The organism is Archangium sp. (assembly GCF_036277355.1).
Taxonomy (GTDB): domain Bacteria; phylum Myxococcota; class Myxococcia; order Myxococcales; family Myxococcaceae; genus Archangium.
Genome location: NZ_DASUNC010000193.1, coordinates 114,727 through 196,202, shown reverse-complemented (window position 1 = coordinate 196,202; position 81,476 = coordinate 114,727). Strand labels below are relative to the sequence as shown.

The 81,476-nt window shown below is 68.9% G+C and carries 77 protein-coding genes (1 of these 77 running past the window's edge); 38 read left to right on the top strand and 39 right to left on the bottom strand.

Annotated elements, in window-relative coordinates; genetic code table 11:
- On the top strand, positions 1 to 829 hold an 829-nt coding region (locus VFZ09_RS47775; protein ID WP_329734522.1), incomplete at its 5' end, for a hypothetical protein.
- Between the two features lie 110 nt (positions 830 to 939).
- Here the strand turns inward: VFZ09_RS47775 and exoP are convergent.
- From exoP to VFZ09_RS47750, 5 genes are all read right to left on the bottom strand, one after another.
- Positions 940 to 2,142 carry a spore coat polysaccharide biosynthesis glycosyltransferase ExoP gene (exoP, locus tag VFZ09_RS47770; protein WP_329734521.1) on the bottom strand — a complete coding sequence of 401 codons (1,203 nt, stop codon included), beginning with the start codon at positions 2,140 to 2,142 and terminating at the stop codon, positions 940 to 942.
- Positions 2,129 to 3,187, bottom strand: a complete 1,059-nt coding sequence (locus tag VFZ09_RS47765) for a glycosyltransferase family 4 protein (protein WP_329734520.1) — start codon at positions 3,185 to 3,187, stop codon at positions 2,129 to 2,131. The genes exoP and VFZ09_RS47765 overlap by 14 nt, the downstream gene beginning before the upstream one ends.
- Positions 3,188 to 3,206: 19 nt before the next feature.
- Positions 3,207 to 3,743, bottom strand: coding sequence for a serine acetyltransferase (locus VFZ09_RS47760; protein ID WP_329734519.1), 537 nt, complete (start codon positions 3,741 to 3,743; stop codon positions 3,207 to 3,209).
- 117 nt (positions 3,744 to 3,860) lie between these two features.
- Positions 3,861 to 5,381, bottom strand: a complete 1,521-nt coding sequence (locus VFZ09_RS47755) for a lipopolysaccharide biosynthesis protein (protein ID WP_329734518.1) — start codon at positions 5,379 to 5,381, stop codon at positions 3,861 to 3,863.
- Positions 5,378 to 6,487 (bottom strand): polysaccharide deacetylase family protein, encoded by a 1,110-nt coding sequence (locus tag VFZ09_RS47750; protein WP_329734517.1) that lies wholly within the window; start codon positions 6,485 to 6,487, stop codon positions 5,378 to 5,380. Before VFZ09_RS47750 ends, VFZ09_RS47755 begins: the two co-directional genes overlap by 4 nt.
- Positions 6,488 to 7,004: 517 nt before the next feature.
- Here VFZ09_RS47750 and ccmA point away from each other — a divergent pair.
- From ccmA to VFZ09_RS47695, 11 genes are all read left to right on the top strand, one after another.
- Positions 7,005 to 7,667, top strand: a complete 663-nt coding sequence (gene ccmA / locus VFZ09_RS47745; RefSeq protein WP_329734516.1) for a heme ABC exporter ATP-binding protein CcmA — start codon at positions 7,005 to 7,007, stop codon at positions 7,665 to 7,667.
- Entirely contained in the window at positions 7,664 to 8,359 is a 696-nt protein-coding gene (locus tag VFZ09_RS47740; RefSeq protein ID WP_329734515.1) for a heme exporter protein CcmB, read from the top strand. Before ccmA ends, VFZ09_RS47740 begins: the two co-directional genes overlap by 4 nt.
- Before the next feature lie 144 nt (positions 8,360 to 8,503).
- Positions 8,504 to 9,193 carry a cytochrome c biogenesis protein gene (locus tag VFZ09_RS47735; RefSeq protein WP_329734529.1) on the top strand — a complete coding sequence of 230 codons (690 nt, stop codon included), beginning with the start codon at positions 8,504 to 8,506 and terminating at the stop codon, positions 9,191 to 9,193.
- A 1-nt stretch (position 9,194) separates the two neighbouring features.
- On the top strand, positions 9,195 to 9,371 hold the full coding sequence (locus tag VFZ09_RS47730; RefSeq protein WP_329734514.1) for a hypothetical protein: 177 nt from the start codon (positions 9,195 to 9,197) through the stop codon (positions 9,369 to 9,371).
- 3 nt (positions 9,372 to 9,374) lie between these two features.
- On the top strand, positions 9,375 to 9,863 hold the full coding sequence (locus VFZ09_RS47725) for a cytochrome c maturation protein CcmE (RefSeq protein WP_329734513.1): 489 nt from the start codon (positions 9,375 to 9,377) through the stop codon (positions 9,861 to 9,863).
- Positions 9,860 to 11,893: a heme lyase CcmF/NrfE family subunit gene (locus VFZ09_RS47720; RefSeq protein WP_329734512.1), complete on the top strand. Its 2,034-nt coding sequence runs from the start codon at positions 9,860 to 9,862 to the stop codon at positions 11,891 to 11,893. The genes VFZ09_RS47725 and VFZ09_RS47720 overlap by 4 nt, the downstream gene beginning before the upstream one ends.
- Entirely contained in the window at positions 11,890 to 12,429 is a 540-nt protein-coding gene (locus VFZ09_RS47715) for a TlpA family protein disulfide reductase (protein ID WP_329734511.1), read from the top strand. The genes VFZ09_RS47720 and VFZ09_RS47715 overlap by 4 nt, the downstream gene beginning before the upstream one ends.
- A gap of 412 nt (positions 12,430 to 12,841) precedes the next feature.
- A complete protein-coding gene (locus VFZ09_RS47710; protein WP_329734510.1) occupies positions 12,842 to 13,852 on the top strand; it encodes a hypothetical protein in 1,011 nt (336 codons plus the stop codon).
- Between the two features lie 48 nt (positions 13,853 to 13,900).
- Entirely contained in the window at positions 13,901 to 14,572 is a 672-nt protein-coding gene (locus VFZ09_RS47705; protein WP_329734509.1) for a hypothetical protein, read from the top strand.
- A 73-nt stretch (positions 14,573 to 14,645) separates the two neighbouring features.
- Positions 14,646 to 15,743, top strand: a complete 1,098-nt coding sequence (locus VFZ09_RS47700; RefSeq protein ID WP_329734508.1) for a hypothetical protein — start codon at positions 14,646 to 14,648, stop codon at positions 15,741 to 15,743.
- A gap of 24 nt (positions 15,744 to 15,767) precedes the next feature.
- On the top strand, positions 15,768 to 16,607 hold the full coding sequence (locus tag VFZ09_RS47695; protein ID WP_329734507.1) for a GNAT family N-acetyltransferase: 840 nt from the start codon (positions 15,768 to 15,770) through the stop codon (positions 16,605 to 16,607).
- Positions 16,608 to 16,616: 9 nt separating this feature from the next.
- Here the strand turns inward: VFZ09_RS47695 and VFZ09_RS47690 are convergent, their stop codons facing one another.
- Positions 16,617 to 16,904: a hypothetical protein gene (locus VFZ09_RS47690; RefSeq protein ID WP_329734506.1), complete on the bottom strand. Its 288-nt coding sequence runs from the start codon at positions 16,902 to 16,904 to the stop codon at positions 16,617 to 16,619.
- Between the two features lie 84 nt (positions 16,905 to 16,988).
- Between VFZ09_RS47690 and VFZ09_RS47685 the strand changes: the two genes are divergently transcribed.
- Positions 16,989 to 18,374 (top strand): MBL fold metallo-hydrolase, encoded by a 1,386-nt coding sequence (locus VFZ09_RS47685; RefSeq protein WP_329734505.1) that lies wholly within the window; start codon positions 16,989 to 16,991, stop codon positions 18,372 to 18,374.
- Positions 18,375 to 18,443: 69 nt separating this feature from the next.
- Here the strand turns inward: VFZ09_RS47685 and VFZ09_RS47680 are convergent, their stop codons facing one another.
- Complete coding sequence (locus VFZ09_RS47680) at positions 18,444 to 19,400, bottom strand: Vps62-related protein (RefSeq protein ID WP_329734504.1); 957 nt, start codon at positions 19,398 to 19,400, stop codon at positions 18,444 to 18,446.
- Positions 19,401 to 19,480: 80 nt separating this feature from the next.
- A complete protein-coding gene (gene argG / locus VFZ09_RS47675) occupies positions 19,481 to 20,833 on the bottom strand; it encodes an argininosuccinate synthase (protein WP_329734503.1) in 1,353 nt (450 codons plus the stop codon).
- 80 nt (positions 20,834 to 20,913) lie between these two features.
- Here argG and VFZ09_RS47670 point away from each other — a divergent pair, with 80 nt between their 5' ends.
- From VFZ09_RS47670 to VFZ09_RS47630, 9 genes are all read left to right on the top strand, one after another.
- Positions 20,914 to 21,399 (top strand): hypothetical protein, encoded by a 486-nt coding sequence (locus VFZ09_RS47670; RefSeq protein ID WP_329734502.1) that lies wholly within the window; start codon positions 20,914 to 20,916, stop codon positions 21,397 to 21,399.
- Positions 21,400 to 21,520: 121 nt separating this feature from the next.
- On the top strand, positions 21,521 to 21,898 hold the full coding sequence (locus VFZ09_RS47665; RefSeq protein WP_043408676.1) for a hypothetical protein: 378 nt from the start codon (positions 21,521 to 21,523) through the stop codon (positions 21,896 to 21,898).
- The gene (locus tag VFZ09_RS47660) at positions 21,895 to 23,751 is read left to right on the top strand and encodes an AIPR family protein (RefSeq protein ID WP_329734501.1); all 1,857 of its coding nucleotides are present in this window, start codon (positions 21,895 to 21,897) and stop codon (positions 23,749 to 23,751) included. Before VFZ09_RS47665 ends, VFZ09_RS47660 begins: the two co-directional genes overlap by 4 nt.
- Before the next feature lie 514 nt (positions 23,752 to 24,265).
- Positions 24,266 to 24,772, top strand: coding sequence for a hypothetical protein (locus VFZ09_RS47655; RefSeq protein ID WP_329734500.1), 507 nt, complete (start codon positions 24,266 to 24,268; stop codon positions 24,770 to 24,772).
- On the top strand, positions 24,769 to 25,167 hold the full coding sequence (locus VFZ09_RS47650; RefSeq protein WP_329734499.1) for a hypothetical protein: 399 nt from the start codon (positions 24,769 to 24,771) through the stop codon (positions 25,165 to 25,167). The genes VFZ09_RS47655 and VFZ09_RS47650 overlap by 4 nt, the downstream gene beginning before the upstream one ends.
- A 107-nt stretch (positions 25,168 to 25,274) precedes the next feature.
- Positions 25,275 to 26,930, top strand: a complete 1,656-nt coding sequence (gene hutU / locus VFZ09_RS47645; protein WP_329734498.1) for a urocanate hydratase — start codon at positions 25,275 to 25,277, stop codon at positions 26,928 to 26,930.
- Positions 26,931 to 26,938: 8 nt separating this feature from the next.
- A complete protein-coding gene (hutI, locus tag VFZ09_RS47640) occupies positions 26,939 to 28,204 on the top strand; it encodes an imidazolonepropionase (protein WP_329734497.1) in 1,266 nt (421 codons plus the stop codon).
- A gap of 70 nt (positions 28,205 to 28,274) precedes the next feature.
- Complete coding sequence (locus tag VFZ09_RS47635; protein ID WP_329734496.1) at positions 28,275 to 29,114, top strand: class II glutamine amidotransferase; 840 nt, start codon at positions 28,275 to 28,277, stop codon at positions 29,112 to 29,114.
- Positions 29,115 to 29,196: 82 nt separating this feature from the next.
- Positions 29,197 to 30,369 (top strand): hypothetical protein, encoded by a 1,173-nt coding sequence (locus VFZ09_RS47630; protein ID WP_329734495.1) that lies wholly within the window; start codon positions 29,197 to 29,199, stop codon positions 30,367 to 30,369.
- An 8-nt stretch (positions 30,370 to 30,377) separates the two neighbouring features.
- On the opposite strand, the gene VFZ09_RS47625 is transcribed toward VFZ09_RS47630, so the two are convergent.
- Positions 30,378 to 30,809, bottom strand: coding sequence for a hypothetical protein (locus tag VFZ09_RS47625; RefSeq protein ID WP_329734494.1), 432 nt, complete (start codon positions 30,807 to 30,809; stop codon positions 30,378 to 30,380).
- A gap of 105 nt (positions 30,810 to 30,914) precedes the next feature.
- Between VFZ09_RS47625 and VFZ09_RS47620 the strand changes: the two genes are divergently transcribed.
- Positions 30,915 to 32,129 carry a hypothetical protein gene (locus tag VFZ09_RS47620; RefSeq protein WP_329734493.1) on the top strand — a complete coding sequence of 405 codons (1,215 nt, stop codon included), beginning with the start codon at positions 30,915 to 30,917 and terminating at the stop codon, positions 32,127 to 32,129.
- A 17-nt stretch (positions 32,130 to 32,146) separates the two neighbouring features.
- Here VFZ09_RS47620 and tsaE read toward each other — a convergent pair whose 3' ends face one another.
- The 8 genes from tsaE to tilS all read right to left on the bottom strand — a co-directional run bounded on the left by tsaE (position 32,147) and on the right by tilS (position 41,747).
- Positions 32,147 to 32,632, bottom strand: a complete 486-nt coding sequence (tsaE, locus tag VFZ09_RS47615; protein WP_329734492.1) for a tRNA (adenosine(37)-N6)-threonylcarbamoyltransferase complex ATPase subunit type 1 TsaE — start codon at positions 32,630 to 32,632, stop codon at positions 32,147 to 32,149.
- Positions 32,629 to 34,158, bottom strand: a complete 1,530-nt coding sequence (locus VFZ09_RS47610) for an NAD(P)H-hydrate dehydratase (RefSeq protein ID WP_329734491.1) — start codon at positions 34,156 to 34,158, stop codon at positions 32,629 to 32,631. The genes tsaE and VFZ09_RS47610 overlap by 4 nt, the downstream gene beginning before the upstream one ends.
- Positions 34,159 to 34,161: 3 nt before the next feature.
- A complete protein-coding gene (gene acpS, locus VFZ09_RS47605; RefSeq protein ID WP_329734490.1) occupies positions 34,162 to 34,539 on the bottom strand; it encodes a holo-ACP synthase in 378 nt (125 codons plus the stop codon).
- Positions 34,540 to 34,545: 6 nt separating this feature from the next.
- A complete protein-coding gene (locus VFZ09_RS47600) occupies positions 34,546 to 35,271 on the bottom strand; it encodes a pyridoxine 5'-phosphate synthase (protein WP_329734489.1) in 726 nt (241 codons plus the stop codon).
- 84 nt (positions 35,272 to 35,355) lie between these two features.
- Positions 35,356 to 36,750, bottom strand: a complete 1,395-nt coding sequence (gene glmM / locus VFZ09_RS47595; RefSeq protein WP_329734488.1) for a phosphoglucosamine mutase — start codon at positions 36,748 to 36,750, stop codon at positions 35,356 to 35,358.
- Between the two features lie 192 nt (positions 36,751 to 36,942).
- Entirely contained in the window at positions 36,943 to 38,193 is a 1,251-nt protein-coding gene (gene folP / locus VFZ09_RS47590; protein ID WP_329734487.1) for a dihydropteroate synthase, read from the bottom strand.
- A 77-nt stretch (positions 38,194 to 38,270) separates the two neighbouring features.
- Complete coding sequence (gene ftsH / locus VFZ09_RS47585) at positions 38,271 to 40,190, bottom strand: ATP-dependent zinc metalloprotease FtsH (RefSeq protein ID WP_329734486.1); 1,920 nt, start codon at positions 40,188 to 40,190, stop codon at positions 38,271 to 38,273.
- Between the two features lie 180 nt (positions 40,191 to 40,370).
- Entirely contained in the window at positions 40,371 to 41,747 is a 1,377-nt protein-coding gene (gene tilS / locus VFZ09_RS47580; RefSeq protein ID WP_329734485.1) for a tRNA lysidine(34) synthetase TilS, read from the bottom strand.
- A gap of 454 nt (positions 41,748 to 42,201) precedes the next feature.
- On the opposite strand from tilS, the gene VFZ09_RS47575 reads away from it, so the two are divergent.
- Positions 42,202 to 42,414, top strand: a complete 213-nt coding sequence (locus tag VFZ09_RS47575; protein ID WP_002628981.1) for a TIGR04563 family protein — start codon at positions 42,202 to 42,204, stop codon at positions 42,412 to 42,414.
- Positions 42,415 to 42,419: 5 nt separating this feature from the next.
- Positions 42,420 to 42,638: a TIGR04563 family protein gene (locus tag VFZ09_RS47570; protein ID WP_329734484.1), complete on the top strand. Its 219-nt coding sequence runs from the start codon at positions 42,420 to 42,422 to the stop codon at positions 42,636 to 42,638.
- A gap of 33 nt (positions 42,639 to 42,671) precedes the next feature.
- Here the strand turns inward: VFZ09_RS47570 and VFZ09_RS47565 are convergent, their stop codons facing one another.
- Both VFZ09_RS47565 and VFZ09_RS47560 read right to left on the bottom strand, forming a co-directional pair.
- Positions 42,672 to 43,511: a 5'-nucleotidase gene (locus VFZ09_RS47565; protein WP_329734483.1), complete on the bottom strand. Its 840-nt coding sequence runs from the start codon at positions 43,509 to 43,511 to the stop codon at positions 42,672 to 42,674.
- A complete protein-coding gene (locus VFZ09_RS47560; protein ID WP_329734482.1) occupies positions 43,511 to 46,351 on the bottom strand; it encodes a TonB-dependent receptor plug domain-containing protein in 2,841 nt (946 codons plus the stop codon). Before VFZ09_RS47560 ends, VFZ09_RS47565 begins: the two co-directional genes overlap by 1 nt.
- Before the next feature lie 105 nt (positions 46,352 to 46,456).
- Between VFZ09_RS47560 and VFZ09_RS47555 the strand changes: the two genes are divergently transcribed.
- From VFZ09_RS47555 to VFZ09_RS47540, 4 genes are read left to right on the top strand one after another with little or no spacing between them, the layout of a single operon-like run.
- Positions 46,457 to 48,007, top strand: coding sequence for a ChaN family lipoprotein (locus tag VFZ09_RS47555; RefSeq protein WP_329734481.1), 1,551 nt, complete (start codon positions 46,457 to 46,459; stop codon positions 48,005 to 48,007).
- A gap of 12 nt (positions 48,008 to 48,019) precedes the next feature.
- On the top strand, positions 48,020 to 48,235 hold the full coding sequence (locus VFZ09_RS47550; protein ID WP_329734480.1) for a hypothetical protein: 216 nt from the start codon (positions 48,020 to 48,022) through the stop codon (positions 48,233 to 48,235).
- A complete protein-coding gene (locus VFZ09_RS47545; protein ID WP_329734479.1) occupies positions 48,232 to 48,744 on the top strand; it encodes a hypothetical protein in 513 nt (170 codons plus the stop codon). Before VFZ09_RS47550 ends, VFZ09_RS47545 begins: the two co-directional genes overlap by 4 nt.
- Before the next feature lie 17 nt (positions 48,745 to 48,761).
- Complete coding sequence (locus VFZ09_RS47540) at positions 48,762 to 49,289, top strand: hypothetical protein (protein ID WP_329734478.1); 528 nt, start codon at positions 48,762 to 48,764, stop codon at positions 49,287 to 49,289.
- 22 nt (positions 49,290 to 49,311) lie between these two features.
- Here the strand turns inward: VFZ09_RS47540 and VFZ09_RS47535 are convergent, their stop codons facing one another.
- The 7 genes from VFZ09_RS47535 to VFZ09_RS47505 all read right to left on the bottom strand — a co-directional run bounded on the left by VFZ09_RS47535 (position 49,312) and on the right by VFZ09_RS47505 (position 56,649).
- Positions 49,312 to 50,646, bottom strand: coding sequence for a hypothetical protein (locus tag VFZ09_RS47535; RefSeq protein WP_329734477.1), 1,335 nt, complete (start codon positions 50,644 to 50,646; stop codon positions 49,312 to 49,314).
- Between the two features lie 24 nt (positions 50,647 to 50,670).
- Entirely contained in the window at positions 50,671 to 51,732 is a 1,062-nt protein-coding gene (locus VFZ09_RS47530; RefSeq protein WP_329734476.1) for a hypothetical protein, read from the bottom strand.
- 133 nt (positions 51,733 to 51,865) lie between these two features.
- Positions 51,866 to 52,279: a hypothetical protein gene (locus VFZ09_RS47525; protein ID WP_329734475.1), complete on the bottom strand. Its 414-nt coding sequence runs from the start codon at positions 52,277 to 52,279 to the stop codon at positions 51,866 to 51,868.
- 7 nt (positions 52,280 to 52,286) lie between these two features.
- Positions 52,287 to 53,507: a hypothetical protein gene (locus VFZ09_RS47520; protein WP_329734474.1), complete on the bottom strand. Its 1,221-nt coding sequence runs from the start codon at positions 53,505 to 53,507 to the stop codon at positions 52,287 to 52,289.
- A gap of 25 nt (positions 53,508 to 53,532) precedes the next feature.
- Positions 53,533 to 54,129: a hypothetical protein gene (locus tag VFZ09_RS47515; protein WP_329734473.1), complete on the bottom strand. Its 597-nt coding sequence runs from the start codon at positions 54,127 to 54,129 to the stop codon at positions 53,533 to 53,535.
- Between the two features lie 168 nt (positions 54,130 to 54,297).
- A complete protein-coding gene (locus tag VFZ09_RS47510) occupies positions 54,298 to 56,151 on the bottom strand; it encodes a two-component system sensor histidine kinase NtrB (RefSeq protein WP_329734472.1) in 1,854 nt (617 codons plus the stop codon).
- 234 nt (positions 56,152 to 56,385) lie between these two features.
- Positions 56,386 to 56,649, bottom strand: a complete 264-nt coding sequence (locus tag VFZ09_RS47505; RefSeq protein ID WP_329734471.1) for a hypothetical protein — start codon at positions 56,647 to 56,649, stop codon at positions 56,386 to 56,388.
- A 74-nt stretch (positions 56,650 to 56,723) separates the two neighbouring features.
- Between VFZ09_RS47505 and VFZ09_RS47500 the strand changes: the two genes are divergently transcribed.
- Complete coding sequence (locus tag VFZ09_RS47500) at positions 56,724 to 57,341, top strand: cadmium resistance transporter (RefSeq protein WP_329734470.1); 618 nt, start codon at positions 56,724 to 56,726, stop codon at positions 57,339 to 57,341.
- 204 nt (positions 57,342 to 57,545) lie between these two features.
- Positions 57,546 to 58,484 (top strand): hypothetical protein, encoded by a 939-nt coding sequence (locus VFZ09_RS47495; RefSeq protein WP_329734469.1) that lies wholly within the window; start codon positions 57,546 to 57,548, stop codon positions 58,482 to 58,484.
- 50 nt (positions 58,485 to 58,534) lie between these two features.
- Here VFZ09_RS47495 and VFZ09_RS47490 read toward each other — a convergent pair whose 3' ends face one another.
- Complete coding sequence (locus VFZ09_RS47490; protein WP_329734468.1) at positions 58,535 to 59,989, bottom strand: ELWxxDGT repeat protein; 1,455 nt, start codon at positions 59,987 to 59,989, stop codon at positions 58,535 to 58,537.
- Between the two features lie 399 nt (positions 59,990 to 60,388).
- On the opposite strand from VFZ09_RS47490, the gene VFZ09_RS47485 reads away from it, so the two are divergent.
- The 3 genes from VFZ09_RS47485 to VFZ09_RS47475 all read left to right on the top strand — a co-directional run bounded on the left by VFZ09_RS47485 (position 60,389) and on the right by VFZ09_RS47475 (position 65,160).
- Positions 60,389 to 61,585: a hypothetical protein gene (locus VFZ09_RS47485; protein WP_329734467.1), complete on the top strand. Its 1,197-nt coding sequence runs from the start codon at positions 60,389 to 60,391 to the stop codon at positions 61,583 to 61,585.
- Positions 61,586 to 61,766: 181 nt separating this feature from the next.
- Positions 61,767 to 62,195 carry a hypothetical protein gene (locus VFZ09_RS47480; protein WP_329734466.1) on the top strand — a complete coding sequence of 143 codons (429 nt, stop codon included), beginning with the start codon at positions 61,767 to 61,769 and terminating at the stop codon, positions 62,193 to 62,195.
- A gap of 151 nt (positions 62,196 to 62,346) precedes the next feature.
- Positions 62,347 to 65,160, top strand: coding sequence for an ELWxxDGT repeat protein (locus tag VFZ09_RS47475; protein ID WP_329734465.1), 2,814 nt, complete (start codon positions 62,347 to 62,349; stop codon positions 65,158 to 65,160).
- A 52-nt stretch (positions 65,161 to 65,212) separates the two neighbouring features.
- Here VFZ09_RS47475 and VFZ09_RS47470 read toward each other — a convergent pair whose 3' ends face one another.
- From VFZ09_RS47470 to VFZ09_RS47430, 9 genes are all read right to left on the bottom strand, one after another.
- Complete coding sequence (locus VFZ09_RS47470) at positions 65,213 to 66,229, bottom strand: hypothetical protein (RefSeq protein ID WP_329734464.1); 1,017 nt, start codon at positions 66,227 to 66,229, stop codon at positions 65,213 to 65,215.
- Positions 66,230 to 66,417: 188 nt separating this feature from the next.
- The gene (locus VFZ09_RS47465) at positions 66,418 to 67,260 is read right to left on the bottom strand and encodes a phytanoyl-CoA dioxygenase family protein (protein WP_329734463.1); all 843 of its coding nucleotides are present in this window, start codon (positions 67,258 to 67,260) and stop codon (positions 66,418 to 66,420) included.
- 36 nt (positions 67,261 to 67,296) lie between these two features.
- Complete coding sequence (locus VFZ09_RS47460; RefSeq protein WP_329734462.1) at positions 67,297 to 68,865, bottom strand: protein adenylyltransferase SelO; 1,569 nt, start codon at positions 68,863 to 68,865, stop codon at positions 67,297 to 67,299.
- An 81-nt stretch (positions 68,866 to 68,946) separates the two neighbouring features.
- On the bottom strand, positions 68,947 to 69,711 hold the full coding sequence (locus VFZ09_RS47455) for a hypothetical protein (protein WP_329734461.1): 765 nt from the start codon (positions 69,709 to 69,711) through the stop codon (positions 68,947 to 68,949).
- A gap of 16 nt (positions 69,712 to 69,727) precedes the next feature.
- Positions 69,728 to 71,338, bottom strand: coding sequence for a PAS domain S-box protein (locus VFZ09_RS47450; RefSeq protein ID WP_329734460.1), 1,611 nt, complete (start codon positions 71,336 to 71,338; stop codon positions 69,728 to 69,730).
- A 191-nt stretch (positions 71,339 to 71,529) separates the two neighbouring features.
- A complete protein-coding gene (locus tag VFZ09_RS47445) occupies positions 71,530 to 71,811 on the bottom strand; it encodes a PAS domain-containing protein (RefSeq protein ID WP_329734459.1) in 282 nt (93 codons plus the stop codon).
- Positions 71,812 to 71,972: 161 nt separating this feature from the next.
- A complete protein-coding gene (locus tag VFZ09_RS47440; protein ID WP_329734458.1) occupies positions 71,973 to 73,226 on the bottom strand; it encodes a threonine aldolase family protein in 1,254 nt (417 codons plus the stop codon).
- Positions 73,227 to 73,262: 36 nt separating this feature from the next.
- Entirely contained in the window at positions 73,263 to 74,645 is a 1,383-nt protein-coding gene (locus VFZ09_RS47435) for a hypothetical protein (RefSeq protein ID WP_329734457.1), read from the bottom strand.
- Between the two features lie 18 nt (positions 74,646 to 74,663).
- On the bottom strand, positions 74,664 to 76,046 hold the full coding sequence (locus tag VFZ09_RS47430; protein WP_329734456.1) for a hypothetical protein: 1,383 nt from the start codon (positions 76,044 to 76,046) through the stop codon (positions 74,664 to 74,666).
- A 169-nt stretch (positions 76,047 to 76,215) separates the two neighbouring features.
- Here VFZ09_RS47430 and VFZ09_RS47425 point away from each other — a divergent pair, with 169 nt between their 5' ends.
- Positions 76,216 to 77,457, top strand: a complete 1,242-nt coding sequence (locus VFZ09_RS47425) for an OmpA family protein (RefSeq protein WP_329734455.1) — start codon at positions 76,216 to 76,218, stop codon at positions 77,455 to 77,457.
- On the opposite strand, the gene VFZ09_RS47420 is transcribed toward VFZ09_RS47425, so the two are convergent.
- A complete protein-coding gene (locus VFZ09_RS47420; RefSeq protein WP_329734454.1) occupies positions 77,454 to 77,843 on the bottom strand; it encodes an MAPEG family protein in 390 nt (129 codons plus the stop codon). The two genes, VFZ09_RS47425 and VFZ09_RS47420, sit on opposite strands and share 4 nt — an antisense overlap.
- A 223-nt stretch (positions 77,844 to 78,066) precedes the next feature.
- Between VFZ09_RS47420 and VFZ09_RS47415 the strand changes: the two genes are divergently transcribed.
- From VFZ09_RS47415 to VFZ09_RS47405, 3 genes are read left to right on the top strand one after another with little or no spacing between them, the layout of a single operon-like run.
- Positions 78,067 to 79,293: a cytochrome P450 gene (locus VFZ09_RS47415; protein ID WP_329734453.1), complete on the top strand. Its 1,227-nt coding sequence runs from the start codon at positions 78,067 to 78,069 to the stop codon at positions 79,291 to 79,293.
- A 34-nt stretch (positions 79,294 to 79,327) separates the two neighbouring features.
- Entirely contained in the window at positions 79,328 to 79,711 is a 384-nt protein-coding gene (locus VFZ09_RS47410; RefSeq protein ID WP_329734452.1) for a hypothetical protein, read from the top strand.
- 17 nt (positions 79,712 to 79,728) lie between these two features.
- Positions 79,729 to 80,229, top strand: a complete 501-nt coding sequence (locus tag VFZ09_RS47405; protein ID WP_329734451.1) for a DUF1801 domain-containing protein — start codon at positions 79,729 to 79,731, stop codon at positions 80,227 to 80,229.
- On the opposite strand, the gene VFZ09_RS47400 is transcribed toward VFZ09_RS47405, so the two are convergent.
- Together VFZ09_RS47400 and VFZ09_RS47395 are read right to left on the bottom strand one after the other, a co-directional pair.
- On the bottom strand, positions 80,196 to 80,372 hold the full coding sequence (locus VFZ09_RS47400) for a hypothetical protein (RefSeq protein WP_329734450.1): 177 nt from the start codon (positions 80,370 to 80,372) through the stop codon (positions 80,196 to 80,198). The genes VFZ09_RS47405 and VFZ09_RS47400 overlap by 34 nt on opposite strands.
- Positions 80,373 to 80,445: 73 nt before the next feature.
- Positions 80,446 to 81,476: the end of a lantibiotic dehydratase gene (locus tag VFZ09_RS47395; protein ID WP_329734449.1), read on the bottom strand. Its footprint extends 1,471 nt past the window's final position; the window shows 1,031 of its 2,502 coding nt (coding positions 1,472–2,502); the start codon falls outside the window, past its right edge; it ends in the stop codon at positions 80,446 to 80,448.

Below are 81,476 nucleotides of genomic sequence, written 5' to 3'. Positions count from 1 at the left end.
CAAGACTCGCTTCCGGCTGGCGGCCTCCTTTGCCGGGCGGGGTTTGAACCCGCAGGGTCCCTTCGTGAAGTTTCCGCTCCTACATCGCTTCCTCCTCACCCAGGCTTCGCCTGGCGCACTCCAACAGTTGGACAAGTTCGTGAAGAGCGCGCCCGGGAGGCGGACAGAACCCGAGGGCGTGACATGTGTGGACGGTGCGGACAGGCTCACCCCTGAAAGGACTTTGTTCCGAGGGCTTGGCCCTCATGAAGGAGAACGGTTCGTAATGCACCCACTCGCCCCTGACATCACGGATCCGCTTGCGATCCTCAGAGACTCCACCCTCTCGAGTTTCCGAGAGCAGCTCGTCGAGTACGCATTCCTCTCGGAAGTCCTTCAGGACGGCTGGCTACGGCGGCACCAACCGGTAAACGTGCTCAGGGCCGACGTGGACGCGGCCGGGTACGATCTCGTGCTCGAGTGCCAGCGGATCATGCGGCATGTACAACTCAAGAGCACGGTCAAAGGAGGCATGACACGCGAGCAGAAGATCCACTCGGCACTTGCATTACAGCAGTCGGGCTGTGTCGTCTGGGTTGTTCTCGAACCAGCCGAAGGGCACCGCGTCAGCCTCTCGTACCTCGCTCTCGGCGGGGCACCCGGCGCACCACTCGACTTGAACGGCTACGAGGTCGCCAAGCACTCGAAAGGGAACGCGGAGGGCATCAAGGCGGAGCGTCCTGCGATCCGGGAAGTGCCCAAGAGCGCATTCAAGGCGTTCCCCTCGATGAAGGAACTCTCGGACTGGCTTTTTGGGCCCCCCTCATCGAACTCAGCCAGCACGAGCTGACCGCACCGGCACGCATGAGCGAATCACGTGTGGTCATCGCTCGAGCATAGTGCTTCCGGGGGCCCGCCCCATCCATCACTCGGGGATGCGGCGGGCTCACCTGGACGCGGCTACAACCCGCGCCCGGCCTTCACCATGGCCTCGCCGGCGAAGCCACGGATCTCCTCCACCTTGGCTTCCCAGCTCTCGTGGCGGATGCGCTCGGCGCGCTCGCGGCTGGGACCGGCGCCCTCGGCGAGGCACTCGTCCACCTTGCGCACGAAGTCCTCCGTGTCCTTCGCCAGCTTGCACAGGCCCACCTTGCGCACCTCGGGGATGTCCGAGGACACCACCGGCACGCCCGCCGCCAGGTACTCGCGCACCTTCAGCGGATTCGCGTTGAGCGTGAGCTCGTTCACCTTGAACGGCATCAGCGCCACGTCGAACGCCTTGCAGTAGCCCGGCAGCGCCGCGTACGGCTTGCGCCCCAGCAGGTGGATGTTCTTCTCGGCCTTCAGCACCGACGGATCCACGTCCGGCGCCACCTTGCCGATCACCACCACCGAGCCCTCCGGGTGCGCCCGCGCCGTCGCGGCGATCGCCTCCAGATCCACCCAGTCCGCCACCAGCCCGAAGAAGCCGAAGATCGGCCGGGGCAGGTTCGCGATGTCCTCGGGGATGGGCGTCGCCGGATCACACGCCTTCACGAAGTGGTTGAAGTCCACGCCGTGGCGCACCAGCACCGTGTTCGGATTGACGCGCACCTTGTTGTCCCTCAGCCGGTCCGCCGAGGTGATGCACAGGTCCGCCCGCTTCAGCAGCTGCTCCTCCAGCTCGGCGATGTGCTTGCCGTTGGTGTCGCTGAAGGCGGAGAACTCGTCCACGCAGTGGTAGACGACGAACTCCTCGCCCAGCCGTCCGGACACCGGCGCCGAGGCCGGCAGGAACGACCACGAGATGGGCCGCTTGAAGTGCAGCTGGCGCATGGCCCGCAGCACCTGCGCGCGCAGCAGCTCCCGGTTCGCGGCGCGCACCAGCTCCGAGCCGTAGAAGGGAATCGCCAGCGGGGAGAGCACGAAGAGATTGGGCTCCACCTCGCGGATGCCCTCGGTGAACTTGCCCAGCTTGCTCCAGATGCGCTTCACGTCGTGCGCATTGGCCTTGGGCGCCCGGTTGCCGATGCTGTTCACCCACAGGACGCGGTTGTCCCGGGACAGGATCCGCATGATGTGGACCTTGGACAGCGGATCCCCATCCCAGTCGTTGGAGAAGACCACCAGATCCCTGCCGCGGAGCGCCCGGCGGGCCAGCTCCAATTCCTCACTGCGCCGCATGTGTCTCGCCTCCTCCCAGAATCGTCGGTTGCACCAGCTCGCCGTAGAGCTTCAGCAGCACCGGTCCCGCATCCGGTGACACCGCTTGCGCTGGCCCCTGCTCGAGCGCGTGGTGCACCCGCTCGGCCAGGTCCACCGCATTGCCCGCGCGGAACGTGTACGTCCCATGCGGCCGCCCGCACACGTCGCTGGCCACGCACGGCACGCCGAGCGCCAGCGCCTCGCGCACGGAGATGGCATCCCCGTCGTGCGTGGTGGGCCGGATGAAGGCATCGCAGCGCGCGATCAGCGCCAGCGCCCGCGAGTGCTCCAGCTCGCCCATGTCTTCGATGAGCTCCTCGACCCGGTGCTCGCGGGCCTCCTCCAGGAACGCCTCCGAGCGCGTCCCCGGTCCGAAGACGGCGAGCCCCACGCCGGGCAGCTCGTCCGCGATCATCCGCAGGGCGCGGAACATCAACCCGCGGCCATAGACGGGCGACGGGTGGTGCGCCATGGCCAGCAGCGGCCGGCGGCGAGCCCGTGCCGCTTCGATCTCCGGGCTCACCCTCCCCGGCCGCACCTGCGAGCCGCAGAAGGCGGGGTACACCACGAGCTTCTCCTCCGGCACCCCGCAGCGCGCGAGCGCCTCGCGCACGGCCTCGGACACGGCCACCACGCGCGAGTAGCCGGCCAGGGCCACACGCGCGAAGGCCCGCCGCGACACGGAAGCGGCCAGGTAGTCCGGCAGCAGCCCCGAGTGCAGGGTGATGACGCGCGGTGCACGCGCCCTCACGCCCGCGGTGGCCGCGAGCATCCAGGACTTCGGGTTGTTGCCGCTGGTGTGGACGTGGACGGTCCACCCCTCGCGCAGGAAGCCCGCCAGCCGCTTGCCATACTGGGTGGGGGTACGGACGGGGATGACGTCCGGAGCCGGCCGGCCCCCCTTGCCGATGTCCAGCACCACCGTCTCCACCCCGCGTTCGCGCAGGTACCCGTGGAGCTGTTGGACGTGCACGGCCACGCCACCATGCGGCGGCGGATAGTCTCCGACGAGGAGCACTCGCATGCCCTGCCTCCTGTCTCGTCTACTGCGCGGCGGACGACGCTGCTTGCGGGGGCTCCGTCGGCTCGACGGGCTTGGGGCGCGGCACCGGTGGGCGCAGCCCCATCTCTCTCTCGTAGGCGGCGAGCGGATCCGCGTCCCGGCGGATCTCCCGGGCGGGGATGCCGCCCACCACGGCGCCGGGGGCCACGTCCTTCACCACCACGGCATTGGCGCCGATCACCGCGAAGTCGCCGATGCGCACGTTGCCGAGGATCTTGGCGCCCGCACCGATGCGCACATAGTCGCCGATCACCGGCAGATCCCTCAGGCCCGAGCGTCCACCGATGGTCACCTGGTGGGAGATGAGGCAGTGCCGGCCGATCCTGGCGTCCTTGTGGATGACGATGCCCATGCCGCCGTAGCCCAGCTGCGTGCCCTCGCCGATCTCCGCCTCGGCGGGGATGTACGAGCCATGCAGGTAGTGGATGGCCTTGCGCAGCACGGCTGGCAACACGGGAATGCCCCGCAGGTACAGCTTGCGTCCCAGCCGGTACATCGACATCGCATCAATCCCCATCACGCCTCTCCCCTGGTTGTACGGAGTCCCAAGCTAGGTACCAGCCCTCCAGGGCGGGAGTCCCCCGGACCCCCAACCGTCCACCTCCCACCTCCGCGGAGGTGGGGGGCCGAAAGCTCACCCGGCGCCGCGGGCACGCAGGCTGGCGAGCACGCTCAACGGCCGCACCCCCGTGGCGTACAGGACGCCCACATAGCCCAGGCAGAACAGCAGGCCGGCGAGCGCGAGCGGCAGGGCCCTCCAGAGGAAGCCCTCGGGCAGACCGCCCCAGGCGTGCACCGTGCCGGCGCGCAGCAGGAAGACACCCGCCGCGGCGGCCGCGGCCGCGAGCGAGGCCTTGCTCAGCTCGCGCCAGGGGATGACGTCCCGGATGCGCAGGGCGTGCTCGGGCGTGGACAGCGCCGCCGGCACGCGCACGAGCAGGGAGAGCTTGCCCACCACCTCGGCCACGGCCCAGGACACGACGGCGCCCATCAACCCGAACTGCTTCACCCCCACCCAGACGAGTGGCACCGTCACCACCGCCTTCAACAGGTACGAATAGAGGATGGAGCGCGTGTGCCCCCGGGCGCGCAGCACGCCGTCCATGGGGAGGATGGCGAACACCACGCCCAGCACGCTCACGCGGAAGATGGGCACGGCCGCGAGGTACTCCGCCGTGTAGAAGGTGCCGATGAACTCGGGCGCCGCGGCGAAGAGGAACGCAGCGAAGGGAAGGAAGGCGAAGGCCAGCTTGCCCGCGGCCTCGCGGAAGGCCACCACGCCCTCTTCCAGGCGCCCCTGCTTCTCCAGCTCGCCCAGGCGCACCATGAGGACCTCGCTGGTGGGCGTGTAGAGCAGATCCACCAGGGGCAGCTGGCTGCACCCCACGCGGTAGACGGCGTAGAGCGCCGGGGCCACCGCGCCGGCCACCATGTACAGGTGGGCGTTCTGCTGGGGAATGGCCAGCGCCATGGCCACGCCGAAGGGCGCCGCGTAGACGAGCTGCTCGCGCCACAGTCCGGGACGCAGCAGCGGCCCCGTGCCCCGCGGCACCACCCCCCACGCGGCCACGAAGCGCGCGAGCGCGAAGCCCGCCACCGCCAGCATCATCCCGTGCAGGCCGAAGCCCAGCAGGCACGGCAGCACCATGGCGGCCGTGCGCACCAGCTCCGAGACCGCGTACACGAGGGCCGAGTGCTTCGTGCGGCCCTGGCTGGTGAGGGAGATCTCCAGCGGAAACGCGCCGAGCAGCAGCGCGGTATAGGCCGCGAGCGGCGCGCGGAACTCGAGCAGCGCGGGGTTGTGGAACTGCCGCGCCACGGGCCCGAGCAGCGTCCACACCAGGGTGCCGGCCACCAGGCCCGCGCCGGACATAGAGAGGAGCGTCTGGCCCAGCCAGGGGCGCTTCTCGTCGGCGCGGGGCAGGAAGTAGTAGAGGCTCTGCACCACCCCGAAGGGCAGCACGTAGTAGAGCGTCGTGGCGATCAGGAAGAGCTGGAAGTAGGTGCCGTACTCCTCCTTGCCCAGCACGCGCGCCAGGACGAAGGGGATGCAGAAGGTGAGCCCGGCGCCGAGCAACCGGGCGAGCACCAACGGCCCCGCCTTCCCCAGGAACGAGGAGGCGGGGGCTACCGCGGGAGCCTGCCTTTCGCTCACCAGACCACCTCGCCGCGCGGGGCGTTCTGCGGGCGCCGGCCCAGGACGGGAGCGCGCATGCCCAGCGTGCTGAAGCAGTCATCCAACTGGCACACCGTGAGGGTGCGCGAGTACGCGCCCGTCAGGCCCACGCTGAAGTTCTCCCAGAGCACCTTGCGCTTGAGGGTGAACGGATCGCCGCCCATACGGTTGGGCATGTCCTCGGTGGTGACGGCCGAGCGGAAGCCGTTGGCCTCGAGCACGCGGATGACCTCGTCCGAGTACCAGCCGTTGCAGTAGGCGAAGTCGCGCACGGTGATGCCGGCCTCGCGCTCGATGATGGCCTTGGACTCGCGCACCTCGCGCTCCACCACGTCGAGCGGCTCGTGCGTGAGGACCACGTGCCCCAGCGTGTGCGCGCCGAAGTCGTAGCCGTCCTTGACCATCCGCCGCACCTCGTCCCAATCCATCAGGTCTCCCTGTTCGGGGAGCAGCGCCGGGCCGGCGCCCAGCCGCTCCTCCAGGGCCTGGAGGGTCTCCACGAGCGTGGCGGTGGGGTAGCGGCCGATGAAGTCATCCAGCGCCGCCGACAGCCGTTTGCGCCCGGAGAGCACGGTGTCCAACAGCTCCGTGGCGGGCGCGGGCATCACGTCGAACACGGGCTTGTAGCCCCGGGCCTGCGCCATCCGCACCAGGTGGAAGAGCCGATCATGGTTGAAGCGCTGCCCGGTGCCGATCAGGGCCGCCGGCAGGTAGGTGATGGCCGGCACGCCCATCTGCTTCAGCACGGGGTAGCCGTACCGGTACACGTCCCGGTAGCCGTCGTCGAAGGACACGACGCACAGATCCTTCCGCGCCACGCGGCGCCCGGCCATCACGTCCAGCGCGTCCCCCAGCGAGCAGAACTCGTAGCCGGCCGCGGACAGCCCCTCGAGGTGCCTCCGGAACGTCTCTTGCGAAATGAGAAGACCCGGGATGGAGCGCTGGAGCTCCCCGGTGAAGTCGGCCACCACCCGGTGGTAGCTGACGATGAGGATGCGACGCCCCCCGGACTGATAGCGCCTGTAGGCCGCGAGCGCCTTGCGGAGGCCGCTGTGATGCAGCACTCCCGCCGCCGTGGATTTCATCGCCCGTCGCACCATTCCCCGCATGTCCATCGCTGACTCCCTCCCCCAGATGACGCCGCCGCCCGAACCGAACTCCGTGCCCCCAGCGTGTGCATGCGCGATGCCAGCCGCCCCGCGAGGTGTCGCGAGAAGACCGGGCCCCCCGGGAAGGTAAGTCCGTTCCCATCCGCTACGTCCATGGACCCGGATCGGTGCAAGCGAGGCGTCAACGGGCGGAAAGATCTGCCGTTCCGCCCCGGACAGCGGCCCGTGGCGCGCCCTCCCCGCCCCACGGCCCCGCGAGGCCCGGGGGAAAAGCACCCAGGCGATTGAAAAAACTTCCTTCCGCCGCGTGCCCGCGGATTTCCCTCCGAGGGGTCCACCGGGGACCTCCCACCCCGGCCGATGACCTCGGCGCGGAGCGACGCCCGGAGGTCCGGGTCTCGTCCTGGGGCCCCGCTCCCAGGCTCCTGTGCAACCAGACGGGCCTGCTTTCGCTGGAGTGTGGAGAAATTTCCAGTTACGAACGCTCCCGCCGATGGAAGCCTCCCCCGCGCCGCCCCCCGCGCTCGCCCTTCATGACGTCAGCAAGCGGTATGGACGCCGCTGGGCCCTCGCGCGGCTCAGCTACACCCTCCCCCAGGGCCGCTCCCTGCTGCTCACGGGGCACAACGGCTCGGGGAAGACGACGCTGCTGAGATTGGTGGGCACCGCGCTCGCGCCCACGCACGGCCGGGTGGAGATCCGCGGCCACGACAGCGTGGCCCAGCGCGACACCGTGCGCCGCGAGGTGGCGCTCCTGTCCCACGCGAGCTTCCTCTATGAGGATCTGACGGCCCACCAGAACCTGGTGGTGCTGGCGCGGCTGCTCGGCATGGACGCTCCGGCGGACGTGGCCGGGGAGCTGCTCGTGAAGGTGGGGTTGACGAAGCGCTCGGACAGCCCGGTGCGCCAGTTCTCCGCGGGCATGCGCAAGCGCCTGGCCATCGCCCGGCTGCTGATGAAGGCCCCCGCGGTGGCGCTGCTGGACGAGCCCTTCGGCGAGTTGGATCCCTCCGGCATCCAGGCCATGGAGAAGATCATCCGCGAGCTCAAGGACTCGGGCGTCACCGTGGTGTTGGCCACCCACCTCATCGAGCAGGGCCTGTCCCTGTGCGAGGAGCGCCTGCACCTGCAGGAAGGCCGGGCGGTGGCGGCATGAGGGGCGCGCGACCCATCTCCCTGCTGAGAACGGTGGGGGTGCTGTTGGCGAAGGATCTGCTCATCGAGTGGAGGACGCGGGCACGCCTCAACGCGCTCATCTTCTTCGCGCTGGCCACGCTGCTGCTCTTCTCGTTCGCGGTGGGCCCGGACACGAAGGTGCTGGCGCGCAACGCGGGCGGCTACCTGTGGCTGGCGCTGCTGTTCGCCAGCGTGCTCGCGCTGGGCGAGTCCTTCCGGGTGGAGCAGGAGAACCTCACGCTGGACGGGTTGAGGCTGGCCCCGGCGGACGCCCGCGCCATCTTCCTGTCCAAGGCCCTGGGCAACGCCCTGTTGTTGATGCTGCTCGGCACCCTGCTCATCCCGGTGATGGTGGCCCTCTATGGGGTGACCGTGACCATGGGGCCAGGCTCGTTCGCGGCCACGGTGACGCTTGGCTGCATGGCCATCAGCGCGCCGGGCACGGTGTATTCGGCCATCGCCAGCAACGCGCGGGCAAGAGACGTGCTGCTCCCGCTGTTGCTGTTCCCGCTCATCATTCCCGCGCTGCTCGCCGCCGCGAAGGCGACATCGCTCGTATTGCAGGGCGACCCGATGAATCAGTTGGGCTCATGGTACGGGCTACTCATCGGTTTCAATCTGATTTATTGGGGACTGGGCTTCCTTCTGTTCCCCCGCGTCATCGAGGATTAGAGGTCAATGAGCGATCTCCTGAAGACGGTGCTGCAGGTGGTATCGGCGGTGGCGGCGCTGACGTCGGTGGGGCTGGGCGTGTGGCTGGGCGCGAAGTGGGCGCCGCCGCGCTCGCGCGTCAACGCGCGTCCGGTGCTGCTGTTCATGTCGGTGGCGGCCCTGGCGCTGCTGGCGCTGGGCAACTGGATGGGCTTGAAGTGGACGCCGCCCGAGCGGGAGATGGGGGACGTCTACCGCATCATCTACGTCCACGTGCCGGCCATGTGGATGGCGATGCTGACGCTGACGGTGAACTTCGCCTGCTGCGTGGCCTACCTGCTGCAGTCGAGCTGGAAGACGGACGCGCTGGCGGAGTCCACGGCCGAGGTGGGCCTGCTCTTCGGCAGCTATGGCCTGGTGCTGGGCGCCATCTGGGGCAAGCCCACCTGGGGCACGTACTGGGACTGGGATCCCCGGCTCACGGCCATGGCCATCATGCTGGTGACGTACGTGGCCTACATGGCGCTGCGCCGCTTCGTGGAAGACCCCGAGAAGCGGGCGGTGTGGAGCTCCGTGGTGGGCATCATCTCGTTCGTCAATCTGCCCATCGTGTGGTTCTCCGTGAAGTGGTGGCGCAGCCTGCACCAGGTGCAGTCCACCCCGAAGACGGTGGATCCGGACATGACGCTGGCGCTGCGCGTCAACGCGTGGGCGAGCCTCATCCTGCTCACCCTGTTCCTGCTGCACCGCTACCGCATCGCCCTGGCCACGCGTGAGGCGGAGGTGGCCATGCCCGAGGCGCTCCCCACGGACGTGCCGGGCCCGCGAGACAACCGCGCTTCGGAGGTCGCCTGAGATGATGACCGCACTGAACCTGTCCCCGCTGCTCGCGCAGGTGGGCTCGGGCCGCATCCAGGGCGGCTGGGAGTACATCTGGGCCGCCTATCTGATCGCCTGGGTGTCGCTGTCGCTGTACGCCTTGTCCCTCTGGCTGCGCCGTCCCGGCCAGTCCACGCACGACTCGAAGGAGTGAGCCATGACGCAGCAGACGCGTAACCGTCTCATCGCCGTGGTGTCCCTGCTGGTGGCCGGCGCGGGCCTGTCCCTGGTGGCCTTTGGCAACATCGGGGAGAACCTCGTCTATTACTGGAGGCCCTCGGAGATGATGGCCCAGGGCGAGAAGGCCTATGGCCCCACCATCCGCCTGGGCGGGCAGGTGCAGCCGGGCAGCATCCAGTGGAACGAGCAGCACACCACCCTGCACTTCCGCGTCATGGACAGCGAGCAGCCCGGCGCGGCCAACGTGCTGGTGCGCACCACCGAGGTGCCGCCGCAGATGTTCCGCGAGCGCATTGGCGTGGTGGTGGAGGGCACGTTCGACCAGTCCCAGGTCTTCCAGGGCAGCCGGTTGATGGTGAACCACTCCAACGAGTACCGGGCGCCCAAGACGGATGACGACGTGAAGAAGATGTTCGAGGAGATGCAGAAGCAGGAAGCGACCACGGCCGCGGCGAGGACTCCGTGAACAGTACGTTGGGATACGGGCTGGTGCTCGGCGGGCTCGCGTTCGCGAGCTTCGGGGCGCTGGTGGGCCTGGTGGGCGGGATGCGCCGCGACGACGCGGCCTTCCCCTGGGTGATGCGCTGCGTGTGGGGCTTCTTCCTCTGCATGCTCAGCGCCAACGTGGTGATGGAGTACGCGCTGCTGTCCAACGACTTCAGCGTGGCCTACGTGGCGCAGGTGGGCAGCCGCGCCACGCCCACCATCTTCAAGATCGTCTCGCTGTGGAGCGCGCTCGAGGGCTCCATCCTCTTCTGGGGCGTGATCATGGGCACGTACGTGCTCGCGTTCGCGCTGGTGCACCGCCACGAGCACGCGCGCTACATGTCCCTGGCGCTGGGCACCATGCTGGCGGTGGGCGTGTTCTTCACCTTCCTGATCGCCGGGCCGGCCAACCCGTTCCACTCGGTGTCGCCGGTTCCCATGGACGGGCCGGGTCCCAACGCGCTGCTGCAGAACCACTGGCTGATGATCATCCACCCGCCCATGCTGTACCTGGGCTACGTGGGCATGACGGTGCCCTTCGGCATCGCCGTGGCCGCGCTGCTGCGCGGGCAGATGGGGGATGCGTGGATGGCGCCGCTGCGCCGCTGGACGCTGGTGGCGTGGCTGTTCCTCTCGGTGGGCATCATCCTCGGCTCGTGGTGGGCGTACGCGGTGCTCGGCTGGGGTGGCTACTGGGCGTGGGATCCGGTGGAGAACGCGTCCTTCCTGCCGTGGCTGACGGCCACCGCCTTCATGCACTCCACGCTGGTGCACGAGCGCAAGAAGATGCTGAAGCTGTGGACGCTGAGCCTGGTGCTGGGCAGCTTCGTGCTGACCATCCTGGGCACGTTCATGACCCGGAGCGGCATCTTCAACTCGGTGCACAGCTTCACGCAGTCGGACATCGGCCCCACGTTCCTGGTGTTCATCGCGGTGCTGATGTTCGTGTGCATCGCGCTGCTGTCCACGCGCGGGCACCTGCTGGTGGCCGAGAGCGACATCAAGTCCATGCTGTCGCGCGAGACCACCATCCTGGTGAACAACCTGGTGTTCGTGGCCATCACCTTCACGGTGCTGCTGGGGACGCTCTACCCGCTCATCTCCGAGGCCGTGCGCGGCATCCGGGTGAGCGTGGGCGAGCCGTACTTCAACAAGATGGCGGTGCCCGGCGGGGTGATGGTGCTCTTCCTGATGGGCGTGGGCCCGATGCTGCCGTGGGGCAGCTCGGATCCGAAGCGGGTGCGCGAGCGCTTCTGGATACCGGCGGCGGTGGGCGCGGTGATCGTCGGCGCGTGCCTGCTGGGCGGCCTGCGGGGCTTCTACCCGCTGCTGACGTTCGGGCTGGCGGGCTTCGTCACCGTCATCACCCTGCGCGAGCTGGCGCTGCCGGTGAAGGTGCGGATGAGCGAGAAGAACGAGGGCTTCGTCACGGCGCTGCTGGGCAGCGCGACGAAGGCGCGGCGGCGCTTTGGCGGCTACATCGTGCACCTGGGGATCGTGATGATCTTCGTGTCGGTGGCGGCCTCCTCCGCGTTCGTGACGCACACCTCGGGCACGGTGCGCATCGGTGAGACGCTGAAGATTGGCGGCTACCAGGTGAAGTACCTGGGGCTCACCAGCGGCCAGGAGCCGCACCGCACCTTCGTGGCCACGCGGGTGCAGGTGACGGCGCCCAACGGCGACGTCAGCGAGATGGCGCCGCGGATGAACTACTACGAGCGCATGACGGACCCGGTGGGAACGCCGGCGGTGCGCGAGACGGCGAAGGAAGACCTGTACCTGTCGCTGATGGCCTTCTCCGAGGACCGGGGCACGGCGAGCTTCAACGCGTGGATCTTCCCGCTGGTGGGGTGGATCTGGTGGAGCATTCCGCTGCTGGTGCTGGGCACGCTGATCGCGGTGTGGCCGGCGCGGCGGGCCCGGGCGACGGCGCAGGAGAAGGAGCAGACCCCGGCGGCGGGGGCCTCGCCCGAGCCGAACGTGGGCATCCATCCGGGAGGTGCGGCATGAACTGGCGTCTCACGGTGGGCTTCGTGGTGCTGTGCCTGGGCTTGCTGGCGGTGCTGGCCAGGGGCTTCGGCAGCAACCCGCGCGAGGTGCCCTTCATGTTGAAGGGCCAGCCGGCCCCGGCGTTCACGCTGCGGGCGCTGGACAGCGGGATGCGGGTGACGTCGGAGCAGCTCAAGGGCCGGCCCATGGTCATCAACTTCTGGGCGTCCTGGTGCGGGCCCTGCAAGATGGAGCACCCGGTGCTGGAGTGGGGCGCGCGGGAGTTCGGCGGACAGGCGCAGTTCCTGGGTGTCGTCTTCGAGGACACCGAGGACAACGCGAAGCAGTTCCTGGCGCGGATGGGCGCGAGCTTCCCGCAGCTGATCGATCAGAACTCCAGCGTGGCGGTGGCGTACGGGGTGGCGGGTGTGCCCGAGACGTACTTCATCGACGCGCAGGGCATCATCCGGGGCAAGCACGTGGGCCCGATCGATCCCGAGTCGATGGCGCAGTGGATCCGCCAGCTGTCGTCGAGCGCCCCCAGCGCGAAGCAGTAACCCCTCGGGAGAGGAACCGGGGTGAGGGTGCCAAAGACCCCAGGCTGTACCCGGCGGGCAATTCCCGTGGGGAACCGGCACCATCCGTGTCGCAATGCTGCAGGGGCAATGGAGCGCATTGCACTGGCCCCACAGTCATACCGGCACGGTGGCACGAACTTCCGGGGTGGCTGCAGGAATCCGCGTGGTCTGGCGCTACCCGGGGGTCCTGGTCACGAATGACACCGGGGTCATGGATGACCGCGAATGGTTAGCCGGAGTGCACGGGCTTTCCGCGTGCTCGAACGTCAGGGCCCATAAATTTCGCGGCCCCTTGCGCGATCGAGCCTCGTTTTGAGCGGGCACGAGGCTTGCCCTGTAGCAGTCCCGACGAGCCGCGGTGACGCCGCTCGGGGGCTCCGGGGTGACTGCCATGAAGAGACTGATCGCGCTGAGTGTGCTGGTGATGGCCTGCGGAGGCGGGAGCGAGCTCCCCGAGCCGGCGGAGCAGACGGCCCAGGCGGCGCAGGAGCTCCAGCTCGAGGCCTCGGAGGGAGTGGAGGGCGTGTCGCGGGGCGTTCGGGGCGCGACCTTCTGTGATTACAAGCTCTACCCCACGCTCCCGGTGGATCAGGCTCCGGCCGTCATCGAGCGGGACCGGATGTACCTGGCGGCCCGGCCGGGCGTCATCTTCAAGTACCTGCCGCTGAGCCTGCCGACGGCCACGGACCCGTACCTCTACAGCGGTGGGCGCTACCTGGTGGACACGGTGAAGCACGCCGAGGAGTACGCGTACTGGGTCCCCAACGAGTACCGGCTGGATGGCGTCGTGTTCTCGGAGCGCTCCTACTTCGCCAGCACCGAGTGCACGGCCTACAGCGTCATCGGCGTGAAGGACTTCAAGGATCTGCGCTCCAAGCAGCACGTGGTCCGCACCGAGCGCTTCGAGCTGCCCAGGGGCAACCACCGCGGCTACCTCGAGGCGCGCTGGAAGGATCTGGTGGCGGAGGCGAAGGCGCGCGGGCTGGCCAGCGTGTGGCTCGTCTACAACCCGGAGAAGCGGTTGGCGGCCTTCGTGTACACGCTCGAGCGCGTGGGCCCGGTGACCCCTGGCGTTCCGGACTTCGCGAGCGTCTCGGCGCTGCAGTCCGCGCCTTCGCTGGGCGCGCACCTCGCGCAGCGCGGCTGGGTGAAGACGCAGGACGTGACGCAGTTCATCTGGGGCCTGTGGTTCCGGTTCGTCCCGGGTGACCGGGGCCAGGCCACCCTCTGGCCGAACGCCTTCGCGCTGCCCACGCCCTTCTCCGGGGACGGGCTGTGCCTGGTGAGCGCGGGCGAGAACCACGCGAACAGCCCCTCGGATTGTCCCGCGACGTGCGGCAACGCCATCGCGGATCCGGGCGAGACGTCGGTGAACTGCCCGGGTGACGTGCGCGATATCTGACAGTGCCCCTTGTATCCATCTCCAGTTACAGCCGGAAAGGTGACCACCATGCTGAGCCAGCTCAATCCCAACCAGGGGCGTTCCACGTTGGACTTCAAGCGAGAGATCAAGATGCCGAGTCCCCGGGAGCAGATCGGCCCCGGACAGTTCCAGGTGCTGGGCGCGAACCTGCAGATCGTCATCGACGGGTTCGGCTCGTTCACGCTGATCGCCAACAAGATCCTCCTCGAGGAGGGCCTGGGCGCTGACGACGGCACCGGGGCGGTGAAGTTCGGGGCGGGCGCCTGGTACCCGCTGGAGCGCTGGCTGACGGCGCTGGAGCGGATCGGCAACGAGTTCGGCCACGTGCTGCTGTTTCAGTCGGGGATGACCACGCCGAAGAACGCGGTCTTCCCGCCCACGGTGACGGACATCCACAGCGCGCTGAAGTGCATCGACGTGGCGTACCACATGAACCACGCCGTGCGCGGCGAGTCCATGTTCAGCCCCCACACGGGCGAGATGCGCGAGGGAATCGGCCACTACACCTACTCGCACACGCCGGGCAAGAACCTGGTCACCATGGAGAGCACCACGCCGTACCCGTGCGACTTCGACCGGGGCATCATCATCGCCATGGCGCAGCGGTTCCAGCCCACCGCCACCATCCTCCACGACGCCACCAAGCCCTGCCGCAAGCGCGGAGGGGGCAGCTGCGCCTACCACGTCGCCTGGAAGTAGGGCGCCGGGAAATCCGGTATACTCCGCGCGGCGCGACCCCAGGGCCCGGGGTGCTGCCGGAGGCCGTTTCCCGATGCGGTGCAAGCAGTGCGGAGAGAGCGCGAAGGACGAGACCCTGCGCTATTGCGAGAACTGTGGGGCGAAGATGCCCCCTCCCCCACCCCCTGGAACGGTCCGCCGGACGTCCACCGGCGTCACCGCGATGGCGACGACGGGACGCACGCGGAGCACCGCGGCGGCCCGCGCCGTCGTCCCCGCGCCGGAAGAGGCCGAGGACACGGATCCAGGTCTTCACACGCCCGGCCGGCCCAAGGCACCGCCGTATGACGGGCCGGTGTGGCTGGCGCACGTGCCGGGGCACTCGCCGAGCGTGGCGGGCGTGGGGCTGCTCGGGGTGGCGCTGGTGCTCTCCATCCTGCCCTTCTTCGCGGGTGTGGGGCCCTTCTGGTCGCTCGTGGTGGTCATCGGCGGCTGGCTGGTGGCGGCGCGCGAGCTGCGCGATGCCGGCGAGCGCCACCCGCTGGTGGACTGGGTCCCAACCTCGCTGATGCGTCCGGTGGTGCCGGCGCTGTTCGTCGTGGTGGCGGCGGCCCTGGCGATCCGGATGCTGGGCATCGGCGTCACGCCGCTGCTGTGGCTCGGAGGCGCGGCGCTGCTGGGCTACGACCAGTACCGCAAGGTGTACGCGGGACAGAACGGGTGGAGCCGGCTCTTCGAGCCCCGCGTGCTGCTGCGGGGACTGGGCCCGGTGGCGCTCGGGGGCGTGGCACTGTGCCTGCTGTCGCTGTTCCTCACCTGGGTGCCCCTGACGACGACGCGGAGCTCGGGTCCGGTGCCACAGGCGCCGCCGGAGCTGCGCGTGGTGGATGCGCCAACCCCTTCGGAGGACTTCGTCTACGGGCTCATCGAGGAGAGCTACGACAAGGGCTGGGACCAGTCCTTCTCCGTGGCCCTGGAGCTGCTGCTGCTCGGGGTGCTGGGGTTGATGGCGCTGCGCCCGGAGGTGCCGAGGCCGGACTGGCTGCGCTTCGCGCCCATCGGCGTGGTGGTGCTGGGGCTCGTCTGGACGCTGGTGCATGGCGGGTTGCTGCTGGGGCCCGTGCTGTTCCTGGTGGGGCTGGCGGCAGCGGGCTTCGCCTCGGTGTACAGCGCCTTCGCGCGAGAGGCCTGAGAGCCCCGTGGTATAGGCGGCCGCATGCGCATCCGGAGGCTCACGCTGGAGGATCTGCCCGCCTGTCTCGCGCTCGCCGTGAAGCGCGACTGGGCGCCGGATGAGCTGAAGTGGCGGATGATGCTGGAGCTGGGCACCGGCTTCGGCGTGGACTCACCGGAAGGTGGGCTCGCGGGCACGGTGCTCGTCACGCCCCATGGGCGTGAGGCGGCGTCGATCGGGATGATGGTGGTGTCGCCTTCCCATGGGCGGCAGGGACTCGGACGGCGCCTCATGGAGCATGCGCTCGAGCACATCGGTCCCCTCCCCACGCTCCTGTACGCGACGGAGCAGGGCCGGCCCCTCTACGAGAAGCTGGGCTTCGTCCAGGTGGATGAGATCGTGAAGCATCTGGGCAGGCTCACCCGGCAGCCCGAGGAAGTGGCCGTCGCGGACACGCGGGTGCGAGCGATGACCGGGGAGGATCTGGACGCGGTCGCGTCGCTGGACGCGGAAGCCTTCGGTGCGCCCCGGCGGGAGCTGCTCCAGGCCCTGCACCGGATGGCGTACCGCGCACTCGTGGCCGAGCGGGACGGCCGCGTGGTGGGGTATGGCCTGGCGTGGCCCAACTTCGAGTCGGCGATGGTGGGACCCCTCATCGCCCGGGAGGAGCCCATCGCCCGAAGCCTCGCGGCCGGGCTGCTCCGGGGCCTCGAGGGCACGGTGCGGGTGGACATTCCTCCGCGGTTCGCCGGGCTGAGCGAGTGGGTGGCGGGGCTCGGGCTCGAGCGGCACGTCCCGGCGCCCATGATGCAGCTCCACGGGACCCGGGCCCCGGGCAGGAGGGAACTCCTCCATGCCATCGCGGCCCAGGCCCTGGGGTGACGGACCCGCTCAGTGGGTCTGGTCCTCCTGCTTCGGAGCCGGGCAGGTCTTCTCGCAGGACGCCTCGGCGGCGCGGAACTTCTCCGCGCAACGGTTCATGCACTTGCCGGCGGCCTCACGCGTCGTCGGATCGCTGGCGGCGGGGCAGGCCTTCGCGCACGCCTCCACCTCCACGCTGGCCTTCGACAGGCACGAGCCCCGGCAGTCCTTCTTCTGCTGCGCCACCGCCGGCAGGGCCATCATCAACCCACCGGCCAGCACCACGGCCCACCACGAAGCCTTCTTCACTCGATTCATGGCTCGCATCTCCTGAAACGGTTCGCCCAGCCAGGATAGGAGGGGGCGCCGCCGCAGGGAAGCGGCTGGGATAGAGTGCCACGCATGGCCTCCATCCATTTCCTCGGCGCCGCGGGGACCGTTACCGGTTCAAAGTTCCTCCTCGAGTACCAGGGCAAGCGGGTGCTCATCGATTGCGGTCTGTTCCAGGGCCGCAAGGAGCTGCGCCAGCGCAACTGGCGCGCCCTGCCCGTCCCGCCCCGGAGCCTCGACGCCATCGTCCTCACGCACGCCCACATCGACCACACGGGCGGTCTGCCCCGTGTGGTGCGTGACGGCTTCCACGGGCCCGTCTACTGCACCTCCGGCACGCGGGATCTGTCCGCGCTGCTGCTCCCGGACTCGGCACACCTCCAGGAGGAAGAGGCCCGCTATGCCAACAAGGAGGGCTTCTCCAAGCACCGCCCCGCCCTGCCCCTCTACTCGGTGGAGGACGCGGAGCGTGCGCTGAAGCTCTTCGAGACCTTCGGCTACGAGCGCACCCGGGAGATCCTCCCCGGCATCACCCTCACCTTCTACCGGGCGGGCCACATCCTCGGCTCGGCGGTGTGCGTGTTCCACCTGGAGCGCACCAATCAGCGCGTGGTGTTCACGGGGGACCTGGGCCGCTACCACGCGCCCATCCTGAGGGATCCGCAGACGGTCCGCTCGGCCACCACGCTGGTGGTGGAGAGCACCTATGGCGACCGCGAGCACGGGGAGACGCGGCCCGTGGATGCGCTGTGCGAGGCGGTGCGGAGCGCCTACGAGCGCAAGGGCATGGTCGTCATCCCCGCCTTCTCCGTGGGCCGGACCCAGGAGCTGCTCTACCACCTGCGCAACCTGGAGGCGGAGAAGCGCATCCCCGAGCTGGATGTCTTCGTGGACTCGCCGATGGCGTGCGACGCCACGCCCATCTACCTGGCGCACGCGGAGGAGCATGATCTGGACATGTCCGCCATCGTGAAGCGGGGCGAGTCCCCACTGGCCACGAAGCGCACGCGCTTCGTCACCTCGCCGCAGGAGAGCAAGCAGCTCAACCAGCGCGAGGGCCCGGGCATCATCATCTCCGCCTCGGGCATGGCCACGGGAGGCCGCATCCTCCACCACCTGAAGTACAGGCTGCCGGATCCGCGCAACACGGTGCTCTTCGTGGGCTACCAGTCCGAGGGCTCGCGCGGCCGGCGCATGCTGGACGGCGAGAAGGAGATCAAGATCCACGGGCAGATGGTGCGGGTGGAGGCGGAGATCCGCACGGTGAGCGGCTTCTCGGCGCACGCGGACTGGACGGAGACGCTGCGCTGGATGGACGGCTTCGAGTCACCGCCGCACCAGACGCTGCTCGTCCACGGGGAGCCCTCGGCGCTGCAGGCGCTCAAGGGCCGCGTGGAGGCACGCGGCTGGCCGGCCTACATCCCCGAGTACCTGGAGAAGGTGGAGCTGGCGCGGTAGCCGAGGCAGCGCTCCGGGCTCGCGCACGCGGTCCAGCTCATTCACCTGCGTCGAGCCGATCCGCTTGCCTCAGTAGGTGTTCCAGGCGCCCTGGAAGGACGGGCCCTGCGGACCGCTCGTGGCGTCCAGCTCACCCACCTCGCCCCAACGGCCACCGTACTTGATGAAGTTCTGGCCGTTGCGGGGCGCGCCCTTCTCGCCCACGTTCACCTGGTTGGTCCACGTCTGCCACACCGGGCCACCGTCGTAGGCGTGGTCATCGAAGCCCGACACCTCGGTGGGGTACGTGCCCGCGGTGGGGTAGCTCGCGTGCGAGCCATCCGCCGAGTACACGATGGGGTGCGTCCCGTTCCACCTGAGCTGCGAGGCGCTGTAGCGCGTGCCACCGCTGTGCGCCGCGTACCACGCCGACTGGAAGTTGCCGGCCGAGTCCGTGGTCACGGTGATGTGCTCCCAGTCCGCCTCGTGGTTCACCGACGCGTAGGAGTCGTTGTACGGGTAGAAGAACCAGTACTGGATGTCGTAGCCGCCCGCGACGAGCGCGCTCTTCTTCGAGTGCACGTACACGCGCCAGCCAGAAGACGTGGTGCCGTTGTGCACGCTGTCATCCGGCGGCTGGAGGAAGAACTCCTTCCGCGACGCGTTCGAGTAGTACACCGTGCTGGTATGGGTGCAGAACGTGCCCTTCGTCTTGTGGGACTGGGCGGAGAGGTTGCTCTGCGTGGGCGTGGCCAGCGCGAGCACCTCGCAGTCCGGGCACCCCGAGTGGTCGAAGCGCATGTGCACGCGCGCCAGGTACCAGTCCACGTTCGCCGGCCGCGCCCAGTCGATGGAGTCCGGGGCCAGCCGGACCTCGGGCGCGAACTTCGCCGCGAGCTGATCCTCGAAGGCATCGTCGATGCCGTCCAGGTCCACGTCGGTGATCAGCGCGTCCCTGCGCTCGCCGAGCACGGCCTCCTCCTCGACGAGGGGGCCGCACGAGGCGAGCGTCAGCGTGGAGAGCAGCAACAACCGTCCGGTTCGCATGGGGGAATCTCCTGACCGCCGGGGCTCATCCCCGGCTCGGGATTCCCATATTCACGCAAACCGGGAAAAACGTAAAAGCCTCACTCCTTCTCGCCGTCGCCGAGCAGCTGGGCGATGCCAGTGCCGGTGGGGGTGCCCTCGGAGAGGGTGCGGACGCTGGAGAGGTGGTGCAGGAGCAGGCCGCGGTTGTCGGTGACGGCGAGGTTCTGCATCTCCAGGGCGCCGATGCGGTCCTCCGGGGTGAAGGCGCTGGCGACCTTCTCCATGGAGAGCTTGTCCGGGTCGTAGGCCATGTGCACGGCCTGGGTGTCGAGCAGGGTGTAGTCGTCGCCGCGGCGCAGCTCCAGGGTGACGCTGCCGGTGATGCTGGGAGCCACCCACCGGGTGAGCGAGTCCTTGAGCAGGAGGGCCTCGGGGTCGAACCACTTGCCCTCGTAGAGGAAGCGGCCGAGGCGGCGGCCCAGGGTGAAGTAGAGGTCCGTGGTGGACTCGTTGTGGATGGCGGACAGGAGGCGCTCGTAGACGATGTGGAGCAGCGCCATGCCGGGGGCCTCGTAGATGCCGCGGCTCTTGGCCTCGATGACGCGGTTCTCGAGCTGATCACTCATGCCCAGGCCGTGGCGCCCGCCGATGCGGTTGCACTCCAGGAAGAGCTCGAAGAGGGAGGCGAAGCGCTTGCCATTGAGGGACACGGGCAGGCCCTGGGCGAACTCCACGGTGACGCGCTCGGGGCGGATCTCCACCTCGGGGCGCCAGTGGGCCACGCCCATGATGGGCTCCACGATGTTCATGCCCTTGTCGAGGTGCTCCAGGTCCTTGGCCTCGTGCGTGGCGCCGAGCACGTTGGCGTCGGTGGAGTAGGCCTTCTCGGTGCCCATCTTGTAGGGCATGCCGATGGAGACGAGGAACTCGCTCATCTCCTTGCGGCCGCCGAAGGCATTGACGAACTCCGGGTCCAGCCAGGGCTTGTAGATGCGCAGCTCCGGGTTGACGAGGATGCCGTACCGGTAGAAGCGCTGGATGTCATTGCCCTTGTGGGTGCTGCCATCACCGAAGACGTTCACCGAGTCCTCGCGCATGGCGCGGACGATGGCGGTGGTGGTGACGGCGCGGCCCAGGGGCGTGGTGTTGAAGTACTTCTTGCCGCCCACGGAGAGGTGGAAGGCGCCGCACTGGATGGCGACGAGGCCCTCGCGCACCATGGCCTCGCGGCAGTCCACGAGCCGGGCCTGTTTCGCGCCGTGCGTCATGGCGATGGGCGGGATGTCGGCGGGGTTCTTCTCGTCGGGCTGGGCGAGGTCGGCGGTGTAGGCGTACACCTCGAGACCCTTGCGGGACATCCACGCCACGGCGGCGCGGGTGTCGAGACCACCCGAGAAAGCGAGACCAATCCGGGTACCAGCGGGGGGAAGCGAACGATAGATGCGGCTCATGGCGCGGTGCGTGGTAGCACGGAACGACCCGGACGTCCCGCGTCACGTGCAGGGAGACGTGGGTTATCCTGGAGTTCCGTATGAAGACCTCGCTCGCGGTCAGAGGTGGAGTGCTCACTGCCCTGCTCATGCTCCTCTGCCTGCTGCCGACGCGGGGACTGGCATCATCCCCAGCGACGACCCTCCTGCCCTCGCTGGTGCTCAGCAGTCCGCCCCTGCCTGGAGACGAGTCGATCCGGGCCCGGCTCAAGGCCTGCCTGCTCATGGGAGACCTCCACTGCGTTGTCGACCAGTACCTCCTGCTTGAGAACATTGGCCGGGTACCCGGCTGGCTGGTGGCGTTCCAGAACGCCTTCGCCGTAGCAAACCGGAAGGCGGGAGAGTGCGAGAAGGTCGCGAGGACCATCCACGAAGGATTGACCCGGCTCGGACAAAAGCCGCAGTTCCTGCGCATCAGGGTTGACGGAGATGTGAAGCTGCTGAGCTTCGATGATTCGATGAGATGTCCAAAGGCGTTCTGGTCAAGAACCATCAACTTGCGACCACGGGGAGGCATCTCGCCGTGAAACTTGGGGACAACATCATCGACGCCTACACGGGGTTGGCCGGTCTTCCTCTGACCGAATACATGAACCGGCTCAGAATCTCGTCCACGAGCCAGATCCTTTACGAGGTGGTGCAAGGTCCATGAGTGAGAAAAAGGTTGGGAAGGTGGAGCCCCTACCCGAGGAGTGGCGCGGTCGCAAAGTCGGGCTCATGGACGCGCTGCTCTATGCCCGGAAGCAACTCCTGGAGGGGCGAGGGCTCTGGTGCGTCACAGGAGGAGACACCATCGACTCGCTCTTGTCCTTCACCATCGGGTGGGGCTCCAACACCCAGTTCAACGGTGGCAAGGACCAGGAGTGGCGAGACTTCTTGGACTGGCTCGACGAAGTGAAGCACGAGATGCCCTACGAGGGCTGGCACGTGAAGTACCTCCGCGATTGTGGCGGGGATCATGAGCGGGCCGCCCTGAAGTTCCTCGACTTCGCCCAGGAATTCATCAATCAGAGGAGGCAGACATGAAAAGCAGTAAAATTCGCGAAGAAGTAGAAGCATTCCAAATCAAGACGGCATACAGCGCCGCCACCGAGGACTGTTTCCCCGCTTGGTACCTGCATCGCAAGTATTTCCTGCCGGAGACACAAGCCCTCACCCAGTGCTCAGATCCAGCCATTGATGGAGACACAAAAGGTTACGACTTCGGGCTGGACGCCTATCACATCTTGCGCCAAGACGGTCGTGTACGGCTTTTTCTCCTTCAGGCCAAATACAGCGGAAGTATTTCCGAGGTCAAGAAGGGCTTTCGAGACCTCAAAAAGCTCCCTGCCAGACTGCGCCGGTTGCTCGACGGCCTAGAGTCAGACGAGAGTAAAGAGAACAAAATCATAGTCAATCTGCGGCGCGACCTCAATCTACTATCACCCGAGGAACGAAAGTCCCTGATTCTAGACTTCATGGTCCTTCATCTCTGCCAAGAAGACCATGAAATCGCATCCAATGAAACCAACCATTCACGCAGCGAACTGGGAGCTCAGATAGAAGAGGAGTTACCAGATTACACCTTCAATCTTGGCCATATAGGCCCAGACAAAATGGATTTTGGAGACATTGACACAAAAATCCCGCCTCCCTGGGTCCCACTGGAACTAACAGTGGCGGAAACGACTGCTCACCACAACAACACTGAAGCCCAGATGTTGTACGGAATCGCCAAACTCGCGGAACTCGTCGCAATGTACTCATTGCGACGGGACACTCTATTTTCGAAGAACGTCCGCTATTTCATCAAAAACGCCAAGAACACGGAACGAGGCCCATCCGCCAAGATACGCGAAACCTTGGCCCAAATGTGCATCAAGGGGACAATCGACCCTGGGCTTTTCGCCTTTTTCCACAATGGAGTAACAGTCTTCGCTCGCGCCATACGGAAAAATGGCAACCGCATCGAAATCCAAGACCCATACGTCCTGAACGGCTGCCAAACAATCAAGACAGCCTATCTTTTTTCAATGGATCCCAAGATCAAGGACAAGCTTCAACAAGACAAGTGGGCACAGGTCACAATCCCTCTTCGCATCACCACTACCCGCGACGAGAACCTAGTTCAAACAATCACAATCAACAACAACCGCCAAAACGCAATACCCCCAGCGGCACTCCGCGCCAACAACCCACTCCAGCTAGAATTGGAGCGAAGATTCCGTAGCCGCAAAATATTTTATGAGCGGCAAGAAGGATCCTTTGCACACATCCTAGATTCCAACCCCGAAACTCTGATTGAGGATTACGAAAATTCAAACGATCTCGCCATCCACATCGTAGAACTCGCACGCTCGATTGCCGCAGCCCAGGGAGAGGAAGGCCTGTCATACGCCCTCCATCCCAACGACATCTTCGAGCACGACGGCACCTACCACAAGGTGTTCAACAACAGGACCACTGCATCAACCATATTCCTCACGTTTCTGCAAAATACGCATGACATGATCTTTCTTGTCCTCAAGAGAGATCTTCGCTTGGAGAAGATAGGCAATGGCCCTAGCCCCTCTCGAGTTGGCTATCACGCCATTGCACTCCTGGCAAGGCACCTCGCAAAGAGCAACAAACACGACTTCGTTCTCAGATTCGGACAGGAACGGCTAGGCAAGAAGGCGGCCGACTTTCGCGAAGAACTCCGCAAGGAACTGGGAAATCATCGGTCGGGAATCCAAACCGCACTCAAAGAACACCTACTCAGTGCGCCCGATTCAAGGGCCGAGACTCTCCGCGAGAGCTATTCGGCTGCAGAAAGGTCGCTTCGATTGCGAGGGAACATCGATCCCTTTGCGACGTTCGCAAACCTCGACGAGGAAATCAATACCTCTCAGTCTACATAACCACAACCGATTTGTTTCGCATAGGCCTCTCAGCGGAGAGAACCATACAATTCAACGATTCAACCATGCCCGTCCGAAGGCGCCCCTATCATGAACTCCCCATCGACCCATCCCTGATGGGCGACTCGGTATCCGCCTACGCCAGTGGAGTTTCGTCCCGAGGCATGCGGTCCATGGATTTCGGATTCAGAAGTGACGGTCAAGTATGGGGCGTGGACCATGGGAGGCGCTCCTTCGGTCCCGAGACATCGATGGAAGTAATCGAGCAACTCTGCCCCGCCGTCATTACACTGCCTCATGCCCAACTGAATGAATATGGCCAAGAGTGCTACGGCTCATCTACTCCCTGGGATCGGCATCTCTATGCAAGCGAGCCAGACACGCAGCCCTGTCTGAAACCTACGGCGCCACTCCCATGAAAACCTCGATATGTGCCAGAGGCAGAGTCACTACCGCCCTGCTCATGCTCCTCTGTCTGTCACCTTTTTCGGGACTGGCGTCATCCCCAACGGCGATGACCCTCATCCCCTCGCTCGTGCTCGGCAGCCCGCCCCTGCCTGGAGACGAGTCGATCCGGGCCCGGCTCAAGGCCTGCCTCCTCATGGGAGACCTCCACTGCGCCGTCGCTCAGTATCTGCTGCTCAAGGACATTGGCCGTGTTCCGGACTGGCTGGTGGCGTTCCAGAACGCCTTCGCCGTGGCCAACCAGAAGGCGGGAGAGTGCGAGAAGGTCGCGAGAACCATCCACGAAGGATTGACCCGGCTCGGACAACAGCCGGAGTTCCTGCGCTTCACGATCCGCGGCCGAGCGATGGTGATGGGCTTCGACGAGATTTCAAACGGCGTGCTGCTCAGGACTCATCAGCTCTCGACACGGGGGTACCACGTGGCGGTCCGGCTCGGGGATAAGGTCATCGATGCCTACACGGGCCCGGCTGGCCTGCCCTTCCGCGAGTACATGGCCCGGCTCAATACATCTCCAGGAAGCACGATAACGGAAGAGGTGGTACAGACCCTATGACCGGTAAACGAATCGTCAAGGAGGAGCCCATTCCCGAGGAATGGCGTGGGCGCCGGGTCGGGCTCATGGATGCGTTGCTCTACGCCCGCAAGCAGATCCTCATGAAGCGAGGCCTCTGGTTCGCGACGGGATTCAATACAGTGGAATCCCTCTTCTCGTTCATCCTCGGATGGGCCTCCAACACCCAATTCAACGGCGGGCAGGAGCAGGAGTGGGAGGACTTCCTGGAGTGGCTCGACGAGGTGAAGCATGAGTTGCCTCTCGAGGGTTGGCACGTGAAGTACCTCCGCGACTGCGGCGGAGATCACGAGCGGGCCGCCCTCAAGTTCCTCGACTTCGCCGCGGAGTTCGTCGCGCTGCGGCGCAAGACGCCCGATTCTCGAGGGCCGGGATGACCGCTCGCAGGCCGCTGTCCCGCTGATGACGGACATTCCGTCTGCTGTAGCGGAAACCCCTCAACTCGGACGCACAACCCCCCCCGGCTTCGGGTAGTGTCGGCCGCATGTCCCGTACCATTCGAGCCCCCCGCGGAACCGCTCTGTCCTGCAAGGGCTGGGTCCAGGAAGCCGCCCTCCGCATGCTGATGAACAACCTGGACCCCGACGTGGCCGAGCGCCCCGAGGACCTGGTCGTCTATGGCGGCATCGGCAAGGCGGCCCGTGACTGGGCCTCGTTCGACCGCATCGTCGACGGCCTGCGCCGCCTCACCGATGAGGAGACCCTCCTCGTCCAGTCCGGCAAGCCCGTGGGCATCCTCCGCACCCACCCCGATGCCCCCCGCGTCCTCATCGCCAACTCCAACCTCGTGGGCCGCTGGGCCAACTGGGACCACTTCTTCGAGCTCGAGAAGAAGGGCCTCATGATGTACGGCCAGATGACCGCCGGCTCGTGGATCTACATCGGCACCCAGGGCATCCTCCAGGGCACCTACGAGACCTTCGCCCAGGCCGGCCGCGTCCACTTCGGCTCCGATGATCTCTCCGGCCGCCTCGTCCTCTCCGGCGGCCTCGGCGGCATGGGCGGCGCCCAGCCCCTCGCCGCCACCATGAACAACGCCGTCTTCCTCGGCGTGGAGATCGATCCCACCCGCGCCCAGCGCCGCGTGGAGACCCGCTACCTCGACGTCATCGCCAAGGACCTCGACGAGGCCATCTCGCTGGCGAAGGAGGCCCAGAAGAAGCGCGTGGGCCGCTCCATCGGCATCATCGGCAACGCCGCCCAGGTGTTCCGCGAGCTGTACCGCCGCGGCATCAAGCCGGACCTCGTCACGGATCAGACGAGCGCGCATGATCCCCTCAACGGCTACATCCCCGCGGACATGACCCTGGAGTCCGCCGCCGAGCTGCGCAAGCGCGACCCCAAGGCCTACGTGGAGAAGGCCCGCCAGTCCATGTCCATGCAGGTGGAGGCCATGCTGGACTTCGCCAAGGCCGGCAGCCACGTCTTCGACTACGGCAACAACATCCGCGCCCAGGCCCAGCTCGCCGGCCTGGAGAACGCCTTCGACTTCCCCGGCTTCGTCCCGGCCTACATCCGCCCCATGTTCTGCGAGGGCCTCGGGCCCTTCCGCTGGGTGGCGCTCTCGGGAGACCCCGAGGACATCCGCCGCACCGACGAGGCCGTGCTGGAGCTCTTCCCCCAGAAGGAGTCGCTGCGCCGCTGGCTCACCCTCGCCCGTGAGCGCATCGCCTTCCAGGGCCTGCCCGCGCGCATCTGCTGGCTGGGCTACGGCGAGCGCGCCAAGGCCGGCCTGCGCTTCAACGAGATGGTCCGCAAGGGCGAGGTGAAGGCCCCCATCGTCATCGGGCGCGATCACCTCGACTGCGGCTCCGTGGCCTCGCCCAACCGCGAGACCGAGTCCATGAAGGACGGCACGGACGCCGTGGCCGACTGGCCCATCCTCAACGCCCTGGTGAACGCGGTGAATGGCGCCTCCTGGGTGTCCTTCCACCACGGCGGCGGCGTGGGCATGGGCTACTCGCTGCACGCCGGCCAGGTGATCGTGGCCGACGGCACCCCCGAGGCCGCCCGCCGCATCGAGCGCGTGCTCACCTCGGATCCCGCCATGGGCGTGCTGCGCCACGCCGACGCCGGCTACCCGGAGGCCGTCCAGGTCGCCCACGAGCGCGGCGTCCGCATCCCCGGCATCACCGAGTGACGTGACGCATGGAAACCCTGGAGCTGCTGATCCGCAACACCTCCGAGGTGCTCACCGTGGAGGGCTCCCCCCAGGAGCCCGCCGAGCGCGCCCTCACGCCCCAGCCCAACGCCTGTGTCGGCGTGCGCCGGGGCAAGGTCTGGTACGTGGGCCCCGAGGGCAGTCTGCCCAAGGGCGCCGTGGGCCCCTCCACCCGCGTGCTGGACGCCCACGGCCAGTTCGTGGGCCCCGGCTTCGTGGATCCCCACACCCACGCCGTCTTCGCCGGTGAGCGCGCCGCGGAGTTCGATCTGCGCTGCCAGGGCGCCACCTACCTGCAGATCGCCCAGGCCGGCGGCGGCATCGCCAACACCGTGCGCGCCACCCGCTTCGCCAGCGAGGAGGATCTCATCCGGCTCGCCCTGCCCCGCCTCCAGCTCATGCTGGAGTACGGCATCACCACCGCCGAGGTGAAGAGCGGCTACGGCCTGTCCCTCCAGGACGAGCTGAAGATGCTCAAGGCCGTGCAGCGGCTCTCCACCCTCCAGCCCCTGGAGCTGATCCCCACGCTCATGTGCGCCCACGCCATCCCCGAGGAGTACCGGGAGTGGCGCGAGGCCTACATGGATCTCTGCATCAAGGAGATCATCCCCGCCGTGGCCGAGCAGGGCCTGGCGCGCTTCTGCGACGTCTTCGTCGAGCAGGGCGCCTTCTCCCACGCGGAGGCGCGGCGGATCCTCGGGGCCGCCCAGAAGCTGGGGATGAAGCCCCGGCTGCACGTGGATCAGCTCACCTCGAGCGGAGGCGCCGAACTGGCGGCCGAGCTGGGTGCCGCCACCGCGGACCACCTGGAGAACGTGAGCGACGCGGGCATCCGCGCCCTCGCCCAGGCCGGTGTCACCGCCGTCCTCGTGCCCACCGCCACCCTCTTCCTGCGCGTGCGGCCCTACGCCCCCGGGCGCAAGCTGCGCGACGCCGGTGTCAACGTGGCGCTCGGCACCAACCTCAACCCTGGCTCCGCCATGAGCGAGAACCTCCCCCTCACCCTGGGGCTCGCCTGCCTGGAGAACGGGCTGACCGCCGCCGAGGCCTACTGGGCCGCCACCCGGGGCGCCGCCCTGGCACTTGGTTTGAACACATACGGCCGGATTACCGTGGGCGACCCGGCAAACCTTGTCGTTTTTTCGTGTTCAAACTATCGCCACCTGCCCTACCACCTGGGAATCAATCACGCGCGGATTGTGATTAAAGACGGCCATGTGGTGGTAGAGAGCGAGCGGGCCCTCTGTTCGTGACGTGAAGCGGACAGCAGTGGCAGGATGGGACTTCCCGTCCGGGCCGGCCGTTATCATCAGACAAGAAACCATGTGCCGTCTCTTTGGCTTTCGTTCCTCTGTCCCCGCGGCTGTCCATCCTTCCCTCGTGACGGAGAAGAACTCCCTCGTCCAGCAGTCGAGGGAGCACAAGGATGGCTGGGGGATCGCCTCCTACGAAGCAGGTGAGCAGCCACTCGTCGCGCACGGGCTGGGACCGGCGTACTGCGACCCGGACTTCGAGCGGGTGAGCAGCCGGGTGTCCTCCCGGACGGTCGTGGCCCACCTGCGCCTGGCCTCGGTGGGCAAGGTGGAGAAGCGCAACGCCCACCCCTTCCTCCATGGCCGCTGGTGCTTCGTGCACAACGGCACGCTGAGGAACTTCGCGCGGCACCAGGCGGAGGTGGAGTCGCTCATCCGCCCGGACCTGCTCACGCGCATCCAGGGCGCCACGGACTCGGAGCGCTGCTTCTATCTCTTCCTCACGCGGCTGGCGAAGCAGCAGTCGCTGGAGGGGCGCGCGTGCGTGGAGAAGGTGGCCTGCGCGCTGGCGGAGACGATGGGGTTGGTGTCGGCCATCACCGATGAGCCGGGAGAGCAGCGCTCGGCGATGAACTTCCTGGTGACGAACGGGGACGTGATGGTGGCCACGCGGCGCAACCGCACGCTCTTCCTGTCGGACACGGCACCCGAGACGGGCAAGCGTCCGCACCGCACCCACGCGGGTCCGCCCGCGCCGGGCACCCAGTTGGAGCAGTTCGTGCTCGCCAGCGAGCAGCTCTCCGGCGAGGACCACTGGCACGTCATCGACGAGGAGAACATCGTCGGCGTGGACAATGGCCTCGTGCTGCACCGCTGGAAGGTGCAGGACCTGTGCGCCAAGGCGCCCTGATTGTCCGGAGTTGAATGAATCGCGGGCTCGCCCGTCCTATGCTGGCTCCGGCATGACCCGGAGCACCCGGCAGGAGCGGCGCATGAGCACGAGACGTCCCCCGATTCCCGTCCACCTGCGGCTGCAGGCAGCCGTCACCCTCGTCGCGGTGCTGACGAGCGGATGCCTCGGCCACTACTACGAGGTGTCGCGGACGGAGCTGGAGCGGCTCGCGCGCGAACCTCCCGAGACGCGCGGCCAGAACGTGTATGCCGTGCAGCAGTTCACGACGGACGCGGAGCCGGAGCCGGCCGGGCCCTGGTATCCCCCCCAGGAGGGACCGCCACCATCGGGCTACTCCATGGGCCTGCACGGCTACTGGGTCCCCGACTTCTACATCGACTTCGGTGCGCCCTATTACGATCCGCCCGTCTACACGCGCAACTCCGTCCACGATGCGTCGCCCGTCTCTGGAGGCGTGTCCGGCGGCTCGGTCGGGAGCGGCTCGTCCGGGGGCGGCTCGTCCGGAGGTGGAGGCTCCGGAAACGTCGGCAATGTGGGCGAGGCCATCGTGGTGATCATCGCCGTGGGTGTCGTGGTCGGCGTCGCGCTCGCCGCCACCGAGGGCGCCCGCTACGAGGGCTCGGTCGCCGTGCATCCGCAGCACCCGGTGCACCTCTGGCACCGCTACGGAGGCCAGAGCACCGTCCGGCTCGACGAGCTCACCCCCGAGCAGTTGAGGGATGTCGAGCGGGCCACGCTGTCGGGCCGGGAGGGCGCGGGCATGTGGCTGCGCGGGGCCGCACCGCTCAATCGCGCGGGTTTCTCGTACCAGTTCGGCGCCGGCGAGGATCGGCTCACGCTGCCCGGCGGACAGGATCCGCGGAGCCTCGGGTTCCGCTTCGCGCTCGGCTACTACCCCGTGAAGCGTTTCGGCCTGCTCATCGACTCACGCTTGCAGACCGGAGACTTCAACGGCGGCGACTTCTACAACGTGCGCCTCGGCATGGAGGCCCAGTGGTTCCCGCTCACCTTGTGGCGCCTGCACCTGGGCCCCTTCCTCGGCGGCGGGCAGTCGTGGTCCGCCTCGGAGGGCGGGTTGCTGCCCACCACGAGTGGCACGCGGCCCTATGTCTCCGCCGGCGCGATCGCCGAGTTCGAGATCGCCACGCGCCTGGGGCTCACCGCCCGCTGGAACGTGGACTGGATGACCACCGCCCCCGCGGACACCCGCCGCTTCGTCAGCACCTGGTCGGTGGGGCTCTCCGTCTACTGAGCGGCGCTTCACCGAGGCCCCTGGCCGGGCTCGCCCCACCGCTCCACGGTGGCCGTCACCGTCATGTCCCCGTCCACCTGGAAGGAGTGGCGAGGCGCCGGTGAGCCCTCCGCGGTGAGCTCGGGACGCCACGCCTCGTCCACCCAGAGCTCGAACGAGACCTCCTCGCCCACGGGGAGGCGCACCGTGCCCATGTAGTGCGTCTCCTGGCGGCGCAGACGGAAGCCCGGCGCCGCACCGCCCCCGAGCGAGGGATCCGAGCCCACCACGGTGACAACCACGTTGTCCGGGGTGTCCGCGGGCACCGTCACGTCGAAGATGACGGTGGCGTGGGGATGGGACGGAGGCGGCGGCTCGATGGCGCCACACCCCGCCAGCAGCAGGCTCACCAGCGACACCCGCGGGAACCACTTCGCGCGAAGAGAGGGAGAGAGGTTCATGGAGCGAACGATAGACCCGGACCCCACCCCAACCCTCTCCCAGGGGGCGAGGGTGCTTTGCACTGTTCGCTCCCCATCAGCCACTGTGCAAGAGTGAACACCACCATGCGCTATCACCTCCTGCTCTCGTTCATCGCCATGCTGTTCGCATCGGGCTGCAGCCACGCCCCGGTGGTCTACCCCCCCGCCCCGCCCATCTATTACGCCGTGTCGTTCGAGCGGGTACGGACCACCGAGGGAGGCGCGCTGCCCCGGCAGTCCGATGTGCTGGCCCAGGACGCGGCCCAGCAACTGAGGCTCGGACAGAAGGTCGCCTTCCTGCCCCCGGACTCGTGCACCACCGAGTCGGTCTCCCCCAGTGGGGCCTCGCAGAACAACACCTCCATCCTGATGCGCTGTGGGGCCCTGCTGGCATCGCTGGAGGCCGAGGTGGCCAAGGCCGGCTACCCGGTGGTGTCGTGGCAGGCGCTGAAAGGCTCGGGCGCGGCCGGAAGCCAGGAGCGCGCCCGGGCGCTGGGCGTCAACATCCTCTTCGAGGTGAACCAGCTCTCGCAGGAGAGCCGCGATCCGGGTGCGAGGCAGATCTCGAACCTGCGCTTCAGCCGGGAAGAGGGACCGGGGCGCGCCCTGCCGGTACCGGTGATGCCGGAGGTCGCCGAGCGCTGCGCCCGGCAGCTCTCGAGCCTGCCTCGGAGCGGAGAGCGCGAGTACCTCTCCACCATCAACCTCAAGGCGGTCGAGGTGGCCACCGGCCGCGCCCTGTGGCTCTACCAGAACACCGTCGTCGAGCTGGTGGAGCGCAACGAGGAGGATCAGTCGAAGCTGTACTACCGCGCGGACGGTGTGCGCCCCCCTCCGCCCACGGCGGAGGAAGGCATGCTCGGAACCATCGGGAGGATCCTGGCGGCGGGAGGCGCCGTGGGCGTGGGGGTCGGAGCGCTCCTGGCGGTGATGGAGGAGGAGGAGGCAGTGGCGGAGCCCTCTTCAACCCCGGGAGATCTGATGCTCGCCGGCGGGGTGGGCCTGGGCGCGGGATTGTCACTGATGGGGCTCGACTACCTCATGAACACGCCGGACCGCACGGTGCCGGCCGCGGTGTACCCGGCCGAGCACCAGGTGCTCTGCGCCAGTGAGCCGCAATTCAATCCCTGGTCCACACCGGCGCCCTCCACGGCGCAGGCCCCGACCGCGCAGTACTCGTACACCTTCACCCAGACCGCCGCCGCGGACCGCGATCTGTCGCGCGAGCGCGCCGAGCGGCTGACCCGGAAGTCGACCGAGGATTTCGCGCGGGCGCTCCTCGCGGTGACGGGGCGCTGACGGAAGTCCACCCCGAATCAGCGCTCGGCCGGCAGCCAGGCCTTCAACAGCTCCGCGGGCCGGGATCCCCAGGACTCGGCCACCAGCTCGCGGGAGTCCTCGCCCGCGTCCCGGAGGGTGATGCGCAGGAACTCGCGGGGCGCGGCCTCGGGAATCCGGTCCAGCCATTCGACGAGCACCGCGCCGTCTCCACCCACCAGGTCCAGGAAGCCCGTGGCGTACAGCTCGTCGTAGTCGGCCAGCCGGTAGAGGTCCGCGTGGTACAGCGGCAGTCGGCCCCGGTACGGGTAGACGATGGCGAAGGTGGGGCTCGCCACCTCCGAGCGGGACACGCCCGCGCCCTCGGCCACGCCGCGCACCAGGTGTGTCTTGCCCGCGCCCAGGTCGCCCACCAGCCCCACGAAGTCCCCCGGCTGGAGCACCTGCCCGAGCCGCAAGCCCAGGCGGTGCGTCTCCTCGGGTGAATTCGACAGCAACGTGCGGCTCAGCGTGGGCGCGCTCATCGGTTCCACCTCGTCCACACGTTGCACATCCCCTTGGCCACATCCGTGGCAAGCAGCCCCATCCGCCCGCGCCGGGCCACCATCAGGTCCGCCGACAACCCGTGCGCGTACACGCCCGTCCAGGCGGCCTCGGGGAGCTTCAGGCCCTGCGCCAGCAGCGCGCCCAGCACACCGCTCAGCACGTCGCCCATGCCGCCGGTGGCCATGCCCGGGTTGCCCGTGGGGTTCACGTACACGGTGCCATCGTGGTGCGCGATGAGGGTCCGCGCGCCCTTGAGCACCAGCGTCACCTCGTGGGTGCGCGCGAAGTCCCGGGCCACCTCCACCCGGGCCTTCTGGAGGTCCTTCGTGGGCACGCCGGTGAGGCGCGACATCTCGCCCGGGTGCGGCGTGAGCACCAGCGGCCCCTTCGCCCGGCGGAGCACCTCCAGGTCCATGGCGACGGCATTGAGCGCGTCCGCGTCCAGCACGGCGGGCACATCCACGCGGGAGAGCAGCTCGCCCAGCAGCTTCACCGTCTCGTCGCCGCGGGGAATGCCCGGGCCGATGACGAGCACGTCCTTCTTCTCCGCCGCCTCCAGCAGGAGCTCCAGGTCCGCCATGCCGAGCGGCCCCCGGTTCTCCAGGGGCCAGCCCATCACCTCGGGCGCGTGGCCGAGCACCGGCTCCACCACCTCGGAGCGGGTGGCCACGGTGACGAGCCCCGCGCCGCCGCGCAGCGCACCCAGGGCGGACATGGCCGCCGCGCCGGACTTGCCGTGGCTGCCGGCCACCACCAGCACGTGCCCGTAACTGCCCTTGTGCGTGTCCGAGCGCCGGGGAGCGATGGCCCCTCGCGCGTCGGCCTCCTCGACGAGGAACAGCTCCCGGCCCTCCTGGGGGGTGGCGGCCTCGGGAGGAATGCCGATGTCCACGCACCGCAGGTCCCCGCACAGGGTGGCGCCGGGCTCCAGCACCTGGCCCTGCTTGTAGAAGCCGAAGGTGACGGTGACGTCCGCCTCCACGCAGGGGGTGAAGGGCTCGCCGGTGTCCGTGTGCAGCCCCGAGGGAATGTCCGCGGCCACCACCTTCGCCCCGGCCGCGCGCCAGCGGAGCATATGCTGGATGGCCTCGGCGAACTCCCCGGCCGGAGCCCGGGTGAGCCCCGTTCCGAAGAGCGCATCCACCACCACGTCCCCCGCCCTCGCCTCCACCGCGCCGAGCGGCTGGGGCTGGAGCTTGTACGGCTCCAGCGCGTGCAGGTTGCGCTGGGACTCGGGCGTCAGCTTCGCCCGGTCTCCCACCAGCACCAGCGTCACGCGCAGCCCGGAGATGTGGAGGAAGCGCGCCGCCACCAGCCCATCCCCGCCGTTGTTGCCGGGCCCGCACACCACCACGTACCGCGAGGCGGTGGTGCCCAGCTCGCGCGCCGCGTCCGCCAGCCACCGGCCGGCGTTCTCCATCAGCAGCGGCGAGGGCATGCCGAAACGGGCTTCGGCGGCCTGGTCTGCCGCGCGCATCCGGGCGGCGGTGAGGACACGGCGCATGGCTCAGCTCCTGTCTTGCAGAATCACCGTCGCGGCGGCGACTCCGGCGTCATGGGTGAGCGCGAGGAGGGCCTCCGCGCGCCGCTTCTCCATCTCCGCGAGCGCCACCCCCGACAGGCGGAACCGGGGCGGGCCGCCCTCGCGCACCACTTCCATGTCCTGCCAGGTGAGGCCCGGCGGGGCGCCCAGCGCCTTCACCAGGGCCTCCTTGGCGGCGAAACGGGCCGCGTAGGCACTCGCGGCATCCGCCCGCCCGCTGCACAGGGCCCGCTCGGCCTTCGTGTACACGCGCTCGAGGAAACGCTCGGCGCGCGGCCCCTCCAATATCCGCTGGATGCGCTCCACCGAGCAGATGTCCATCCCCAGGCCGAGGATTGCCATGGCGCCCTACCCCGGGTTGCGCATCAACTCGACCATCTCCCGCACCGCCCGCTCGAAGCCCACCAGCACCGCCCGGGCCACGAGGGAGTGCCCGATGTTCAGCTCGTCGATCTCCTCGATGCGAGCGATGGGCAACACGTTGTCGTAGTTGAGCCCGTGGCCCGCGGCCACGCTCATGCCCAGCCGCGCCGCCGCCTTCGCCGCGTCGACGATGCGGCTCAGCTCCCGCGCCCGCTCGCGCTCGTTGCGCGCCTCGCAGTAGCGCCCGGTGTGCAGCTCAATCCGGTCCGCGTTCACCTTGTGCGACGCGCGCACCTGGTCCAGGTCCGGATCGATGAACAGCGAGACGGTGATCTCCCCGTCCTTGAGGTTCTTGATGATCTTCGCGATGGGATCGCGCTGGCCGGCCACGTCGAGCCCGCCCTCGGTGGTGAGCTCCTCGCGCCGCTCGGGCACCAGGGTCACCACGTCCGGCTTGTGCTCGTAGGCGATCTTCACCATCTCCTGGGTGGCGGCCATCTCCAGGTTGAGCAGCGTCTGGACCGTCTCCCGGAGGATGCGCAGGTCGCGCTCCTGGATGTGGCGCCGGTCCTCGCGCAGGTGGATGGTGATCTGCCCGGCTCCGGCCAGCTCGGCCATGGCCGCGGCCGTCACCGGATCCGGATACGGGGTCCGCCGCGCCTGACGCAGCGTGGCCACGTGGTCCACATTCACACCCAATCGCTGTCCCATCTCGGCCGCTCCTCGCGCTTCAGGCCGGAACCTGGTCCGTTCCGGCCCGTGCGCGCCCTTCTATTGGCGGCCCGAGACCGGAAGTCAACCGTTCAGAGCCTTGGAGAGCGCCTCGGCGATCTCCCGGGCGTACTGCTCGTTGCGCGCGGCGTCGATGCCCTCGATGAGGACGCGGGCCTTGGGCTCGGTGCCGGAGAAGCGCACCAGCACCCGGCCGTCCTTGCCCAGCTTCTTCTCCACGTCCTGGATGGCCTTCATGACGGTGGGCAGCTCGCCCAGCTCGCGCTTCTGCTTGATCACCACGTTGACGAGCGTCTGCGGCACCGGCTGGAAGATGGAGGCCAGCTCGCTCACCGGCTTCTGCTGGCGGCACATGACGGCCAGGAGCTGGAGCGCGGCCAGGGTGCCATCACCCGTGGTGGTGTGGTCCGAGAAGATGAGGTGGCCGCTCTGCTCGCCACCGATGTTGTAGCCGTTCCTGCGCATCTCCTCGACGACGTAGCGGTCACCCACCTTGGTGCGGACCACCTTCACGCCCCAGCGCGCCACCGCCCGCTCCAGGCCGATGTTGCTCATCACCGTGGAGACGAGCGTCTTCTTCTTGAGCTCCTTGCGGGTGACGAGCTCGCCGGTGCAGATGGCCATGATGGCGTCGCCATCCACCACGTTGCCCTTCTCGTCCACGACGATGAGGCGGTCCGCGTCACCGTCCAGGGCGATGCCCAGGTGGGCCCCGTGCTTCACCACCGCGCGCGACAGGTTCTCCGGGTGGAGCGCGCCGCACTTGTGGTTGATGTTCTTGCCGTCCGGCTGCACGCCCAGGGCAATCACCTTGGCGCCCAGCTCCTCGAGCACCGCGGGCGCCGTCTTGTAGGCGGCGCCGTTGGCGCAGTCGACGACGATGGTCATCCCCTCCAGCGTCAGCTCGCGGGGGAAGCACGTCTTGAGGAAGACGATGTAGCGGCCGCGCGCGTCCTCCAGGCGGAAGGCCCGGCCGATCTTCGTCGCGGTGGGGCGGATGGAGTCGATGGTGCCGCTGGCCACCAGCTCTTCAATCTTGGCCTCCGTCTCGTCCGGCAGCTTGAAGCCGTCACGCCAGAAGAACTTGATGCCGTTGTCCTGGTACGGGTTGTGGGAGGCGGAGATGACGGCGCCCGCGTCCGCCCGCATGGAGGTGGTGAGGTTGGCGATGCCCGGGGTGGGCAGCGGACCCACCAGGTCCACATCCACGCCCATGGAGATGAGGCCGGCGGCGAGCGCCTGCTCCAGCATGTAACCAGAAAGGCGCGTGTCCTTGCCGATGATGACGCGGTGCCGGTGGGGCCCGTTGCGGATGAGATGCGCGAGCGCACGGCCCAGCTGCATCGCGACTTCCGCGGTCATCGGGTAGACGTTGGCGACGCCCCGGACACCGTCCGTGCCGAAAAGCCGCTGCGAGGCCCGCTCTTCCTTGGGGGGCATGTTCATCCTGTAGGCCATAGTGTGCCGCTCCACCTTTCCCTGTGCCGTCCATGAGGCCGGACCGCCGACGCCGAGGGCTTATACCCCGCCCTCCACAGCGCCCGAAGCTAGGGAGTAGAAGCCCCCTGGACAAGCTTGCGGCCAATCAGGCCGCCCCACCCCGTGGTGGGTCGGGCCGGTTCATACATCCTCCCTGAGGGAGAATCTCCCTCAACCGCCCACCTTTCCCGGCTGGTAGAGGGCACCACCGTCGAGGGCCGTACGCAGGGCGTCGGCGACCGCGAGGGCGTCCTTCACCTCGGCCACGTCGTGCACGCGCACGAAGTCCGCGTTCCCCACCGCCGCCATGGCCGCCACCGAGCCGAGCGTCGCGGCCAGGCGCTCGTCCGCCGGCTTGCCCCCGGCGAGCTTCCCGAGGAAGGACTTGCGGCTGGTGCCCACCAGCAGCGGCAGCCCCAGCACGCGCAGCTCGTCCAGCCGCCGCAGCAGGAAGAGGTTGTGCCCGAGTGTCTTGCCGAAGCCGATGCCCGGGTCCACCAGCACACGTTCGCGCGGCACACCGGCCGCCACGGCCCGCGCCACGCCCTCCTCCAGGAAGGCCAGCACCTCGTCCACCACGTCCTCGTAGTGCGGGTCCTTCTGCATCGTCTGGGGCGTGCCCTGGATGTGCATCAGGCAACAGGCCGCGCCCGCCTCGGCCGTCACGCGGGACAGCTCGGGATCGAAATGGAAGCCGCTGATGTCGTTGACGAGCACCGCGCCGGCCTTCAGCGCCGCGCGGGCCACGGCCGCCTTGGTGGTGTCCACGGACAGGGGCACGTCCGTGCGGGCCCGCAGCCCCTCGAGCACGGGGACGATGCGGGCCACCTCCTCCTCGGCCGACACGGGCGGCGAGCCGGGCCGGGTGGACTCCCCGCCCACGTCCAGCACATCCGCCCCCGCCTCGGCGAGCCGCAGCCCGTGGGCCACGGCGGCCTCGGTGCCGAAGTAGCGCCCGCCGTCCGAGAAGCTGTCCGGCGTCACGTTCACCACGCCCATGACGTAGGTGCGCGCCCCGAAGGTGAAGGTCCGCGAGCCCAGCACCAGCGGGGCCGGTGGCACCGAGGACTCCAGCACACGCGTCAGCTCCTCGGCCAGTCCGGCCAGCTCCGGCCGCTCCTTCGCCGCGGCCACCACGCGCTCGAACTGCTCCTTGCGTCCGGAGAGCAGCCCCGTGCCGGGCCGCACGCGCAGATCTCCCGCCACCCAGGAGGGGTACTCCTCGCGCCCGGGAGCCTCGGAGGCGGAGAAGAGCCCGGCGAGGAAACGGCCCTGCTCGCGCTCCAGGCCGGTGAGCAACACGTGCAGCGCGGGCAGCTTCTCCAGCAGGTACTCGCGGGCGGGCGTGGGCAGCCCCATGCGCAGGAAGGCGGGCTCGAGGTCGGCGGGGCGATCGACGCGGACGGGGCGGGCACGAATCATGGCGGGCTCGGAATGTAGAAGGGCCCTCCCCACGTGAGTGGAGAGGGCCCGGGTTCTACACGGAAGCGGAGCTCAGGCTACGCCTTGTTCGGCTCCATGTTGGGGAGCCCCTCGAGCGCGTCGAGGATCTTCCGCTTGTCCTTCTTCTCGGTGGACTTCGTGGGCGGCGCCACGACGCGAGGAGGCGGACGCTCGCGGGTCAGCTGCCCGCCCTGGAGGAGGATGTTCACATCCTCGGCATCCAGCGTCTCGTACTCCACCAGCGCATCGGCCACGCGCTTGAGGCCCTCGAGGTGCTCGGTCAGCAGCCGCTTGCCGGTCTCGTAGCAGCCGATGACGATGCTGCGCACCTCGGCGTCGATCTGCCGCGCCGTGTCCTCGGAGTAGTCCTTGGCCGAGTTGAAGTCACGGCCCAGGAACACCTCACCGTCGCTCTTGCCGAAGGACAGCGGGCCCATCTTCTCGCTCATGCCCCAGCGGCACACCATGGCGCGCGCCGTCTCGGTCGCCCGCTCGATGTCGTTGGAGGCACCGGAGCTCATCTCGTTGAAGATCAGCTCCTCGGCGATGCGGCCACCCATGGCCATGGTGATCTGATCGAGGATCTGCTTCTTGTACCCGTTGACCTTGTCCTCGAGGGGCAGGCTCCAGGTGAGACCCAGGGCCTGGCCGCGCGGGATGATGGTGACCTTGTGGAGGGGATCGCAGCCGGGCAGCAGCTTGGCGATCAGCGCGTGGCCCGCCTCGTGGACGGCCGTGTTGCGCTTCTCCTTCTCGGTCATGATCATGGACTTGCGCTCGGGGCCCATGAAGACCTTGTCCTTGGCCTGCTCGAAGTCGCTGAGGTCCACGCGCTCCTTGTTCTGGCGGGCGGCCATCAGGGCGGACTCGTTGACCAGGTTCTCCAGGTCCGCGCCCGTCATGCCCGGCGTACCGCGGGCGATGACCTCGAGCTCCACCTCGGGAGCCAGCGGCACGCGGCGGGTGTGCACCTTCAGCACGCCCAGGCGGCCCTTCAGGTCGGGACGCGGCACCACGATCCGCCGGTCGAAGCGGCCCGGGCGCTGGAGCGCGGGATCCAACACGTCCGGACGGTTGGTGGCGGCGATGAGGATGACGCCCTCGTTGGACTCGAAGCCGTCCATCTCCACCAGGAGCTGGTTGAGCGTCTGCTCGCGCTCGTCGTGACCACCGCCGAGGCCCGCGCCACGGTGACGGCCCACGGCGTCGATCTCGTCGATGAAGATGATGCAGGGGGCGTTCTTCTTGCCCTGCTCGAAGAGGTCGCGCACGCGGCTGGCGCCCACGCCCACGAACATCTCCACGAAGTCCGAGCCGGAGATGGAGAAGAACGGAACACCGGCCTCACCGGCCACCGCGCGGGCCAGCAGCGTCTTGCCCGTACCCGGAGGGCCCATCATCAGCACGCCCTTGGGGATGCGGCCGCCGAGCTTGGTGAACTTCTTGGGATCCTTGAGGAACGCGACGATCTCCTCCAGCTCCTCCTTGCACTCGTCGGCGCCGGCCACGTCCGCGAACGTGATCTTGTTGTGGCTCTCGTTGAGGAGCCGCGCCTTGGACTTGCCGAAGGTCATCGCCTTGCCGCTGCCACCCTGCAGCTGGCGCATGAAGAAGATGAAGAAGAGGAACAGGAAGACGACGGGCATCCACTGGCCCAGAATCGTGAGCCAGAGGCTGTTCTGCTCCTCCCGCTCGTACTTCACGTCCACGCCGTTCTTGCGCAGCTGCTCGAGCACGGCGGCATCCGGCGCGGGGCCGGTGGTGCGGAACTTCTCATCCGTTCCGGCGTACACACCCTGGTAGGTGTTCCCCTTCACCGAGACGGCGCGAACCTTGTTGGCCTCCACGTGGGCCAGGAACTGGGTGAAGGTCGGTTCCTGTACCTGGTCGCCGCCCGTGGAGAAGAAGTTGTAGAAGGCGACGAAGAGGACGATCAGGATGACCCAAAGGCCGATGGTCTTGTAAGTCGAACGCACGTGTCAGCTGCCCTTTCGGAGCTCGGCGGTATGAGGGCACGGCCGAAAAATGCCCAGCAGTTTCGACCGTTTGTCACGACACCGGGCGTGTTGCCCGTTTATCTGACGGTATCAGCAACAGCAAAAACGCCTCAACTATTTTGGGGGTTCCATCCCCCACCTCCCCCGCAGTGGTCCACTCTATAACGGAGGGAGACCGGGCACGCTCGTGACCGGTGCTGAGGCCCACAGAAAGAGGCGTACAGCCGCCTCGGACGTGGAATTCCAGACGCTCGGCACCCAGAGCACCGTCTGCTCGGCGTCCGTCACCACCGGGAGCAGGTCGCGGCGCTCGGCGGGAACGCGCCGGTCCACCAGCACGTCCTGCAGCTTGCGCGAGCCCGCGGGCCCCCTCACCCGGTCTCCCGGCCTGCGCGTGCGCACCGTGAGGGGCCACCGGAGTCCCTCGGGAAGGGGCAGGCCGAGCGTGCCCGGAGGAGGCGGCACCGTCGCCACGGAGAAGGTCCACCCCGTGCCCGGCTGCACTCCAGAGGCCCCCTCCCCCGCCAGCACCAGGACCGGGGGCGGCTCGGAGGGGCCAGGAGCCTCGCGGCGCACGCAGCGCACGCGCCCGCCCGCAGTCCTCAACTGGAGGCCCCCGCGAGCCTGTCCACCCCCGAGCGTCACGGCCCGGCCCGTCTCCACGGCCCTCAGCACCCGCGCCAGCGAGGCCTCATCCACCTCCGCGCCGGCCTCGGCCAGCAGGCGTGCGAGCACCCGTCGGCGCAGGGGCGGCTCCAGGGCGCGCACCCCCACCGCGTCCAGGCTCCCGTCCGGGAGCGAGAGCCGGCCCCAGGCCCCGTCCGCCAGCCCGCTCAGCAGGGCCTCGTCCTCGGCGGCCAGCCGGGCGAAGGCCGCCAGCCGGGGCGCCACCGGGAAGCCCGCGGCGCGAGCGAGCACCGGCAGCACCTCGTGCCGGATGCGGGTCCGGAAGAAGGCCGGGTCCTTGTTCATCGGGTCCGTCACGAAGGAGACCCCCTCCCTGGCCAGGAAGGCCTCCACCTCCTCGCGCGTGCGCTCGAGGAGCGGCCGGACGAGGAAGCGCCGCGCCCGATGGATGCCCGCCGCCCCCCTCAGCGCGGTGCCCCGGACGAGCCGCATGAGGAGCGTCTCCGCCTGGTCCGAGGCCGTGTGCGCCGTGGCCACCACCTGGAGGCCCCGCTCGCGCCGCAGCGTCTCGAGGGCCGCGTACCGCGCCTCGCGGGCCCGCGCCTCCACGCCGGAACCCGGAGACACCTGCAACGGGATGACATGACAGGGCATCTCCCATCGGGCGGCCAGCCCGGCGACCGCCCGCACCTCCGCCTGGGCCTCCGGTCTCAGTCCATGGTCGAGCGTGGCCACTTCCACCCGAAGTGCGAGCGACTCACGCACCCGGGCCGTGCCCACGAGGAGCGCCGTGGAGTCCGCCCCTCCGGACACGGCCAGCAGCACGGAGCCGCCCTCCAGCCCGAGCTGCCGGTAGGACTCCCGTAGGGCCGTCGAAAACAGGACGCTGGCGTCGGCAGTGGAGGGCATTGAACAGGGGAAGGAATCAGAATCGAGCGAGTCCGGTTACACCGGATGCAGCCGGTTGAAGGGGCTGAAGACGATTCTTATGATCGTCACGAAGGTCGCGAGGGACGGGCGGGTCGGGGAAAAGAGGGAGAGGGGAATGGTTCGCGCGACGCAAGATGTTTTGAACGTGAATTTTCGACGGAGTTGGGCCTAGGGGTCCCCCCCCTCCCCCTCTGGGCCCACGGGGCCGCCGGGATCAGTCCTGGCGGTCCTTCTTTCCGGAGCGCCCCGGGTTCTTCCATCACTGGAAGGATCCGGGGCGTTCCCTTTTGCGGGTATTTTTCCCCTGACGGATGCCTGTACGACTGCATACGGTACGGGAGCACTCCGAAACCGTTGACCCGTCAGGGCGTCTGTCGGATAACGGCTCCGGTGTGTTCAGGTCGTCACCTCGTATCCGTTGCGGAGAGCCAGGATGGCAGGCACCGACAAGCGTAAGCAGTCCCTCTACTTCCCCGAGGAGATGCTCAAGGAGATCCAGGAGGAAGCCAATCGCCAGGATCGCTCGCTCTCGTGGGTGGTGCAGCAGGCCTGGAAGATCGCTCGAGACCGTATCAAGTCGTTCCCGGCGGTGAACGACGTGACGGGTGACGAGCGTCAGGACCCTCGTGAAGAAGGGAGGTCCTGAGCTTCATGGCAGCCACCGATCATCGTAAACAGAGTCTCTACTTCCCCGAGGACATGCTGGACGAAATCCAGCGTGAGGCGACGCGGCAGGATCGCTCGCTCTCGTGGATCGTCCAGCAGGCGTGGAAGGTGGCCCGCGCCGAGCTGCGCAAGATGCCGTCGCCCAACGACGTCTTCGGCCCCACGCCGAACCCGCCGAACGGTCCGGAGACCCCGGAGTCCTGAAGTCTGAAGTGAAGTCGCCCCGAGCCCCCGGCCCTACCGCACCCCGGGCCTGGCGGGCCGGGCACAGTTCTCGAAGAGGATGCGGCCAGCCTCCCGAAGCGCCCGGTTCTCGGTCGAATGATTCGACCGCATGTGGGCCTCGGTGAGGTTGGCATCCGTGGCCTTCCCCTCCGCCGTGCTCGCCGTGACGGGATTGCGCGACAGGTCCGTGGCCGCGTCCTTGAAGATGGTGCCGTAGCCGTCCCCGCCCCCGAGCAGGAAGTCGGGCATGGCCACCCGGTAGACGATGGATGGATCCGCGCGGGCCGGCAGCGGCACCGTGCGCGCGTTCACCTGCAGCCCCACCACGCGCGAGCCCACCGGGCGCGAGCAGTCCAGGCGCACCGTGGTGCCCTCGGACACATGCAGGAAGGCACCCGAGGGAAAGAGGATGGGCTGGCCCTCCAGGTACAGCCCCGCCGCCGCGTGCTCGAACATGTCCACCAGCTGCTGCTCGGTGAGGTTCACCGTCACCACGGCGTTCTCGAAGAGGAGCACCTCGTGCAGCAGGCCATTCTTGAGCGGGCCCTTGGGGATGACGGTGCGGGTGACGCACAGGCCCTCGGCGCGCAGCGAGCCCCCGTTGATGATGCCCAGCTCCGCGGGCGCCTTGGAGCCGTCCTCGGCATGCCGGAAGGCATCCGCGGCCAGCTGCCCGAGCGCGTTGTTGTCGTGGCGGGCATAGGGCCTGTCGAGGAACACGTCCTCGGCGAGGTAGCCGACGGTGGACTCGGGATCGGCCACCAGCGGCTGGCACTGATCGTTGTACTGCAGGCAGCCGGGCCCCGGAGCGAGGGCCACGGCCAGCAGGACGGCGGTGAGCGAGCGGGACATCAGTTGCGGGCCCTCAGGGTGAGGAAGGCGGAGACGCCCTCGCGCGGAATCAGGCCGGGCATGCGGTCCGGCCGGGGGACGTCGTCGCGCAGGTCCGAGTCGAAGACGTTCTGCACCACCACGGCCAGCTCGAAGTGGTCGCCGATGGGCTCGGTGCGCACCTGCGCGGTGATGAGGCCGTAGGCGGGAATCTTGTAGCGGCGGATGAGCTCCAGCACGGAGCGCGTGTTGTTGCGCCGCTCGGCGCCCGCACGCACCACCACGTCGAAGTTGATGAAGTCGCCAATGGGCATGGACACGCCCGCGTTGAAGCGCGCCTGGGGCGTGTCGGTGAGGAAGCGGTGGTTGGCGGGCAGCCCCTGGTCCTCGGCGCGGAAGAGGCTCGCGTTGATCCACGTGGTGGCGCGCTTGGAGGCCTCCAGCCGGGCCTCGCCCTCCACACCGTAGACGAGCACGCCCAGCTCGCGGTTGCGCACCGGGACGATGTTGCCCGAGGTGTCCACCGCCGCGATGGGGTTGGAGAAGCTCTCCAGGAAGGCGTTGGCGCGGATGCGCACGCGCGACTCGCCGGACACCTGGATGAGGTCCGCGCCCGCCTCCAGCGTGTTCACCACCGCGGGCAGCAGGGCCGGGTTCCCCTCGAAGCGGCCCTGGTTGTAGTAGGTGTTGGGGATCGTCTCCAGCAGCTCCTGGAGCGTGGGCGGACGGAAGGCGCGGCCGTAGAGCAGCTTGAGGACGAGCGAGTCCGTGGGCGAGAAGACGAGCCCCACGCGCGGGTTGACGCTCGGCACCAGCTGCGTCCCGGTGATGGCGTTGGCGTTGTCCACCGAGGGCAGCTGGGTGACGTCCGCGCGCACCCCGAAGGTGAGCGTGAGCGGCTCCACCACCGTCCACTGGTCCTGCGCGAAGGCGCTGAAGGTCAGGCGCCTCGACGCCGCGCCATCCGCCAGCGTCAGCATGTCCACCACCCCCTCGGGCGTGGTCAGCGCGGGCCGGCGCCGGCTGTCGAGCGTGTAGTTGGTCTCGTAGCCGTAGGCGCCCAGCATCTGCAGCTCGGCCCCGGCGCCCAGCGACAGGCGGTTGCCCTCGAAGAGCGACACGTCCGAGTCCACGCTGGTGCCCAGCGAGCGCACGGTGACGCGCGTCTGCTCCAACATGCCGTCGGGGAAGAGCTGGTTGTCATCCGGGCCGGTGCGGAAGCCGTCCGGGCCGATCTGGAAGAGCCGATCCGTGCTCTGCTGGTCGCCGTAGAGGCGCGCGCGCAGGCGCACCCGGTCGTTCAGCTCGTGCTCGTAGGTGATGTCCCCGAGGAACACCTGCCACCCCAGGCGCGAGCCCGGCCCCACCGTGTCGAAGAGGCCCACCAGGGCGGAGCGCTCCTCGGAGAGCAGCCGCGCGGACACCTGGAGGTGGCTCTCGGACGACAGCTCGTAGCCGAACCCCAGCCCCAGGTTGAGCAGGAAGCGGTCGTCCTGGGTGGTGCCGGAAGGCTCCAACGGCTCGCGCAGCTTCTGGGCGAGCGTGTCCGCGCTCAGCGCGTCCGTCTCGATGGGCGCCGAGTCCCCCACCTGGTGCCAGACGTCCGCGTCGCCGAAGAGCTTGAGGCGGCCAAAGGAATGGGCCCCGGAGAGGTGGCCATCGAAGGTGGTGGCGAGCCGGTCGTCGAGCTTGGGAAAGCCACCGCCGGACACGGCCGCGAGCAGGCCCTCGGAGCGCTGGGTGACGATGTTCACCACGCCCAGGAAGGCGCCCGCACCGTAGAGCGCCGAGCCGGGGCCACGGATGACCTCGATGCGCTCCAGGTTCTCCACCGGCAGGTTCATCAGGGCCTTGCCGTCGAAGAAGTTGTTGAGGCGCTGGCCATTGAGGAGGAAGAGCACCTCGGCGTCGTTGCGCAGGCCACGGATGGCGACGCGGTGGAAGCCCTGCACGTCCCGGCTGAGGGTGAGGCCGGGCATCACGTCCAGCACGTCCGCCACCGTGCGCGCCCCCAGCGCGCGGATCTGCTCGCGCCCGAAGGAGGCGGCGATTGCGGGCACCTTCTTCACCTTCTCCTCGTGCCGGGTGGCCAGCGCCAGCGTGTCCTCGGCGGTGTAGAGCGCGAGGTCCTCCTCCAGCTCCGAGCGCTCCGGCTCGGGCTGCTCGGACTCGGTGGAGCGCGCGGGCCGCACGGCGGACGGGCGGGACGCGGTGCTGCCCGGGTCCGGAGGCAGCTCGGCCGTCAGGGCCTCCATGGCGTCATCGGAGCCGGATGCCTTCCGGACGGGCTCGGGCTTGCGCTCGGCCTTCGGGGTGGGCTCCGCCTTGGGGGCGGGTTCCGCCTTCACGGTGGGCTCGCTCCTGCGGCCCGTGCGCTCGTTCCGGGAGGGCGGCTCTGCCCTGGGGGCGGGCTCGGGCTCGACGGTGCGGGGCTCGGCGGTGCGGCTGGAGATCGGCGTGCGCGTGGAGGTCACCTGGCCCACGACGACGACACGGGCCGGGCGCGTGGCGCTCTTGAAGAGGGGCACCCGCTCCCCACTGGGAGTGAATCCCTCCACGTAGTACTCGACGCCGGGCGGGGTCAGGCTCGAGGCCGGGATGATGCCCCGGTAGAGGTCGCCGTACTGCAACTCCAGGGGCGTCTCGGAGTAGGGCTCGCCGGGGCCGCGGTAGCGGATGACCATGCGCATGATGCGCTGCGTCCCGGTGAGCACGCCGTCGACCACGAGCGCCACGCCGGGCGCGGCCTGCTCGGGCGCGTTGTGCAACAGCGTCGCCTGCTCCTGGGCGAGCACGGGCAACGCCGTGAGGAACACGAGCGCGAGGAGGAAGGGGCGTGATCTCGTAAGTACGGACTTCACGGTCAACCCGGATCGTCTCCCGAGGGGTTCTGCCCGTCAAGGAAGGGGGATCGGGGGGGCTGAATTTTTGCCGGGCTGGCACTCGCGTGCGAGTTGTGATCGTCCATGCGCGCGTCGCTCGCCCTCCACTTCGCCTTGTTCCGCCGCCAGAAGGCCCAGATCGCCCGGGCCATCGAGGGGCAGTCCGCGACCTTCCGGGCCTATGAGGCCCGTTACCGTCGGCGCACGTCCGAGTACCGGCGGGTGCTGACGGCCTCGGCCGTGTCCCAGCGGGTGCAGGCGGCGGACGTGGTGTACGTGGGCGACTACCACACCCTGCCCCTGGCCCAGGAGACGTACCTGGAGCTGGTCGAGGGCGTGCGGGAGGCGGGCCGCCGCGTCGTGCTGGCGCTCGAGTGCGTCGAGGGCCGGCACCAGGCGGCGGTGGAGGCCTACCTCGCGGGCCGGCTGGCGGAGCGGGCCCTGCTCGCCCGGCTGGGCCAGGGCTCGAATCAGGGCTCGTGGTCGGGCCTGCGCTCGCTGCTGGTCTACGCGAAGCGTCATCGGCTGGAGGTGGTGGGCATCGATCGGCGCGCACAGGGCGAGCGCTCCCTGGAGCTGCGGGACGCGTACGCGGCGGAGCGGATCGCCCGGGCGGTGCGCGCGGAGGGCAAGCCGCGGGTGATGGTGCTGGTGGGTCAGTACCACGTGGCGCCCTGTCACCTGCCGGCGCAGGTGGAGCGGGCCCTGGGCGAGGCGCACGCGGCGCGCGGGCTGGTGGTGTACCAGAACGCCGAGGGCGTCTACTGGCGGCTGGCGCGCGAGGGCAAGGTGGGCATGTCGCCCGCGGTGGAGCTGCCGGACGGCGCGCTGTGCCTGCTGAATGCCTCGCCGGTGGTGTGCCAGCAGAGCTTCCTGGACTACCTGGAGGCGGAGTCGGGGGACTCGCCGCTGAGGGACCGGAGCGCGGCGGAGCGCTTCCGGGAGATGGCGAGCCTCATCGGCCGGCTGGCGGGAGTGCCGGTGGGCCGGTGGCTGGACGAGGTGGAGGTGGTGACGGCGGCGGACGAGGACGCGATGGGGCGCATCCAGCAGCGGGGCCGCTTCACACAGGGAGAGCTGCTGCAACTGCGGCGGCACATCCTGTCGCGGGAGAGCTGCTACATCCCCCGGGCGCGGACGGCGTACCTGGCGTCGTTGTCGCTGAACCACGCGGCCGAGGAGGCAGCGCACTTCGTGCGGCACTGCGCGGTGGGAGACGCGATGGAGGCGCCCCGGAGGGCGTCGGATGCCTTCTACGCACGGTGCCTGGAGGAGGCGCTGGGCTTCTTCGGCTCGAAGCTGGTGAATCCGCGGCGCACCTGCCTGGGGACGGGCGAGTGGGCGCTGCGCTTCGCCGGAGCACGAGGCGTGGAGCGGCAGATCGCCGCGTTCGTGCTGGCGCACAAGGCGGCGGAGGTGGAGGTGCCGGACGAGGCGGTGAAGCTGCTGCCCCTGCGCAAGGACCGGCTCTTCCACGGTGTCAGCCACGCGCTCGGCTACCTGCTGGGAGACGCGCTCTACCGCGACTTCGATGGCGGCCAGGTGGACCGGGCGGAGCTCCGGACGCTGTTCCGCGATCCCCTCGAGGACCCGAGAGCCACGTACTTCGACTGGGTCCGCCGCCTGTCCCGTTAAGGGACTACGACGATGACCAACACCACCGCCAAGGCCATCTCGGACCTGATGGTGTCAGTAGGTGCGCAGCTGAATGAGTCCATCCGCCTCGTGCAATCCACCGAGGACGATGTCGAGTTCAAGCGATACCGAGATTCGGTTTCCAAGATCATGACCACCATGCTCCTGGAAATCATGAACCCGCTCTACACAGAGCATCCCGAGCTGAAGCCGCCTGAACTCCGATGAAAGCCTGGCAACATCTCGACTTCGATGACCCGACGATCACCCCGTCCCTGGCGGTGCTCGAGACCCTGCAGCAGGAGGACCGCGAGCTGGTGCGCTACCGCATCCCCGAGGGCTTCTCTCCCTACGACGAGGCGGTGGCGGACGAGATCATCGAGCTGCAGCAGCGGGTGCTCGAGGCGCTCCGCAAGCTCGTTCCTCCGGAAGGGCGTCTCGCCGTCGTGGACCCCGAGGATCATCACCCTCCCCTGCTGTTCCACCCCCACGTGCGCTTCGAGGACGTGAGCCGTGAGCGGCTCTGGGGCTACAAGCACTACGTGATGCCCGCGTGGCGCGTGGGTCTGCTGCCCGATGGGGACAGCTGGTGCTTCGTCGGCTCCGACTTCGCCTGGGAGGCGCTCTACCTCGTCACGGGCCCCTCCGAACTCGTCATCCGGGGCTCCCGCCTGCTCTCCACGCTCGACCTGTCCTCGCTCCGGCTCCTCAGGCGCTTCGAGCGCCTCGAGCCCTGACGAAAGCGTTGGGGCCCATGGCCATCGAAAGAAACCTGGTACTGGCCGGCGAGGTCCTGGAGTTCGTGACGAAGGGCGGGCTCCTGTCGTTCTCGGGGAAATTGGACGGCGAGAAGGTGATGGTCGTCTCCAGGCTCGAAGACGCGCTCCAGTATGCGAAGAGCCAGGATCTTCCCGAGGACGTCTCGATCTGGGCCGCTCTCAGATCACACCAGTTCAGCGAATATCAGGACGTCACCAGCTCCCTTCCACCGGCTGAATACGGGGCGCTGCACAAGGAGCTGGACGTCCTCGAGGATCGCATCGTGCAGGCTGCATGGGACAGCCTGCTCGCTCGGGATGACCTCCAGGAGAGCACCGAGCTGGCGGAGGACATCGGGCCCGATCTGGCGCATGTGGCGGCCGCGCGGTTCCTCGGTGGCGGGAAGCTGAGCCCCTTCCTGGAGGAGCTCTTCTCGCTGTACCGCGCCGGAGGATGGCCCTGCGGGTACAAGGGCGAGTACCCACACGGGAAGTTCATCGTCTACTGGCGGAGCCCCCGTTAGGACTCGGGCGTGGGGAACACCCTCAATGGAAGATGGGCAGACCGCCCACGCACAGGGTGGCGTGGAACCTGCCCGTCCCGAGGGCGCCGTACTTGGCATTGCAGATCTCGAGCTGTCCGGTCAGCGCCGTCGAGCCCGGCGTGATGGCGCCATCCACGGCCATCCGGAAGCCCCACCCCACCACGTTCGCCTGGTCGTCGACGAAGGAGAGCTGGCCCGTGGCACTCCCGGCGGGAGCGGTCTGGTCGAAACGTGCCGTGAGGTACGCGTAACCGTTCCGCTTGCCGAAACAGCCGGGACACAGCGAGCAATAGTCATCCGGGCAGCGATCCGTCTCCTCGTACTGGTTGGTATGGACCAGCGTGTCGCAGAGCCGGGGATCGTTCGAGACGATGAGCTGGAACTGCGTGGTTCCCCTGATGGGCACGAAGGCCGCGGAGCTCCAGTCGATGGTCCTGGGGACCTCGCCCACGGAGACACTGCCTCGGGCCGTCCCGGGCTCCAGGCCCGTCGTGGGCGCATCCGGAACGGGCGGGCAGGCGGGCTCGAGCAGGCAGCTCGCACCGCACAGATCTCCATCCACGGTGTTGCCATCATCACACTGCTCACCCGCTTCGAGCCGGCCGTTGCCGCACCGGGGAAGACACGGGCCACATTCGAGCGTCCCGCCACAGCCATCGGAGATGACACCACAGGTGGCGCCCGAGGCGTCACACGTCGCCGGCCTGCAACCACAGACATTCGGCGTACCGCCGCCTCCGCAGGTCTCGGGAGCCGTGCACGTCCCGCAGTAGAGGGGCTCCCCACAGTCATTCAGCGTCGTCCCGCAGTTGGCTCCCTCGTCCGCACAGGTCGTCAGGTTGCAGCCACAGACGTTGGGGCGCCCGCCCACCCCACCGCCACACGTCCACGGCGGCGTACAGGAGCCACACTCGAGCACCCTGCCACAGCCATCCGGGAGCGAACCGCAGTTGGCTCCCACGCTCGCGCAGCTCACCGGGGTGCAACCACAGACGTTCGGCCGCCCTCCCCCGCCACACGTCTGGAGCCCGGTGCACGTGCCACAGTCCAGAGGCTCTCCACAGTTGTCGATGACGCCACAGTCCGCGCCGCGCTCGGCACAGCTCATCGGCGTGCAACCACAGACATTCGGTGTGCCAAAGCCACCGCACGTCTCCGGCGCCCTGCACGTCCCGCAGTCGAGCACGCCTCCGCATCCATCCGGCACCTCGCCGCAATTGGACCGGGCCTCGGTGCACGTCATCGGGGTGCACCGGGGCCAGGGAATGCAGAAGCACCCGGCACACGCGACGGCGAGGGCCACCGCGGCAAACGTCAGCAACGCTCGGACTGGCATGTCTCTCCCCCTCGATTCCAAGGACTACGGCGAGCCCGTGCCACCGTCCGTGCCCTCCGCGTGGACCACGCGGAAGCGCAGCGCCTGCGTGGGCAGGGGCTCCACGGCGCGCCGTCCCAGCGCATTGGGCACGAACCAGAAGCCCCCTTCATCGTTCACGGCCCATAGCTCGTACTCTCCCACGGGGATGGCTCCGAGCGTGGTCACCACCCGCCCCCGCCCCGGCTCCTGGGTGATGGCCTGGGCCAACGGCACGACGAAGAGCTGCAGCGCTCCGGCGGCGACGGTGACGCCCGGGTCCCCCTGCAGGCTCCCGAGGAAGGGCGTCACATCGGGCAGCAGCGGCACGAGCACCTGCGCGGGCCGGCCCTGGCTGTCGACGGGCACCGTCTGCCCGGGCCTCGGGACGAAGCGCAGGAAGAACTGGGGCCACACGTCCACCACGCCGTCCCCATTCACGTCATCCGCCGTCCCATCCCCATTGGCATCCGCGAGCCGGACGAAGAACCGGGGCGCGTCCCCGCGCAGCAGCCCGAAGCCCTCGCTCCGCACGTTGAGCGAGACGATGGCCGTGGCCGAGTCCGTCAGGGTGAACACCCCTTCCGTCCCCTGCTCCACCACCTGGAACGCGGGCAGCGGGCGGTGCACCCGGCGAGGCAGCGCGAGCTCCACCGGCAACGTCTGGCCCGGCTGCACGTTCAGCTCGACGGAGGACTCGGGGACCCAGTCCCCCGCCCCCGGTTGCGCGAGCACGTCCACGGTGAGGTCCGCGTCGCCATTGGCATCGAGGAAGCCCCACAGCCGGTACACATCGGGGCCCACGCCCGAGAACCCGAAGCGCGCGTCCCCGGCGGCGAGGCGCACCTCGGGAACGGCGGCCACGTACCTCGGAGGGCCCCGCTGCTCGGGAGGCGCCTCGTCCGGAGCGAAGAGGAACAGGAACGCATTGCCCACGGGAGGGCCGGCCAGCGTCACGCGGCCCTCGACACGGGCTTCGCGCCGGGGCTCCGAGGAAGGAGGCACGGAACAGCCGGCGAGCACGAGCCCGAGGGCCGGAGCGAGGGCGCGAAGGACGAGGGGAGACACGGCGCCACTCTACCCGTCCGGGGGTGTTCCCGGCGCTGGCAAGGTGGCGCACGGCGGCGCTCTGGGGGCAACACGGAAGCGGTGATGGACCGGGTGATGACGTACGCGGAGCCCGCCGGCCAGGTGCTCGCGCTCAGGCCCTCCTGGGCCCTTGGGGGCCACGGGAGGGCTCGCCACCCGAGCGTCTCGAGGCGAGAAAGGGGGGCACCAGCGAGGAGAGCGCCACGAGCAGGGCGACATAGGCAAACGGGTTGCCGAGAGTGGCGAGGATGTAGCCCACGCCCACCAGGACCATGAAGCCCCCCGCGCTCGACACCACCGTCCGCGCCCAGCGCTCGGCGCGCCCCAGCCCCGAAGCACCCTGGAGCATCAGCCACCCCGCCAGGAGCACCGCCACCGCGGTGACGATGTCCGCCATGATCAAGGCCGCGGCATCCTCCCGAGGGAGCGGCGCGACGGCCCTCACGCCATCGGGTACGGCCAGGGCCAGGTGCGCCAGCCCCAGCAGGATGATCAGGCCACCGGACACCCGCGCCCACCGGCTCATGAGGCGCTCACCGGCTGCCAAACGTCACCTCCGGGTACTCCTCGGAGGGCCCTCGCAGCAGCGGGCTCGGAAGGCCCCGCAGGTGCTGCTCGAAGAGGGCCCGCACGTAGGCCCGGGAGATCTGGATGACACGCACCGGATCGATGGACCCCAGAGGCGCCACCTGGCCCGCGGCCTCCCTCCCGAGGAAATGGGTGAGGATCGGTCCCGCGTCCGAGAAGTTGAGGTGGGCGGCGTCCGAGACCTCCACCTCGTAGCCGGCCCCCTTCAACGACTCGTAGGTGAGGTTCAGCCCGGGAGAGCCCTGGCGCAGATCGGGGGTGCTCAGCAGCATGAACGGCTGTTCGATGGAGCGCTCGGGCGGCCCCTGGAGGTACCCATCGATGTTGATGCCAGCGTCGAACCGCGGGTCGCGGCCGAGCGCCCGGATGGACGAGGCTCCTCCCATGGAGTGGCCGAAGACGCCGGCACTCGCCACCTCGAGCCGGCCCGCGAACCACCCGCCCGGCGCCCCCGCGTTCCACTTCTCGAGCTCGCTGAGCACGAACGAGTCATCGTCCGCCATCACCCGCTCATAGGCGGACAGCAGCGCGCTGAGCGTGGTGATGCTGGCCAGTTGCCTCCCCCGGTTGAAGGGCGTCGACTCCGGGAGCACGCTCAATGCGAGATCCTTCTCCAGGGGCACCTCCCGCCCGTCCGGGAACACCGTCAGCGTGGCGATGAAGGTGTGGTCGATGCCGACGACCACGTAGCCGTGACTGGCCAGGTCCTCCAGCAGGACCGTGTACAGCTCCGCGTTCATGCCAAAGCCGGGAGAGAAGAGCACCACGGGGAAGGCGTCCCGCGCCGGGGAGAGGGGCGCATCGGCGAAGGCATTCGTCCGGATGAGCGGAACGAGCTCCGGGGGAAACCCCAGCACCTCCATGATGCGCGGCGAGATGTACGGCGCGAGCGGAGCCCCGGCTGGGGGCTCGCAGGGGTACCAGATGTGGATGGACAGCTCGCGCCGGTCCTCGGGCTCACCGGGGAAGAGCCCTCCCCGCGAGAAGTCCACCAGCGAGGTGACGCGCTTGCCCACCGGATGGGGGCCGGTAGGCGCCGGGAGCTGGATCGGCTCAGTCGTGATGGGCCCGGGGATGGGCGCGGGTGCGGGCGGCGCGTCCTCACAACCCACCAGCAGGAGTGCCAGGGCCCAGAGCCCTACCCCCACGAGGAATCTCGAGTGCATGCTCTTCTCCCTGTCCTGACGTGGCTCACAGCCGGAAGGCGATACCGAGGCTGGGCTGCCACCCTGGGAAGCCATTGCCCGTGCCGTAGGCGACCTGGGCCCGCAGGCCGAGGCCGTTCTCGAAGGTGTACCGAAGCCCCACCACGCCCCGGAGCTCCAGGTAGCGCCCCGTCTCCGAGATGCGCGTGAAGAAGGGCGTCTCGAGCTCGGTCTGCATGCGGGTCATCCCGAAGAAGACACCTCCTCCGAAGTAGGGGGTGAAGCCCCGCTTGCCCAGCACATCCAGGGTGAGCTGGTAGCCGGCGGCCAGGATGTGCTGCCTCAGCACGAGCTCGTTGCCCGCGGCGAGCCCTCGTCCCTCGAGCACCGAGAGGAAGACGCTGAACTGATGGTTGAAGTGCGTTCCGAATTCGTAGCCCAGCTCGAGCGACGGACCCTGGAAGCCATTGAATGGCACCAATTGCGTCTCGAGGTATCCCGAGCGCGTGAGCGTCGCGCCGCCCAGGATGACGGGGCCCGAGGGGAGCGCTCGCGCGCGGGTGCTCCACAGCAGGGCGATGAGCACGAGGAGGCTCGGAAGCCAGGGCTTCCAGAGCTGGATGGACCTCGAGGATGCACGCATCACGACCTCCACACGAGGGGAAGGCTTCGGGCGAGATGTCGGGTGTTTTCCGAGGCGGAGATCGTGCCCGCGCCAGGGCCTTCTGCCAACGGCCCGGACGTGCAGTCCGTCGTGAGGTGCTTCACACTGGCCAGGGCGGCAGGAGGAGCCGTCCGCTCCATGGGAGCGTCATGGCGCGGCCCCCACCGGCTCGCTGGCCTCCTGGAGCGCCAGCGGTAGCTCCAGGGTGAAGGTGGCGCCCTGGTCCGGCCCCGGGCTGGTGCAGGACAGCCGGCCCTTCAACTCCGTGGCGGCCAGGGCGCTGATGTGCAGACCGAAGCCGTGGCCGGTCTTCTTCGTGGTGAAGCCCTGGGAGAACAGGCGCCGCTGGTTCTCCGGGGTGATGCCCATGCCGTTGTCCTCCACCTCGATGCGCAGCCACTGGCCGCCAGGGGCGAGCCGCACCCGGATGCAGAGCCGCTTCTCTGCTCTCGAGCCCGCCACCAACGCGTGCCGGGCATTGCTCAGCAGGTTGATCAGGATCTGCAGCAGCTTGTGCCTGTCCATGACGAGGGGAGGCACCTCGGCGTAGTCGCGCTCGAGGCGGATACCCAGGCGCTCGAAGGAGACCGCGTGCAGGCGCAGCGCCTCGTCGATGAGCCGGGGCACGGCCACCTGCTCCACGGTTCCCACGGTGCGCGCGTGCTTCTGCTGCATGTTGACGATGGACTTGAGGTGCTCGACCGCCTCGTTGAGCGAGGACATCTCCTTCACCAGGGAGTCCTGCTCCTGGAGCAGCCGCTGGGAGAGGGCCTGGAGATACTCCGGGAGCTGCTTCCCCAGCGGATCTCCCGCCAGGAAACGGGGGAGCTCCGCGGAGTGCTGGTGGAGCAGCGCGGCGGCCTTGGCCAGCCCGGACACGTGCAGCTTGCGCAACCCATCGGTGACGAGACTGGCCGAGACGTTGACGCTGTTGAGGGTGTTGCCCACGTTGTGGAGCACGCCGGTGGCCACCTCCGCCATGCCCGCCTGCCGGGAGACATCCACCAGGGTGCTGTGCATCTCTCCCAGCCGGGCCTCGGCCTGCTTGCGGACGGTGATGTCCCGGGCGAAGAGGGTGATGCCCTCGGGCCGCCCGCTCTCGCCGGGAATGGGGCCGAGGGAGAGCTCCTGCACGACGGGCGCGCCGTCCCACGTGTACTCCAGCTCGAACTGCAGGCGCTGTCCCTGGAGCACCTGGCGGAAGCGCTCGTCCCACGCTTCCTTGACGCGGGGCTCCACCTCCGCGAACAGGGGCTGGCCCGGGGCCAGGTCCTTGCCGAAGTACCGGGCGAAGGCCCGCTTCATGGCGGTGTTGGCCACGAGCAGGCGCCCCTCGGCATCCAGCGAGCACACCAGGTCATCGGTGTTCTCGAAGAGGCTGCTGAGCTTGCGCTCGCTGTCGCGCAACGTCTTCAAGGCCTGCTCCAGCTTCAGCTGGATCTCATCGCGAGCGGTGCTGTGCAGCGTGCCCAGGACCCAGATGCCCAGCACGGCGATGATGGCGCCGATGTGCATGGCCCACAGCAGCTCGGCGGGGATGGTGAGCACCGAAACTCCGGTGCGGGTGAGAAGGAAGGGGCGGATGAGCCCCAGCATGACGGCCATGAAGAGGGTGATGGCCAGGCCCAGGCGGGGCCCCATCAGGTACACCGCGAACGCGGGCAGCAGCGTGGTCACCGCGTGCGCACTGGCGAAGGGGTCCCCATAGAGGATGGCGATGATGACGAACCCCACGGTCAAGCTCACGCAGAAGAAGAAGATCGCGGCGGTGGGCGACGCCTTCCGGCGCAGCAGGAACAGCGTGCCCGGCACGATCAAGCCCGTGAGGAGGAGGGGTGCTCTCGAGACCTCGGTGTTGGGCGCCAGCATGCCCTCGAACAGATTCAGCACGCCGAAGAGCAGGCAGAAGAGCGTGCTGCCGACCAGCACCCGATAGCGGAGGAGGTCCGAGGGCGCGGCCCCGCGCAGAGGCTCGGAGAGGAACGAGTCCAGCCAGGCCATCCACCACATCCCCCACCTCCGGCGCGTCCCCACGGGGTGCCACGGCTGGAGGGAGGGAGGCGAGGACGGCGGGGTCACATCGGAAAGGTTGCTCGCCATGTGGGGACCCTTGTCTGGAAAGGGGGCAGGAGCGTCGATGACGCCCCTGACCCGATTCTAGACGTCGCGGCCCCCTCCACGCTCGGCTGCTCACCCTCTACGAGGTGGAGACAAGGGAGACCCACCTCGCCCATCTCAGAGAACCTTCGGGCAGCGCGTGACGGCCATGCACTGCCAGAGACAGCCCTCGATGCCGCAGGGATAGCAGCACACCTCTCCCGTCGCGCAGCTCCCGTAGCTCTCTCCACAGGTGCTCATGGCCCCTACGTTGGCTGGCACCGGGGTGACCTCCTCCGAGACCGCCGCCTGGGACGGAGCGGCCGGGCCGTCTCCTTCCTCCACGGGGCCACCACACGCCACGGTGAACAGGGTTGCCAGGAACAAGACCGTACCGCGCATCGAACGAGCTCCGAGCCGTGCCATGCTGCCTCCAGAATTGGGTTCACTCGGAGTGTACTCCATTTTCATCCCGCATGGCGGCCTCGCTCACGCTCATCGGCATCAGCACCACGGTCTTCGTCTCGACGAACATCGACGACATCTTCCTGCTCGCGGCGTTCTTCGCCGATCCGCACCTGAGGGCACGCGCCGTCGTCGCCGGCCAGTTCCTCGGCATCGGGGTGCTGGTGCTCGTCAGCGTGCTGGCCTCCGTCGCCGCACTGGCCATTCCGGAGGGGTACACCGCGCTCCTGGGCGCCGTGCCACTCATTCTGGGCGTGCGCAAGCTCCGCGAGCTGATACGGGCCCGAGGGGCCAGCGCCACGGAGGAGGCGCAGGCCGAGGCCGCGGAGCAGCGCATGGAGCGCCGGACTCATTCCCAGGTGCTGGCCGTCGCGGGGGTGACGGTGGCGAATGGGGGCGACAACCTCGGCGTGTACATCCCCCTCTTCGCGAGCGATCCGCGAGCCATCCCCGGACATGTGGTGGTCTTCGCCGTCATGACAGCGCTCTGGTGTCTCGCCGGATACTCGCTCGTCAAGAACCGCCTGCTGGGTGAGCCCATCAAGCGGTACGGGCACCTCGTGCTCCCCTTCGTGCTCATCGGCCTCGGGCTCTACATCCTGGCGGGGGCACGCGTACTCCTCGGATAGGTGAGGCAAGGGCATCACGCTCCTGCTCGCTCGCCAACAAGCGCCGGGAGCCGCGCGTGCCCGAGACGTGTCTTGGTGACATCCTCGAGCCTCTCCACGCGCCAGGAATTCGCCACGAGACAGGAGGCCTGCATGCCGGAGCCGCGTCATGGGGAGGGACACCGGGTTCCGGGACAGCCGAGGGAGGAGCTCCTCTCGCTGCTCTTGCGCTCACCTCTCGCCCTTTCAGTGCTCTGCCCCGGGGTCTTCCTGGCCTCGCTGCTCCTGCTGCAGTCCCCTGGCCGCGTGGGCGACGCCTTCTTGCACTCCTCGAGGACATGGCTCCTCCATGGGCTCGCCGCGCTCCTCCCCGTGATCTATGTGGTCACGCTCCTGGCGGCCCTGGGCAGCCCCCATCCTGTCCGGGCCGGCACGCCCACTCAGCGCGGAGCCGTGGTCTTCTGCACGGTGCTGTTCTTTGTCCTGGGCGCCCTGCCAGCCATCGTCGTGCCCCTCAATTCCCCGCTCGTGGAGGTGTTCCCCGTGGATGTGGATTCCCTTGCCGAGATGCCGGGCGCGCGCGTGAAGCTCGCGCTCCTGGGCATCCTGGGAGCGGCGGTGGCCATTCCGCATGTCTCCCACTGCTTTGGCATTCACGTCCAGCTCATTGGCTCCAGGGCGGAGCCCCACGAGGCCCCCGGAGTGCTCGACACCCGGGAGCTCCAGGCGGCCGTGCTGCGGTATCAGCAACTCCGGTCGCAGCTGAGGAGGTCACTCGACCTCATCGCCGCGAGCATCGGCACCAACGTCCTGGCCTTGGGGGCGATGCGCAACGTCGTGCTCGATGCCCTGCCCGCTCGACACGTCTCGTTCGATGCTTCATTCCTGGTGGCCATTGGCGTCTATCTCACTGGACTGCTCGCCAGTATCTACCTGCCGGCCCGCCAGACCCTGAACGCCGCTGGCGAGGCGCTCTCGGGCCGGATCCTCCAGAGTTCCCTCGGACCCCACGCGACCTGGAAGAACTGGACCGAGGAGCGCCAGGCCGTGCGCGCCTATCTCGGACTGCGCGACTCGGTGCTCAAGGAGCTTCAGGACGGCATCACGGTCCTGTCCCCCCTCGTGGCGAGCATCTCCTCGCTGCTCCTCGGCCATGGGCGCTGAGCGCCACGGGTTCGAATCCCGTCGGGGATACCGCGCCCCACGCCGGTGACTCAGCGGGGCGGGCAGTACGAGCCCGTCTTCATGGACCAGAGCGCGTTGTCGGGAGTCTCGCCGGTCGCGGTGAGGAAATAGACGAAGCTCCCCGCGCGGACGAAGGACCCGGCCGGTGCGTCGAAGAGTCCCACGCCGGGCTCTATCGGCGCCGAGCCACCACCGGGAATGATATCCGCCACCCGCCGGGGCCGGCCCTCGAATACCTTCCAGGGCTCGCTCCCGTGCACGCCGTCATCCGCCACGAAGTAGAGCTTCCCGTTGGCCGTCGCGAGCCCATAGGGGAACGAGGACGGCGCTCCTGGCTGGAGGTCGATGAAGAGCCGGGTACCGGCGGCCGTGCCATCCGTCACCCACAATTCGCGGCCGTGCACGCCGTCATCCGCCACGAAGTAGAGCCTGTCCCCGAGGACCGTCATGTTCGTCGGGAGCGAGCCCGCCGATTCCCCGGGCCGGATGTCCACGAACGGGTGGGTGCCCGCGGGCGTGCCATCGCTCACCCACGGCTCGAAGCCCCGCGGCCCGTCCTCGGCGCCGGCGGTGAAGAAGAGCCGCCCGTCGAAGGCCGTGAGCCCGAAGGGCGGACCGAACAGCCCGAAGTTCCGCAGCAGGACGGCGCTCCCCGGCGCGCCATCGCTGCTCCACAGGTGGGAGGGCTCCCCCGGCGCCAGCTCGTCGGTGAAGAAGAAGACCTTGTCACCGACCGCGGTCAATTGGGTGATGCCGATGCCGCCCCTCGAGGCCTGGAAGAGCTCCACCAGGGCTCCCGAGCGGGTGAGCCGGAACACCCGGGGCCTGCCCGGGTCCCCCACCCGCTCCGCGACGAAGACGAGATCTCCGCGCTCCGTCTCCACGCTGCGCGAGGGGAAGCGGTCGATGGCGAGCGCGGGAGGCGTGCCCAGGATGCGGCGGCTCCCCGCGACCGTGCCGTCGGTGAGCCACAGCTCGTCCCCACTTCCGGGCACGGGCCGGATGACGAGCAGCCGGCCCCGATACTCCCTCAGGTGATGGGCATTCGTGAGCCGAGGCACGTCCACCGGGTGCGTACCGGACGCGGTCCCGTCGCTCCTCCAGAGAACGCCGTTGGAGGAGAAGAAGAGGAGCCCCCGGGCTTCCGTGAGTGCCCGCGGGCCCTCGGGGGCGGTGATGGGCGCGATGACCTTGACCCTGACCGTGCCGGACGTCGTCCCGTCGCTCTTCCAGAGCGACCAGTCCGTGAAGCCCGCGACGATGAAGAAGAGCTGGTCCCCCACGGCGACCATTCCCTCCGGCCCCCGGATGCGTGTGATCTCCAGAAGCCGCGTGGCCGGAACGCAGTCAGCCGCCGCCAGCGCCTCGTCCACCTCCATCACCCTGTCCGAGGACGGTTGCTCCCTGTCCTCGGAAGACACTCCGCAGTGGGTGAGGCTCAACGCCAGCAACAGCATCGACAGCCGTCTGGCTCCCGGTCTCATGGTCTTCCCCTCCCCGAGGCCACTGAATGCCCCGGACCCCCGGGAAGCTGTAGTCACGCGAGAAGCCCTGGCACCCGCACCAGAGGGGCAACGAGGCGCCACGCAGTGGACAGAGGCCTCGTCCACCCGGCGGCGCCCCGTTGCCGGTTCAGTCCAGAAGGTTCGCCAGGCCCGCGTACGTATTGGGTCCGGGCATGCCATCAATCGGGCTCGGGAAGGCAGACCCGATCGTCGGATTGCCCGGCGTGCCCGTGTAGAGGGCGATCCACAGCTTCGAGCCCACCGCCTTCGTCTGGGTCCAGGTGTTGGACGTGAGCAGGCTCGAATCAATCCGGAATTGTCGGGGCGTCCCTCATGGAGTTGCGCCGGATTTCCCAGATTCCGATAAGCTGGCGCGCCATGCAGCACCCGATGTGGCTCGCGCTCACGCTCCTCCTTCTCGCCGCGGTTCTCGCCGGGCTCCTCATCGCGTGGCGGCGCCGTCCGAAGCCAGCCCCCTGCCAGCCCCAGCAGTACGACGCCGCGCCACAGCCGGGGACGTTCGCGGTGCGGGCGCTCGAGGCCATGCCGCCCATCGTCCGCGACACGCCCGTCCTCGAGGCCCAATCCCCCGCCTGGCGCGAGGCCATGGCCCAGGCCGGGCTCCGCCTGCGCCGCGCCGGGGTGCGCCACGTCGTCTTCGTGCACGGCACCTTCGTGGGCCATGACCCCACCCAGCTGCTCTCCGCGCTCGAGGGGCCCCTCTCGGCCCTGGGCCCCGGCCTCATGCCGTCCCTGCAGCGCCTCTCCAAGCTCCCGAGCGATCGCGTCCTGCGCGACCTGGGCAACTACACCCCCGAGTACGTCTCGCTCTTCCAGAAGGCGCTGGGCGTCGACATCCCCACCACGCGCTTCGTCTGGAGCTCGGCCAACAACCACGTCGCCCGCCTGCGCGCGGCCGTGCAGTTGCTGAAGCTCCTCGCCTCCTCGGAGCTCGGCAACAAGCGGGCGCTGCTGCTGGGGCACAGCCACGGTGGCCAGGTGCTCGCCCTGCTCACGCAGCTCGTCTACCCGGCGCGGACCGCCGAGGCCCTCTGGCAGGCCGTGCGCGACGCGGGCGAGCCCACCGAGGCCCTCCAGGACATGGCCCGCACGGTGGCCCGCGCGCGGCTCGACATCGCCACCTTCGGCATGCCCCCGCGCTACGGCTGGGCCACCGGCCGGCAGTGCCGCGTCCTCCACGTCATCAACCACCGGGGAGCCGAGCCGCGCGGAAACACCGTCGCCGGAGTCCTCCACACCGAGAGCGGCGACTACGTGCACCTGTGGGGCATCGCCGGCTCGGACATTCCTCCGGGCAACGCCCGGGAGCGGGAGCTGGCCGCCCGGCTCGATGCCATCCTCGGCGCGGGCTACGACGTGAAGGCGTGGCTCCAGCACGTGCGCCACGGCGCGCGCGTGCCTCGCGACGGATTCAGCTACCTCGTCGACTATGGCGACCGGGGCACGGGCGCCCTGCCCAACTGCCTGGCCACGTGCTTCGGGCACGGCGTCTACACCAGCTACGACGCCATGCTCTTCAACTCGCGCCTCCTCGCGGACCACTTCTACCGGTAGTGCCATCCGCGAGCACTCGGGAGATGCTATGCAGGGGCCGATGCGCGCTCCCTCGTTTCCGAGAAGGCTTCTCATTCCTGGCCTGGTCCTGCTCGGGGTGTGTCTGCTGGTGCTGGCCCTCCGAGAGCGAGGGCACATGACCGCACCCGGGGGAGCCCCCGGTAGGATCCAAGGAGGGGAGATGGCGAAGATGAACGACGAGGAGTTGTTGGGGAAGACGCTGCATGTGGCGCGTGAAGCGGGCCTGCTCCTGCTGCGGAAGCAAGGCTCGGTGCTCCCGTTCGGCCTGACGCTCGACCCGGCGGGCGACAACCCCAAGACCTTCTTTCCCCGGGACCAACTGCCACGCGCCTCCTGGGACGAGCTGTTCGAGGCCACCCTCGCGCATCTCGAGCGAGCCGCGGGCTCGGCCGATGTCGGGGCCATCGCAATCGTCACCACGCTCGAGTCCGGAAGCGAATCCGGCCTGGGTGTCCAGATCGAGACACGCACCTCCTCGCTCTTCCTGCTGTACCCCTACAGCGGCTCCGGACAGAGCTGGCGTCTCGGGGAGCCGCAGAAGTCGGAGCAGTTGCTCGTGGGACCACTGCTGGCCCGGGACAAGCACTGACGAAGAAGGGCACGGAGCGGGACGAAAAACGTCAGTCCGCTGCTCCCGCGCGGCGCTGGCGCGTCGTGGAAACCCCGGCCGCTCCCTCTGACGAGCAGCGCCTGCTCGTGGGACAGGCAGCCGAGCACGGCCATTGCACACGGCCGCGCTCATGCACCTCAAAGCCAGACACCCCCTCCGTCCCCTGTCACCCCTGCTGCTCTCCTTCGCCCTCGGCTGCACCGGCCCCGCGCCCGAGCAGGAGGCCTCCCTCCTCTCCAGCGCGTTCAAGCAGTCCCCGCCGCCCGGGCTCAGGCCCGCGTTGGTGAAGGACCTCCAGGTAAGTGACGAGTCCCTCCCCGCGGGGGCGGACACCTCGTGGGCGTTCACGCCCCCCGTCGTCACCGCGAGCGGAACGGCCTACTTCGGAGCCCGCGATGGAAACGGCGGCTCCGCGCTCTTCAAGACGGACGGAACTCCCGAGGGAACGCGCCTGGTCCGGCAGTTCACCTCCAGGACGGCGATCGGCTTCCTCCATGAGTGGCTCGCCGCGGTGGGCGACACCGTCTATTTCGCCGTCAATGACGAGCGCCTCGGCAACCGGCTGTTCAAGAGCGATGGCACGCCGGAGGGGACCCTCGAGCTCCCGCGGCCCGAGGGCCTGCCGCTCGACCGCCCCGGTGAGCTCACCGCCTGCAATGGCCGGATCTTCTTCCGCGATCCGCAGGGCCTGTGGACGCTCGAGGGCACTCCCGAGCGCCCCGTCCTGCTCGCCTCGGTGAACATCTACCCCCAGACCGCCTATGAGCAGCCCCCGCGAGCCGTCGTCTGCGCGGAGGGAACGCTGTTCTTCGTGGACGCCCGTGCCTTCATGGACAACGTGCTCTGGAAGAGTGACGGCACCGCCGAGGGCACGGTGCCGCTCGCGTCGGTCGGCCACATCACGGGCTGGAGCAACCCCCTGTTCTTCACCTCCGGCGCGAGGGTCTTCCTCAACGGCGGCTACAACTGGCGTACCAGCTTGTGGACGAGCGATGGCACTCCCGAGGGGACGGGCGAGCTCTCGGGCTTCAATCCGTACGAGAGCTCGCTCACCGTGCACACCGCCGCCGGCGGGGCGCTCTATTTCTCCCTCCCGGGCGCGGCCTACGACCCGGACTCCTACGCCCTCCCGGACACCTTCACCTGGGGCCCGAGCCTGGCGCTGTGGAAGAGCGACAGCACCGGGACGGGGAGCCATGAGGTCGTGGACCTTCCTTCCGACATCCAATCCCTGAGCGCCTCGGCCCTGGCCGTGGGGAACACCCTGCTCCTCTCGACGACGGACGGCCGCCTCTACCGGAGCGATGGCACGTCCGAGGGCACCTTCCTGCTCGCGAACCTCGGCCTGCCGGAGGCCTCGGAGCAGCGGACGAGCGCCGCCCTCCCGGATGGCCGGCTGCTCTTCACCGCCCGCGAGCCCTCGGGCGAGACGCGCCTGTGGCTCACCGATGGGACGGTGGAGGGAACCCTGCCCTTCCAGACGGCCCAGGGAGAGCGCCTGCGCACGCCGTCGAACCTCACGCGGATGGGGAACCGGGTGCTGTTCTGGGCCGATGACGGCCTGCACGGGCAGGAGCCCTGGGTGACGGACGGGACGCCCGGTGGCACCCGCCTGCTGCGCGACCTCTTCCGCGCCAACGCCTCCCATCCCCAGTCCCTCACGGACGTGGAGGGCACGCTCTTCTGCACCGCCACCTCCGAGCAGGGCTCCGGACTGTGGAAGAGCGATGGCACCGCCGAGGGCACCACCTTCCTCCAGCCACTCATCAGCACCGATCCCTGGGTGCGCACCACCGCGTTCACTCCCGCGGGGAACTCGGTGTTCTTCTTCCAGACGAACCACTTCGCGGCCTCGCTGTGGAAGAGCGATGGCACCCCGGCCGGCACGCTCGAGCTCCGCGGCTTCACCGGCGGGGATGTGACGTCACGTGTCGCCCTGGGCTCCACCCTCTTCTTCTCCGCTTACGAGAGCGCCTCGGGCAGCGAGCTGTGGAAGAGCGATGGCACCGTGGAGGGCACCGTCCTGTTCAAGGAGCTCGTCCCGGGCCGGAGCGGCTCCGGCCCCATGAAGCTGACGCGCGCCGGGAACGGCTTCTTCTTCATCGCCAACGACGGTGTCCACGGCGGCGAGCTGTGGAAGAGCGATGGCACCACCGAGGGCACCGTGCTCGTCAAGGACGTCCTCCCGGGCACGGGCAGCGCCATCTACAGCTACGGCTTCTCCGAGATGCTCCCGGTGGGGACGGCCCTGTTCTTCACCGCCAACGACGGCATCCACGGTGAGGAGCTCTGGAAGACCGATGGCACCGCCGAGGGCACCGTGCTCGTGAAGGACATCTTCCCGGGCCGGAGCGGCTCCAGCCTCTATGATCTGGTGGACCTGGGAGGAACGCTCTTCTTCACCGCCGAGGACGGCGTGCACGGCCGCGAGCTGTGGAAGAGCGATGGCACCGCCGAGGGCACCGTGCTCGTCGCGGACGTCGCCCCGGGAGCGGCCTCCTCCTTCCCGGTGACGTATGCGTACCAGAAGCTCCCCGCGCGCCTGTACGCCATTGGCGGCGGCCTCTTCTTCGCGGCGGATGACGGCGTGCACGGCACCGAGCCATGGAAGAGCGACGGCACGGCCGAGGGAACCGTCCTGCTGCGCGACGTGCTGCCCGGCTCCGAGAGCAGCGGCGTGGGCCTCGCCCCCTTCGTGCCCATGGGCCACCAGGGCGCCTTCGCCTTCTCCGCCTCGGACGGCGTGAGCGGCGTGGAGCTGTGGACGTCGGACGGCACGCCCGAGGGCACCCACCGCCTCGCGGACATCCACGAGGGCCCGGCGAGCGCCGCCCCGCTCCAGCTCACCGCCTCCGGCTCGCGGCTCTTCTTCGTCGCCAACGACGGTGAGCATGGCCGGGAGCTGTGGTCCGTGAAGCAGGGGGCCTTCCTCGCTTGGCCGTAGGGAGCCGCCACTCCGGGGGAGGGAGCGCCCCTCACCCCGGAGCGCGGTGCGATCACTCGACCCAGTAGGTGTCGGTCATCAGGCTGAAGCCGTTCACGGTGTCCACGAAGATGGCGGCGCTGTGCCCGCTCCAGGGATCGTCCGCGTAGCTGAAGTAGCAGCCCTTGAACGAGCGGCCAGCGATCCGCTCATCCAGGTTCGCCAGGCCGGCGGAGATGACGCTGCTGGAGAGCTGGTTGTACCGGTTGGCGTAGGACAGCGTGCTCACGAACTCGGCACGCACCTCGGCGGCGTCGGCCAGGTAGGGCCGGACGGTGGCGCCATACGGGACGCTGCTCGGCTCGAGCCCGAAGCACTCCAGCCCACCGTAGCGGTAGGAGCCGTTGCCCGTCACCTCCTGCCACCAGTCGAAGTGGCGGGCCATGTACGCACCGCTGTTCCCCTGGTTGCCCACCGCATTCGCCGCGTCGATGAGCGCCTCGAGGGGCCGGCTCAGCGTGGCCGAGTTGCGGATGTTGCGCAGGCTCACCTCGCCGATGCCCGCGACGTTGGAGATGGCCTGGACGGACGTGAACGGGCGCAGGGTGAGCAGGTTCACGGCGCCATTCCACGCGTCCGGCAGCACGTCGTGCAGCTCGGAGTCGCTGATGGTGTTCACCAGGGACACGATCGCGGCGGCGTCATCCGTGGAGACCGCGAGGCCGTCCAGGATGCCGACACAGCTGGAGCCGATGAAGCCCTGGGCCCGGGCGCCGCCCGCGAGCTGCTCGAGACGGGCCGGACCGACCAGCCGCACCGAGGAGATGTCCGCCAGGGACACGAACGGCGAGACCGACCGCCGGGCGACGAGGTTGGAGACGACATCGCTCGGCAGGTACGCGTCCAGCGTCTCGTAGGACGCCGTGTTCGCGAACTGGAGGATGCCCTGGCACTCCGGGGACACGTCCACGTCCGTGGTGGTGAGCGGCGCCTGCTGCCGCGCGATGGACGCGTTGGACGACTCGGGCTCGGTACCACCGCAACCGGCCAACAGGCTCGCGGCGAGAAGGGCTGTTCCAAGATGACGCATGGGGGGCTCCTCTGGGGGGGACTGCGAGGGGAGGTACCCCCATACACCACCGGGCTGACAGGTGTCTCCCGTGTTGGACCCTATCCACGGACCTCCCTGATTCCACGGATACGGAAAGTTCAGAGGGTCACCCGCGGGAAGGCGTACCCGGAGCAACGGGCGGCAGTTGCGCGGGAGTTGAAGCCTGTTCAGCCGTTCGCGAGGGGACCGAAGCCGCGGGGCGGCCGCGAGGGAGCGCGGCGCAGCCAGTTGTCCTCCGGGTAGCGGGCCGTTCCATCGATGAGGTGGACCGAGTAGGCGTGGCGGCTCTTGGACGACGTGTTGGCGCCGCTCTTGTGGGGCAGCAGCCCGTGGAGCACCACCAGGGTGCCCTTCTCCACCTCCAACGGCACCATCCCCTCCTCGGGCAGCGGCGTGGGATCCAACACCTGGAACGCCGTGCCGCCTCCCGCGGCGCGCACGAAGCGCTTCTTCAAGCCCAGCGTGTGCCCGCCCGGCAGCGCCCACAGACAGCCGTTCTCCAGCGTGGCGTCCTCCAGCGCGAACCAGAAGCCCAGACAGGTGGACGGCTCCGTGTACAGGAACGTCGCGTCCTGGTGGCAGTTGACCTCACCGCCAATGTGGGGCTGCTTGAAGATGTACATGGACTGGAGCAGCACCGGCTGCGTCAGGCCCAGCTCCGAGGCCAGCCCCGCCAGCTCCGGCGTGCGGGAGAACCGCTCGAAGAGCGGATCCAGATCATGCATCGCATGGCCGATCTTGTTGATGGACAGCGCCTTGTCCTGGCGCAGCGAGCCATCCGGCCGGAAGGCGTTCTCCTCGAAGAAGAAGCGGATGTCGTCCCCCGAGCCGAGGAAGTACTCGTCCGAGGTCCGCGTCTGATCATTCGTGGTGAAGATGGAGACCGTCTCCGGTTGGAAGCCGGCCACCAGCTGCTCGGCCCGGGCCTTCAAGGCATCGCAGGCGGCCGGCGGGACGAAACCGGGAAGTACGAGGTAGCCCTGCCGCGCGAAGTCTCTGGCTCGATCCATGTCCACTCCCATGGGAGGAAACCTAGCAGAACGTGCTCAAGAGCTGCACGAGAGGGCCGAGCAGCCCGGCTTCGAGCGCGCCCACTCGGGCCGCTTCGCCGCGTAGGCCTCGCGGCCCGGTTGATCCTCGTACGGCCGGCGCATCACCTCGAGCAGCGCGTGCACCTTGCTGTCGTCCCCGTCGTGCGCGGCGTCGATCGCCTCCTGGGCGAGCCAGTTGCGCATCACGTACTTGGGATTCACCGCGTCCATCCGCCGCGCCAGCTCCGCGGGCGGTGCCTTTTCACTCCTCGTGCGCTGCCACCACGCGCTCAGCCACTCGAGCACCCGGGCCGCGTGCGCCTCCGGGACGGGCCCGTAGAAGGCCTCGCGCACCGGCCGGGGCAGCTCGCGCGGAGCCTCCGGCAGGGTGACCACCTGCGACAGCCCGCGGAAGAAGATCGTCATGTCCGTCTCGTGCGCGGCGAGCCAGGCGAAGCACTCGTTCACCAGCCCGACATCGCCCTGGCCCTCCAACGCGGACAGCCCGAGCTTCGCCGCGAACCGCCGCGACAGCTCCTCCGAGAAGGTGCGCTGGTATTCGATCAGCCCCTCCTCGACCAGCGCCTCCTGGTCCTCCAGCAGCGGAAGGAGCGCGACCCCCAGCCGCTCGACGTTCCACATGCCGATGTTGGGCTGGTTGCCATAGCGGTAGCGGTGCTCCATGGCGTCGGTGGTGTTGGGCGTCCAGCCGGGATCGAAGTCCTCCAGCCACCCGTAGGGCCCGTAGTCGATGGTGAGGCCGAGGATGGACATGTTGTCCGTGTTCATCACCCCGTGCACGAACCCCACCGCCTGCCAGTGGGCCATGAGCCGGGCGGTGCGCCGCGCCACCTCGCGGAAGAAGGCGGCGTAGGTGTCCTTCCCGGGCTCGCCGAGCTCGGGGAAGAAGTGCTTCACGGTGTAGCGGGCCAGTTGCTCGAGCAGCCCCAGATCATCGCGGCTGGTGCAGAGCTCGAAGTTGCCGAAGCGCAGGAAGCTCGGAGCGACCCGGCAGACGATGGCACCGGGCTCGGCCTCGGGATGGCCGTCGTAGAACATGTCCCGGATGACCTCGTCCCCGGTGGCCACCAGCGACAACGCGCGGGTGGTGGGCACACCCAGGTGGTGCATGGCCTCGCTGCAGAGGAACTCGCGGATGGAGGAGCGCAGCACCGCGCGCCCGTCCCCCCGGCGGGAATAGGGCGTCCGGCCCGCGCCCTTCAGCTGCAGCTCGTACCGCTGGCCGTCCGGAGCGAGCAGCTCCCCCAGCACGATGGCGCGGCCGTCTCCGAGCTGCCCCGCCCAGTTGCCGAACTGGTGTCCCCCGTAGTTGGCCGCGTACGGCACCATGCCCGGCCACAGCGCGTTGCCCGCGAGCACCCGCACGACCTCGGGGGAGCGCAGCGTCTCCTCCTCGAGGCCGAGCAGCTGCACGACCTCTTTCGAGTACGCCACCATGCGGGGCGCCGACACGGGCGTCGGCTGCACCTTCGACCAGAGGGCGCCCTGGACCTGGCGCGGCCGCGCGTCCTGGAGCGGATCTCCAGGCATCGAGTCGATGAATCGGGACGTGAAATGAGGCATCCCCGATGCATGCCTTTCTCACTCCCCCGATGCAACGGATAGTTTCCAGGCACGGGAGGGGATGACTCCCCGGAAGGCCGTCTAGTACCCGAGCCGCTCGGCCATGTAGTGGTCCAGCTGCCGGTACCACGTGGGCCAGTCGTGGGGCATGTCGTGGCCCCAGATGTCCAGGTTGTGGGGGATGCCCCGCTGGTGCAGCAGCTGGCTGAGGTGCTCGGAGTACCCCGGGTTCTCCCAGGCGCCGCGGCTCGTCACCAGATGGATGCGGCTGTGGTGCCGGAGCAGGTCCATGCGCTGGCCCTCGGGCAGGTTCGGCACGTAGGAGACGGGGTTGTTGAAGTAGACGTCGTCGCTCCAGTAGCCGTGGAGGAACTCTCCCTGGAGATCGTAGAAGCCGCCCAGCCCGAGCAGCAGCTCGAACTGGTCCGGGCGCCGGAAGAAGGCATTGGCGGCGTGGAAGGCGCCGAAGCTGGCCCCCGCCACGCCGAGGCGCGCGTGGTCGTTCCCCAGACAGCGGCGGATGTGCGGGACGACCTCCTCCTCCACGTACTCCGAGAAGCGCGCCTGGTTGTGCGCCTTCTGGTGGAGCGGCAGGCCCTCGTTCATCCACGCCCAGGGGTTGATGCTGTTGATGCTGAAGATCTGGACCCGGCCGGCGAACAGGTGGTGCGCCACGCTCTGGATGAGTCCCATGCGCTCGGCCTCGAGGAAGTCACCTCCGGCGGTGGGGAAGAGCAGCAGGGCCGGGCCCCAGTGGCCGTAGCGGACGATGGGCATGTCCATGCCCAGCCGGTGGCTGTACCAACCGAAAGTCTCCCGGCGCAGGTTCGGATCGAGATTCGACATGGGGTTTCCTCTGGATTCAGCGGGAGGCGGGTGGAGGGCCAGCGAGCTCGTGGAGGGTGAAGTAGAAGGTGGCGCCCTGCAACACCCGGCCCTCGCCCCACACGCGCCCCTTGTGGCGGCGGATGATGCGCTGCACGGTGGCCAGCCCCACCCCGTGCCCTTCGAACTCCTGCTGCGTGTGCAGCCGCTGGAAGACACCGAAGAGCTTCTTCTGGTACTCCATGTCGAAGCCCGCCCCGTTGTCCCGGACGAAGTAGACGCGCCCGTTCCCCGTCCCCGGCAGCGTGCCGAACGCGATCTCCGCCACCGGCTTCTCGCGGGTGAACTTCCAGGCGTTGCCCATCAGGTTCTCCAGCACCAGGCGCAGCAACTGGGCATCCCCGCGATCCACCAGCCCCTCTTGAATCTGGAAGCGGATGGTGCGCTCGGGCGCCCAGCGCTGGAGTTGCTCGGCGACGGTGTTCGCCAGGCCGGACAGGTCCACGTCCGTCTCCACCAGCTCCGCGCTGTTGACGCGGGAGATCGCGAGGATGCCGTCGATGAGCTCGGCCATGCGCTGGGACGAGGCGCGGATGCGCTGCAGGTAGTCCCGGCCGGTGCTGTCGAGCGTGGCGGAGTAGTCCTCGGACAGCGCCTGGGTGAAGTTGGAGATGCTGCGCAGCGGCACGCGCAGATCATGCGCCACCGAGTAGGCGAAGGACTCCAGCTCGCGGTTGGAGAACTCGAGCTGGGCCGTGCGCTCGCTGATGCGCTGCTCCAGCTCCGCGTTGAGCCGGCGCGCCTTCTCCTCGTTCTCGCGCCGCTGGGAGATGTCGGTGATCATGGCCAGCGAGCCCAGGTATCCGCCGCTCTCGTCCTGGACGGGGCAGGCGGCGATCAGGGTCCACACGGGCGTCCCATCCTTGCGCATCAGCCGGAAGTCATGGACGAGGACGGCCTGGCCCTCGCTCTCCTGCGTCGCGAGCTCCTGGGTCGAGCGGGCGAGCTCCTCCTGGCAGATGAACTCGAAGAGGTGCCTGCCGAGGATCTCCTCCGGCGTGTAGCCGAGCAGCGTGGCCGCGTACTGGTTGACGTAGGTGGTGCGCCTGTCGGCGTCGATCATCCAGACGCCCTCCTGGGCGGTCTCCAGCATGAGCTGGAAGCGCAGCTTGCTGCGGCGCTGGACGGCCTCGGCCTGGCGTTGATCGTGGGTGTCCTTCAGGTTGGTGATGGCCCCCAGGAGCTGTCCGTGGCTGTCGCGCACGGGCCTGGATCTCACGCGGAAGTGACGGCCCTCCGGGTGGGCGGCATTGCGGACGAAGAGGTCCACCTCGGGCGGCTGCTCACCCCGGAGACTGCGGTAGAGCGGAAGCTCCTCGGCGGGGTACGGCGTGCGCGTGTCCGGGTAGAAGAGGCCGTTGCGCTCGCTCCAGTTCCTCGGGTCGTAGTGCGTGTGGTTCATGAACCCGGGGCCGAGGATCCTCCGAACCATGTCGTTGGCGTAGAGGATGCGGTTCTGCGCGTCCACCACGAACAAGCCATCGGTGGAGTTGCCGAGGATGGCGCGCAACAGGGTCTCATGCTCGGCATGGAAGAGACTCTCGGCCACCTCGTCGGGCGGCAAGGCCGGGTTGGAACGGGCGCTCATGCGGGGCGAGCATAACGAGCCCCCCTCGGAAGTGTCATCCGCCGGACACTCCCGGGTCACCTGGCACCCCGGGAGGGGGCGGCCTCACCGTCCATGTGCTGGAGGAGGAAGGCCACCTCCCCCGCTTGTCGAGGATGGGGGTGTGGGTGGCGCTCCAGAAGCGCTCCTCCACGACCACGCCCTCCGGCGTCTCACGGGCACCCGGTAGGGGAGCAGCGCCAGGATGTCCGGCGCCCGCCGGGTGAGGACCCGCTCGAACGACGTGCGCAGCATCCGCGCGTTGGCGTTGTCGGGGTCCGCGGGATCAGGGGGAACGCCTCGAAGATGGAGCGCCCCACGAGTTCCTCGAGCCGGCTCACCGTGAGCCGGAGATAGGCCTCGTTGGCGGCGACGTACCGGAGCTCACGCTCCAGCACCATGTAGGGGTTGGGGGAGTGGTTGAAGAGCGCCTGGAAGTCGAGGGTGTCGGACATGGTGGGGGGCGACTCGGCCGCGAGACGCTGGATACACAAACAATCACCAGGACGCGATTCCAACTTCTAGGCCGCACGGGAAGCATCAGGAAAGTTCACAAAAGCCCCCCGGTCTCCCGAGCGTCCGTGCATGCGGGCGCCCGGAGTCACGCCCCTGGCGGCTACGCCGGTTCGAGCAACCGGAGGAAGGCCCGCGTGGCCTCCGCGTCGTCGATTCCCGTGAGCCCCTCGCCCACCTGCAGCTCCGTCTCGACGACGCCGGGCACCCGCGTCGGGCTGAAGCCGTTGGCCACCCAGATGCCCGTCTCGCGCGCGATGCGATCGCGCTGACGGTTCAGGGCCCCCGCGTCGGCGCGCACGAAGACGCGGAAGAGGTTCGTCTGCACGGGCCGGGGCAGCACGGTGAGCCGGGGGTCCGCCGCGAGCGCCTCGGTGAGGGACTTCGCGCGCTGCACGTAGCCGGGGATGCGGGCCAGCGTGTCGTCCAGGCGCATGGCCGCCGAGGCCGCGTAGGGCCACAGCTGGAAGATGTTGCCGCCATGCCGGTGCCGCCACAGGCGCGCGGTGCGGATGAAGTCACGGGAGCCCGCCACCATGGCCCCGCCCAGCGCGCCCACCATCTTGTAGAAGGACACATAGACGGAGTCGAAGCCCCGGCAGATGTCCGCGTAGGAGCGCCCGTAGAAGGGCTGGCTCTCCCACAGGCGCGCGCCGTCCATGTGCAGCTTCACGCCCTGCTCGCGGCAGGTGCGCTTGAGCTCCTCCAACTGCTCCCACGTCTGGAGCTGCCCGCCCAGCCACCGCACCGGTAGCTCCACGCTGACGACGTCCAGGGGCTCGCGGGCCTCGCGCACGTCCGCGGCGAGCACCGGCCGCGTCCAGGGCAAGAGGTTCACCGCGCGCAGCCCGTGCAACACGGCGTAGCTGTCGTTCTCGTGCAGCACGTGGTGGGACGAGGGGTGCACACCGAAGGTGCGCTTGCCCCCGGCGTCCGCGTACATGCGCAGCGCGATGAGCTGGCCCATGGTGCCCGTGGGCATGAAGCACGCGTCCTCGAAGCCGAGCAGGCCCGCCACGCGCTTCTCCAGCGACTGGACGAGCTCGCCATTGCCGTACACGTCCCCCATGAGGCCCTGGCGCTGCACCCACTCGCCGATGCGGATCAGCTCGGCGCCCTCGTTGCCGGAAGTGCCGAGCGTGAGAGACGCGCGGCAGCCGCGGCGCAGACGCTCGAAGTCCTCCCGCGTGGGGCCGGGCGGCGTGGCCGGAGCCGGGCTGGCCGCTGGAACCTCCTTCTTCGGCGCGGGGGGAGGCTTGGGCGCGGCGGCGTGCGCCGTGCCCTTCAGGAGCGTGGAGCCGGCCAGCAGGCCAGAGAGGGCGAGGAACTCGCCCCGGCTGAAATCGCGGTGGGCCATAGGGGAACACCTCGAACGGTGTTCCCCTACCCTACACTACTGACCGACGTCGAACTCACCGGCGCGCAGCAGGCCGTCGATGGCGGGCGTCACCTCGGCGGCGGCGAGCTCGGAGGCGCGGACCGCCGGCATGCGGATGTCCAGGCCCTTCGCGAGGCGGTGGTACAGGGTGTTGGTGCCCAGCGAGTACAGCTGCAGCCCGCGCAGCGCGTAGCTGCCCTCGAGCTTGGACAGGCCCGCGTGGCCCGCCTCGAAGCGCAGCGTCAGCGTGTGCGTGCCCGCGCCGAGCAGGTCCGTCACCTGCGCCTCGGCCACCGGGCGCTCCACGCCCTGGGCGTCCGTGGCCACGAGCGTGCCCGTCACCTCGTACCGGTCCAGCGCCTGGCTCTCGAGCACCACGTCCAGCTCGAGCGCCGTCACCTTGCCGCCCGCCTCGCGCACCAGCCGCGCCTTGCCCGCGGACGCGATGCGCGCCGTGGGCACCGCGAAGCCGAACGCCGTCTGCGCCAGCCGGTCGAAGTCCTGCCCACCGGCGGAGCCCACCGCGCGCACCTCCAGCACCCACGAGCCCGGCTCATCGCGCTCGTCCATCGCGCGCGACACCATGGCGCGGTACTCGTTGCCCACCTTCACCACCGGCACCGTGCGGACGCGCTCGAAGCGCGGGTTGTAGAGCGAGGCCTCGTAGCGCACGTGCTTCACCGGCTCGGCCGACGTCACGCCCACCGTCACGTAGCCGTCGCTGCCCGGGAACAGCTGCATCGCCGAGGCCGTGAGCGACAGCTCGATGGAGGACGAGGGCTCCCGCACCTCGATGGCGAGGCCCAGCGCGGCCGCCTTGGCGCCCACCTTCACCTTGTAGAGGCCGCGGGTGTTCTTGGCGTCCATGCGCAGCATGGAGATGGGGCGGGAGACGCCCTCGGCCTTCATGCGCTCGGCGTCCATGCCCAGCGCCGCGTGGGCCGCACGCGACGCCCGCTGGTCCGCGCGCACGCCCTGGGGATCGAAGAGCGCCACGTCATGCAGCGCCTCCTCGCCCAGCTTGGGGTTGTTGCTCTTGGGGATGAACATCACCCACGCGTCCTCGGGCGCGGTGATGGGGAGCCGCACCTCGGTGGGGGCCGAGCCCGGCGCCACGTGCAGCATGGTGGACTTGGAGCGGCGCGTCTCGGGCGCGAGCGGCGCCGCGAGCGGCTGCTTGGGCGAGGCCGGGTTGGACACCGACACGAGGCCCTTGCCGAGCGCCTCGGTGGCATCACGCGCGTACAGCTTGCCCGGGGCCACGTCACCCGGGGCCAGCGTGGCGCCCGAGGCGCTGCGCAGGGTGGAGGACACGTTGGACTCCTGGGTGAAGCCCCCGAGGAGGAGGACCGCCAGCGACAGGCTGGCGGACTGAACGATGGAGCGGTGGAAGATCATGGTCGTTCTCTCTCGGGCTCAGTGAAGCGCCTTCACGACGGTGTAGTTGTGGAAGCCGTACCAGGTGTCCCAGGCGAGGGCACCGCACCAGTTGGAGCCACCCGGAGGCGAGCGCACGCAGTCATTGGCGCCCGTGGAGCCGGTGGTGGCATCGAAGCCGTACTTGGCCACGAGGCACGCGTCGCAGATGCCGTCGCCATGCCACGAGTCGGGGCACACCTGGCTCCAGGTCGGGTAGTAGGAGGGGTTGATGAAGGGGTTCCAGCTCGCCGTGCTCGGAATGGTGTAGCCGCTGGAGCGCCCATAGGCGATGAGGCAGTCGGGCTCCATGTAGCCGTTGTTGAGCTGGGTGGTGGTGCAGCCGTACTTCCACACCGTGTTGCCGGTCATGAAGTCCGTGGCGTAGCCGGACGCGTAGTTGTTGCAGGCCTGGGCCGCTTCCGACACGGCGTACTCGGGGGCGTACGTCTGCTGCGAGGGCGCGGGGATGGGGGCGTTGGCCACCTTCTGCGCGATGATGTTGCCGCTGTTGTGGCAGCTGCGGCGCGACTGGTGGTGGTTGAGGCGGCCGTCGTCGATGATGATGTTGCCGAAGTAGCCGGAGCTGTCATTGCCGATGAAGCCGTCCGTGCCGGCGTTGAAGCTGCCCCAGCCGAGCAGCGCCGCCGCCTTGAGGCCAATGGAGTACAGGTAGCCACCGCAGTGCGCGTCACTGGAGAAGAGGTTGGCGTAGACGCGGTTGCCACGCACCACGGAGATGGGCTTGCCACCCACCGAGGTGGCGCCCTGGGTGCCGCCGAAGGTGCCGTTCGAGTTGTACACGCGCATGTTGTCCATGCGCTGCTGCACGACGGCCGGGTTGTTGTAGCTGCCACCGCCGAAGAACTCGACGACGCTGTTGGCGATGTTGAGGAACGAGCCGCTCGTCGTCACCTGGTCCGCCAGCGGCGTGCCCGCCAGATCCGGCGCCGAGAAGATGACCTGGGAGATCTTGCTCGTCACCTGGCTGACGGCGTAGCCCTTGGCGCTCACCGCACCGGTGTGGGCCAGCATGTAGCGCAGCGGGCTCGAGCCGTTGGAGTGGGTGATGACGGTGAAGCTGGAGATGCCGTTGGCGTTCACCCACGGGACGATCTGATCCACGATGGAGCCCCAGCTGCACTGGCTGAAGCCCGCGCAGCTCGCGCCGGGATAGCCGACGATGAGGTAGGGCCGGCCATTGCGCATCGTGTCAATGGAGCTCTGGGTCCAATAGCCGCTGGTGGCCGAGCTGACGGACTGATCGCCGGTGCCGTGAACGAAGACCACGCCCGCGGTGGCATGGGCCTCGCCGCTCACACCGAGCAGCACGGCGCAGGCGGCCACGAGGGCCAGGCCTGCGGACCTGGGAAACAAGTGCATGGAAGAACCTCCTGGAGGCGGGGGGGGTGAAGGAGCCTCTCGAAGTGGCCGAGAATAAGAAGTTATAGCAGGAAGACAGGACGCCTGTCCTCCAACCGGGCTTGTCCGAGAAGTGGGGAGGAGCCGTCCGGCGTGAGATGCTATGCGTCAAAGGCCTGAATTCGCTCCCTTGGACTCCCTGCTGAAGCCCACCGTGGTCTCGTTGGTGCTCTCTGTCGGCGTGGTGCACGCCGCGGAGCCGCCCTCCGTCGACCAGGTGCGCACGGAGCTGGACCGGCAGCTGAGCGAGATGGTCAACACTCCGCCGCCGGAGATGCGGCTGCTCTTCGTGGGGTTGGATCCCACGCAGTACCGGCTCGATGAGGTCCACTTCACGCTGGACGGAGAGCCGCTCCCCACGCCGCCGGTGGAGAAGATCGGCTCGCCGGGGCCGCACGTGCTGGTGACGCGGCAGGTCAAGGATGGGCCGCACACGCTGGTGACCAACGTCGTCTACATGGACGCGTCGTGGAACATGTTCAGCCCGACGTCCGGCCTGCTGTGGAACCTCACCTCCACACTCAACTTCCAGACGCAGAACGGGCTGCGCGTGGACGTGACGGCCACCACCGTGCTGGTCCCGGAGGCGAAGGATCCGCGGCTCAAGGTCAAGCTGGCGCACGGCGTGAACATGGAGATGATCGCCAAGCTCGAGGACGTCGCGCTCCCCGAGCTGCCTCCGCCTCCGCCCCCGGCGAAGAAGGCCGAGGCACCGCGGCCAGCGCCCACTCCGGCCCCCCCGGCACGGCAGCAGAAGGCGAAGCTGCTGGTGCGGGTGCTGTCGAGCCTGAAACCCGTGGCGGCCACCGTCTCGCTGCGCGGGGCCACGGCGCAGCAGGTGTCGCTGAAGAAGGGGGCCCGGGCGCCCGTGCAGGTGGAGGTGGCGCCGGGCGACTACGTGGCGGACGTCCTCGCGCCCGGCCTCCTCGCCCAGACGCGCCGGGTGAGGCTCGAGGGAGGCACCGCGCAGCCCCTGGACTTCGCGCTGGTACGCGCGCCGAAGAAGGCGCTGGCCAAGGACAAGAACGGCCGGGTGGAGCTGCCCAAACCCCTGCGATTCCCCGAGGGAAAGCCCGTTCCCCTGCCGGACAGCGCCAGCCTCTCGCAGCTGGTGGACCTGCTCGTGCGCAACCCCACCTGGCGGCTGCGCATCGAGGGCCACACCCACAACCAGGAGGGTGACGAGGGCGCGCGCAAGCAGCTGTCCGAGGCACGGGCCCGCGCGGTGATGGAGCTGCTCGTGGGCGCGGGCCTGGAGCCATCGCGCCTCGAGACGCAGGGCCTCGCCGACACGCAACCCAAGGCGCCCAACTTCACCGCGCGCGGCCGGGAGCTCAACCGGCGCGTGGAGCTGCTCGTTCTCGAGCGTTAGCCCAGCTGCACCAGCGTGAGCACGTAGAGGGCCACCACCGCCATCATGGCCAGCTTCCAGCTCTGGCTGCGGAGGCCCGGCTTGTCCGCCAGGTAGAAGGCGGCATGGCCGATGCGGAACACGACGAACAGCACCGCCAACAGGGTGATGCGCCCGTGGGGGACGCCGGCCAACCAGGACAGGACGACGGCGGCGGCGAACGGCGGGAAGGCCTCGAAGGCATTGAGCTGGGCGAAGTGGGCCCGCTTGTGCCAGCCGGTGAGGCCCTCGTTGTACTCGCGAGGGCTGGGCAGGTAGTCACCCCTCCGCGTGGAGCTGCGCGCCAGCACCGACAACACGAAGGGCTGCAGCATGGCGAGCAGCACACACAGCACCGTGATGAACATGACACGCTCCTCCCGAGCGCTCGGACTCTACCAGAGCCTCCCACCCCACGGAGCCCCCCCCCGCTCTTCCACTTTGGAAGACCCACCCGGTCGATTCGACCGATACCGCCGGCCCGGGCGCCACCTTCGTGAACCCGCTCTCCTCTGAAACTCCGGAGCGATGAGCGCTGGCCCGCCGTTTGCCCTCCTGGGTTCCGCAACCCCTCACACGAGGAACGGAACCATGAGCCAGCCGCTGAACCTGATGACCCCCGAGGTGAGAGCCAATCCCTATCCGCTGTACGCGGAGCTGCGGCGCGGGCCGGTGTGCCAGGTGGAGCCGGGCGGCATGTGGGCCGTCAGCCGCTACGACGACGTGGTGACCGTGCTCAAGGATCCCCGGCGCTTCTCCTCGGCGGGCCTGGGCCGGAGCTTCCGGCCGCCCTGGTTGGAGCGGAACCCCACGGCGGACTCGCTCGTCATGAAGGATCCACCGGAGCACACGCGCCTGCGGGCCCTCGTCAGCCGGACCTTCAACGGCGCGGCGCTGAGCCGGCTGGAGCCGAGCATCCGCGCCATCGCCGAGGAACTCGCCGACGCCGCCGTGCGCCGCCAGGAGGTGGACTTCATCGCGGAGCTCGCCCTGCCCCTCCCGGCCCGCGTATTGAACCTCTTCTTCGGCCTGGAGCCCGCCATGGCCCCGCGCTTGAAGCACTGGGCGGATGATCTGGTCAGCATCCCCGCCAGCCAGCCCTCGCCCGAGCGCCAGGAGGAGATCCGCCACAGCCTCCAGGAGATGGAGCGCTGCTTCAACGCGCTCATCGAGCAGCGGCGCGCCTGGCCCGGAGAGGATCTCGTGAGCGAGCTGCTCCGCGGTGAGCTGACGCACGAGGAGGTCTTGAGCTTCCTCTTCGGCCTGGTGCCGGCCGGCGTCGAGACCACCGTGTACCTGCTCGCCAACACGATGGTGGTGCTCTCGGAGCATCCGCGGGAGCTGGAGCGCGTGCGCGAGAATCCCGCGCTCATCCCCCGGCTCATCGAGGAGGTGCTCCGCTTCGAGCCACCGGGACAGAGCAGCCTCCGGCTGACGACGGAGGACGTGGAGCTGTCCGGTGTGACGATTCCCCGGGGCTCCCTCGTCGTGGCCCTGGTGGGCGCGGCCATGCGCGACGAGAGCCGCTTCCCCCAGGCGGACCGGTTCCTGCTCGACCGCGACAGCCCGAGCAACCTCGCCTTCGGCCACGGGCCCCACTACTGCCTGGGGGCGATGCTCGCACGGCTGGAGGCACGCCTCGGCCTGGAGGCGCTCTTCTCGCGCATCCGGGGCTTCTCGCTCCAGCGGAAGGAGCTCGACTGGTCGCGGTCGATCATCGCCCGGGGGCCTCGTGCCCTGCCGCTCCGCCTGGAGCCCTCGTCCCTGATCGCTTCACTCGAGAACACCTCGGCCGGCGCCCCTGTACGTTCCGCCTGAAGCCGGGGGCCGGTGGGGTTAGGCTGCACGCCCCATGAACCAGGACCCCGTCACGCTCGTCGCCGCGCTCCGCAACATCCTCGAGGACACGGGGCGCGACTTCTCGTCGATGCCGTTCTTCGTCAGGCCCATGGTGCGCGGTGGCTTCGCCAGACGCACAGGGCAGAGCCTCGAGGAGTGGCAGCGGCTGGCCTCGGCGCTCCACTCCGAGGTGAAGCCGGACACCGGGCCCGCGCAGGTGCGAGAGCGCCACCCGCGGCTGCGCGAGCAACTGGAGCAGCTCGCCGAGAACTACCGCACCGCTCCCGAGCGGGCCTCGAAGGGCATGGGCGCGCTCGCGGGGACGCTCCAGCGCGTCCAGGAGAGCTCCCGGCGCCGCGAGGACGCCGTCCGCGCCCTCCTCTCCTGGCTCGGATGAAAGTGAGATTGAACGCAATGGCCAACAAGACATCCAAGAAGCCGGCGAAGGCAGCAAAGAAGGCCGTCACCAGGCAGGTCGCCGCGAAGGCGGCCAAACCACGCAAGGTGGCCGCGAAGCCGACCCTCCTCGCGGGCGGCAACCCTCAGATCGCGAAGGCCGACGGCGACGCCCCCGTGCAGGCCTACATCGCGGCCATGCCGGGCTGGAAGAGCGACGCCGGGCGCCGCCTCGACGCGCTCATCACACGCACCGTCCCCGGCGTGCGCAAGGCGGTCAAATGGAACTCGCCCTTCTACGGAGTCGAGGGCCAGGGCTGGTTCCTCAGCTTCCATACCTTCACGAAATACATCAAGGTGACGTTCTTCCGCGGCGCGTCGCTTCGCCCTGTCCCTCCCGGCGAGTCCAAGCAAAAGGAAGTGCGCTACCTGGACATCCACGAGGACGATCCGCTCGACGAGGCGCGGTTGGCGAAGTGGATCCGTCAGGCGGCCGCCCTGCCCGGCTGGGTCCCGTAGCGCCCGCGGCGCTGCCCCTGCTCGTGCATCTCGCCCGTGTCATCGAAGGGCTGGTGGCAGCTCGCCACGCCGAGGCAGAAGCGCCGGGGCATCTGCGAGGGCCTCGCGGGAAGTGTCTCGAAACGGCCCTCCGGGCCAAGCATGGCTGGAGCCTGTCCCGCCGGCCGGAGAGCACTCGAGGTGGCGACGTCACTCCACACGCGCTCGAGCAGGCCCTCAGTCCGGCCGCCAGGTCTCCGGGTCCACCGCGACGATGCGGAACTCGCTCGTGTACGTGTGGCCCTCGGCATCCGGCAGCCAGGTGTGATCGATCGCCGGGAGCATCTCGGAGACGAACACCGACTGCGAGCCCTGGAGCATCCGCAGGAAGTTGTCCACGGCGTGGGGGCTCTCCAGGTCCAGGTAGCTGGGCTTGCGCTCCGAGGAGGCCTTGAAGAAGAGGAAGCGGGGCAGACCCCGGTCGCGGGCCCACCGGCGCACGCCGATGAAGCGCTCCACGGTGGTGGGCGCCTGGACGAAGGGCAGCTCGGCCACCTGGAAGCGCCACGCCTCGCGCGCCACCACGAGGCCGTCGAGGGTGACGCGCGGCACATACGGCATCGGGGGCAGCAACGGGAACATGATGGCCGGGAGGATGATCTGCGCCACCTGCATGACGTCCCAGCACCGGGAGCCGTCCCGGGTGCACGACATGAGCCGTCCGTCCACCACCCGCATCACCAGGTCGCTGAGCGCCACCACCTGCGAGCGGGGACGCCAGGAGCGTGAGGCGCCGAACTCGAACACCACGTCCTCGGGGTGATCCGAGAGGGGCGTGACACCGCGGCCGCTGTAGAGGTCGGTCTTCATCACGGCGGGGATGAAGCGCGGCCCCACGTCCTCGGCGATGGCGCCCCGCAGCCGCGCGGGCTCCGGGTGCGAGTCCATGAAGAACTCCTGCTCGAGGGAGTTGACCGCGAAGTGGAGCTCTCCCAGGACGACCTGATAGTCGCCGCGCTGCAGGGCCTCCAGGCTCCTCGCGCTGATCATCAGATCCGGCGAGTGGTAGCGGGACGTGGGCCAGCCGGGATGGGGGGCGGCGAACAGCTCGCGAACGAGGGGCTCGATCGCATCCGAGGTGAGCTCGACCACGCGCTGCCCCTGGGCCTGGGGCAGGCCGAAGACGCGGGCCCAGCGCGCCGGGTAGTCGGCCACCAGGGGCTCGGCGAAGGCGGGGTGCTTGCCATTCTCGGGGAAGAGCTCGGCGG

What these genes read in the sequence shown, in the direction of transcription:
- VFZ09_RS47400 (WP_329734450.1), bottom strand. Translation starts at nt 80,372, where the DNA reads ATGCTTGGCCCGGAGGGCCGTTTCGAGACACTTCCCGCGAGGCCCTCG.
- VFZ09_RS47710 (WP_329734510.1), top strand. Translation starts at nt 12,842, where the DNA reads ATGAAGAGACTGATCGCGCTGAGTGTGCTGGTGATGGCCTGCGGAGGC.
- VFZ09_RS47515 (WP_329734473.1), bottom strand. Translation starts at nt 54,129, where the DNA reads ATGCGTGCATCCTCGAGGTCCATCCAGCTCTGGAAGCCCTGGCTTCCG.
- VFZ09_RS47405 (WP_329734451.1), top strand. Translation starts at nt 79,729, where the DNA reads ATGGCCAACAAGACATCCAAGAAGCCGGCGAAGGCAGCAAAGAAGGCC.
- VFZ09_RS47450 (WP_329734460.1), bottom strand. Translation starts at nt 71,338, where the DNA reads ATGAGCGCCCGTTCCAACCCGGCCTTGCCGCCCGACGAGGTGGCCGAG.
- VFZ09_RS47635 (WP_329734496.1), top strand. Translation starts at nt 28,275, where the DNA reads ATGTGCCGTCTCTTTGGCTTTCGTTCCTCTGTCCCCGCGGCTGTCCAT.
- VFZ09_RS47505 (WP_329734471.1), bottom strand. Translation starts at nt 56,649, where the DNA reads ATGCGCGGTACGGTCTTGTTCCTGGCAACCCTGTTCACCGTGGCGTGT.
- VFZ09_RS47475 (WP_329734465.1), top strand. Translation starts at nt 62,347, where the DNA reads ATGCACCTCAAAGCCAGACACCCCCTCCGTCCCCTGTCACCCCTGCTG.
- VFZ09_RS47415 (WP_329734453.1), top strand. Translation starts at nt 78,067, where the DNA reads ATGAGCCAGCCGCTGAACCTGATGACCCCCGAGGTGAGAGCCAATCCC.
- glmM (WP_329734488.1), bottom strand. Translation starts at nt 36,750, where the DNA reads ATGGCCTACAGGATGAACATGCCCCCCAAGGAAGAGCGGGCCTCGCAG.
- VFZ09_RS47610 (WP_329734491.1), bottom strand. Translation starts at nt 34,158, where the DNA reads ATGCGCCGTGTCCTCACCGCCGCCCGGATGCGCGCGGCAGACCAGGCC.
- VFZ09_RS47600 (WP_329734489.1), bottom strand. Translation starts at nt 35,271, where the DNA reads ATGGGACAGCGATTGGGTGTGAATGTGGACCACGTGGCCACGCTGCGT.
- VFZ09_RS47570 (WP_329734484.1), top strand. Translation starts at nt 42,420, where the DNA reads ATGGCAGCCACCGATCATCGTAAACAGAGTCTCTACTTCCCCGAGGAC.
- VFZ09_RS47760 (WP_329734519.1), bottom strand. Translation starts at nt 3,743, where the DNA reads ATGGGGATTGATGCGATGTCGATGTACCGGCTGGGACGCAAGCTGTAC.
- VFZ09_RS47630 (WP_329734495.1), top strand. Translation starts at nt 29,197, where the DNA reads ATGAGCACGAGACGTCCCCCGATTCCCGTCCACCTGCGGCTGCAGGCA.
- VFZ09_RS47540 (WP_329734478.1), top strand. Translation starts at nt 48,762, where the DNA reads ATGGCCATCGAAAGAAACCTGGTACTGGCCGGCGAGGTCCTGGAGTTC.
- VFZ09_RS47680 (WP_329734504.1), bottom strand. Translation starts at nt 19,400, where the DNA reads ATGCGAACCGGACGGTTGTTGCTGCTCTCCACGCTGACGCTCGCCTCG.
- argG (WP_329734503.1), bottom strand. Translation starts at nt 20,833, where the DNA reads ATGAGCCGCATCTATCGTTCGCTTCCCCCCGCTGGTACCCGGATTGGT.
- exoP (WP_329734521.1), bottom strand. Translation starts at nt 2,142, where the DNA reads ATGCGGCGCAGTGAGGAATTGGAGCTGGCCCGCCGGGCGCTCCGCGGC.
- VFZ09_RS47490 (WP_329734468.1), bottom strand. Translation starts at nt 59,989, where the DNA reads ATGAGACCGGGAGCCAGACGGCTGTCGATGCTGTTGCTGGCGTTGAGC.
- VFZ09_RS47705 (WP_329734509.1), top strand. Translation starts at nt 13,901, where the DNA reads ATGCTGAGCCAGCTCAATCCCAACCAGGGGCGTTCCACGTTGGACTTC.
- VFZ09_RS47700 (WP_329734508.1), top strand. Translation starts at nt 14,646, where the DNA reads ATGCGGTGCAAGCAGTGCGGAGAGAGCGCGAAGGACGAGACCCTGCGC.
- VFZ09_RS47685 (WP_329734505.1), top strand. Translation starts at nt 16,989, where the DNA reads ATGGCCTCCATCCATTTCCTCGGCGCCGCGGGGACCGTTACCGGTTCA.
- VFZ09_RS47455 (WP_329734461.1), bottom strand. Translation starts at nt 69,711, where the DNA reads ATGTCGAATCTCGATCCGAACCTGCGCCGGGAGACTTTCGGTTGGTAC.
- VFZ09_RS47625 (WP_329734494.1), bottom strand. Translation starts at nt 30,809, where the DNA reads ATGAACCTCTCTCCCTCTCTTCGCGCGAAGTGGTTCCCGCGGGTGTCG.
- folP (WP_329734487.1), bottom strand. Translation starts at nt 38,193, where the DNA reads ATGATTCGTGCCCGCCCCGTCCGCGTCGATCGCCCCGCCGACCTCGAG.
- VFZ09_RS47420 (WP_329734454.1), bottom strand. Translation starts at nt 77,843, where the DNA reads ATGTTCATCACGGTGCTGTGTGTGCTGCTCGCCATGCTGCAGCCCTTC.
- hutI (WP_329734497.1), top strand. Translation starts at nt 26,939, where the DNA reads ATGGAAACCCTGGAGCTGCTGATCCGCAACACCTCCGAGGTGCTCACC.
- VFZ09_RS47665 (WP_043408676.1), top strand. Translation starts at nt 21,521, where the DNA reads ATGAGTGAGAAAAAGGTTGGGAAGGTGGAGCCCCTACCCGAGGAGTGG.
- VFZ09_RS47750 (WP_329734517.1), bottom strand. Translation starts at nt 6,487, where the DNA reads ATGAAATCCACGGCGGCGGGAGTGCTGCATCACAGCGGCCTCCGCAAG.
- VFZ09_RS47430 (WP_329734456.1), bottom strand. Translation starts at nt 76,046, where the DNA reads ATGCACTTGTTTCCCAGGTCCGCAGGCCTGGCCCTCGTGGCCGCCTGC.
- VFZ09_RS47520 (WP_329734474.1), bottom strand. Translation starts at nt 53,507, where the DNA reads ATGCACTCGAGATTCCTCGTGGGGGTAGGGCTCTGGGCCCTGGCACTC.
- VFZ09_RS47765 (WP_329734520.1), bottom strand. Translation starts at nt 3,187, where the DNA reads ATGCGAGTGCTCCTCGTCGGAGACTATCCGCCGCCGCATGGTGGCGTG.
- VFZ09_RS47460 (WP_329734462.1), bottom strand. Translation starts at nt 68,865, where the DNA reads ATGCCTCATTTCACGTCCCGATTCATCGACTCGATGCCTGGAGATCCG.
- VFZ09_RS47555 (WP_329734481.1), top strand. Translation starts at nt 46,457, where the DNA reads ATGCGCGCGTCGCTCGCCCTCCACTTCGCCTTGTTCCGCCGCCAGAAG.
- VFZ09_RS47500 (WP_329734470.1), top strand. Translation starts at nt 56,724, where the DNA reads ATGGCGGCCTCGCTCACGCTCATCGGCATCAGCACCACGGTCTTCGTC.
- VFZ09_RS47410 (WP_329734452.1), top strand. Translation starts at nt 79,328, where the DNA reads ATGAACCAGGACCCCGTCACGCTCGTCGCCGCGCTCCGCAACATCCTC.
- VFZ09_RS47510 (WP_329734472.1), bottom strand. Translation starts at nt 56,151, where the DNA reads ATGGCCTGGCTGGACTCGTTCCTCTCCGAGCCTCTGCGCGGGGCCGCG.
- acpS (WP_329734490.1), bottom strand. Translation starts at nt 34,539, where the DNA reads ATGGCAATCCTCGGCCTGGGGATGGACATCTGCTCGGTGGAGCGCATC.
- VFZ09_RS47440 (WP_329734458.1), bottom strand. Translation starts at nt 73,226, where the DNA reads ATGGCCCACCGCGATTTCAGCCGGGGCGAGTTCCTCGCCCTCTCTGGC.
- VFZ09_RS47725 (WP_329734513.1), top strand. Translation starts at nt 9,375, where the DNA reads ATGACGCAGCAGACGCGTAACCGTCTCATCGCCGTGGTGTCCCTGCTG.
- VFZ09_RS47620 (WP_329734493.1), top strand. Translation starts at nt 30,915, where the DNA reads ATGCGCTATCACCTCCTGCTCTCGTTCATCGCCATGCTGTTCGCATCG.
- VFZ09_RS47670 (WP_329734502.1), top strand. Translation starts at nt 20,914, where the DNA reads ATGAAGACCTCGCTCGCGGTCAGAGGTGGAGTGCTCACTGCCCTGCTC.
- VFZ09_RS47730 (WP_329734514.1), top strand. Translation starts at nt 9,195, where the DNA reads ATGATGACCGCACTGAACCTGTCCCCGCTGCTCGCGCAGGTGGGCTCG.
- VFZ09_RS47660 (WP_329734501.1), top strand. Translation starts at nt 21,895, where the DNA reads ATGAAAAGCAGTAAAATTCGCGAAGAAGTAGAAGCATTCCAAATCAAG.
- VFZ09_RS47650 (WP_329734499.1), top strand. Translation starts at nt 24,769, where the DNA reads ATGACCGGTAAACGAATCGTCAAGGAGGAGCCCATTCCCGAGGAATGG.
- ccmA (WP_329734516.1), top strand. Translation starts at nt 7,005, where the DNA reads ATGGAAGCCTCCCCCGCGCCGCCCCCCGCGCTCGCCCTTCATGACGTC.
- tilS (WP_329734485.1), bottom strand. Translation starts at nt 41,747, where the DNA reads ATGCCCTCCACTGCCGACGCCAGCGTCCTGTTTTCGACGGCCCTACGG.
- VFZ09_RS47435 (WP_329734457.1), bottom strand. Translation starts at nt 74,645, where the DNA reads ATGATCTTCCACCGCTCCATCGTTCAGTCCGCCAGCCTGTCGCTGGCG.
- VFZ09_RS47465 (WP_329734463.1), bottom strand. Translation starts at nt 67,260, where the DNA reads ATGGATCGAGCCAGAGACTTCGCGCGGCAGGGCTACCTCGTACTTCCC.
- VFZ09_RS47485 (WP_329734467.1), top strand. Translation starts at nt 60,389, where the DNA reads ATGCAGCACCCGATGTGGCTCGCGCTCACGCTCCTCCTTCTCGCCGCG.
- VFZ09_RS47690 (WP_329734506.1), bottom strand. Translation starts at nt 16,904, where the DNA reads ATGAATCGAGTGAAGAAGGCTTCGTGGTGGGCCGTGGTGCTGGCCGGT.
- VFZ09_RS47735 (WP_329734529.1), top strand. Translation starts at nt 8,504, where the DNA reads ATGTCGGTGGCGGCCCTGGCGCTGCTGGCGCTGGGCAACTGGATGGGC.
- VFZ09_RS47545 (WP_329734479.1), top strand. Translation starts at nt 48,232, where the DNA reads ATGAAAGCCTGGCAACATCTCGACTTCGATGACCCGACGATCACCCCG.
- VFZ09_RS47715 (WP_329734511.1), top strand. Translation starts at nt 11,890, where the DNA reads ATGAACTGGCGTCTCACGGTGGGCTTCGTGGTGCTGTGCCTGGGCTTG.
- VFZ09_RS47575 (WP_002628981.1), top strand. Translation starts at nt 42,202, where the DNA reads ATGGCAGGCACCGACAAGCGTAAGCAGTCCCTCTACTTCCCCGAGGAG.
- VFZ09_RS47525 (WP_329734475.1), bottom strand. Translation starts at nt 52,279, where the DNA reads ATGAGCCGGTGGGCGCGGGTGTCCGGTGGCCTGATCATCCTGCTGGGG.
- VFZ09_RS47445 (WP_329734459.1), bottom strand. Translation starts at nt 71,811, where the DNA reads ATGTCCGACACCCTCGACTTCCAGGCGCTCTTCAACCACTCCCCCAAC.
- VFZ09_RS47550 (WP_329734480.1), top strand. Translation starts at nt 48,020, where the DNA reads ATGACCAACACCACCGCCAAGGCCATCTCGGACCTGATGGTGTCAGTA.
- VFZ09_RS47535 (WP_329734477.1), bottom strand. Translation starts at nt 50,646, where the DNA reads ATGCCAGTCCGAGCGTTGCTGACGTTTGCCGCGGTGGCCCTCGCCGTC.
- hutU (WP_329734498.1), top strand. Translation starts at nt 25,275, where the DNA reads ATGTCCCGTACCATTCGAGCCCCCCGCGGAACCGCTCTGTCCTGCAAG.
- VFZ09_RS47740 (WP_329734515.1), top strand. Translation starts at nt 7,664, where the DNA reads ATGAGGGGCGCGCGACCCATCTCCCTGCTGAGAACGGTGGGGGTGCTG.
- tsaE (WP_329734492.1), bottom strand. Translation starts at nt 32,632, where the DNA reads ATGAGCGCGCCCACGCTGAGCCGCACGTTGCTGTCGAATTCACCCGAG.
- VFZ09_RS47480 (WP_329734466.1), top strand. Translation starts at nt 61,767, where the DNA reads ATGGCGAAGATGAACGACGAGGAGTTGTTGGGGAAGACGCTGCATGTG.
- VFZ09_RS47565 (WP_329734483.1), bottom strand. Translation starts at nt 43,511, where the DNA reads ATGTCCCGCTCGCTCACCGCCGTCCTGCTGGCCGTGGCCCTCGCTCCG.
- VFZ09_RS47470 (WP_329734464.1), bottom strand. Translation starts at nt 66,229, where the DNA reads ATGCGTCATCTTGGAACAGCCCTTCTCGCCGCGAGCCTGTTGGCCGGT.
- VFZ09_RS47695 (WP_329734507.1), top strand. Translation starts at nt 15,768, where the DNA reads ATGCGCATCCGGAGGCTCACGCTGGAGGATCTGCCCGCCTGTCTCGCG.
- VFZ09_RS47655 (WP_329734500.1), top strand. Translation starts at nt 24,266, where the DNA reads ATGACCCTCATCCCCTCGCTCGTGCTCGGCAGCCCGCCCCTGCCTGGA.